This is a genomic window from Levilactobacillus tujiorum (genome assembly GCF_012641185.1).
GTDB classification, from domain to species: domain Bacteria; phylum Bacillota; class Bacilli; order Lactobacillales; family Lactobacillaceae; genus Levilactobacillus; species Levilactobacillus tujiorum.
The window spans coordinates 1-115,343 of the sequence record NZ_JAAXLK010000004.1 but is presented as its reverse complement, the minus strand read 5'-3'; the positions used below and the strand labels follow the sequence as shown (position 1 = coordinate 115,343).

The following is a 115,343-nucleotide window of genomic DNA, read 5'->3' as shown; positions in this document are numbered from 1 at the left end:
AGCCAGGGGCTTACTGCGGGCGTCGCTGCTGAAACCGTCGTTCCAATCACATCGCTAAAATGTCCGGCATCCCCTAGGAACCACACGGGTTCGCCGTACTTGGCCACGGCCTTTAAGAAATCAACGACACCGGTATGGGCATCGGCAATTTCTACGGTCGGACGGCCACCCTTGATTCGGTAGAGCCCGGCAAAAACGTTTTGGTTGCGGGCATCAAAAATCGGTGCGACCAAGGCCCCTTCAACGGGCACGTTGGCGGCCAGCGTGGCTAGACTAGAGACCGCCACTAAGTCGATATTCAACGTTGCGGCCAACGTCTTGGCCGTCGTTACGGCAATCCGAATTCCGGTGTAAGATCCTGGCCCAGCGGCAACCACTACGCGCTCCAGATCGGTCGGTTTCAACTCTGCCATCGCCAGTAGCCGTTCAATCTCTGGTAACAGGTATTCTGCATGTTTCTGATGAACCGTCACCGTAATTGCCGCTAAGACCGTCGTGTCCTCCAAAACGGCAACGCTGAGCGGACGATTCGATGTATCAATTGCTAAAATCTTCATATTTGCTTGGGTTCCCCTTCATATATGTGGTGACCACAGTCAATTTCGGACACACTAGTCAAGGCAGCGGTGGATCACTACCCCATTGCTCCGCACGAACTTATTTCTATTCGTGTACTGTTCATATCAGTGTACTATATTACCACAAAGACTAGGCGGCGACACCTTCTCTGCCTAGCTTTTCCTAAAATCATCACTTTTAGTTAGCGATTCTGCCACTCGATAGTCGCCAGCACAGCCGTAGTTGCGCCAACTTTAACGGTATGCTGCGTGGTGGTAGCGGTACTATGCACGACCTCGCTGGTCACCTGATGGCCGTACTTCACTTCATTCTCAAAGCGAATCCGGACATCCACTGCCTGATGTTGCCGCAACCAGTCCGCGGGCAAGGCATCGAGCATCCAATCAAAGTAATGGGCATTATTCACATGACCATTCTCGTCAATATCAAAGTAACGTACGGTATACGGCTGCGCAACACTGGTGGCCGCCAAGTCTAGTCGTTCAGGCCGAGGTAGCCGGGGCAACCGCTTCACGGGCGCCGTGCCATAAGGCTGCATAATTTCTGCGGGAATGGTCGCAATCTTCCGCGTTGCATAGCTCATCGTCACCCAGATACCTTCGCCATAGGCCAATTGCTGCCCCATGTCGTCCAGTAACCAGTATTCTCGATAGGCAAAGTATTTATTAAACGCCGTGGCCCGCGTCTTAAGGGTCACCCGCTCATTAATTCGGGGCAACCGGTTGATCTGCAGGTGATACTGTGTGACCACCCAGCCAACCCCCAAGCGATGAATATCATCGGGCGTCAGGTGCAACGCCGTGTTTTGATCCTCAGAAACCAAAACAAATAAATCAATCAGCATTGCCAGGGTCAGGTGACCGGTGTCGTCCGCTTCATAATAGACGACACGGTGCGGTTCACTAAATTCATTTTGGGCCACGCGGGTCACTCCTCGTTTAGATGATGATAAGTCCGGTAAACATCTTGTTTCTTTAAGCCGCGTAAGTTCGCCACTTCTTTAATCGCTGCGTTAGGCTTGTCGCCCGCTGCGATCAGCCGATCAACTTGTTTTTCAATGGGTTCACTGAGATCGACGGCCGTCGTCGCAGTCGTGGTTGGATGAGGATTGCCACCCACCAAGACCACGAACTCACCACGAACGGTATCCGTGGCGGCCCACTCAGCTAGGTCACTGAGACTGCCCCGCAAGAATTCTTCGTAGCGCTTCGTTAACTCGCGGCACAGAACAGCTGGCCGCTCAGCCCCCATCCCCGCAGCCAAGTTCTGCAAGGTTTTCTTCAAACGATGGGGCGCCTCGTAAAAGATCAACGTCTCTGGTCGTTGCGCCAATTCATCAATTTCGGCCCGTTGATCCTTGGGTTTCCGATCGAGAAAGCCATAAAAGTAAAACGGTTGGGGCACCAATCCGGAGGCAATCAAGGCGGTCAGCCCGGCATTGGCTCCTGGTAAGGGGACAACCGGGATATGTGCGTCAATACAAGCATTGACCAGTTCATGGCCGGGATCAGAGATGGATGGCATCCCCGCGTCACTCACCTGAGCAATCTGCATCCCCTGTTGGAGTTTAGCGACCAACTGGGGAATCCGCTCTTGCGTATTGTGCTCGTGAAAGCTGATCTGCTTGGTTTCAATTTCAAAATGATTTAACAATTTCTGGGTGTTACGCGTATCCTCTGCCGCAATCAGATCGGCATCCTTCAGCGTTTTAACGGCGCGGAAAGTCATGTCATCCAGATTACCGATCGGGGTGGGGACTAAATATAAGTGACCGCTATTTGCGGCTTGAAAACTACGTTGGCGTTCCATTCGTGGGTGCCCCTCCTATTGATCACGATAGATAACTTCTAGACAAAAAGCACATTCTTCATCTTGCTTACGCCGCGTTCCGTAGAATTCACGGCAGACGTGAAAGCCCTCTTCATACAATTTTTCCAAAATTTGCCGCGACTTAGACAAGCCCTGCGGTGTTTCTGGATCTTCTGGTAAGTTACGCTGCAATTCACGTAACAGGTCCCGAAGATGCTGATTTTCTATTTCTAACTCTGCGTTTTGCTCAAACACATGGGTCATCTCGCCTTGTAAGTCAGCGAATTGGGCGAGCACGTCTTGCAATTGGCTCTCGAGATTTTTAAATTGATCGTACACTTCTTGTTTTTCCAAGTTGCCACCCCTCCAATGCTGACTAGTTAACGCGGAATCTGCGCTAGAATCTGTAACGTTAAGGCTTCTAAGATGCCCTGAAAATTCATATTGCCGGCTAATTGGCTCCGGGTCTCCAACGTTAACGTCATGATTGCGACCAGCCGATCCACACTCAGCCGTTGCGCCAATTGGCGACTCAGCTTAGCCACTTGCGGAAAAGCCAACTGGTCGTCCGTAACCGTTGCGTTCTGTTGGCGCAACACATCATGCCAGACCTGCACAATCATATCTAAGATGGTGCCCTGCAGGTCTCGATTGGTTGCGAGCGGCAACAATTCCGTTTGCACGCGCACAAATGCCCGTTCGTCACCGGCACAGACCGCGGTGAACCACTGCCCAACACTCACTTGGGCATTCTTGAGCCAGTCCTCCGCCGTCAACGCCTTGGCTGCCTGAACACTCTCCGTCAGCGTTGATAACAGATAACGCTGACTTGGAATCACGCCGGCCGCTGCCAAGGCTTCTGCCAGAGCACTCGGCGCCACCCGAATAAAATCGACAATCTGTGTACGTGACAGAATCGTCGGTAAGATCAAATTTTTATTGGCCGTCAGCAGTAAGGCGACCGTATTGCCCACCGGTTCCTCGATGAACTTTAGGAGACTATTGGCCGCTCCTGTCGTCATCCGTTCCACCTGATCGACGATAAAGATCTTCTGATTGCCTTCCACGGCACTCTTGGTGAATTCCGACTTTAGGTAGCGGACCTGGTCGACCTTAATCCGTTGACCATCCGGCACCACGGTCACGACGTCGGGATGATCACCAGCCATAATGCGTCGACACTCGGCGCACTGCCCACACGGTAGGCCCTCCGCCGTCACATTTTGACAGAAGAGGCGCATGGCAATCACTTGCGCGACCTGTTGCCGACCAGTGCCATCCGCACCATTAAACAGGTAGGCATGGGCTAACCGTTGCCCATTGATCAAATTCATGAAATGGTCCAACAGCTGTGGTTGTAGTCGCTGGGCCGTTGTCACCAGAGATTCTTCGGTCATACGACCCTCCTAAAATTGATGGAACTGATCGACGGGCAGTACGAAGACCGTCGCGCCACCAACCTGTACCTCGACGGGATATGAGGAGGTATTGTCTAACTGGGCGTCTAAATTAACGGGTGGCGTCATAAACTGTTGGCGTGTATGGCTAGCCGTCTTAATCATCGCTAAGACCTCGTCAACCCGTTCTTCTTCCACCCCAATCATAAACGTCGTGTTACCGGACTTCAAGAAGCCCCCAGTCGTTGATAAGCGCGTCGCCCGAATGTTTTGATCAATAAATTCATTGCTCAGACGATTTGCATCTTTGTCTTGGACAATTGCGATTAGTAATTTCATTGCTGTTCCTCCCTCAAATGCCGTTTTAAAAATAACGCTTAGCCGTTTGCTTAATTAGTGTCAATGCCTCAGCCACCACTTGCTCTGGCGCCTGGGTCGCATCAATTAATTTAATTCGTTCGGGATGGGCTTGTTGAAGCCGCAGGTAAGCTGCCCGCACCCGGTCATGAAAGGCCGTTTGCTCAACATCTAATCGATCCACTTGGTCAGCCTGTCGGTGGGCTTGAATCCGTCGTAACCCGACTTCTGCCGGAACGTCAAAGTAGATGGTAAGTTCGGGTAACAGTCCGTCGGTCGCAAAATCATTCATTTGGGCAACGGCTTGTTCTCCAATTTGCCGTCCCGCACCTTGATAGGCAATTGAACTGTCCACGTAACGATCGCATAGGACCAATTGATCCGCTGCCAACGCTGGGAGGACGGTCTCAGCTAGATGTTGTCGCCGTGCTGCCGCATACAGTAAGGCCTCGGTTCGATAGTCCATTGCGGTATTCGCCCGATCTAAAATGATGGCCCGAATACTCTCGGAAATCGGGTTGCCCCCCGGTTCCCGCGTAATCGTTAACCGATCCCCCAGTACAGGCTGAATCTCAGCGGTAATAGCCGCGAGCGCGCTGGTTTTACCAGCCCCGTCCGGCCCTTCAAAACTAATAAACGTTCCTGACAACATACTCGACCCCATTTTTGATTGAATACTTATATTGTACTTGAATTAAGAATTGATGTCTATTTGCATTGTTTGATTTTCCAGTTGGCCCAACTGATTCAGTCGCGGCCCGGTCCATCCCATTTTCGCATGCAAAGAGCTCTAGGTCCACCGTCTTCACAGCACCCCTAGAGCTCAACTGGTCATCTCACATGGTTACAGCTTGCTAATTGTCACTAATCACGAAAAACAGCGGCCGAAATATGCTTCCCCTTCACCTGACGTCGCCGCGCTTCGCGGTAAAGAAACAGGTAGGTTTGGCGCGCTAACGCCGTATTAGCCGTCATCTCATTATCAGCGTCGGCAATGGCTTCTTCCGTCTGCTTAGCGTGATCCCATCGGTCCTTGGCAGCATCAATTGTCAACAATAATTGTTCATCGTAAGCCGCCTTGAGCCGGGGAAATTGCCGTTTCTTTCTTCCAAACATCGCTGCGCCTCCTACATCTCTGTCCGACCTTCGACAGCCTTAAACAGCGTCATCTCATCCGCATATTCAATATCACTGCCGACCGACAAGCCATGGGCCAAACGCGTGACCTTGATGCCCGCTGGTTTAATCAGCCGTGACAGATACATCGCCGTGGCTTCCCCTTCAGGCGTGGCGTTAGTCGCAATGATAACTTCCTTCATATCAGGATTCTTCTGCAACCGATTGATTAAGCTCGTGATGTTCAGGTCTTCGGGACCTTTCCCCTCGATCGGCGACATCACCCCGTGTAAGACGTGATAGAGGCCATGATACTCCTTCATTTTTTCCATCACCATAATATCTTTGGCCTGCTCAACCACTAGCACGTGACTCTGGTCCCGGGTCTTGTCCGCGCAAATCGAACACGGATCACTCTCGGTAATGTTGCCGCAGATTGAACAGTAATGGAGATCTCGTTTTGCCGAGACCAAGGCTTTAGAAAACGCCGTGACATCGTCATCCGCCATATCAATCGTAAAGAATGCCAGCCGCGTCGCTGACTTTTGGCCGATGCCCGGCAGCTTCATGTAGCTGTCGATCAACTGCGCAATGGGTTCTGGGTACTGCATGTCACAACGTCCTTTCTTCCTTACATTCCGGGAATGTTCATCCCTTGAGTGTACTTACCTAACGTTTGCTTAGTCGTCTCGTCAACCTTAGTCAACGCATCATTCACTGCGGCCAGTACCAGATCTGCTAACATATCTGGATCATCGGGATCAATGGCTTCAGGCTTAATCGTCAGATCAGTCATCTTCCGGTCACCCGTGAAAGTCGCTTGAACCATCTGATCTGGAGACGTTCCTGTAAAGGATTGGGCATTTAGATTAGCCTGGTCCTCTTCCATCTTCTTTTGCATTTGCCGCATTTGTTTCATCATGTTCCCCATATTTCCCATGTTCCGCATTTGTATCATCCTTTCACAATTTAATCTTGTTTAACATCTACAATGCCCTTACCGAACAGCTCTTCAGCCTTGGTCACGACCGGATTCGGTGCGGGCTGATCGGGCTCAGCCGGAGCTTCACCATTCGCCTTGAGTTCATCCTTGTGAGCGGTTAAATAATTCTTGCGAATCACTGGCCACTCGTCTTTAGGGACGAAGACTACCGGTAATGCCGACCCAATCATGCGATCGAGCCCATTCTCTAAGGCATCGGTCAACTCATGATCCGTCGTTGCCCGTTGATATAAGAAGGAATAGTCAAACGCCACAATCACGCCTGAGTTAGCCGCTGCAACGGGTTGGGAGACCTTCATCACCGCGCGCTGCGTCACGGTCAAACTATTGAGTAAGTCCGGCCAGACTTCTTGTAGTTGATTAAGTTTTTCACGGGTTGCCGAGCCCAATACCGGGTAAATCTTGGCTAAGTTGACTTCCTTAGCCGCTGGCGACTTGGCCACTCGCGGCTTAGCCGGTGCCGGTGCAGCACTGGTGGAAGCCGGTGCCTGCTCCAACTGCTTAACGGCCGAGCGCAACTGATCAATCTCGTGCTGTAGCTCATTGACCGCCGTTCCAGCTGCCGGTTGCGCTGGCGCTGCGGCTGAGGCAGCCGGTGTGGCGCCCGTGGTTTCAGTCGCTGATGCCTCCGGTTGACCCTTTTGGCGACCAATCTCGGCCAGCTTAATCGTCAGAATTTCCAAATAAACGTCGGGATGCGTGGTAAACCGCATCTGTTGTTGGATGGCGTTGAGTTCGTTAATCATCGCATACATGGTCTGCGCTGGCGTTTGCTTAGCCAACTTCTGGAAATCCTCACTCACGCTCCCCATCTCGGCTTCCTCGACCATCTGTGGCGCCTGTTGATACAGTAACAGGTCGCGGGCATAGCCAATCACATCTTCGGTAAACCGTTCGGCATCTTTGCCCGCTTCCAAAACAGATTGCAGACTTGCCAAAGCGGCCTTAGTATCTCCCGCCAGCACCTGAGCCATATAGGTGGCCAGCAACTCATGGGTGACGCTTCCCGTAACCAATAATGCATTATCTAGTGTGATCTCATTGTCGCCAAAGGATAGCGCTTGATCCAAGATACTCAGCGCATCCCGCATACCACCCTCAGCGGCCTTAGCAATGACTTTAATGGCTTGATCATCGTACGTCACACCTTTTTGCTTCAAGATGTAAAGCATCCGTTCATAACTATCACTAGCCGCAATACGTTTAAAATCAAACCGCTGCGTTCGGGAAATAATCGTCGCTGGAATTTTATGCGGTTCGGTGGTGGCAAGGATGAAGATCACATTGGCTGGTGGTTCTTCCAAGGTCTTCAGCAACGCATTAAATGCACCCGTCGACAGCATGTGCACTTCATCAATGATGTAGACCTTATAGTCAGCAACCGTGGGCGCATACTTGACCTTGTCGCGAATGTCCCGAATCTCTTCGACACCATTGTTAGAGGCCGCATCAATTTCGATAACATCATTCAGCGTGCCCGCCGTGATTGCTTTACACGTCTCACATTCATTACAAGGTTCGCCATCAGTCTGATGATGACAGTTGATTGCCTTGGCAAAAATCTTAGCGGCCGAGGTCTTCCCGGTTCCCCGTGGCCCCGCAAAAAGGTAAGCGTGACTAATTTGATTTGTGGTAATGGCATTCTTCAACGTCCGGGTAATCACTTCTTGCCCGATCATGTCATCGAAACGCTGCGGGCGCCAGACCCGGTAGAGTGCTTGATAAGCCATGCAATCCGTTCCTTTCTTCAATAATTCCTGATAAATTCGCTGTTCATAATTATAGCCTTTTTCCCTACCATCTGTCACGGATTGTTCCGGTAGTTTTAAGGGAAATTAATCTCATTTTCTAGAATAAGATGGCACGAAAAAACTCCCAGTCACACGACTAGGAGTTTGGTTAATTGCTCATAAACTTGAAGCACAAAGCGAAGCAAACTTAGTGCTGCTTCCTTCCGGACCTGACACGATTCGTAAGTCCACCCTTGCTTCAAGGCCTTAACGGCAATAACTAGTGTATCATGATTCGTCGGACCTGTCTAGCGGTTGCGTCATTTTCGCCAGCTTTTTCGCTTTACGGGCTTTCTTAGCCGCTTTCTGCCGCTTACGAGCCGCCTTAAAGAACGCGACCATGCGCTCACCGGCATCCTTAGCCATCAGCCCTTCATGCACCGTGACCGTATGGTTCAACCGGTCATCGGTGAGCGTCTGATACAGACTATCCACGGCGCCCGCCTTAGGATCACGCGCCCCGTAGAAGACCTCTGGAATCCGGGCATTGATAATCGCACCGCTACACATCAGGCAGGGTTCAATGGTCACATAGAGTTGGCAATCCTCTAACCGCCAGCTTTTCAATGTGGCACAGGCTTCTTCAATCGCCCGCACCTCCGCGTGTAACGTCGCATCGTTGGCGTGCTCTCTGAGATTATGGCCCCGGCCCACGATCTGACCATCATGCACGATCACCGCTCCAATGGGTACCTCGCCAATTAGCGCCGCTTGATCCGCTTCAAACAGTGCTTCTTCCATATAGTGTCGCTGCAAAGGTGCGTAGGAAGTATCCCGCATCGAATCCCTCCCTTCCGGTTCACTAAGTTAGTGCAACGTACTTTCTAAAATATAATAGCCCTTGTCTTTCTTAATAATCTCGCAATTGCCAAACGTCGCCTGCATATTTTTCTCTGCAGAAGGCGCCCCTTGCTTCTTCTGCAAGACCACGGTCAAGGTACCCCCAGGAAGCAAATGAGCCTTGGCGCCCGTTAGCATCGCCGTCACGACTTGTTTACCCGCACGAACGGGGGGATTCGTTAAGATAGCAGCGTAACGCTGTGTGACGTTCTCGTAAATATCCGATGTCTTGATTTCGACATTTTCAATCTGATTAGCCACCGCATTCTGCCGTGCCAGCGCCAACGCCAACTCATTGACATCGACCATTGTCACTTGCCGTTCTGGCCACTTCTTTGCCAGTGCTAAGCCGATGGGGCCATACCCCGTGCCGAGGTCTAACCAAGGGCCCGCTGGCGTCTTGTCCGCATTAAAGGCATTTAGTAGCGCCCGTGAGCCATAGTCCACTCGATTCTTAGAGAAGACACCGTTGTCGGTGGTAAACAACAATTCGTTGCCTAACAGGGTGAACGGCCAATGCTGTTCCTCGTGTAAAACATCTGGATTTTGTGTATAATAGTGATTAGTCAAGTTCTCCGCCACCTTTTAGGTCTATTTTACCTTAGATGTTTGTCGGAAAACAGAGAAAAAAATTTTAACCCAGCAAGTACCATATTTAGTAGTTATTGTATTGACCAACTACCAAATATGGTACTTTTTTTGATTGCTATTTTCTATATCTGGTGTACACTTAACTCATTGATATTCAAATTTAAGGGATGTGGCAACAATGAAAGTAACAATTTACTCAAAGAACAATTGCATGCAATGCAAGATGACGAAGCGTTTTCTTAGCGAACACAACGTGGAGTTTGAAGAACGGAACATTAATCAAAATCCAGAATATGTAACCTACCTCAAGAACCACGGTTTTCAAGCCGTACCAGTAGTTGAAGCACCTGGTGTGCCTGCTTTTTACGGTTTCCGGCCAGATCAATTGACCAAGATTGCGGGCTAAATAACATTAGCACAAACCCGTCTTGGCGACGTCGTGTTTGTTCACGGTGCCGCCATTTTTTATTTGATCGGCTAAATAACGTCACTAACTTTTAACCATTCACCCTAATTTAAGAAGGAAGAGATGACTAGTATGAGTTTAAAAGATTTAGGAAATGTCACGTACTACGATTTAAACAATGAGATCAACATCCCCGTTAACGGGCAGATCCCATTGAATAAGGATCAGGAAGCCTTGCAGGCCTTCTTAAAAGAAAACGTTGAACCCAACACCAAGCAATTTGCTTCGTTACGGGAACGCTTCGATTACCTAATTGCCGGTAACTACGTTGAAAAAAAGGTCATTGACCAATATCCCTTTAGCTTTATCGAGGAGCTGTACGCCTTTTTAAAGTCCCAGGACTTCCATTTCAAGTCATTTATGGCTGCCTATAAGTTCTACGCGCAATATGCTTTAAAGACCGACGACAATGAGTACTACCTGGAGAACTTTATCGACCGGGTCGCAATGAACGCGTTGGACTTCGGCGATGGTGATCAGACCTTGGCCCACGATCTAGCCGATGAAATCATTCATCAGCGTTACCAGCCCGCTACGCCTAGCTTTCTAAACGCTGGCCGTGCGCGGCGTGGTGAACTGGTCTCGTGCTTCTTGATCCAATCCACGGATGATATGAACACGATTGGCCGGACCATCAACTCAGCGCTTCAACTCTCACGAATCGGTGGTGGCGTGGGGATCAGCCTCTCCAACTTACGGGGCGCAGGCGATCCGATCAAACACATTGACGGCGCTGCTTCCGGTGTCGTTCCCGTCATGAAATTACTAGAAGACAGTTTCTCCTACTCTAACCAATTGGGACAACGCCAAGGTGCCGGTGTCGTTTATCTAAGTGTGTTCCACCCTGATATTATCGCCTTCTTAGGCGCTAAGAAGGAAAATGCTGACGAAAAGATCCGGCTCAAGACCCTTTCACTCGGGATTACCGTGCCGGATAAATTCTACGAACTTTGCGAACAGGACGCCGATATGTACCTCTTCAGTCCTTACGATGTTGAACGCATCTACGGCAAACCATTCGCTTACGTCGATATCACTGCGGAATACGATAACTTAGTTGCCAATCCCGATATTCGTAAGAAGAAGCTCAAGGCCCGCGAATTGGAAACGGAAATTGGCAAGTTACAACAAGAATCCGGCTACCCTTACATTGTAAACATTGACACCGCTAATCGTGAAAATCCAATTGACGGCCGCATCGTGATGAGCAACTTATGTTCAGAAATTATGCAAGTACAGACGCCTTCCACGGTGAACAACCGCCAAGAATACATCCAAAAAGGAACGGATATTTCTTGTAACTTGGGGTCAACCAACATCGTTAATCTGATGACTTCCCCAGACTTTGGTCACTCCGTCGAAACGATGGTGCGGGCCTTAACCTTTGTCACGGACCATTCGGATATTGATGTCGTTCCTTCTATTCAAAAAGGCAACCGCCTCGCCCATACCATTGGTTTAGGAGCGATGGGGTTGCACAGCTACTTTGCCAAGAACCACATGATGTACGGGTCTAAAGACAGTATCGACTTCACCAGTGTTTACTTCATGTTACTCAACTATTGGACCCTGAAGGCCTCCAACGAAATTGCTAAGGAACGGCACGAGACCTTCCACAATTTTGAAAAGAGTACCTACGCTGACGGAAGCTACTTCGATCGCTACACCGAACACGACTGGCGTCCTAATTCAGCGAAGGTACAAGCCCTCTTCAAGGACGTCTGGCTACCAACTCCCGCAGATTGGGCCGAACTCAAGACGGCGGTCATGCGTGATGGCCTGTATCACCAAAACCGGATGGCGGTTGCACCTAACGGGTCGATTTCTTACATCAACGATACAACGGCTAGTCTCCACCCCATCATCAACCGGATTGAAGAACGCCAAGAAAAGAAAATTGGGAAGATTTATTACCCAGCACCTTATCTCGACAACGATACGATGCCTTACTACAAGTCGGCTTACGATACTGACATGCGGCGGGTTATCGACGTCTATGCCGCGGCGCAAAAGCACGTTGATCAAGGGATGAGTTTAACGCTATTCATGCGGTCCACGATTCCAGCCGGACTCTATGAATGGAAGAATGGGCGCACGGACAAGATGACCACTCGGGACCTCAGTATTCTACGCAACTACGCTTACCGTAAGGGGATCAAGTCGATCTACTATGTTCGGACCTTTACGGACGACAACAATGAGGTCGGTGCGAACCAGTGTGAAAGCTGTGTCATCTAGTCGATCTCAACTCATTGGTTAATATCATCTGAAGATTGAAAGAACCATAGCCAACGTGGATAGGACTGGGCCGCCTTCCGTTCGTCAAATTTGAGCTGGAACGCTGTGGGGAGGACGGCTGGAGCCATAGATCGGTCTCCAGCCTCGCTTTGAGCCGCAGATCACGTCTCAAAGGCGCCATTTACCAAGAGAACCACTTGGTAAATCCCACGGCTGAGCTCAAATTTGACTCACTCACGGCTACGTGCAGGTTGTCAGCTATACTGTTTGAATACGAACACATCATTTTTAACTAATTTACTATTCCACAACTAACTTAACCGGAGGAAGGCAGAGATGGAGCCAGCTGTGACAACGGTGTTAGCCGATTTTCGGCTTACAGCGTGGGACGTGCTTGGAGACCGGTGCTCTTCCGGGCTTCGAACCGAGCCGGAGGACCGCTTCTCAGGCCGCAGGCGTTCCCCACAGCAGGCGGAATTTCTGCCAGCCGCAGGTGACTGGTTTACTCACTGTTCAGGCTTTGACAACGATTTTCTTTCAATCTTTAACAATCCGCAAAAAGTGGTAAGTCTCGCCTGATCTAAGCGAATTCTGCCGCTTTTTGTTCACGCTTCACTCGTCAAAATATGGTAAGCTTGACCCAACGTGCTGGTTGGCAAGCGATAAAGGAGTGGCTGTAATGGCAAGAACTGAAAATTATAATGCAATTAACTGGAACGCGGTTTCTGATGAAATTGACAAGGCAACTTGGGAAAAATTAACCGAACAATTTTGGCTGGATACGCGAATCCCTGTCTCAAATGACTTAGACGACTGGCGGACCTTGGACACTGACCACCAGTGGGTCGTGGGGCACGTTTTTGGCGGCCTAACCCTGCTGGATACGCTCCAGTCCCAAGACGGGATGGCTGCTCTGCGCAGAGATGTCCGTACGCCACATGAAACGGCGGTGCTGAACAACATCCAGTTCATGGAATCCGTTCACGCCAAGAGTTATTCCACCATTTTCTCCACGCTAAACACGCCCGATGAAATTGATGAAATTTTCAAATGGAGCGATTCCGAAGAATTCTTGCAGAATAAGACCAAGCGCATCTATGATCTCTATCATGACGATGAACATCCTTTGAAAAAGAAGATTTCCAGTGTCTTCTTGGAAACCTTCCTGTTCTATTCTGGCTTCTTCACCCCACTCTATTACTTGGGCCACAATAAGTTAGCCAACGTCGCCGAAATCATCAAATTGATTCTGCGGGACGAATCCGTTCACGGTACCTACATCGGTTACAAGTTCCAGCTAGGAATGAAGGAATTAACCGACAATGAACAACAACAAATGAAGGACTGGATGTACGATTTTCTCTACAAGCTTTACGCTAACGAAGAAAAATACACCCACACGTTGTACGATCAAGTGGGCTGGACGGAACAAGTTCTGACCTTTATCCGCTACAATGCTAACAAAGCCCTCATGAACTTGGGCCAAGATCCCCTCTTCCCCGATACTGCCGAGGACGTGAACCCGATCGTGATGAACGGGATTTCCACGTCAACCGCCAACCACGACTTCTTCTCCCAAGTTGGGAATGGTTACCTCTTAGGTAACGTTGAAGCCATGAACGACAGTGATTACACTATCGGTGAACCCGACGATCCAGAAGATCCTAGTAAGTAAATTCTAAAATGGCAGCTAGCCGAAATCGACGATGATTTCCGCTAACTGCCATTTTTATAACTGCTGGGTCGGTTACTTGCCTTGCAAGAATCCTTCTCGTTGATAGGCGGGATGGGGATACTGATAGAAGCCAGCTCCCGTCTCCTGTCCCAACCGATGTTGATCGATCAGGTCCACTTTAATCCGGTGCGCAACCATCACCAAACCTTCTCGACCAGGCTCAGCACTGGCCCCCAGCATGAGCTGATAAGCCGTTTGTAATCCAATCTCATCCAGCACGGCAAACGGACCTCTAACCGCATCCGTTGCCATCATCCAGGTCCGATCAATCGTTTCAAAATCCGCAACACCTTCGACCCACAGCATTAACGCTGTGCTCAGAAAGGAATCTAGCATCGCGTTCAGAATATAAGCGGGATGTTCCTTCTCCAATTGGATGGGAATCAGCCCGATCTGCCGGACAAACGTGACGACCTCCTGAAATACAGCTGGATCAGTCCCCGGATGCCCCATAATTTCAGCTAAATGATTGGCCCAAACGTGATTGGTGAAGTGGAGGGCCAGAAACTTCCCCGGTCGGCCCGTGATAGCGGAAAACTGACTAGGCACCATTGTTGACGTACTCGTCGCAAAGATAGTCTTGTCTGGTGCCACCTTCGCCAGCGACGCATAGAATTCATTCTTGACTGCGACCACTTCCGGGATGGTCTCAATCACCAAATCAGCATCTTCCACGGCCGTTTCCAAGTCCGTGGCATAACGCAGGTGGTCATTCGCCGCTTTAATGACGGCTGGCGTTGCCTTGCGTTCCCGCATATAGGTCCGATCCCACGTCATCACCCGGCGCTTTGCCGCAGCGCTAGCCGCCGGACTGACGTCATAGATGGTGACATATAAGCCGCTAAACGCAATTTGGAAGGCGATTTGACTCCCCATTGTGCCACCGCCAGCGATAACGATTTTTTCAATTGCCATACCCCTCACCCTTTCCGATCCAAAGCCCCATCATCACCAAGAAACTTAGCCACCCCTGAGTATTTTGCGATATAATAAATTGTAAGTTACGCTTTGGTTTTAAGCCACGTAACGGTCTAAATTCAGGGGGTCAATTCTTATGCCAAAAATCAAAAACGTCTGTGTCTTCTGCGGTTCCAATCACGGCTATGATCCAGACTTTCTCAAACAAACCAACACGTTGGGCCAATACCTTGCGGCCAACCATCACCCAGTGGTTTACGGTGGTGGCAAAGAAGGCTTGATGGGCGCCATTGCTGAATCAACCATGGCGGCCGGTGGCGAGGTTATTGGCATCATCCCCACCTTTCTAAGTGAGATGGGGTTAGCCGAGACCAACGTCACCACCCTGCTTGAGACCAGTACCATGGACGAACGCAAGGACGAAATGCTCCGTCAGTCAGATGCCTTCATTGTCTTACCTGGTGGGTTTGGCACGTTCGAAGAATTCACGACGATGCTCTCTTGGAGCCAGATCAACGTTCATCAAAAGCCAATTGCCTTATTCAACATCAATCACTACTTCGATGAGTTAGTTGCGATGATGCAAAAATGCTGTGATCAAGGGTTTGCACCCCAAGAAAACATGGATCTTTTCATCAATGCTTCCTCAATTGACGAGATCTTCGCCGGCTTCGACACCTTCCACCATCAACTACCTTACAAGTATACCAACTAGCTGATACTCTAATTCAATTGACCAAAGCAATAGCTTTAGCCTACCTGCGGCTGCCAACGATTCCGGCTGCTGTGGGGATCGCCTGCGGTCTGAGAAGCGGCCCTCCGGCTCGGTTGGGAGCCTGACTAAAACCGCCAGTCTCCCAACACGTCCCACGCTGTAAACCGAGTGAGGAACCTCGGTCAACAGCGTCGACACAGCTACCTCCATCATTGACCTCCTCTGGTTGTATCAGTGATCCACCTCAATATTTAGTTTTAAGGCGTAATGGGATCGTTGTACTTGAAGCAACCTAGACCATTCCGCCGTGAGTGAGTCAAATTTAGGCTCAGTCGTGGGATTTACCAAGTGGTTCAACTTGGTAAATGGCGCCTTTGAGACGTGCTCTGCGGCTCAAAGCGAGGTCAGAGACCGCTCTTAGGCTCTGACCGTCCTACCCACAGCGTTCCAGCCTAAATTTGGCGAACGGTAAGGCAACGATCACGCAGTCTGTCTTTGCTTAAACACAACAGGAAGTTTTATCTGTGCCATGCCACCAAAATCATAAAAACATTGTAGCAAGCGAGCGTAACTGCTCGTTTTTTTTGACCCTAAGTTTCTCGGCTCACCGGCGATTCTGCCAGTTGATCTCGTCGGTTAACCAGCGGTCCAACCACCGCGGCACCAACCGCGTCTTCGGAGCCATAGCTGGGCGATTAATCACGAACATCAACTGTAGCATCGTAAAGATCAATGACGCCCGCCGTCGATAAGCCAGGTATTTAGGCTGCCAAGTTGTGACGTATTTCTCCTTATACGCCCGCAGCCCCTGGAAACTATAGACGCTGGACCCATACTGGTAGATGAGGTGGGCTGCCCGCTCTTCAATAAAGCTAAAATTAGACACACCCACGTTGGCCAACGGCGCCATCCCCAGATTGAACCCCCGATATCCCTGGTCACGGCAAAGCTCAAACAGGTAGACGAAGAGGCCATCCATGATGCCTGATGGGGCGTCGTGCCGTTCACGCATCAGGTCAATCGACGTCATCTTCCGATCCCCCGTGGGCATCAAATTGGCGAACGCGACAATTTCTCCAGTCGCATTCTTCATCACCGCAATTGGCGCCTCATCGAGGTAGGCACGATCAAAGAAGCCCATCGAGAAGCCCTTCTCAGTCTGATCTCCTAGCCACGACGCTGAAATCTCCTGCAATGCCGCAAAGTCTTCATCGTTCAGCGGCGGTTGTAGAATCTCACAGGTGTACCCTTCCCGCCGGAACTTATTCACTAGCGCCCGTTCTCCTTTGTGCGCGCGACCAGCTAAGCTGAACGTGGCTAAATCAACGTGACCTTCCTCACCAACTTTAATAAAGTCAAATCCCATCTCGTGTAACCGCAACGTCAAGTTTTCACTGATTTCATAGAAGACGGGCCGTAAGCCAGCGAGATCGGCCTCCTGCATGAATTGCTTAAGGGCCGGCCCTAGCTTGGTTTGATTGCCAATCGGTTCCCCCATAACTAACAACTTATCTGCGCGCTGGCGGTACAACAAGAGGAGTTGGTCCGCGCCATCTTCCTGGTAGAAGTACAATTGCTTATCGCGCAAGAAGGCCAAGTGGCTAATCTCATTGCCACCGAATTGGCGAATTAAGGCGCGCACCCGCTCGGCGTCAAAGGGCTGTTGCAGCCAAGCTGACCGTGACCGAGCCAAATACCGATAAATCCCCACGAGAATCAGCAATGCGACCAGTAACCCGCCCAGGCCATTTAGCCATACCTGAGTTGACGGCAACAGCCAACTCTGCGGCAACCACGGCCGGTGATGACTGCCACTAAAGGTCGACAGGCCTAAGACGGTGTACAAGAGGAAGGTCCCCACGTAAATACTACCGTCAATGAGCAGGCCGCCCCACGAGTAGTGAAAGCCTTCCCGATAAAGCTCGGGGCGCGCAAACAACAAGCAAGCTAATACTAACCCGAGCAAGACGGCTAATCCACCAGGAAAATTTTCCCGCCACAGCGTGTTACCGATCGCAATCGCCAGTACAACCAACGTTGGCCAGAAGGCGCGTTTCACCCGGGCACCAATACCGCGAGCCAAGCCAATTAAGAGAAAGGCCACAATGATATTAGACACTTGATCGAGAAAGTAAAACATGTAGGGGACTAATCGAATATAGAGATGATTGGTTAAGACGACATCCGGAATCGTGGCGTACAGTAGCATCATCACGCCTGAAAAATACATGAAGGTCGTAACAAACAGGTGGGCACTCCGGCGTAACGCGGCCACTGGCAAACCATTTAAGAACCGGTTCAAGCGTCGACCGGCGTCGTGGAAGAATAACCCGACCCCAACACCAAACGGCACCAAGTAATAGAACAGGCGGTACAGGAGCAGCCACCCCGCCGCATCAGCGCGACTGACGCCCAACATGCCTAATCCCAGGATCATGAAGACATCAAAACTACCCAGACCACCAGGAATCATGGAAACCACACCAGCTACGGAAGCAACCACGAACATCGGGAAAACGGCCGCCAAATCCAACTGTAGGCGTAAGGCCCAACCAATTAGGAGGAAGAAGAGGGCACAGCCGCCCCATTCCAAGCTCGACCCAATGATCAAGCGTAATTCTCGCGACCACGTGAGGTCCTTAAAGAACGCGCTGTCATTTAACCGCGTGAAGAGGAAGAGCCCGGGGAAGTAGAGCCCCCCACCCAATAGCCATAGCCAGTAGCCCTGATAGGGTCGGCCCACGTCAAAGCCAAACAGCAAGATCAAGGCGACCCAACAGGACAGAGACAGCCCCGCAAGTAAGAACAGGGCAATCTTAGAAATTGCATAGACTACCTGCTTTTTAGTCGCCGACTGCGAGTAAAAATTAGCCCGGAGACTGGCACCTAGTAAGCCCCCCATCCCCATCAAGTTGGTGAAGGTATTGGTCACCCAACCACTACGGACGATGTATCCCCGCGAAAAGTCGCCCGGCAAAAATTCGACTATGGTGAAGTCATAGATTAACATCGGCAAGACGGCAATAAAACCACCGACTAGTAGCAACACTAAGGTCCCCCAGCTCAGTGACGCCAGCACGGTTCTCACTTGTTGACCACTAACCTCATGGGCCACGCGACCCACCTCACGAATGATAAAGAGCAAGACGGAAAACATAAACAAGCTCTTAATCAACGTCATCCGTTTCTGAATTGCTAACCATAGTCTTTTCCCCATAATAATCCCCCCGTAGTTCTCCATTATCGCAATGCCGCGGCCGAAACACAATCAAGGCAAAGGGCCAATCAGTCGTTAGGTTAACTGACTTACCAAAAAAGGCCGGCGCCTCTACGCCCGACCTTCCAGTTTCCCCGGTAAAATCTCCGTTACTCTATTGACCATTCTCGTCAGGGTCAATCCCCATATCCCCTGACTTATCTGTGTTAGCTTGCTTGTAGCGGCCACACCGTGTCTCTCCTCAGAAACATCGGTGCTGCCATTTTACTCGTCCCCTGTCACTGATAGCTACAAAATTCATGAAATCATCCCCCAATGATCACCCCAATGACCACCACGTTCAGTCACCGGCCACGGTTGATTTCCCCTAACACCTCAAAAGGCGGTCGACCATTGGCAACTGAATGTCCTTATCATAGTCGACCGCCACTGTTTAAAAAATAGGGTAAAAAGGAATTTATTCTGAGATTTTCTCAGAGTGTACCTGCTGCCGAGGAAAACTGAGCGTAAACTGGCTCCCCTGCGGCTGATTATCGCTAACCGTAATTGTTCCCTGGTTCGCCTTCACCAGCTGTGCGACGATGGCTAATCCCAGTCCGGTCCCCGCGATCGCTGGCGTACGCGCGGCATCAACCCGGTAAAAGCGCTCAAAGATATGGGCCTTGTGGGCGTCACTAATCCCCATCCCTTGGTCTTTGACCACCACCTGATGGGCAGTCGGTGTCGTGCTAATCTGAACGGTGATGGGCGCAGTCTCGGGCGAATATTTCGCCGCATTATCAATCAGCGCCGTCAAAATCTGCGCAATGCTCTCCGCGTTGCCCATCACCAGAATAGCCGTTCCCTGAAAGGTCAAGGGCTGCTTAATCAGCAAGCGTTCCGTGGCCACCACGTCTTGGACCACGGCCGCTAGATCCGTCGGTGCCATTGTTAAGACGGCCCGATCGGCGCGGGACAACGTTAAGAGGCTGTCTACGAGTTGCTTCATGCGCAACGACTCCTCACCAATGAATGCGATGGACTGTGGCACGATCTCTGGATGCTCCGCGGCCCGCCGCTTCAACAACTGAACGTGCGTTAAGATCGCCGCAATGGGTGTGCGTAACTCATGCGCGGCATTGGACGTGAATTGGCGTTCCTGAACCGCGTGGTCATTGACTGTCTGCAAAAGTGCGTTGAAACTCTCCGCCAGTTCCTGGACCTCGACCGGCTGGTTGGGCACCGGTAACGTCATTTTCTTTTCATGCTGTTGCGTCTGTGCCTGCGCCGCGACGTTTAGACTGGCGAGGGGCTGAGTGATCTTTCGTGCCATGACGCGGACGTAGGCACTCCCTAGCAGAATCGTCGCCGCCATCACGAGTAAGACGACGATTACCACCGTCAACAGGGTCTCGATGATTGGCGTCAAATTCAACCAAATTTCTAACCGATTACCGCGATGGTAACTTTGGCGATAATAGGTAAACCCAAATTCCGGGGTGTACGCAACCGCCCGCGTCCCCAATACCTGATGCCGGTCTAACGACAGGAATTCTCGAGTAAACGGCGAATAATAACGCTGCGTCGTCTGATCCTCATGGTTGGTGACCCGGACGTAGGTATCAATCGTATTGATAGCACTGTACCGCCGCCACCAATGCCAGTCCGGCTGATTATCAATGACTGAATGTCTCAATCCCGTCATGAGGCGTGTGGCCGACTGCTGGGTCTGCCGGACCTGCTGGTAACCCACAACGGTAATAATTGCCGTCCCCATCACCAACGTTGCCAACACCAGCATACCGATAAACCGTTTACGAATCTCACGCGCCGTTGTCTGTGGTTTGGTCATCTGCTCACCCCACGTATTCCGTCGACAGCAGGTACCCTACGCCCCGCACCGTGTGAATCACATCGGGAACGTGGGCCGCTGCTAATTTATTCCGCAAATAGCGCACGTAAACGTCGACAATATTCGGTTGCCCGTCAAAATCAACGCCCCAGACTTGATCCAGCAGCTGGTCACGGGACAACGTTTGTCCCGCATTTTTCATCAAGCAGAGGAGCAGCTCATACTCCCGCTGCGTCAGTTGGATTAAGTCCCCATCGTTACGGACTTGGCGACTGCGCCGATCCAGCAGCAGATGCCCCACCCGTAGCTGTTCAGCGACGGGCTTTTGCTGTCGTTGGTGCCGCAAGACGACCCGAATTCTAGCGAGCAATTCTTCCAAGTCAAACGGCTTCGTAATATAATCATCGGCCCCCATATCGAGTCCTGTCACCTTATCACTGACGTAGTCGCGCGCCGTCATCATCATGATGGGCAGGTCGTCGCTACGGCGAATTCGTCGCAACACGCCCAGTCCGTCGAGTTCCGGTAGCATCCAGTCTAAAATAATTAAATCCAACTGGCCGCGATTGTTTTCATAAATCTCTAGCGCCGCCCGACCATCCTTAGCGTTCAGTACGGTATACCCCTCAAATTGTAATTCCATAGTGACTGAGGCCAATAACGCCGCATCGTCCTCCACCACCAAAATCATCTCACCCATCACGGAACCTCCCCTGATCATTCACTAATGACCTCAGCTTACCGCAAGACACCCCGACTGCCTATCCCCATTCACAAATCTTCAGTTTTCCGCAAGGTTCACGCTAGCTGGTTCGTCATTATCGTGCTGGGACGGCCGTCAAAAAAGGTCGGGCAACTTGCACCCCACCTTACGTGACTTCTATTCGTTTAATTTCTCCTATGGTTGATAGGGATGATCCTTCATAATTGTTGCGTAATGGATAAGCTCCGCAAAGGCCGCTGCCAACCGTTTAGCAAAATGGGCACTGTTAGGCGCCGTCGCGACGAGTTGCCCTTCAGCAGTAAAGTTGGCTTCGGCATCCCACAATAACACTGGCGACGGGAGCACCATCATCTTGAGCATTTGCAAAATACCCACGATGGAGGCCGCTGCCAACATCCCACCATCACTGTACTTAGAATACGTGACGACTTGTACGGGCTTATGATCCGTCTCGGGGCCCACGAAGTCTAAGGCATTCTTCAAACTCCCCGTAATTGCGTGATCGTATTCCGGACTCAAAATAACATAACCGTCTTGCTGCTTAAGCACCTCCAACCACTGTGATTCGACTGGCGTTAAGCCCTGAATTGTCTCCGAGAGCGGGGTTTCAGCGTGGTCATAAAACGGCAGCGGATAGTCTTTCAAATCTATCCACGTAAAGTCAACACCGGCCGTGGGCATCGCTTGCTGTAAATACTTAAAGAGCTTTTCGCCAAGTGACTTCGTCCGGGTACTACCAAGAATAACACCAATTTTTACTGACATGGGTGGGCCTCCTAATTTTCAGTTATCTACGAGAGTCAGCTTACCATGGGGGTTAACTAAGTACAATGATAATTGGTCAATCATTTGATAACTAAAAGTAAGTAGACGGGCTATAAAGCGCGGGCCAGCCCCGTTTCCACTAACTAATTGTAAGTGCATATTTTTTTCGTATGGCACCTCGTTCCACGAAAAAAGACTGAGCAACTGACGCCCAGTCTGATCCTCTGTTCAATTGATCCTCAGTTACTGGCTTAACCAATGCCCAGGTTTGGCAGGCCTAACGTCACCGCGGCCAAGATTGCCATCACCAGCCAGGAACATTGCCAATCACGCGTGACCTGGTAGATCCCCGCCACGGCAATGCTAATAATCAGTGAAGACATGTTATCACTCCACGTTCCCCAGGCAACTAGGATGTAGCAAATGATCGGTAATACCACCGCGGCCCAACTAGGGAAGTCTGGCAAACGATTGAGGCGCTCCTGCAGCATTCCCTGAAAGACCCATACGGACAACAGCGAAAATACAAAAACCGTGAATGCGCCCACGACGACCCTCACCAGCACCCCGGGCAACAACGGCGGCAAATCCTGACCGTCGGAAATTCCTAACGTTGCCGCAACGATCCCTAAAGCAATCGCGCCAATCCCAGCAACCATGATTGACCACACCACGTGTTGTTTGGTCATCACCTGGCGTAACCACAGATCGGTTCGGTACCGGTAGATCCACCAGACCACCAACGCACTGAAGACAATCAGCACCAGGGTCCCTAACACCCGAATACCGACGTTGTTCAGCACCCCCGGTAGCCCGCCCCACTGAATGAGTCCTAACATGGGCATGCTAGAAAATACGAGTAACGCATAGAGTCCTAGAATAAACCCACTCCAGAACCAAATCTGACGAACAATCCCCTTGTGCATCATGAATCCCCTCTTCCCCGAAAAAAGATATCTTCCCCACACCTTTATGGATAACCATCATTATACCATTGAAAGTTCAGGCTATCCTAAATATTTAGGGTTCCAATCAAATTTGGGACAAAATAAAAAAGCCGCTACCCGCAGGCAACGACTTTCGTTTAAGGTAGAATTACTTAAGAGTAACAGTACCACCAACGGCTTCAAGCTTTTCCTTGATGTCGTTAGCTTCGTCTTCAGTAGCGCCTTCCTTGATGACAGATGGTACGTTGTCAACAAGACCCTTAGCGTCCTTCAAACCTAAACCAGTGATTTCACGGACAGCCTTGATAGCCTTAACCTTGGCGTCACCAGATTCAGTTAATTCAACGTCGAATGAATCCTTGGCAGCAGCGTCGCCACCAGCAGCACCGGCTGCAGCAACTGGGGCAGCAGCGGATACGCCGAATTCGTCTTCGATACCCTTAACTAAGTCGTTAAGGTCAGTAATGGATGCTTCTTTAAGAGAAGCGATGATAGCATCTTTATCAAAAGCCATGTTATTTTCCTCCAATAATTGGGTTTTAGTTTATAGTTCAATCTGAAACGAGTACTTAGGCTGCGTCGCCTTCGTCACCCTTTTCAGCAATTGCCTTAACAGCGTAAGCCACGTTCCGTACTGGTGCTTGTAAGACATTAGCCAGCATAGAGAGCAGGTCTTCACGACTAGGCAAGGTAGCGTAAGTGTTGATTTCGTCGATAGACATGATCTTGTCTTCGATGTAACCACCCTTGATTTCAAGAGCATCAACGCTGTCCGCAAAGTTCTTCAAGATCTTAGCTGGTGCGATTGGATCCTCGTCAGAGAAAGCAACGGCAGTAGGACCAGCGAAGAGTTCGTTTAAACCTTCGTAGCCAGCCTTTTCTGCGGCACGGACCAAAATCTTGTTCTTGATAACGCTCATGTGAACGCCGGCATCACGTAATTGCTTCCGTAAGTCAGTAACTTGTTCAACAGTTAAACCACGGTAGTCAACGACGATAGCACTGGTGGCGTTGTTGAATTTTTCAACAACCTCATCAACCTTTTTAGACTTAATTGCAATAGCTTGTTCACTCAAATTGTTCACCTCCCGGAGTAGTTTGGTGGGATAAAAAAATCCCTATGCCACCAAGACATAAGGAGTCAAAAGTTTAAGTAAACTTCTGCCTCGGCAGGAAATTAAGACCATTAGGCCACCTGAGTCTTAGGTAGATCTATTAAATACAACTTCAATAGCATACAATACTTTAACATTACTGTCAACGCATCATGAGGGATTTTTTTATTTGTGGTTAACTTAGGCTAATAAGGAAGCCAAGTCAACGTCGACACTAGGGCCGAACGTTGAAGAAATTGAAACGTGTTGAACGTAAGTCCCACGCACAGCGGCTGGGCGAATACGTACAATCGTTTCGGCAATGGTCTTCAAGTTGCCGGCAAGCTTGTCAGCATCAAAGGAAACCTTACCAAATGGAACAGCAACGTTACCGTCCCGGTCAGTCCGGTAAGTAACTTGCCCGTTCTTAGCGTCGGAAACAGCCTTTTCGACGTTCATCGTAACCGTACCCGTCTTAGGGTTAGGCATTAAGCCCTTAGGTCCTAAGACACGGCCTAAACGACCAACTTGGGCCATCATGTCTGGCGTTGCAATGGCAACGTCAAAGTCCAACCAGCCGTCTTGGATGCGTTCTACTAAGTCTTGTTCCCCAACAACGTCAGCACCGGCAGCTTCTGCAGCCTTAGCTTGATCACCCTTGGCGAATACGACAACCGTCGTTTCCTTACCAGTACCGTTTGGCAGTACCAGTGCGCCACGGAGTTGTTGGTCCGCTTGCTTCGTGTCAACGTTAAGCTTGAAAGCAACTTCAACAGTTGCATCGAACTTAGCGAAATCCATCTTCTTAACTAAATCAATTGCGTCGTCCATGCCGTAGACCTTGTCAGCCTCGACCATTTTGGCAGCGTCTTGATACTTCTTACCTCGTTTGTGAGCCATTTTTGTGTATTCCTCCTTGCAAATGTGGTTGTAACGGATAAACCTCCCACTTGACACATTTCATTTTCGTGAAGTGTCCGACTATCCGAAAACTGAGCTTAACCTTCGACCGTGAAGCCCATGCTCCGGGCAGTACCTTCAATCATGCGCATAGCTGCTTCAACGTCAGCTGCGTTTAGATCTTGCATTTTAGTTTCAGCGATTTGCTTAACTTGATCCTTGGTTACAGTAGCAACCTTCTTCGTGTTAGGTTCGCCGGAACCACTTTCAACACCAGCAGCCTTCTTCAACAGTACAGCTGCTGGAGGAGTCTTGGTGATGAAATCAAAGGAACGATCTTCATAGACACTGATCACAACAGGAATCAGCATACCAGCTTGGTCAGCGGTACGAGCGTTGAATTCCTTAGTGAAGCCCATGATGTTGATACCTGCTTGACCTAAAGCTGGTCCAACTGGGGGAGCTGGGGTTGCTTTACCCGCAGGAATTTGTAATTTAACGACATTAGCTACTTTTTTAGCCACGAGACAATACCTCCTTGAGTCCGTGTGTGGTAAGTGGGGCTGTTAGTTTGCCCCTCCCACTTTGAAAAATATGCGTCACGCATACCAGAGAATCATACCACACTTTACTAACCGCAACAAGTTCTTTTCTGAAAATCTCCGGTAGCCGCTAACGCCACTACCAGAGACTGCCATGTCAGCGTCTAGCCTAAGATCGGGTCGACTTGATCGAAGTTAAGTTCCGTGCTGGTCTCACGACCGAACATGTCGATGTTAACCTTCAACTTCATCTTTTCGTTGTCGACTTCCGTAATCTTACCAACTAAACCACTGAAGGCGCCGTCCACAATCGTGACCGAATCGCCAGGCGCAACGTCCAGGTCAGCATGCCGTGCAGAGATACCCACACGCCGCAGAATCCGTTCAACTTCATCCGGTAATAATGGCGTTGGCTTACTTCCTTGTCCGTGAGAACCCAAGAAACCAGTAACACCAGGCGTGTTCCGCACGATGTACCAAGCTTGGTCACTCATGACCATTTCAACCAAGACATAACCAGGGAACGTCTTTTCCATGGTAACCTTGTCCTTACCATTCTTAACTTCGTGTTCCTCTTCTTCAGGAACGACGACGCGGAAAATGTTGTCTTGCATCCCCATTGATTCGGCCCGGGATTCCAAGTTTGCCATAACCTTGTTTTCGTAACCGGCGTACGTGTGAAGCACGTACCATTGCTTTTCAGCTGACTCAACCATGTGTTGCACTCCTTTAATTAATTGACTTTTTCGTCCAAAATAAAAAAACTCCGCAAATACACGAAGTTCCCGTTGCTAACAATATACCATATTTTGCCGCGTTTGACCACCGACAAATTCACCTAGGCAATGAACTTTAAGCCGTATTGAACGACCCAATCAACCACTGCGAAGAAGATCGCGAATAAAATTGAGATCCCAATCACAGTGCCAGTATCGTGCCGAGTTTGCTTAGGACCAGGCCAAGAAACCTGCTTCATTTCTTGTCCGACCGCTTTAAGGAAACGGAATAAACGCATGGTGTTGCCTCCTAAAATGTAAAATGTTGTCTACCAAATAGTCAAATTAACGTGTTTCACGGTGCAGCGTATGCTTACCGCAATACTTACAAAACTTCATAACCTCTAGTCGCTTCGTGCGGGTTGCACTTGCTGTGATGGTGTAGTTTCGCGACCCACATACTGAGCAGGCCAAAGCAATCTTTCGTTGAGCCATCTTGCCACCACCTTTGATCAAATCATGTTCAACTCATACTGATGTAGTTTACCATGGTCTCTACTGTCAGTCAATCACTCGGCCATGAGTTGCCGCAACTTCTGGCGGCTCCGATTCGCCGCGCGCGTGGTCTGGGCAAACGACAGCTGTTGATCCTGACTGATCGTGTGGAGCGTACGTCCCCGCAACAAGGCCCCGAACACGGCATGTTCTACTGGTGACAGTAACGGGGCCAACTGGATGACCGCCTCTTGTACCTCCAGTCGTTGCCCCAGACACCACCGTCCATCCCGAATGGTCTCACTGATAAACGTCCGATTGGCTTCTAACGAAATTGCTTGGCGGTCGTCAACGCGCTTCTTCGTTTGCACCCGCCGAATCAGATCGTACACCCGAAAGCGTAACGCTTGGCGGTAAAAGGCACCAAAGCTCTTTTGCCGGGCCACCTCAAACCGCTGAGCCACGCGGCAGAATACCAAGAGGGCTTCTTGTTCCCAATCATCACGATCATAGCCGGGAATAAAGTAGCGGTGCTGAAGCTTATATAGAACCGGGCGATAGCGGTCAAATAGAACTAACAATGCTGGTGAATCCAACGATTGACGGATTAAAGCGAGCAGTTGTTGATCAGTAAGTTCGGTCATAGAATCCCTCCTAGAAAGCTTACCCTTAGTCTAAAGGAGGGGTGGCAGTAGGCCGAGCGAACGCCTGTTTAATTTTAAATTTATTACTAAAGGTTGAAAGGGTCTAAACCCGTCACCTACGGCTGTCAGAGATTCCGCCTGCTGTGGGGAACGCCTGCGGCCTGAGAAGCGGTCCTCCGGCTCGGTTTGAAGCTCGGAAGTTCACCGATCTCCAAACACGTCCCACGCTGTAAGCCAAGAATCGGCTAACACCGTTGACACAGCTGGCTCCATCTCTGCTCTCCTCCGGTTAAGCTAGTTTTTTGACTAACAAATTGGTTTAATCGCTTGGTACATCAGCACTCGGCAAATATAGATGACAATCTCTGTGTAGCCGAGAGTGAGCTAAATTTGAGCTCAGCCGTGGGATATACCAAGTGGTTTCCTTGGTAAATGGCGACTTTGACACGTGTTCTTCGGTTCAAAGCGAGGCTAGAGACCGCTCTATGGCTCTAGCCGTCCTCCCCACAGCGATCCAGCTCAAATTTGGCGAACGGCAAGGCGGAAGAGATCATCTATTTTTCAATCATTCAAGCGTAATGTTGCGGCCTTTACAGAGCCTTTTTAAGTTTCAACCTTTAGATTTACTAGTAAAAAGGACAGCATCCCTTTCCCCTCACCCGAGGAAAAGCGATTCTGTCCTTACTTTCGTCGTTAGTGTTTCGGCTTCTTAGGCCGGTCCGGTTGGGCCATCATCTCATCGCGCAATTTCTCCAGCTTAAACAACTGTTGATCATTCCACGGCGATTTACGCACCAGCCCTTTATCGGCAAATTCGCGGGCCGTTTGCTTCACTTCATTTTGCGCCCGTTCAATATCGCGGAGCAGTTCACCAGCCGGAATCCGGAGAGCCCCTTCAGAAAAGATCGTCCACTGTTCCGCCTGATCACTCGTCGCAACGGTGACCTGCGTAAAGCGGGTTTGCCGTTCCTTCGCGATTCGTTCAATGTAACTATCGGCAGTCTCGTCCCGATTGGTCCACACAACTTCCAGATCAAATTGCTGGTAACTCTTGGAAATTCCGGGCACATACATCGCATCAAAGACCACGGTAATCGAGGTATCACGGAGCTTCTTATAATTGGCCAACATGGTCAGGAGCAGGTCTCTGGCCTCTGGTAACCGATCACTAAGCTTTAATCGGTTGAGCTTGGGCCAGTTGCCGATCATATTATAGGCGTCGACAATCAGAATATCTTCTTTCATTTTCCCACGCTCATCCCTTCGTTCAGTGTTGTACCGGATGCCGTGAGCTAAAGCCTTGGTACATCAGGAGACCAGCGGCAACGCTGGCATTCAGGCTCTGCACCGAACCAACCATTGGAATAGTCAACATCTCATCGACCGTTTCCTTTAGTAGCCGGGAAATCCCCTTGCCTTCATTACCAATGATCAAGCCCACAGCACCCTTAGCGTTCCAATCACGGTAGTCAGTGCCGGACATATCCGTCCCAAAGATCCACATGCCACGTTCCTTCAGATCATGGACCGTGTTCACGAGGTTAGTCACCCGCGCCACTGGCACCGTTTCAATCGCACCAGTCGATGTCTTGGCTACCGTAGACGTCAGGCCGACCGCCCGACGTTTGGGAATAATAATACCGTGCACCCCGCTGGCATCAGCCGTTCTGAGGATTGAACCCAGATTATGTGGGTCTTCCACCCCATCCAAAATCAGGAAGAACGGTGCTTCACCAGCAGCTTCGGCTTTAGCAAACAAATCATCGATGCTAGCATATTCAAAGGCCGCAACGCCTAGGGCCACCCCTTGATGGTTTTGATGATCCGTCAGTTGATCCAGCTTCTGCTTGGGCACTTCAGAGATGACCAAATGGCGTTTCTTAGCCAATTGCCGAATCTCATCAATTGCTTCGGCCTTCAAGCCGCTCTGCAAGAAAACCTTGTTAATGGTCTGTTGGCTGCGTAACGCCGCGACCGCTGGGTGACGGCCAATCACAAAGTCATTTGCGCTATCATTGTCTGATTCTGGTCTCATTTCTCAGTTCGCCCCGCTTCCACTTGTTCAATGCACCATTTACCTAATTCATTCACCCGGTCTTGACAGCCACTGAGGGCCAGGTAGCCCATCAGCGCTTCAAACCCAGTTGAAATGCGATACGTCACCACGTCCGTATTCTTCGCGTGGGTGTAGCTCTTAGCATTCCGCCCGCGTTTGAACATCGTCCACTCTTCATCACTCAAGATATCATCAGTTTCCATCAGATCAATCAGCGCAGCCTGGGCCTTGGCCGAAACATAGTGCGTGGCCTTCTTCTGCAAATGATTGGGTTTAGCTAAGCCCTCCGCAATCAAGTGTTGCCGAATGATTACCTCATAAGCGGCATCTCCCATGTAGGCCAACGCCACCCCGTTTAACTGTCGAAAATCGACTTGTTCTGTCTGTTCAGTCATTAATTTTCCTTTCTCCAACGCGTCCCTTGCGGCGTGTCTTCCAAGATAATTCCTTGATTTTTCAATTGTTCACGAATCTCATCGCTACGTTCAAAGTTTCTGTTCTGACGCGCAGCCAACCGTTCATCAATTAACTTTTGAATCCGATCGTCGTCCAACGTCGCTGCCGCTGCTAATTTCACGCCAAATACGCCTAGCAAATCAGTCAGCGTCTGGCGAATAAAGGTCAGCGTGCCACTGAAGACGACTGGCCGTTCCGCGTAGACATTCCCTAACCGCGCGAGCTCATGGACTTCCGCAACCCCATTTTGAACATTAAAGTCATCGTCCATCGCATCATTATAATCCGCAATAATTTGCCGCGTCTCCTGTTCCACCTTAGGATCGTTGCCATCTTCAGCATCCTTCAGACGATAGCCCATATTGTCGTAGGCCGTCTGCAACCGCTGTAAGTTGCGTTCAGCCGTGTCCAGATTCCGTTGACTGTACTGAATTGGCCGACGGTACTGGGTCGTTGCCATGAAGAACCGCAACGTTTGGGGATCCACCGTCTTCAAGATATCATGAACGGTGACAAAGTTGCCCAACGACTTACTCATCTTTTCGTTTTCATCACCAACCGTGACGAACCCATTGTGTAACCAGTAGTGCACGAAGGTCTTGCCCGTCTTTGCTTCACTCTGAGCAATTTCATTTTCATGGTGGGGGAAAGTTAAGTCCTCGCCGCCACCGTGAATGTCAAAGGTATCACCAAGGTAGTGGGTCGACATCACTGAGCATTCAATGTGCCACCCCGGTCGGCCAGCTCCCCAAGGAGACGGCCAGGAGATTTCACCCGGCTTGGCACCCTTCCACAAAGCAAAGTCCACGGGATCTTCCTTCCGTGCCGTTTCTTCGTCGGCGGTGTGCTGCGAGGCCCCTTCTTCTAATTCATCCAAATTTTGATGAGACAGTTCACCATAGTGGGCAAACTTGTGCGCCCGGTAATAAACATCCCCATCAACTGGATAGGCATACCCCTTATCAATCAGCGTTTGAACAAACGAAATGATTTCGGGAATATGCTCCGTCGCCCGCGGATTAGCCGTAGCGGGTTCGATATTCAACGCTGCGGTGTCTTCCTTGAACGCTTGAATAAACCGATCGCCCAACTCGGCAACCGTAATCTTTAATTTTTTGGCTTGATTAATCATCTTGTCATCAACGTCGGTAAAATTGGATACATACTTCACTTGATAACCGCGATATTCGAGATACCGCCGAATCGTATCGAACGCAATTGCACTCCGCGCATTCCCAATATGAATGTAGTTGTAAACGGTCGGGCCACAGACGTACATGTTGACCACTCCGGGAGTAATGGGTTCAAACGTTTCTTTTTGGCGAGTCATGGTATTAAACACTTTGAGCATCGCGAGGCTCCTTTCGCGTAACTTATTTATAGTCTTCTTCGTTTCGACAGTGGTGACCCATTCTGAACGCCTTAATCCAGCGTCAGTTAAGGATTGGACCACCAAGGAACACGGCTTGTGGCGCTAAAACAGGGACAAGCCGGCACATCGAATGAGTTAGCTCCATTGTAGCATACCCAACCGGTTAGCAAAAAGCCGAATGGGTGGCTAATGCCCCTCATTCGGCTTCTTTACCAAATCATTAACCTTCAATTTGTGCTAACGTTTGGTGAATGTGTTGTAAGGCCGTCTTACGACCCACTAATTCGATAGATTCTGGTAATTCTGGACCGTGCATTTCATGGGTAACCGCAATTCGGATTGGCATCCATAATTGACGTCCCTTAATGCCTGTCTTGGCTTGAACACGCTTGATCACGTGGAAGATTTCAACGGAATCAAACAAATCAAGCTTTTCGATTTCTTCAGCAAAAGCCTTCAACACAACCGGTGCGGTTTCGTTGCTGATTTCTGCCAAAGCATCGCCAGTCACTTGTTCTGGTTCTTCAAAGAAGACGGAAGCCATATCGTTGATTTGCGCCATGTAGCTCATTTGACGCTTGTAGAGGTTAATCAACTGACGTGACCATTCGATCGTACTGGTATCTGGGTTAGCGGGAATGTTCCCAGCCTTAATTAATTGCTTCAAGGCCAAATCCATGATCGTACTGTCATCGGCGTCCTTGACGTAACGGTTGTTAATCCATTCCAACTTGTCGCCATCAAAGGTTGCTGGTGACTTACTCAAACGCGTTTCATCATACATCTTGATGAACTGTTTGCGCGTGAAGATTTCATCTTCACCCACTGGTGACCAGCCCAACAACAAGATGAAGTTGAACATGGCTTCTGGCAAGTAACCCAAGTCACGGTATTGTTCGATGAATTGCAGAACGGATTCGTCACGCTTGGATAACTTCTTCCCCGTATCCTTGCTGATGATCAAGCTCATGTGGCCGAACTTAGGTGCTTCCCAACCAAAGGCTTCGTAGATCATCAATTGCTTAGGGGTGTTGGCCACGTGGTCATCCCCACGGAAGACGTGGCTGATCGCCATCTTGTGATCATCCACGACTACGGCAAAGTTGTACGTTGGCATGCCATCACGCTTGGCGATGACAAAGTCCCCACCAATCGTATCGGAGTTGAAGGACACGTTGCCCTTCACCATGTCATCCCATGCGTAAACCTTATCCTTAGGCACGCGGAAACGAATAACTGGCTTCAAGCCCTTAGCCTTCGCAGCGTCAATCGCAGCTTGGCGTTCTTCGTCGGACATTCCAGCATATTCATATTCGTAGTGGGGCATTTCGCCGTTCGCTTTTTGCGCTTCCCGATCGGCTTGAAGTTCATCTTCAGTCCGGTAAGATTCGTAAGCCTTACCTTCGTCCATCAATTGTTGAATTAATGGCGTGTAGATCTCGCGACGTTCGGATTGACGGTAAGGACCGTAGTCACCACCGACATCAGGACCTTCATCCCAATCCAAACCCAGCCACTTGAGATTTTCAAGCTGGCTTCTTTCACCATCCGCGATGTTCCGCTTCGTATCGGTGTCTTCGATTCTGATGATAAATTTACCCTTGTTGTGCCGGGCAAATAAGTAATTAAAGATCGCTGTCCGGGCATTACCAATGTGCAAATGACCGGTAGGACTCGGTGCGTACCGAACCCGAATTGAATTTTTCGCCAAAACGTTTGCGCCTCTTTCTCCATATTTACGTATTTTAGGTGTTAACTGTCATCTAGGACATGACACATTGCTCTTAGTGTACAATGTAGGACCGGAAAAATAAAGGTATGGCCCTTAATCTTTCTGAATTTCATTCAGATCTCGTCGCTTACCGTGACCGTTTAGCCTTGTTACCAGATTTATTGCCAGATTTCTTATTGGCATCCTCTTCAATGTTTCGACTAGAATGCACGGGTTTAGCAAAGATCATTCGTCCAGCATCGGTCTGGATCGCACTCGTCACCACAACGTCTAACTGTTTGTTGATGAAATACTTACCATCTTCAACCACGACCATTGTGCCGTCATCGAGGTAAGCCACCCCTTGCTGCCGCTCGGTCCCATTCTTCACGACCATCACGTGCAAGTTCTCACCCGGAATAACCCGCGGTTTCAACGCGTTAGCCAGCGAGTTGATGTTGAGCACCTGGACATTTTGGAATTGGATCACTTTATTCAAATTGTAATCGTTGGTGACAATGACCCCACCATTTTCTTTCGCCAGTCGAATCAACTTGCTGTCGACTTCGGGAATATCCTCGAAGTCGCCCTCGTACATTTCGATGGGCATGATGTTTTCATTCTGCAATTTGTTTAAAATATCCAGCCCTCGCCGACCCCGCACTCGCTTGATCGAATCGCTGGAATCAGCGATATATTGCAATTCATAGAGCACAAAGTTGGGGACTAACAACGTCCCTTCCAGGAACCCCGTCTTCGCCAAATCATAGATCCGGCCATCAATTAAAATGTTGGTATCCAAAATCTTGTAGTGGTGGAAGTTCGGTTCGGTCGGCTTATCAATGACCTTCTTAGCGTCTTCCTCACTCGTCTTCTTACTCCGCGATTGGAACAACTTACGCCATTCATCCACCCGAATCTTACTCAACCGCGTCCCAATCCGAAATCCTAGATACCCGAATAAGAGCATCAAGATCCAGGGAATCACGGTTCCAATAAAGAATGAAGGTACCCGGAAGAGAAATGACGAGATTAACAGGGCTAAGGCTAAACTAATGATCGCCCCTAAGCTTCCAAAGAGAATTGTCATCGGGTTCTGGCGATTCAGGTAAGCTTCCAACTTACCCACAACGCGCATAATCAGTCCGGCAAACAACACGCCCAAAATAAGAAAAATAATTGCACCAATTAAAATGTTCACTAAGACATTGTCAACTAACGGACTGTTCATCCCAATTACGTGCCAAAAACGGGAAAGATAGGCGGCACCCATGACACCTCCTAAGATAGCAAAAATCACGAGAATAACTGTTTTCTTACGCATACATTCACCTCCCTTCACAAGTTAATATTATCAAGTCAACCAATTAGGCGATGGTTTAAATCGTTAACGTCTTAAATATCCAGTGCCAGTTTGAGTGCTTGTCGTAGTGTGGAGACCCCGACGACTTTAATACCAGCTGGTGGATTCCAGCCTTGCATATTGTTCTTCGGGACAAAAATTCGCTTGAAGCCTAACTTCTTAGCCTCAGCGACCCGCGACTCGATCCGACTGACTCGCCGAATCTCACCCGTCAGACCCACTTCTCCCACGAAACAATCGCTGGGTTGGGTAGCCATGTCACGATAACTTGAAGCAATACTCATGGCAATCGCCAAGTCAATCGCGGGTTCGTCCAGCTTGACTCCACCAGCTGCCTTTAAGAAGGCGTCCTGATTTTGGAGCATCAAGTTGGCCCGTTTCTCCAGTACCGCCATCAATAGCGCAACTCTATTACGGTCCAAACCACTAGACGTCCGTTGCGCGTTGCCAAAGACTGAAGGCGAAATTAACGCCTGAACTTCGACCAAGATGGGCCGGGTCCCTTCCATCGAGACCACGATGGCTGATCCGGTAGCATCCTGCAACCGCTCCTCAAGGAAAATCTCCGACGGATTGGCCACCTCATAGAGGCCGCCCTCACGCATCTCAAAGATTCCCAATTCGTTGGTCGACCCGAACCGGTTCTTAACCGCCCGTAAGATCCGGTACGTGTGGTGTAAATCCCCTTCAAAGTACAGCACCGTATCCACCATGTGTTCCAGAATCTTAGGACCGGCGATCGCGCCGCCCTTAGTCACATGGCCCACCACGAAGATCGTGATGCCGTTGGTCTTGGCAATCTGCATCAATTCACCGGTAACGGCTCGAATCTGTGAGACTGAGCCGATGGCCGATTCAATGCCCGGTGCCTGCATGGTTTGGACGGAGTCAATCACCACGTAATCAGGCTGCATTTCTTCAATGTTAGCCCGGATGCTGGCCATATCCGTTTCCGGATAGAGGTAAAGGTGATCGCTGTTCACGACTAAGCGATCCGCCCGCATCTTAATCTGCGAGGCACTTTCTTCCCCCGACACATAAAGAACCTTACCACCAGTGGCACTCAGTTGACCAGAGACTTGCAAAAGTAGGGTTGACTTTCCAATCCCTGGATCACCGCCGATGAGAATTAATGATCCTGGGACGATACCGCCACCCAAGACCCGGTTCAACTCGTTCATTTGCGTTTTGACCCGCATCTCCGTGGTGTGCTTAATTTCATTCATTAGTTGTGGTTTAGAATGTTCACCCGTCATGGTAGTTCGCGTCGATTGCGGCTTCGCAGCTGCCGGCGTAACCACCTCTTCAACCATCGTGTTCCACTCCCCACAATTTGGGCAGCGGCCTAGGTAACGGGGAGAACTATAATCACAATTTTGACAAACAAATTTCGTTTTCGTTTTAGCCACGTTCATCCCCCTAATCCGTCTGTTTTCAGCACTTTTATTTTAGCATATTTAGGGGGTAATTCCCCACTAGTCTATCAATCGAAATGTAAAGATTTAGTTGAGGTCAGACGATCCAAACCCACCGGTCCGTTGTTGGCTAGGAATTCGTTCACCGTCCGCCAATAGGAAGGGCATGAAAATCCCTTGAGCAATCCGCTGACCCTTTTTAATCACGACGTCTTTTAAGCCGACATTGACGAGCTGAACGAAGATCTCACCCTCGTTTTTATCATTATTATAATAGTCGGCATCGATCACCCCGACCCCATTGGGCAGAATCAAATTATGCTTGAGGGGGTTGCTGGACCGGTTCGCCAGTAAGAGCACTTCCCCGGGCTCCATGTACGCCTTCACCCCGGTTGGTACCAACCAGGGCTTCAAATCATGCTGACCCGCGACCAATTCCTCAGTGGTCAACGGATTTCGCTGTCCGAGGTGCTTGAACGCATGGAGCAAATCATGCCGCCAAATGGAGGGTAACGTAAAGTCTTCGGCACACTCAAAATCATAGCCTGCCGCCTGTTGCGTCGTTCTATATGGCACATTAATATTCTGACCCGCATACTTACTAACGATTTCAAATCCTCGATGCATGGTGACACTCCTTCTTCGTCTGTCATTTTTAGCTTATTTAATGGGCGCTTGAGCCTAATCAGCAGCGCCCATAAAAGCCAATTTTACCATCCCCAGAACAGATTACAATAGCTGAAAATCGGCAACGGTCTGCTACTAGCCTACCTACCTTTTCGCCAGAATGCCAGCAAAAGTATCTGCTGGCGAAAATTAGTTGACAAGACCTCGCGGATAGACCAGAATTAGGAGTAAGACTGGTCATGAAGGGAGTCAAGTAACCATGGCAATGACGGAGAATCCGGGCGAGTTGACCATCCGCGAAGATGATCGGCTCCTAGCGAGCTTACACTACCTTTGTCTCAATGACACCACTTGGGTGTTAGAACAAATCTTTGTCCGCCCCGCTCAGCCCGCAGCTGTGTTAGCTGAGCAATTGATAAAACGTTTTACTCAACTGGCTACTGCGGCAAACGTTCAGGTTAAATTACTGGACCCGTATGCCAAACGTTACTTTACAACCCATCCCACCGATGTGTTAATGGCACAACAATTACCCGTTAGTGGTGCTGCGGCTGTTCGACCAGTTGCTTTACACTTAGAACACACAGAAGAGGAGTAGTTACAGTATGGATCAAAATGCATTGAAAGCTCTCGTTGGTCAAGAAGCCGTTAAGTACGTTGAAGACGGTATGATTTTAGGAATCGGAACTGGGTCAACTGTCCGCTACATGATTGATGCTCTGGGCAAGCGCGTCAAAGAAGAAGGCCTCAGCATCGTGGGGGTAGCCACTTCCGACCGTTCTGCTAAGCAAGCCGAATCATTGGGCATCACGATCAAGCAACTTGACGAAGTCGACCACCTTGATTTAACCATCGATGGTGCCGATGAAATTGACGACAATTTCCAAGGTATCAAGGGTGGCGGTGCCGCTCACTTATGGGAAAAGATCGTGGCCATCAACTCCAAGAAGAACATGTGGATTGTTGACGAAAGCAAGATGGTTCACCACTTAGGCAAGTTCCCATTACCATTGGAAGTCATTCCCTTCGGCTCTAGCCACGTCTTAGAGAAGCTGGATAAGATGGATCTTCACCCAACCTTCCGGATGAAGGAAGACGGGAGCCACGTTTTGACCGACTCCAAGAACTACATCATCGACCTACACTTAGGCCGGATTGATCACCCGCACGAATTAGCCAACACGTTGAATGGCATCGTCGGTGTCGTTGAACACGGGTTGTTCTTAGATACTGTCAACACGGTTATCGTGGGTCGTCAAGACGGACCAGAAGTCTTGAACGCACGCGACTAACCGCACTTTAAATAAGCGTAAGGGCAACAGCAACTTTCACCTCGAAAGTCGGCTGTTGCCCTTTTTACTTATGCTTGATTAGCCAGCGAACGAGCCAAACTATTCCCACACCAGCAGCGATTAGCACTGCAAAACAGATTAAATAAAAAATTGAATCGCCAATATTGAGCATACTGTCCCCCCTGGATATAGTTCTGTTTCAGCCGACCACCCCCACATTTATCACGAGTCATGAAGTGTGAAGCATGAAACTAATTACCCAATAGTGTATCATGGTGGTATGCGTAATTGTTCAAAATATTTGAAGAGCGAGGTAATGACATGGAAACAACACAACTCAGCAACGGCGTTACCATTCCAATGTTAGGTTTCGGAACTTACTTAATCGACAGCAAGGACGTCCCTGCAGCGATTAAGACGGCTTTAGACGCTGGTTACCGGCACTTAGACTGTGCCCACATTTACGGCAACGAACCTGCCGTGGGTGAAGCCATCAAGGCATCCGGGGTTGACCGGTCCGACTTGTTCATTACGTCTAAGGTCTGGAATGCCGATCAAGGTTACGACAAGACCCTAGCCGCCTTTGACAAGACCTTAGCTGACTTACAGTTAGACTACCTGGACCTCTACCTGATCCACTGGCCAAATGAAGAGAACTTCGACTTAACCCTCGATACTTGGCGGGCCCTAGAAACCTTATATCAACAAAAGAAGGTTCGGGCCATTGGGGTTTCTAACTTCTCTGAAGACCAGCTCAAGCAAGTCTTTGATATGGCTAAGGTGAAGCCAATGGTAAACCAAATCGAACGGCACCCTTACAAGGTTCAAGCTGAATTAGGTCAGTTCGACGCCGACAACGGCCTGGTTAACGAGGGCTACTCACCAATTGGTCACGGCCACTTAATCCTCGAAGATCCCGTCATCACCAAGCTGGCGGAAAAGTATGGTAAGTCCCCCGCACAAGTCGTCCTGCGGTGGCAACTCGATACGGGCTTCGTCGTCTTCCCTAAGTCTTCCAAACCAGCACGGGTCAAGGAAAACTTCGAGATCTCTGGCTTTAACTTGACCGACGCCGAAATCGCTGAGATTAACGCTTTGGATCAAGACAAGCACTTGAACTACGACTAGCTCACCTGCACCATTTTACTAACCTAAAATTGCATTACCTGGGGACTTTCAGATACTAACGTATGTGGAAGTCCTTTGTTGTCAGTTAAAACTAACACTCACTGGCAATCTAACCCCCACTCCGCTAGGGAATTTTCACCAGTTCTGCGGAATCTATACAAAAAATGAGAAAATTGGAGTACAATGAGAGAATATAGTTAGGAGAGTGACGTCATTGAGTAAAGAAATCACGGCGGACCAAACCGCCCGTTATCAACAAGCTTTAGCTGCTGACCCCACTGCAAAGGTGTTAGAACGCGCAGTGAGTCACCAAGGGATTCTCGCAACTTCTGCCGATTACGCTTCCGAAACCGACATGACTCCCGTCTTTTCCATTGATTTGGATACCGGGAAAGTTGCTAACCAAAAGCAAAGTGGTCGTTGCTGGATGTTTGCCGCATTGAACACGATGCGCCATCATTTAGCTGACCTATTCAATCTGAGTGACTTTGAATTATCCCAAAACTACACCAACTTCTGGGACAAATTTGAAAAAGCCAACTACTTCTACGAAAACGTCTTAGCTACGGCTGACCAACCAACGTCTAGCCGGAAAGTCGCCTTCTTAATGGCTACCCCACAACAAGATGGGGGTCAATGGGACATGCTGTGTGCCATCATTGAAAAGTACGGGATCGTGCCTAAGTCCGTGATGCCTGAAACTTACAACAGTTCCAAGTCCAGCGAACTTAACAGCACCCTGAACTTAAAGTTGCGTAAGGACGCGGTTACCTTACGGAAGTTAGTTGCCGACAAGGCCAGCGATGCTGACATCGCCGCAGCCAAGGATAAGATGCTCGGTGAAGTCTACCGTCTATTAAGCTTCTCACTTGGTGAACCAGTCAGCGAATTCGACTTCGAGTACCGCGACGATGACAAGAACTACCACATCGACAAGGGCTTAACGCCTAAGTCCTTCTTCGACAAGTACGTCAATTGGGACTTGTCCGACTACGTTTCCATCATCAACGCTCCAACTGACGACAAGCCATACAACCACACCTACACGGTTGAAATGCTGGGTAACGTGGTCAAGGGCCGTCAAGTGAAGCACTTAAACGTGACGATGAAGGACTTCAAGGCCTTAGCCATCAAGCAATTACAAGCGGGTCAATCCGTTTGGTTCGGTTGTGATGTGGGTCAATCCTCAGAACGGCGAAAGGGTATCATGGATACCAAGTTCTACGACAAGGATGCCCTCTTCAACATCGACTTCTCCACGACCAAGGCTGAACGCCTGGACTACGGCGAAAGCATGATGACGCACGCCATGGTCTTGACTGGTGTCGACTTGGTTGACGGCAAGCCAACCAAGTGGAAGGTTGAAAACTCTTGGGGTGAAAAGGTCGGTACCAAGGGTTACTTCGTGATGAGCGATGCTTGGATGGACGAATACTGCTACCAAGTCGTGGTCAACAAGCAATTCTTGCCTGACGACCTGAAGAAGATTCAAGAGACCGAAGAACCAACTGTTCTGGCCCCTTGGGATCCAATGGGTGCTTTAGCCTAACTAAAGATATACTCAAACTAAAAGATTCTGCAGTTTCGGCTGCAGAATCTTTTTTTCATCTACTAAAGGTTGAAAGGACTAAAATCATTACCAACTCTAAAAATAGTCTAACGTCACCTGCGGCTGGCAGAGATTCCGCCTGCTGTGGGGAACGCCTGCGGCCTGAGAAGCGGTCCTCCGGCTCGGTTTGAAGCTCGGAAGTTCACCGATCTCCAAACACGTCCCACGCTGTAAGCCGAAAATCGGCTAATACCGTTGACACAGCTGGCTCCATCTCTGCCCTCCTCCGGTTAAGCTAGTTTCTTGACTAACAAATTGGTTTAATCACTTGGTACATCAGCACTTGGCAAATATAGAGGACAATATCTGTGTAGCCGAGAGTGAGCCAAATTTGAGCTCAGCCGTGGGATTTACCAAGTTCTTGGTAAATGGCGACTTTGACACGTGTTCCTCGGGTCAAAGCGAGGCTAGAGACCGCCCTATGGCTCTAGCCGTCCTCCCCACAGCGCTCCAGCTCAAATTTGGCGAACGGCGAGGCGGCAGAAATTATCTGTTTGTCTATTTTTCAAAATCGTAATACCCCGGCCTTTACAGAACCATTTTAAGTTTCAACCTTTAGCTCACCTATTTAAAGCTCACCTGCAATAGCTCTGGTCCCCGGTTCATCATCAGATAGCCTTGACCAGCTCCCGTGAACGCCAACGCTTCAAACTCCCGCTGGCTAGCGAAGGCCGTGGCTCGGACGTCTTTGGGCTTGAGCTGCCGTTTGAGTAACCTCGCCAATGGCACTGAGGAAATCGCGTCATCACTGATAAAATACAGGCGATTATTCTTCGCGTTATAAGCAATCGACTGGTGCGTTTGCCCTGGACGATAGGCTAGCCCCTGCATCACTAACTTAAAATGCACGCCGCGTTGACTAATCGTTCCCCGATAAATCCGCAGTGCGCGCTTGCCACTATAACTACTGAAGTAGGCGTAGCCTTGGCGATCAAAGGTCAACGTACTATTAACCGCCAACTTGACGCCGTTTCGATTCACTAACCGATAATCAACGGTCCGCACCGGACGGAGGGTCTTAGTCGAGACCCGCACGGCACTGCCATACTTGCCGGCGACACCAGTCGAACGCGTAAACCACAGCTGCCCGTTCTTGGGATTTAGTGCCATGGATTGTCCGTGGCCCAAGTCAAATTTTGGCCCCTGTTTGATTGCGCTGAGCACCTGACGTTGATGCGGCGACTTCTTTCCCTTAGAGGCGGCATTGGTCGCCCGCCGAATCAAGGCCATATTTGTCGTCGTTGCACCGAATTTTTGCCGCAACTTAGCCAAATCATACTTGACGATCCAGCCCGTTCCCGCACTGCCGGTCTCCAGGTAAGCCACGTAAGCGGTCTTGCCGTTCTTAGTGATCACCAAACTTTGCGGATTGGCCCAATCGCCGGAACGGTGGACCGTAACGGGAAGGTACAGCGCCGTTGTCAACGTGGCTGGCGCATTCCCACGTAGCGTCGTATAGGTCGCTGGCTGAGTCTGAAATGTCCCCTGCTGCTGATAAGTTGGCGAAAACGCATAGCTGGCTGGCCGCGGTACATACAGATCCTGATTGTGGACCACTTTGACCTTCTTTTCCTGATAATTGGCTAAGGCAAATTTCGTGCGTACCCGTGCCTGGGCCGCTACATTGCCCCCTAACAGCACGAGGCACAGCGTCCCCAGTAGCACAGCGCTCTCCCCGATAAACCGCTGTAACTTTTTCATCTAACTCCCCCTTCACGCAAGTCAAGCCTAGACGTCCGGCCTTCATGACGCAACCCTTTCACTGAAAATGGTACCATTCTTCAATGAATGCCGTGATAAATCGTTCCTCAAACTAATCAATTTGATACTTAACCTTAGTAAACAACCGGCTATTCGCTCAAACACCCACAACTCAAAAAGCGGCCGGGACAATTTTCCCGACCGCTCCGTCGAACTCAGTAGTCACTTCGCTCTATTTAATTACCCGGGCAATATTTTCTGCCGTTCGCGCCAGATTAGCTGACGCTGCTTGAATCGCCGTGGGCAGGTCCACAATCCCCGGCAAAATACCGAAGATGGCATCAATTCCTAGATCATAGAGCTGATCAATGCCCTCACCAACGTTGCCAGCCACCCCAATGACTTTCGCCTTCGGGCTAACTTCCTTCACGGCCTGGGCAGTGCCCATCGGCGTTTTGCCGTATTGCGTCTGGAAGTCAATGGCTCCCTCACCGGTAAAGACGTAGTCGGCTCCAACGGCGCGTTCTTTGAGACGCGTTTCACGAACCACGATCTCCACGCCCTTTTCCATCTGCGATTGGGTGAAGACCAGAAGACCAGCGCCTAAGCCACCAGCGGCACCCGCTCCTGGGAAATCGGCGAGATCCGTCCCTAAGGTTGCCTTAATCACAGCGGCATAGTGAGCTAAATTAGCATCTAGCGTCTGAACCATCGCCGGCGTAGCCCCTTTTTGTGGACCGAAAACCGCCGCCGAACCTTGCGCCCCCACCAACGGATTGGTCACGTCGGAAGCAATCCGGACCTTGGTCTGAGCCACTAACGGATCAACCCCACTCACGTCAATCGTTGCCAGATCGGCCAGACCGCCGCCACCCCGTGAGATAGGATGGCCCGCGGCATCTAAGAACTTGACTCCTAGCGCCTCAGCCATGCCTTGGCCCCCATCAGTCGTAGCACTACCGCCAATTCCGATAATAATTTCCCGCGCACCGTGGTGCATGGCATCCAGCATCAATTGTCCCGTGCCATAAGTTGTAGTAATCAACGGATTCTTCGTTTCTTCATTCACAAATTGAATGCCACTGGCCGCCGCCATTTCGATCACGGCCGTCTGCTCATCCCCCAGTAGCCCATACTCGGCCGAAACGGGTTGTCCCAGCGGATTCAACACATCTGCATGCCGAAATTGCCCCTGTGTGGCGTCTACCAGCGATTGAACCGTACCCTCACCACCATCAGCCATAGGAACCAGTTCATACTCCGCTGTAGGGAAGACCCGCTTCAAGCCAGTATAAATGGCATCCGCTGCTTGTTTTGCCGTTAGACTGCCCTTAAATGAATCGGGCGCAATTACAAATTTCACGATCTCGTCATCCTTTCTTCCTGTCCGCTAGAATACGGTGAACATAATCACACCAACGATGGTCATCGTCAGCCCGACTGCCGTTTCATAAGGAACGGACTGCATCCGTTCCTTCAGTGACATGTTCATCGCGTTGGCCGTCACGTGGAAATAATTTCCTTGTGGCAGGTGATCAATCACCGTCGCCCCCGTATGAACCATCACAGCAGCGGCTAACGGTGCCGTCCCGAAGGCCAGAATGGCTTTGCCGAACGAGCCGGTTGCCAAGATGACCCCGGTTGACGTCGAAGCCGTGGCGGCCGCCATCAGAATCCCGGCGATCGGTGCCAAGAAGGTCCCGGAAATGCCAGAGATCTTAATCAAATGAACGATCATGGCCGGCAACGTCGAGGTTGTGATCAAGCCCCCAATGGCCCCCGCACCGATCAGGATCAACACCACATCCGTCATCCGCGCCATGCCGGCCTTGGTGTAGGCCAGAACTTGTTTGCCCTGATGCATCGCCAGCATGCCGATTAGCCCGGCTAGTGGCAAAATGTACATGGCATCGACGTTGAATTTTTCAAGTAACCCGATGTGCAAGACATTCCCCACTGGATTCAGTAGTAATAGGATCACGGCTAAGACTGGCGCCACAATCGCCGTTCCTAGTGAAGGCAGGGCCGGCGTCTGCGCTGTTCCCTGATCCTGATTGGCCTGAACATCGGCCATCGTTGCCACCGTTCCGCGGTGCCGCAACAGGGTAGCAATGAGCACCGTCGCGATTAATCCAAAAACAGCCGGAATAAAGTCGGCGACCATCAATTGACTCAATTCCAAGTGGAACCCGTGCGCTGCCGCAATTGTATTCGGGTTGGGCGAGATGATATTCCCCGCTTTACCCCCACCGGACAACGCCACTAGGAGGGCCAGCTTGGAAATCTTCATCCGACTCCCCACTTCCAGCGCAATCGGGGCCACAATCAGTACGGCAACTGGGATGAATACCCCCACCGCCGTAATAATCATCGTCGCCAAAGCCAACGACAAGATGGCCAGGCTTTCACCAAACTTGTCCACGATGCCCCGCGCGATGGCGTTAGCTGCACCGGACTCCATCATCACACCAGCAAAGACCCCCGCAGCGAGTACCCGGACGACGGTGCCCATCACACTCTGTGACCCGGTAACCACAATCTCAACCGTCTGGCTTAAATTGGCCCCACCAATCAACGCTCCAACGATCGTTCCCAATAATAGGGAATAAACGGGATTTAATTTTTTCAAAATCAGAATAATGGCTAGCGCTAACCCAATCAGGGCGCCAATCCAACTCACTGAAACTGTCATTTCCCTTCACGCTCCTTATGCTAATAAGTGAATTATGTAACTAACTTTTCAAACTTTTAGAATTATACAACAACCCTTTTCACAATAAAAGCGTTAAATGTTGTTTACCAAGTTAATTAGGCTGGCAACGTTACTGAATTTAACAACGAGTCATTGACTGTTTTTAGGGGCAAGAATGCTTCAATGACAAGGATACTGCCATTACCGATTCCGACCTGTCATCAATTACGGACTGCTTCTGAAATCGGTTTCGACTTTGCTCAATTATCAACAAATAAATTTTCAGTAGTACCGTCCGACAACATCAAAGGGTATCTTGGCTTAACGACAAAAAAAGACCCAGGATAACCTCCCAGGTCTAATCGGATGGCCAACACGCATGCCCGTTCAACTCAGAACTGACTGCCTGTTAGCTCACTTATCATCATGCTGACTTTTTAATTTAACCTACGACAACCGCTTAACCGCCATAATGTTGCGGAACGTGTTAAGCGCCAGATCTTCGGTTGACCACGTCGGGTACATGCCCCGCTTGTAGTAGTTGTTAGACAGGAGCACCACTCCCGTCTTCCCATTACGACTGAGAACAAACGTCCCTTCGTAATCATCACCCACACCGTGACCAAAGTAGCCTAGCCGGTCTAGGTGATACAGGCCACCAGCGTAGTGTGCGGTGTCGCTGTTACTCTTATGCAACTGCTTGGCCCCACTGGCTTTCTTCAACAAGGTTCCTTGAATGATTGCCCGTTCCGTCCGGAAGACATCCCCAGCTGACATCGTAGCATTCCCCGTCGCAATTTGCACGGCCATGTCCTTCGCTGACGGAACGTGCGGCTGTGAGTAATTGCCGGGAACCGTCCCGCTATAACCAATGGTCGTCCCGGGATGCTTCAACTGGGCAAAACTAGTGTGATTCAAGTTCAGCGGCGTCACCAGATGTTCATAGAACAGTTGGTAGTAAGACTCATGGGTCACCTGACGTAAGATCCCCGCTAGCAACGTGTAACTGATTGGCTGGTAATTAAATTGATTGATCTTTGACCGCTTGATCTTTGCCTGCCGACTCGCATATTGATAGACAGCCGGCTCCGTTAACGTGGTCTCGGGATTTAGATCACCAGTAATTCCCGCTTCCATATCAAGCATCTGACGTAGCGTCACTTGATTACTGCCCTTAATCTGCGGGTAGTACTTACTTAGCTTATCCGTCAACCGGAGCTGTCCCGCTTGGGCTGCACGCATCACCAGCATCCCCGTCATCGACTTTTGAATTGAGTTGATCAAGAACTGTGACGTTGGGTGATTGGCCTTATGCTTCTTCGCATTCGCCTTGCCAAACGAGCGTTGATAAACGACCTTGTTGTTCTTGACCACCAGCGCCGTCCCCACAAACTTTTTAGCCTTTAGATTTCTGGTAAATCTAGCCGCAAACTGGGGATTCTTCTTCCCAGTATTCTTTTTATCTAATGCTGACTTCTTATGCTTACGCTGTTGATTACTCCGCAACGCATCATACGCAATTTCCTGCCGGGTCTGCTTGGCATGTAATTTGCTCGTCGTCCGGACAGTCTGACGATCCTGCGTGTCCAATTCGTGCATGCTAAACACGACCCCACTAATCCCTAAGACCACGACCGCCAGGATACCCCAGTGGCCCAAATTCCGCTTATTCACAATCCCTCAATCCCCCTTGAAAATAAGACTTCCCTACTCTTCTTTAGCTTGAAGGCATCGCTGTCAGCGTCACCCGGACTATTCCCACCAAATAGTTCGTCAAACGGATGTTTTAATGACTTATCGGCCACTGCCTTCAACCCACGTACAAACGAAAGTCCTTGCTTCTGATTATACGAAAAGGCTGACCAAACACAATCTTTTTTACGAATTGTGCTAACCAACCTTGAGATCTTAGCAATTTTTTAACTAATTATTATAAAACTAATTTTCGGCGGACGTTGAGCTGGTCGTCGAAGTCATATTGAATCGGTTCACCATTAGCCACTTCCACCCGACTAATATCTTCATCGGCCACACCATCCAGGTACTTAATCAGTGCCCGTAAAGTACTGCCGTGCGCCACGACCAACTGATTGTGACCGTCTAAGAGCCGGGGGGCAATCTGGTCGACCCAGTAGGGCATCAACCGGTGATAGGCCATCTCGAGGCTTTCACCCAGTGGCTCGATGTGGGGACCAAAACGGTCATAGCGGTGGTCCTGTACCAGATGATCGAGCAGCGGTGGCACCGTCTTAAAACTCCGCCGCCAGATCTTGATCTGTTCATCGCCCACCTGTTCACGCACCTTCGCCTTATTTTTCCCGCGGAGCGCGCCGTAGTGACGTTCGTTCAGCCGCCAAGACTTGTATTCGGGAATGTACAGTTGATCGATGGCTTCCAACACAATGTTAGACGTCACGATGGCCCGCTGGAGCATTGACGTATGCACCGCACCAAACTGAAGGCCCGTCTGCGCCACTAATTTGCCGGCTGCTTGCGCCTGTTGCCGCCCCTTAGCAGTCAGCGGCACGTCATTCCACCCCGTAAAAATATTGTCCCGGTTGGCGACACTTTCTCCGTGCCGTAAAATTACCAGCGTTGCCATTTGTCCGCTCCCCTTTCTCTCTATCAATACCATGACCATCATAACATAGGCCCAGCACGGTTTCGCCTAATTTGTGCAGAAAATCACGTCTCACTGCATCATTCCCAGCTACATCAAAAAGGGGCCACTTTACAGTGCGCCCCTTCATTTCAAACTATTTAATTAGTCGATTCAGTCGAAGATGACTCGACGTGGGCTTCCGCTCTAGCCCGTAACTTGGCGCCCGCCGTCTGGGACGAAGCAGCTTGAAAGTCGCTGGCTGGAACCGTGGCTTCTTGATCAGCCAATTGAGATTCCCGCGACTTGACCCGGTTGCCCATGAAGGTCACCACGGAACCCAATAAGATGATGACAATTCCGACAATCGTATTGGTCAAAATCCGTTCGTGAATCAAGAGTGCCGCTAAGATTGGGGCTAACCCCGGCTTGATGAAGAAGACTAATGACGCCGTTGATACGTCCGAACGCTCCATCGCCAAGAAGTAAAAGGCAAACCCACCACCAGTCACGCAGACGCCGATGAAGAAGAGTAACCAGAAGTATTCCAGACTAACATTCTTCAAGATCGGCATGGCGGCAAACTGGCTCAACCATGAGACCTGGCGCATACTGCCGGCTACTGCGGGAACGTGGCTCAGTAACATCAAGAGTAACAATTCAAATGATCCCGCAAAGAAGGTAAAGCAGGTCATAATGATCCCATTAAAGTGGTGACGCACCGAGCCCCACCGCGAAACGATACTGTATAGGCCAAAAGTCAACGCCGACCCAATCGCCAGACTGAGCCCCACCGCGTTCGTTAAGTGCGCGGGGTTGACGATCACAATCAGCCCAATAATAGAAATCACAACGGCAATTAAGTTAGCCCGACCCAAGCGTTCGTGCAGAATCAGGTAAGAAAAGATCAGCGCAAACACTGGATTACAACTGAACAATACGGCTACCGTTGAGGCCTGATCGACCGAGATCGCCAATTGATACAGTGTCATGGACACAATCACACAGACAAAACCAGTGAGGAAAAATAAGCCCCAGTCGCCCTTGGTCAAGTGATGGTGTTGTTTGCTCAATGCCCGCAAGGCAATTGGCAAGAGGACCAAGCCCCCGACGAAGAAACGAATCAGGTTCAACTGAATGGGGTTAAATGCGCCACCAGCGGCCTTCAAGGCAATTTCCATCGAACTAAACATCAAAGTTGAAAATGCAATATATAACAACGTCTTTCTCAAAACGAACCTAGTTCCTCCCTATGTAAATCTGCTTCATCGACTAGTGAATCTGCTGAACGATGACCATCAGAATCGGAATCACCACTAAACTTAGGAGGGTCGTTTCGGTTACCATGATGGCCGCGTAATCCGTATCCGCACGGTAGAGCTTCGCCACTACCGGTGCGTTGGTCATTACGGGCATCGCCGCTTGTAAAATAAAAACTTGCTTCATTAATATTGGCATCGGAGTCGGAATCACCAAGCATGCCATGAGCGTTGGGGCCACCAGGAACCGTCCGAAGAGGATTCCCAGACTATCGCGATTGAGCCGAATGTTTTGCACACCCGCGCCAGCAATTGCAGTCCCAATAAAAATCATCGACAGCGGCACCGTCAAGCCACCCACGTAGCTGAAGTCCTTCATGATCCAGGCTGGCAGTTGAATATCCAAGAGAACCAGCGCAACCCCCAACATAAAGCCTAATAATGGTGGAGAAAAAATTTTCTTCAGGGTCGTCACCAAATCAAATTTGGCACTGCCCTGACCATCTCGCTGAATCAAGTAAGCCCCTAACGTCCAAAAGAACGTCGTATTGGCCATGTAATAGACCAGCACAAAGGGCATACTCTTGGGACCAAACAAGGCCTCATTGACAGGTAACCCCACAAAGACGGTATTCGAATTGGCAAACATCGCCTCGAAGAGTCCTCGTCGTTTGGGATGCACCTTAAAGCCATGAAAGGCAATGACGGATAACCCAAACATGATCAGCATTGACACTACTGGAAACCGTAAATCCGGTAAGGTGGCTTTCAGCGTTGCCGCCGAAAACTGCGTCGTAATCGTACTAATCATATAGGCTGGCAAAGCAATCTGCGTCACCAGCCGTGCAATTAACCGACGTGACTGCTCGTCAAACCAACCACGGCGGGAAAGAATATAACCTAAACCAATCATCACTAGGATAATTAAAACCCCAGAGACACTGCGAACAAAGACGGCCATCCGACACCCTCCCGCCCTTCATCATAAAATATTAACGATTCTTAACTAACTTGAGTTATTATAGCACGAGTCCAAATCTGAATAGAATCGTAACCGGTTACAAACGCCAATACAACAAGTTTTAGCTCACCTTGACAAGCTGCGCAAATGAACTTTTCGCTTCCATTGGTGGTCCAATCTAGTCGGTTTTCGACCAGTCCGAGCGTTTACGAATGGGATTTTTTGTGGTCTAATAAATTAATTGAGTCCGCAACCTAGATTTTTAGGGGAGCCACCGAATTTAGGTTGGCTGGTCACTCCCGGAAGTTCTCGCGAGTGCTGCCAGCAACGTATACCAAGATTTTTGAATGAGGATGAGGAAATAACTATGCCAAACGATAATGGAAGCAGACGGCAACGAACGCCTGAAGACTTCGAACAAGTCTATGATCGCCGTTCAGATCGTAATTCACACTTTAAGACGCCGCAAGTTCACCCCCACCGTCCCATCATGTGGACGATCGTCATTGCCCTACTGGTCATGCTGACCGGGGGCCTCGCCTATGGTTATCAGGCGTGGAACTCCGCTAAGAAGACTTTTAGTCAAACCTACGAATCGTCCAAGGCCGCCAAAAGCCGTAACGTTTCCGCGGTGCTTAAGAAGAACAAACCGTTCTCCATTCTACTCCTAGGGACTGATACGGGGGCCCTGGGCCGTTCTGATGTGGGTCGGACCGATACGATGATGGTCGCCACGATTAACCCGACTAAGGAAACCGCCTATTTGACCAGTATTCCCCGGGACACTCGGGTGACGGTGGGTTCCGGCGTGAACGCTTCTGTCCAAAAGATCAACGCCGCTTATACGATCGGGGGACCTAAGACCGCCGTTAAGACGGTGGAGAGTCTGCTGGACATCCCGATTGATTTCTACGCGATCGTTAACATGGGTGGTCTGGAAAAGATGGTCGACGCCGTCAATGGTGTTGATGTGACGCCACCATTAACCTTCCACTATGGTGCAGCCGATGTGGTTAAGGGCAAAAAGGTCCATTTGAACGGTAAACAAGCGCTGGCCTACTCACGGATGCGCCACGAAGATCCACTGGGTGACTACGGTCGGCAAAAACGGCAACGCCAAGTTCTCCAGAAATTGGTCGTTAAAGCGGCTGGGTTGACGTCGATTACCCGTTACCAACAAATTCTAACGTCTTTGAATGGTAACCTGAAGACCGATTTAACCTTTGATGATCTGATGCAGATCCGTGCTAAATACGGCGATGCTTCTCACCATATCAAGTCAGAAACGCTTCAAGGACAGGACGCCATGATTGACGGTCTCTCCTACCAGGTACCGACTAACTCTGAATTGCGCAAGATCTCCAATCATATTCGCAAAACCTTGGAACTCGCAGAAACCAAGAACTTCACGACCGATGCAGATACCTCAGCTTACGGGACGGATACGAGTTACACGACCGCTGGTGCTGACACCAGCTACGGTGCCGCTAACAACAACGGTTATTAATTTAATGATTGTAAAGACCTGGGACCACAATCCCAGGCCTTTTTATATTCTCCCGAATCACCTAACTTAAAAAAGTCCTTGCCAAGCCACACTGACTTCTGTATTATCTAAACAGTAATTATTACTATTTAGAAGCTGAAATACCGAAATACTATCGCCAATGCCTGAATGATAAAGTTAGTAGCCTAGAAAATTCTCTAACCCGGTCTGCAGAGAGTCCACCTACTCCCTGAGCAGCGGCCCTCTGACTCGGTTTGAGGTTCGGCCAACCCACCGGACTCAAAGCACGTTCCACGCTGTCAGCCGATAATCAGCGAACATCGCCGACACAGCTGTTTCCATTTCTACCCCTTCTCTGGTTAAAGAGAAGCTTCTAATTCTAGGTTAACTTGAACTAGCTATGTCCTCTCGGCTGTGAATTGGCAACCCCTATGTAGCCGTGAGTGAGTCAAATTTGAGCTCAGCCGTGGGATTTACCAAGTACTTTGCTTGGTAAATGGCGCCTTTGAGACGCGACTCTCGGCTCAAAGCGAGGCTGGAGACCGTTCTATGGCTCCAGCCGTCCTCCCCACAGCGTTCCAGCTCAAATTTGACGAACGGTAAGGCGGTAGCTTCATCCACATTAATACTGGGTAAGGTAGGTATTTCAACTTCTAGTTACTATTTTAGAAATGAAGGAGCAGTAAAGAATGTCACTTTTTAAGAAGGTAATCTTAGGGACCATCAGTCTCAGCATCATCGTCTTGACCCTGACCGCTTGCCGTCAGAATACCACTAGCACCCCCATCAGCAAGACCAAACCGATTCACGTCGTCGCCAGCCTCGATTTCTACGGTGAAGTAGCCCAAGCCGTTCTGGGTAACCACGGTACCGTCACCACCATCGTCAAGAGTGCTAGCGTCGATCCCCATGACTTTGAGCCCACTCCCAAGGAAGCCGCGACCATCGCTCAGGCCAATGTCGCCTTATCGAACGGTCTAGGCTACGATCACTGGATGCAAAAGATTGTGAAAAGCAGTCAAAATCATCCGCAAAACATCCGCGTTGGTGAAGACGTGATGGCTAAAAAGCTGGGCGACAATGAGCATATCTGGTATGACCCGGAAACCATGGCGCGAACGGCAACCTACCTTGCGCAACAATTTGGTAAAAAGGCCCCGCGCTACCAAGCCGTCTACCAACGGAATGCCGCCAAATACATCAAACACTTGGCGCCCCTCCAACAACAGATTAAAACCCTTAAGCAAAATAGTCATCAGCAGCGCGTTGACGTTAGCGAGCCGGTTTTCGACTACGCTTTAACGGCACTGGGCTATCGGCGCAACAACACTAGCTTTGAGATAGCCGTTGAAAACGGGACTGATCCTTCACCACAAGCTATCAAACAGATGCGCCAGGATATTCAGCACCATCGAATCGCCTTTCTGGTAAATAATCGCCAGGCCAGCTCTAAGATTGTCAAACACATGGTTCAACTAGCCAAGCAGCATAACGTGCCCGTCCTGAACGTCACGGAGGCCCTCCCCAAGGGGCAAACCTACCTCACCTGGATGCAAGCCCAGTATCGTCAACTAGCTAAAATCCAGGCAGCCACAGACTAATTTTTCGAGCGCCCCAGTCATCTACGCCGTATCTTAGTTGAAATGTAAATGACTGGCGACACTAAACGGTATATGGCGTTGTGCTTTTGTTGAAAAAGACTAGAATAAAGGTAATTAATTAAACGTGTCTTTAAAAGGAGTCGACCCAAATGTATCGTTTTTTTGTTCAGCCCCAAATCAATCAAGATGATAATAAAGTCTTCGGCTATGAGGTTTTGCTTCGTAAACAACAAAATGAATCGTGGGTACTGCCCCAACACTTCACGGATATTTCGGTTGAGGAGCAGGCAACACTGCTTGAACAGACTGAGGCGGCTTTAAACACTGCCGCCAACCAGCAAGTATTGGCCTTTAACTTAAACAACCAACAGTTGCGCGATCCTTTTACGCTGGGGACCGTCATTGCCCTCAAGAAGCGGATTAATCCGGCCGCGCTATCCATCGAATTGACCGAGGCGCCAACGTTGCCCGAGGTTCAACTCTTCAGTATGATGCTGCACCAACACAACATCAAACTGGTCCTCGACGATGTCGGCACGGGATCGAATACCTACGATAATATTCAACACTTATTGCCCTTCGTTGACGAGATCAAGTTTGCGATGCAAAATCTGCGGATGGAGAACCGGGCGGAAGAGATTCCAACGTCACTCGCCTTTTGGGCTAAGATTGCCAAGCATTATCGTCTCCAAATGGTGCTCGAAGGCGTTGAAGACGCTAACGATCAAGCATTGGCCAAGAAGTTTGGCATTTCACTACATCAGGGCTACCTGTACGGTAAGCCTAGTCTTGTTTAAGAATAAGGAGTTAACGCCAATTGATGATTGACGCTAACTCCTTATTTTTCAGGAAAATACGGCCCATGGGTAGTCCAATTAAGTTTCATGAGTTAATATATAAGTGTTGTATATTTCATATCTTCACATTTCATAGAACGGATGACTATCATGACTTGGTCCAAATGGTTTGTTGCGCCCGCGTTAACGAGTATCTTCTTCCTGCTGGGCGTGCTCACTCTCTATTGGTTCATGACCAATAAAATAATTCAATATCTCGAACGCCGGCATAAGCACGTCAACGTGCCTAAAGTCCGGACGATTATCGGTCTGATTTACATGACCCTGTTGCTCCTCATCACGCAAACTTCCGTGAATGGCACCCCGGATCGCTGGGTCTTCACCAATTTTGAAATTTTCGCGATTGCCTTCGTCAGTTATTTTCTGATGTTACAGATTCGGCTGTGGCAATTGTTGGCCGCAACCGTTATCTTCATGCTGATTAACGGCAGCCTCTTCGACTGGTTACCGTGGGCGTTTGCCATCGTCTACATCGGCTTTTACTTCACGTTAAAGCAGGTCCGTCACCATCAGCATCACACGTGGCGCGACCTTAGCGACTACGCGATCACCACGTTGGGTTTCTCCACCATCCTGTGGGGAATTACCACCATCCGGTTCCGCTTACCCTTAGCGACGGCTGGCTGGGAAATTCTCTTCAGTTTCTTGCTGCTGATCATCATGTACTTTTACGTGGATTCACTCTTTGATAGTGCGTCGACATTAGCGCGCTTGACGTACACGACCAACTTTGATGATCTCACCCAGGTGCGGAACTATTTTGCGTTCAAAAATGACTTCAACGATAGCTTCCATGATGCGCAGGCTCAGCATGAATCGTTAACGTTAATGCTCTTTGATATTGACCACTTCAAACACGTGAACGACACGTACGGGCACCTAGCCGGCGACTACGTACTCCACAACGTCGCCGCACTAATTACCCAACAGCTGGCAGCGATTGATCCCGACCTGCGACTCTACCGAACCGGTGGCGAAGAGTTTACGATTATTTTCAATCACTTCACCACGGATCAGGCACGTACGCATGTCGACGCGATTGCCCAAGCCGTCAAGGACAACCACTTCCACCACAGTGGTCAAGACATTGAGATCAGTCTCTCGGTGGGGGTTACACAGCTTAAAGTGAGTGACGAGAATCAACTGGACCTTTACCGTCGCGCCGACCAGAATTTATACTTCTCTAAGCGAAATGGGCGCGACCGCGTTACCATTGCCTGATACTATATCGGAGTTTGGGAACACCCCAAGCTCTTTTCTTTCCCCTCAATGGACAAAACTATAGATTGGATGACGACAAATGACTTGGTCACAATGGTTTGTGACACCCGCCCTCACCAGCGTGTTCTTCTTATTGGGTGTGCTCACGTTCTACTGGTTTATTTCTAGCAAATTAATTAAACATCTTGAAAAACGGCACAAAGATGTCAATCCCACGCGAATTCAGACGATCGTCGGCGTGATTTACATCATGTTACTGATTATCGTGACCCAGCTCTCCGTTGAGGGAACTACTAACGGTTGGGTTTTCGTTAACTTCCAAGTCTTTGCCGTGATCTTCGTCAGCTATTTCTTGGAGTTGAACCTGCGCCCCTGGCAATTGGGAATTCTGATCTTGGCCTATATGAGTATCAACAACACCCTCACTATCGGGTTGTCCTGGTTATTTGCGCTCACTTACTTTGGCCTTTACTTTGCCATGACCTTTATCAAAAAACACCGTCATGCCAGCCAATGGCGTAACTTTTGCGATTATACGCTCGTTAATCTGGTCTTCGCCGTGGCGATGTGGGCCGACATCAAGTTTCGTTTTGAACTCACCTACGCCGCGGTTGCTTGGGAAGTTCTCTTCAGCTTCTTCTTTATGACGATCACCTTTGTCTATATCAATTCCGTTCTGGATGGCGCCAACACACTTGCTCATCTCACTTACACCACGAACTTTGATGAATTGACGCGCGTTCACAATTACTATGCCTTTAAGAACGAGTTTGGCCAAGCCTTCGAGTACGCTCAGACGCAACAGATTCCGCTGACCATCATGCTCTTTGACATTGACCACTTTAAACACGTCAATGATACGTACGGGCACTTAGCCGGCGATTACGTCTTAAGCAACGTCGCGCGCCTAATCACCAAGCAGCTGAAAACGATCGACCCCACCTTGACACTCTACCGTACGGGTGGCGAAGAGTTCACCATTATTTTCAAAAATTACACAACAACTCAGGCCGCTGACCACGCCAAGGCGATTGCCCAGATGATCCATGACCAAGCCTTCCATTATGCTGGCCAGGACATTGATATCAGCATCTCAGCGGGTGTGACGGCCCTGCAGACGATTGACGAAAATCAATTAGATCTGTATCGGCGCGCGGATCAAAATCTGTACTACTCCAAGCGCCATGGTCGCGACCAAATCACCATCGACTAACTAAAAAGTTCACCACGACAAACGTGATCACCCTGACAACTAACGGCTGGGGTGATCACGTTTTTTGGTTAATTCTTGAATGAAGACATTCAGATCGCGTTATAAAAATCTTTGTAAGGTGACTCACGTGAATTACCGTTAGTAATCTGCTAAAGTGAGCTTAACAAATAACTAATCAGTGGGTGATTATCCATGGATCTGCAATCTCAGCTGCACCTGTCGCGTTCCCTAACGTCGTGTTACCGTGTCTTCGCAACGCCGACCGCCCCGCTACATCGCTCGCAGATCACCTTGCCCGTCAAACATCCACCGCAATAAAAAAGCAGACCGATCCCTGTTCAGAGGGTCAGTCTGCTTACCGAATCTCATTAAATATCATCATGTGGCGTCTGTGAGACGTCCAAACGGCGAATTCCCGCCTGTGCGGCGCGCTCCAAATGGGGAATTGCGGTAGCCAACGGCTGCTTTTGAACCGCCAGCGCCTCAATTAACATTGGCAAGTTAAGTCCGGCCAGTAATCCATAGTGCTCAGGCGCCTGCGCAACAATTTGCTGCGCCGCGTTAAATGGTGATCCTCCCCATAAGTCCACCAAAAACAAAAAATCTGAAGCTGGCTGCAAACTTTGAATTGCAGTCTGATAATGATTCACCAAATCTTCAACGCTCTCATCCGCTGTCAACGTGACAGCAGCAACTTTCTGCGCCTTACCGAAGATCATCTCGGCACTCTCTAAGATGCCACGAGCAAATTCACCGTGGCCTGTGACGATTATGGCAAACATTCTGCCACCCCTTTTTGTTGTAACCTTAACGATAGGAATCTACCGTCTGGGTCAAATATAGCACAAAACGGGATAAACCACCACTTTACAGCAATTTCAGCATATCCTGGGGCTGCTTAAAGGTCACATCCGGGGTAAATCCTGCTGGTTGCTTGCCGTTCCAGCCGGCAAAGCCAAAGGTCACCTGAGCCGCTTTAGACGCCTGAACGTCATAGTCCGTGTCCCCAACATAGATGGTGGTCGCCGGATCCGCGTGCAGACGCTGCATCGCTAGCAGAATACCGTCAGGCGCCGGCTTGCCATGGGCAACGTCCTCCGCAATCACGTGCTGCGTAAAGTAGTCTGCTAAGCCTTTGCCGACCACGTCCCGCTTATATTCGAACTTTTGCTTGGAGGTCATCACTGCCAGGTTAGCACCAGCCGCTCTCAACTGTTGCAGAGCGGTTTTCACACCCGGATAAACGGCCACCGTCTCCCGGTAATCCTGCGTACGGGGCCCCCACAGAGCTAAGACTTCCGCCACATTCGGTACCTTTAACCGAATCAAGGCGTCCTTACTGGGAATCCCAAAAGTCGTCGCTAACTCTGCATACGGGCGATCCATCCCCTGTTCATGCAAGATGGCCTGCAAAGACTTGATGTACATCGCCTCAGTATCCAGTAGGGTTCCGTCGATATCAAAAATGAAGTTCTTCATGTCGTAAATGCACTCCTTGATTAAAGGTTAACTCACGTTTAACTAAAAAAAAGAGAAGACCGCTCATCACGATCTTCTCTAGTGTATCACGCCTGATACTAAGACTCTAATTTAGGTTGTGCTGTCGGCGATAATTTAGCGGCCGCAGTCGTCTCCTCAGGTGCATCTGGAGCCAACTGGTCATCTGCTCGTCCTTCAACCACATCAACAGAACGTTGCAGGTTCCGAAGTTGCTTGATGGCCCGAATCCATGATGGTATCAGGATTGCACAGGAGCCTAGCCATGCCAATGGTTCTGCGGAAACTGCCCCGGCATAGCCGAATGTTCCGACCATAAATATAGCGGCAAAAATCCGCATGGTCAGCTCTCCGACCCCGGCCAAGGTTGGCAATACCCGGCGGCCTAAGCCTTGGAGGGTATTCCGAATGATAAACAGGACACTCAGTAACAGGTAGCTACTCCCGATAATGTTAAAGTACGTTTGTGATAGCCGAATCACATTTTCATCGGCCGTTCCAATAATCAACGTCACGATTGGCTTACCGAAGAAGATGACGAGGCCACCGGCAAAAATAGCAAAGCTCCCCGATAACCATAACGTCTTCTTAACGCCTTCCATGATCCGACCATACTTCGCAGCGCCAAAGTTTTGAGCCGCAAAGGTCGCCATTGTAACCCCAAAAGATGACATTGGCAGTGAGCACAGTTGGTCAACCTTTGACGCAGCCGTCGAAGCAGCCACAGAGTCGGTTCCCAATGAGTTCAACGCGGCTTGCATAACCATGGTGCCAATCGCAATGATTGAAAGTTGGAAGCCCATCGGCATTCCAGTAGAGAAATGATCCCACAGTTCCCGGAAATCAATCTTAAAGTCTGCCTTGGAGATGTGTAGCAATGGAATCGACCGCACAATGTAGCCCACACAGAGCAAGGATGCAATAACTTGTGAGATAACGGTTGCCCAACCAGCGCCAGCTACGCCCATGTGGAAGACCAGAATGAACAAGAGCTCTAACAAAACGTTAACGACCGTCCCGATTACCAGGAAGATGAGGGGCGTTCGCGAATCGCCTAAGGCCCGAATGATATTTGAAAGTAAGTTAAATGCCATGGAGGCAAAAATCCCAGCAAAGATAGTACTGATAAAGATTCTAGCATTGTTAAAAATTGAGGCAGGTGTCTGCATTAAATGCAGAATCGGATCAACAAACGTTAAGGCTAAAACCGTCAGGACGATCGTCATTAAAATCGAAATGACAATGCTCGCTGCAAAGGACTGTCGCACACCCTTATAGTCGCGGGCGCCGTACCGGGTGGCCGTAATAATTGCCAGTCCAGCTGTCAGGCCCTGTGCAAATCCAATGATTAAAAAGTTGATGGAACCAGTCGCTCCAACCGCGGCCAGCGCTTTAACGCCTAAGGTTTGCCCCACAACCACGGTATCAGAAACGTTATATAATTGCTGAAACAGGTTACCAATTAAAAGTGGAATTGTGAAAAAGAAAATGAGTTTGAGGGAATTGCCCTTAGTTAAGTCGTTCATGCGCCGACCTCCTTTTAGAATTTTGTCAATCATAGACACAGGATAACTACTATAACGCCCTTGTCTGACTTTGTCAGGCATTTTGCTTGAAAGTTTTCATTAATCCCGATTTAATTTCCAATATTACGCCCTTCTCAGTGATTTTTGAAGACCTATTTCGGGTGAAAACGATTGCGTAGCGAAATTGTTATCTGTTTGTCATGTAAGCCATTAAGTTTGTCACTCTTAAGGCTCCAACACCGCATTCTAGTTCGTTTTCACGCAGATGCAAGTTCTTTGCTTGGGTTGCAAACTAAACGCAGATTTCAGTTGAAATACGTCTCAAACTCAATTTGTTCTGTATTGCTTTCATTTTCATGGAATTCACTTTGCCTGTTGATTTACTGAAAATAGCCCTGCTTGGTGACCACAAAAAAAGCTGGTGACTTGAGATAATCTCAAATCGCCAACTTTTTAAACTATGATGCGGCCAAGAAGAACGCATAGAAAGAGGTATAAAACCTTATATAATAGTAGGTTCCATCAAAATTGGTTACAGAAATGGTTACATTCGTGCGAGGGACAATACATAAAAACCCACCCAATCCAATTAAGGACTGAGTGGGTTTCGTTTACTTAATTTTCTTGACGTAATCCGCATTGGATGTGATATATAGCCCATTGCCAAGTTGTAATCGGGTTATCTTGCCGTATTTCACGACCTTGTCAATATCAAAAATAGTTCCCTTTTCAAACTTCTTTTCCTTCTTCTTAAAAGCCTTATCGTGGTACCGCGTTACCGACGTAATCGCCTCAACCTGCTTAGCCGCGGTCAAATACGTTGGCTTCTTCGTGGAAGCCGAACCACCGACACCATTCTTCAAATCCTTAGCAAACTGGGCCTTACTAATTCCCCACTTACGAAGATAGGCATAGGGATCTTGGTGGTCGCCCCATAAATTATCGCTCACCCACTTATGGGACTTTATTCCCTTGCCTGAGCCGTCCAGCGTGAGTGGAATACCATACTTCTTGGCATAATATCGGATAACCCATACATAGCGCTTGTATGATTCATTGAAGCGTTTCTGACTATCCACATGAGCCAATTCAACTTGGAACGGACTACGTTCATTTGCTGGACTCCCCGCCCCATAAGCAATATAACCCGGGGTTCCAACAATGTAGATACCTTGATCGTCCACAATGGCATGGGTATATGCGGATTGCCAATGTCCTCGCATATAGGATGCTTCGTTTTTAGCAGACCCGACAGCCCGATTGTTATCATTCCCCGTATCATGAGCAATAATATATTGGTTGGACGCCTTACCACTCGCCCCCTGATTGGTTCCCAGTTCATAACTGCGATTGATTGGATAGCTCACTTCTTGTCACCTTCCTTAATCTGAAATCCTTTGAAGCCATCAAACAGCCCTGATGTAAAGCCACCTACCAAGAGTCCCATCACAGCTCCTGATAAGTAGTTATGATCAGCTGTTACCAACACCGACAAAAGCCCGACCAATACACCCACAACCATCGATAGCCACGGCATGTACTGGTTGGGGATTTTGGTCTGCTTAATTGCTTGAGTCAAAACAAAAACGACCAGAATCGTTAACATCAATTCGGCCGTCGTTCCTAGATTGAGTTGTTGGATATAATCCATACTACTCGCCTCGTTTCTTTAATTTTTCGTTTTCCTTTTTTAACCGTTCATTCTCCCTTTTAAGCCGCTTAATCTCATCAGTCTTGGTTGGGGGCTTACCGGCATTGATTCTTGCCACCCAAACCGGAACATATCCAACTGCAATCGCGGAAATTGCGGAGAGAATGGCAGTGAACACCTTATCACTAATCCTAATCATCCCCCGTAAAAGCATAGCTAACAATTCGGCAAATTACCCCGCCCGTCAGCACGGCGCCCGGACTAATCAACGCGCCCATCTCCATATCATGAATCAAGAAACCCAGAAAAAAGGACATCCACACAAAGACTAGGCAACCAATCATAATCGGTCGGGCATAGAACCAGTGGAAGTCCCAGATTGAGTAAACCATTGTAAATGTTCCGATGACTGCAATCATAAAAATTGAAACAGGGTCATCTAAAAAACCCAACACGGTATGTGCTGGGGGTTTCAAATCGAAGAAATTCACTTGAATGATAAACACGATCGCGATCGCATAAGTCTCAACTGCCGACCAAAACCAAAACTGATTTTTCTTGTAATGCTCATAAAGTTTTCCATCCATAATAAAAGCACCTCACTAGTCATTTTCAGTGGGTACCTGATAATCCTTGCCAGTCAGTTCTTTGTACTGGTCTGGTGTGATACACCAATTGACCATATAGCCAATGTCTAGCCCCCATGAAGCATACAACTTAGCATCTTCAATGTTTGGTGCTGAAAATGGATTGTTTCCCATGATGATTCCTCCTATTCTGCCTTAGCTGCGATTTGCTTTTGTACTGCCACAATTTGGTGTGACAGGCCGACGAATTGCTTTTGAAATTGCTCTTGCGTAGTAACGAATTGCTGCTGGGCTTCTACTTGAGCCTTTGTGGCACTTCCCAGAGCTGTTTGCAAGCCTTCGATGGTTTTGTCCCGCTTTTCGGCTTGTTCGCCTTGCTGGTCAATCAATCCTTGCAGGTAATCAATATCCAAATTGGGTAAGTTACCCGGAGCTGTGACTTCTTGCGAATCATTACTCTTGAATGCATACATCCACCAGTAGCGCGTGAAGTATTGCACCGAGGTAGTTGGGATATTGACTGCTCGTAAGCCATCTGCCTGCTCAAGCGCAGGTGTAGTGTTCTTATCTGGAAACTTGTTATCTGAATTTGGTTTTACATAATAAATTGGCATCTTTGTTCCTCCTTAAATTAATTTTGAATAACTAATTTTGAAAAAAGTGTCATTATCTGTCCCAAGAGTGCTACAGGTAGCTCCAATAGTGAATGCTTTATTTTCCGGCGTAACTATTTTTGCTCCGGAAAAAGCCAACTTTGAATTGCCGTTACTGACAACATCATTAACAATCGATCCTGAAAGGCTTGTAATTTTTTCAACCAATTGTGTAAGGTCAACTACGGTCTTCCCGCCAACCGAATTACTGTCCTTAACCGTGCCGCCAATTACTGCGTCCATATATTTCTGGTCATCGTGGATCCGATATAACAAGGTAAACGGGTTTAAAAAATCACTACTCCCGGTTAAGACACGCCAAGCACTTGCTTCAATGCTTTTCAAATCGTCGCGGGTAGCGACTGATACCCCCTTTACTTGTAACCCAGGAAAGTTACCGGACTCAGCCACTGCCCCAGTATCAGGACTACGGTGAAACATATTTGCATCATTAGCCGGCATAATGCGCTTACCATTGAGATTCATGGAATCGTCGCCATTATCAGCGACTTTCTTACTTAATAAGTCGTCTGATTCTTTCTTGCTATAATACTCGGTCATATCTGGCTTAGGAATTCTAGCAATGGCATCTTCCACAAACTTAATAGTTGCCAACCCATCAGGATCTAGCTTTACTGTCACATTGGTTTTGTCACCTACAATCACAAAAATAGTAATACCAAATCTCAAAACAACTTTATCGGCAAAGTCTGGCATGTATTGTGCATGCTGACTTTCAGCCGTCATGACTGAGAAAAGAACCTCTTGATCATGTCCGTCCTCTTTAACGTAAACGCCCAATGCATTCATGCTATAAGACTTAGACAATCCTTGATTCATAAACTGCACTCTGGTACCAATGACCCCATCGCTCCCACTAGGATCATCGACCTGTTCGACAATTGAGCCCTCTTGAACTTCGTTCGGCAATTTAGTCAGTGCTGCTAACTGCCCGTCAGTCAGATAACTTAAATCATCGCCCGTGGCCACGGCCCGAGTAATGACATAATGTGTCTTGCCATTGGCAGCTAAAGTTGCCAGCCGGGTGCCCTCGGTCGTTAAAATTGTGTCATTGTATTTTGACAATTCACATCCCCTCCTTCTTTGCATTTACTGTGGTTTCAATAATGGCTTGTGAACCGCCACCGTAGCGAAGTCTTTCCATGATGGTTGCCGAATAGTCCAACTTGGGACGTACACTGGTCTCCACAGAATACGTTGTACCAGTGAATAAAACCAATCCCCATTGAACCCGGGCCTCAGCTTCTGTAGTAACGCTGTATACCATGTTGGCCGGGAGATACACGTTCAGTAGGTATTGCAGTCGGTGAATCTGTTCCCAACTAATGTCATCCCACTGACTCACTGTAGTTACGGTTTCTTTAACTACATCCCGGAAGACTTCCCCCGGAATATTAAATGACTTCAGCAAATCTTTTAGATACTTAAACGTAATCGGACGCGCCGGAAGCAGTCGAACCAGAATGTCATACCGCCGTGACTCCAATGTTCTGGTTAAATCTGTATCAATGTCTAACTCATATTCGAAAATACTCAAACCATCACTATCGGCCTTCATAACAAATTTATTCAGTAAAAGACGCTGAACATCTGCCTCCACACTATCGAAGGCTGGTTGTTCGGCATCTAATAAGGCATTCATTTCCAAAACACCATCGTAATAATCTGGCTTAAAGTCTTCCAATCTACTCACTAATCATCACCTCACCAACTTCTGGCAACTGAGATAGCTCGTTAGTGAAAATTAACGATACATCCTCTTCTTGACCGTTTAGCGTTGGGAGTGAAGCGTTCACCACACCCTCAATCTTCATCACTTCGGCTAGCAGCTGGGACCGATAAACCGTCAGCGAGTACCCCCGACCAGTCTTACTATCAAGGGTGGCCCACTTCTCACGGAGCTTGCCAAAAAAAGTTGCAATGCCACTCTTAATCTTACCGGTTACGACTCCCAGCATTGCATCAGGAGACAAGCTGACTGTGGAGGTCACGTTGATTTTAAGAACTTCTGGAGCGACCACTGTTACCACATGATTAATTGGTGCCAGCCCATAACCCTCATCTTCGGGTGTCGGATCAATCCGTGATTGAACTTGCTTAATCAGTTCTTTACTAGCGGGTAACAAGTCATTATCCAAGATAACCAGCTTAACTGTGCCTCCGCCTTGCCACGTTGGGTAAATTTGACCAGCACCAACAGAAGTGATCTTAGCCAACATGTCAGCATAATCCGCTACGTTTCCACCATAGGCAATGTAGTTATTCGGTGACAATAGCCGTTCGCGAAGATGGTCATCGTCTTCATCATCTCGGGCCGGTACCGATACTTCGATGATTTCAGCCCAAGAAAGCGCGTCATTCGGAGTAACTGGTATAATCTGACCCAGATAACTATTAGGATCGGTCCCCGCAACATCAGCGGTTAAAATAGCCGTCCCATCTTCATTCACAGTCGTGACCGTGTAGAAAATAGGGTCATCACTCACACTCGCAAACTGGTCGCTTACTTCAACATTATGGATAGGCTCCCCATTACTGTCAGTAAACTTGGCCGTCACTTGCGCTGTGGTGGCTGCTTGTCGCGCTGTTCCACTATCGGTTGCGTGCCAGTCAAGGGCTTCTCCCTCAGCTGTAGACTTGTAAATCTGTTTAACGGTTTCTGCTTCTTGCAGCGAGCTCTCAGCCAACATTGTTGCAGCTGGAGCCATTGCATCGTAGATAATTGACCCTTCCCGGGTGTCTACCGTTTCTGGAACTTCGTCTAGCATTTTGTCTAACCAATAATCAAAATCCTGAGCCTGCAGCGCCTCAATCAACGTCTGTGGATTCACCTAATGTCACCTCACTTTCAATCGGAACAGTGCCGAAGATAGTTTCGACGGTACCACTTACCATTAGCGTAGTTGAATTCATCTTTTGAACATCATCAACACGCACATCGGTTACCCGGTCATCCGCATACATGGCTTCTTCTAGCATCCGTTCCACTTCAACCTCGGCGTAATCAAAATCTTTGCCCAACAACTCATTAAAGTCATTGCCGTAGTCCTCGGTATAGATGGGAAACACAAATCGTTCCGTTCGAAGAATTTTATCAATGGCTTGAACCATTGCTTCCCGGCCATCAATCATTGATTGAATTCGACCGTTCTTAACTAGATAGGTACGGCTGGGTAACGTCTCTTCTTCAAGGTCATCGTCCGTTTCATCCTCGACATCCAATTCAATCTCTTCTTCATCATCCATCTTCGTCACCTCCCGTCTTCTCTAGTACATAGAATTGTTGCCCGCCATCTTGGCGAATCATAGTGACACCATCGCCCTTCTTTAAAGCATTTAGAATGGTAACGGTTTTGGTATCACCATCAATTTTCATTTTCACCTCATGGTCGGTCACATTATCACTCAGGTTCAGAAAGGCATCAGTAAGAACCATCTGGTTAGAAATCTGAATCTGCAACGGTGACTCACTGATCACCGTACCAAACACAATATCGGCGTAATCGCTATCTGAGCCACCTCGACCCTTTATCATGTCTAGTAATCGTTCACCAGCCATTACCAACGCACCTTCATTTCTAATTCGGCTTGGTCAGTCGTCCCACTAAAAGTATGGGTGGCCTTGGTAATCAGGAGGTACTTTGTTCCTACGCCGATGTCCTTCAGCGACTTAATCTTAACTGGGTACTCATTACCCGGAATCATGTTCAAGGTAGCAAGCACGTCCAGTTTGAGCGTGTGAGCCTGCTTGCCCTTCGACTTTAAAATGCTAGCCGCCTTGGCCTTCATCTGGGCCGCGTTAGCTTTATCCTTAGCTTTTTCGACTACTTGAAGTTTCCCCCACCGCTCAACGGAATTCCCTTTCTTGGTAATGGTCGTCAGCTTGGTGTTTTTAACTTCTGCCGCCTTCTTCTGAGCTGAGGTCAATTTAACCTTAGATGTGGAAGAGGTCTGCTGCTTCTTTTTCTTATCTGTTCGAACGACTCGGACTATATTGGCGACATCCTCAATGCTCCGTGAGTAACTAAAGCCGGTAAGATAGGAGCCGTCCCCCATATAATACTTCATACGTTTAAATGGAGCTCGGCGTAACTCAACGGTCCCATAATTGCAGTAAAGAAAATAGCGATGGCCGGTTGCCCGGCGCGTCGCCTTGAACGAATCCTTCAGCATGTCAAAGTAAGATTTACTATCGCAAACCTCAGCTACCAGTTTATGCGTTGATTTATCCACAACTTTGTGTGGCACCCCGGCCAATTTAGCTGCTTTCGTGAATCGCTGTGAGATAGTCGACACTGGCCAAATAAGTGAATCCTGATTCTTGAAGTAGCGGAGGTTGTCGTAAGCGGTGATGCTAAAGACTTCCGACTGGTCATAATCGAACTTGAAAATCTTCCCTCGGAAGACCTTCTTGTGATCCCAGCAAAATTGGACTTCATCACCATTTTTTGGCGTGAATCCTTCATCCACTTCGACCAGTTTGAAAGTCAGCTCACCGGCGGCAAAGTCGATGTCGGTCGTCCACTTAATCTCAGATTCCAAAATATCTCGAACATCCCAAGTTGTTTTAGTCCCTGGGGTCTTAATCGTGAACATAGTTACTGTCATCATTACACCGCCTTTACTGCTGACTTAGATACCCAGCCACGAGCGCCACCACTGAGGGTAGCAATGTGGTATGGATATTTAGCATTGGGAGCAACCAAGCTGATTTTTCGTGTGGCATTTCGTTCAGTTGCTCCCGGTCCATTGCCAGCAGAATCGCGGTGTAAGCGACCATTCACAGTCACTTTAGACCCTCGTCCCACCTTCTTAGGCGGCTTAGATCGGGACTTACCCTTCTTAGCTGTTTTTTTGGACTTCTTCTTGGCTTTTACCTTTTTCGCTTTGTGAGCTTTGTATTCGCCAATTTTAAGCGTGTACGCATACTCATCAGAAAAGCCGTCCGCCATGCCATACTTAAACTCCGAAATGATTCCCTTGAAGCTGATCTTAGTACTTGAAATTACCAAACGTACCGGCTTCTTAGCCTTATACAGTTTATTGAGCTTGTCCAAGTAAGTCTGTCCATTCTTATAAACAGTCTTAGTACTAAGATAGTGCACATTAGCTGTCTTAACTGGCAACGTACTGGTAATTTCAATCGACTTTAACTTCTCATCACCAATTAAATTAATCTGACCCAACTTGACTACGCTAACTGTTTTATCGTCGGTTGCGGCGTCAATGTTGAATTCCTTCGGGTTGACAGGAAGGTTAAATGTCTTGTTCTTAGAATCAGTAATCGAGAATTTCAACTTAACCCCTCCGTTCGTTTAGGTTGACCAGGTAGTTTTCAAGCCTCGATACCAAGACTTCAGCATCTTCGTAGCCCTTACCGGTACTATTAATCTGAATAGCACCCGGAGCGATGGTGATGTTGCCACCAGTCGATTGCTGATTAGTCGTGGTACTGCTAGAGTTCTCACCATATGGCGTTATACTACTGGCAAATGGTGAGTGAGCGAGTGTGGAAGCATTGGGATTAAACCCAGGCATTATGGCGCCCTGGGCACCGGCCACAGCAGTGTGAGCCATGCTGGCACCAGAAGCTGCAACTAATGAACCGGTTCCATCCATGCCAAGTGCCATTCCTTGTCCCATATAATCACCAATTTCAGCAAAAAGCTTTGATGGTGAGTGAATACTTGCAGCAGCCCGAGCGGCACGGTTCGCTTGTGCAACAAGCGCGTTAGCAGCCGCAGCTACTGCACCTACTTGAGAACGCATACCAGCGGCTAACCCAGCGCCAATCATCGAACCAGCTGAATGCATTGCACCAATTCCAGCGCGAGCCGCGGCTACTGCACTTGCAATACTGCTTCGAACGGCAGCTGAAATACCAGCACCCCCAGCACGTGCAGCTGCCGCTGCTGCACGCATCCCGCTTGCAACTGCTGATACAACTCCTGCCATTGAAGGCCGCATAACGTGTGGTGCTGGTATAGTTGGAATCGTTGGCTTAGTAGGTGTTGGAATGTGTGGTGTTGCAACTTTCACATGTAGCGTTGGTAAGGACGACGGCATGGTAGGTGCTGGTACTTTAGGTGTAGCTACTTTCACATGTAGCGTTTGAGTAGCTGGCATCTTGGGCGTTGGAACCGTTGGCGCTTCCACTTTAGGCTTAATGGTCGTTGCTGACGCTTGCTGCTGTAGCTTTGCCATAGGATTGCCAACACCCGTTGTATCAACTTCAGCTTTAGTTTTGATAGGCGTAGAACTTGCCTGCTGCTGAAGCTTTTGCATCGGGTTACCTACACCAGATGTATCAACCTCAGCCTTAGCTTTTACCGGGTGAGAATCTGCTTGTGCTTGAATTGTTTGAAATGGATTAGCGCCAGCTTGAATCTGGGGCTTCACATTGATATTTGCTGTTTTGCTAGCCGTCATTTGATCCATCTGTGAAAAAACATTGGAGGTGTCTAGCTTAGGTTTAATCTGAATATTGCTAAGGTTACTTTTAGTGCTAGATGCCTTCGTATCTAGTTCACCAAGTGCCGAAATTACTGCTCCTGTAGCGGATTTATCACCAATATGACTAAGTGCGTCCCCAATGCCACTGATGCTGTCCTTGGCTTTCGACAATGATTCTGCCGCACCGGAGAAGTCACCAGACATCGCCTGTTTTAATGCCATCATCCCATTAACGATTGCCATTATGGCATTAACAACCGCTGCACCAACACTAACGACGATACGAAGAGCATCCGCAAAGGCTGCAAAGGCAAGAGCCAACCCAACAATTACACCAACACCAATCATGCCCAGCGCTTGTCCCAACATTGGCAGGAGTGCAGACACTACTGGTTCCAATGCCGTCTTCAACTCATTGAAGGCACTGACCAAAGGTGCAAAGATCGTACCGAGATTACTAAAAATCGTAGTAAGAAAGTTTTGAACTCCCATAAAGTTAGTCTGCCAAGCGTAGACAGCCGCCACAATTGCCACTGTCACAGCGGCTAAAGCTAACCCAATTGGAGAAATCAGTAGTGAAAACGCTGATCCAATGGAGCTAAAGATGCTTATAAATTGTGCCGGTATTGCAATCAGCTTTGTGATAAAACCTGTTACAGCAGTTCCAATACTTGCAAAGGCTCCCGTAATCCCAGTTAATATTCCGGATATTGCAGACAGCCCGGCAAAGGCACCCACAACTCCAAGAATATAGGGTGCTACCGTCTTTAATGGTGCTATTCCTGCTGCTATTTTAGAACCAAAACCAATAATGCCATCAGCTAGCCCATCAAAGTTAATGTTGCCGATCTTATCGGTAATACCGCTAATAGCATTAATCCCAATCTTGCTAACTTTATCAAAAGCCGGTTGCATCTTATTGGCTAACGTTTCACGAAGACCATCCATCGCTTGACCAATAGTCTTGTACTGCGTGGCCATCTTGGAAAAGTTCTTATTGGTACCTGTTTGTGCAATCGCATCAAAGAAATCTTGGGTCTTCACCTTACCGTCTTGAACGTCCTTAACTAATTGACCAGTACTTTTGTGCATTGTTTTTGCCACGGCTGCCATCCCAGCAGGAGTTTGTTCAAGCATCAACTTAAAGTCCATCCACTGGATTTTCGGCTTGGCAGCGGCCTGGGTCGCTTGCTGGCTTAAAGTCTTCATGGCCTGTTGTGGATCAGATGAAGCGGCAGCCAAACCACCAAACCCTTTAACTAGCTGAGTCGTGTTTTTAGTCCCCACAGCTGCCAATTGGCTATATGTGGAGGCCATGTCTGACGCTGAGTAAATGGTCTGTTGCGCAAACTTCTGTAAGTCTCCACGAGTGGAATCAATCTGTTTTGGCCCCTGACCAATCATTTTCATATTGCCATTAAAAGTCTGCCAGGCTCGACTAGATTCATCGAGTTCACCGTACATGCTTTTAATTCCACTACTAATTGCACCAATTCCTTTCGTAATGCCAGCGCCGATCACGTTGGCACCCAAGAACTGCTTAAACATCCCACCTCCACCATTGTTTGCTGCGTTTCCTTTCAGCTTATTCATGGCATCAGCGCTACTACCAAGACCGGCCTTTAACTTATTCAATGTCGATGTGAACGCATCGTTAATTCTAATTGTTGCGCTAACTGTTTCTCCCATACTCCACCTCCTCTCCATAAACTAAAAAACCAGGTCGCTATGATCTGGCTTTTCGTTCTGCTTGTTTTTGTGCTTTCTGTTCCTGTTCAATTCGGTTATCAATTCCGGCAATGACCAATGCTTTTTCGTCTGTATCAAGGCTGGCCCACTGGTCAGGTAGCCACCCAAACTCAAACATGGCGTAGTGGTAATAGGTGAACTCCTGCCCTTTACCGGACTTGATTAGTTTTTTGCTTCGTCAACCTTCTCTTCCAAAGTATCTCCTAAAGAGAGCGTGTTTACCGCCTTAACCAACTTAGTCAATTCTCCCATGGAAAGCATCTTTTTAAGAGTACCAAGTGGGTCCGCTAAGGTACCATAAAACCCCTGAAGCTCCTTCGAATTCAAATCTGGTTGGACAACGGACTTCACAACCAGGGCATCTGCATATTTGTCTTGGTCGACTTGCCGGACAACTTGACCATATTGGTTCTTGTTGGTTCTAGTCGCTGCTTTTTGCAACTTCTCATTTTCTTCGTTAGAAACCTCAGTGATGACAAAGGGAGAGGCAAACCCCTCAAACTTCAATTCCTTAGTTGCCATCTCCCGCTTGCGCAGGAAGTCCTTAATCGATACTTGTTCAGCCATGTTTAAATTCCTCCTATTATTCTTCGAAGCCAGTAAATGGCTCTACTAATTCAATACCTTCAAACGTGAAGTCAGATTCCCATTCCATTACACCATCGTCGGCTTCAAAATCGGCCACCGGAATGTCGTCCAGGTTAACGTCTTTCAACAGAACCGTTTGTTTTCCGGCCCGTGAAGTTGGGTCCTCAATGGTCATCGTGATGGTGAAGTATAAGTCCTTTTCGCCTTTAATATAAGGGAGCGCGTACTTCAACCAGTTAGAACTAATCACGTACCCACCCAGAGTCCCTGTGCCTTCAACTGAAGTAGTCTTCTTGTGCTTCCACCGAGAACCTAGGGTCTGAACATCTTCCTTGTTCTTTTCCAGTTTTGCTGCAACCTGGGTAGCTTCAATCATTGGCCAAACTTTACCATTCATTTCAACAAAAAGCTTAGCATCCTTTGTAGAGATAGTGTCACGGCCATTCAGAAATTGACCGATAACAGACGCTGATTCATCTCGCATTGTCATAACTTAATCGCCCCTTTCTAGTTTACAAAAATCGTCATGTACAGCTTTTCCATCGCATCAATCGGAGTCACACCCAGCGTGACAAAAATTGAATCTCGGTCTTCGCCCGGTTCAACACTTAGATCAGTAGCATCGACTGGCTGGATCACGGTAGAATCGGATAAGTCCTTCAAATAGCTAACGCGATTGGCTTTAAAAAGAGACCGACCCGTACTGTCGTTATTAACCTTCCCTAAAAATTGAGATTGGAACGTTTCCATTGTGTTGGTCGCAATCGTGTCTAACGTCCGAATAACCCGGTTCTTTTGGAAGGCATTTGGTTTGTCATCAGTAATCGAGACTAGTGAATTAATGTCCTGTTCAACCGTTACGGAACCATTCCGTAGAGTCGTGAAGACAATCTGACCGGCATTCAATGCATTTACAGTCTGCTCATTAGTTCGCTTAGGAGCAGCATTAATAGCATCTGGATAAACAGTATAGGTGAGTGAAGTACCCGCATTGGCAGCGGAAGATGCACCAGCAAACCAACCGGCGGCCTGGGTAGCGGTTAAGATTGAACCGTCCACTAGTTCCACCCCATTATTCACAACAGAAATGGCTTCGTGATCATACTTAGAAGTCCCTTCCATCATGGGAACCACAGCCCGAACCTTGTACCCCTCTTCATCACGAAGGCGTTTTACGGAAGCGACCACAAGTGAGTGAATATTGTTGTCTGCGGCAAAGCCAGCAGTAGTCACAACGTTATAATTCTCAGTTGCTAACACATCATTCAGATTCTCGGTAACATCACTCGCTTTAGTAGTTCCACCAGTCAGTGTATAGCTAGTCGAAGCTGCTAAAGCATCAAGTTTGGCCTTGCCCGCCTCTGCTGAGAAGTCGGCCCCGCCATCACTAACAGTAACTTCACCAACTGGCTCGGTTGAATCTCCCGTAAAAGTAACATTTACGTAATCGTTAGACTCTAACCCGCTGGCTGTGGTCGTCCGAATAATCTGCTCATCCACCATCGTGGTACCCAGTAAAGTCTTTACCGTAACCAGTGTTTCATCGTTGGGGTCCTTTTCAACCGTCACAGTTAAGGTGTTACCAACCGTACCAGCGTACTTAGCGGTAAAGTTCCAAGGCAACTTAGCATCCTCAACCTTAGCTTTCTCACCATCATTCTGATTAAGATAGAGTACCGTTAAGGCCCCCTTCAACGTTTCACGAAGTGGGATTAACCGTTCATCGTTCAGAGTGGTACCCAGTACTGCCCGGAAGTCGGTAGTATTATCTGCTTCCACGACACCATTAGGCCCCCATCCCAGGTCAGCTGACCCAATCAATAAGGTCCGACCTAAATCTGTATCAGGTTGTGCCTGCGGAGCACCCTTAGTGTTGATATAAGCACCGGGGCGCCGCTTATTCTGTGCTGTCCAAATTCCACCAGCCATACTAAATTCCCCCTTTAAATTCTTTGATAATTTTCTTTGCTTCAGTCTTGGTGTAAGTCTGGCCGTCAACCAACTTAAGCGAGAGAATGTCCCGCTCAATTGGCTTAAAGCCCGTGCTATCCACCAAGGATGACTTACTAAATTTGTTTTCCATCAGTAATTCCTCCGTGGTAATTAATTGCTTGCTGTTTGGGTGTCAAGTCTTCCGGATAGGCTCGAATGGTTACTGAAAAGGCCATGGTTAAAGCTCCATCCACAACGCTAAAATCAACATCTCGAATAGGAGCGAAATTATCTAATTGCGTGAAACGGTCTAACAACTTCTCCTCCATCCATTCCATATCGGGTTCAGCATTGTCCGGGGCTGGGAAGTAAACTACCTGGTAGTGATACCCCCGCTTTTGGCGGTTAAAAAGCTCGGGCTGCCGGGTGGTCGTAATCTTGGACACGAAAAAAGACGGTTCTTTAAACCCGCCTTTCTGGTTCTTCCGGTAGACAACTGCTTCCGGAAAGATTGTCTTCAATTGCTTACCAATCCGATTAATAATATCCATCATCAATCTAGTAGCCCCCTTAGCGCCCGTTCTAGGGACGGAGCAATTAGTTGTGGCATCTGCCCTTCAACCTCAACGACCGTATCTTTCAACATGAAGCGACCTTCTACCCAGCCACCACCGCCACGAGTGCGGTGACCGTTTTCAACGAATGGTGCATACTCTGTGTTGTTGTACAGCTTAATGGCGATAACTGTACCAGTGATAAATGGCCCATCAACATGCCATGTTTGTCTTAAGTGACCAGTATCGACCGGCGTCCGACTCTTAACAGCCTTCATTGACTGGGCCTTAACCCGTTGCATTGTTACTTCCAAACCATGTTTAACCGATTCAGTGGCAATCTTAGAATTCACTCGGTCGGTCCACGCTTGAAATTCAGCATCATCGATGGTAAATCCAGCCATTAGGATTCCTCCTTCGACTTTTCGTCCCGAACCATGGCGACTTCTTGGTGACTGATATACCCGGCATAACCCTTGCTGGTGCGCTTGTAGTTGGTAGTCTGACCATTTACATCAGTTACCACAATATCGGCGCCAGCGGGAATTTTAATGCCATTTCGGATGATCAATTTAGCATCATAGGCATCAGTTCCAAAGAACGTCTGTTCACTAGCCTTTAGTCCTTTAAGGACCACCTTAGCCGGTTCGTCCTCCACAATTGTGACAGGCTTACCATCGGTGAACACACCATCGAGACTATCCCGAACGCCAGTAATGGTCACCTTGTCAAACCACAGTTTGTTGAGCGACTTACTCATACGGTTAAAAGCAGCTTTCATCGTTTCACCACCCGAAATACATTGAGTTGAGCCAAGTAGTTGTCAGTCAACGTGTTAACCGCTTGAAGTTCCATATACGCCTCACTGGACGACTTAAAGGTAACCGACGTGTCACCCTCGTTAATAGACTTAACATCGTTGTCACGGTCAGCAACTGGCGTGAGTAACTGGTGGGTAGTTAATAGCTGCTGACACAATGCTACTAGCGTATGATCCAGTTCTTCCGGAAGGTCCCTAATCGTAAGGTGCGTGTAGTTGGCAACATCACTGACGACCTTATCCAAAGTGAACCCCATTACAGCCGCCCAACTAGGATTTATCCCATCATCAGGGTTGAGCAACGACAACTGGGTCAGCAACTCTACTTTGCGTGGATGCTCATCCATCTAATTCACCTCTATTCGGCTGGCACTAAGGCCAACAAGTCAGCCTTAACCGACTTACCAGTGTGGTCGATGCTATGAGCGTCTAGCCAAGCGGTAATATCGGCTACCGTATTGGCATCAGTTGGCTTCACATTGCCGGCAGGGTCGAAGCCGGCCACCACCGTTACTTCTGGAAAATCAAACCGGTCAGACTTAGCACCGGTCCCATCAACTAACTCACCGGTAAAGGTACCAGCTGGATAGGTCTTTCCAGGTAGGTCAACGTGAACCTTACCTTCACCGGTACCTACTAGATCGGTACCTTGATACACGTTTAAAATCATCTCTAGTGCCTCCTATTCTGCACTGAAATCGGCTCCGCCCTTAGTGGCTACAACCTTAATTGTGGTCGGAGCCACTAAACTTTTGGGGATTTTTCAGCCGTGACAAATTCAATACCCTTGGTCTTAGTCTTCAATAATAGAACATCATCATAAGATTGTTCGTAGTACAGGTAATTCCCACTGTTGGCAGCACTAGGTGCATCGAAACCAACGAAACTATACTTTTGTGGAGCGATTTGAACCCCATTGAAGATCAGGAACATTTCAATCTGCTTAGCGTCGTCCTTAATCTTAGAACCAACAGTGAAGTCATATGCTGTTTGCATTAAGTCAGAAGGTACTACATTGATCGTCACATCATCTAAGCTGTAAACAGAGCGTTTGAGATTACCAGCATCGTTCAGATTAATTTGGCGATTGAGTGCGTCGGCTCGCTTCAGCATCGAGTTAACCTGTGGCGTCACATAGAGAATTCGACCAGCACCCGAAATCCGTGCCTCATCAAAGTCAGCCATCATGCTGTCAAAGACTTCTAAAATATTGGCTTCACTCAAAGTATCAGTGTGAATCCCTCCATCAGCAGCAGCTGCTTTTTCTTGGTAAAGCTTGCTGAACATTTGACGGTCCATTTCTGGCATCTTTTCATCCAAGTTAAACTGCTTGGTAATGTTAGCGATACTAATAACCATATTAGATTCATCCACATCGCTAGGATCAACTAATGTGCTCCAGTAACGTTCATTTGTTAGTTCATATGAATCCCAATCATTACTATAGTTGGCTTGAATCGCCGTAATCGTTCGCCGGGTTCGGTCTTGGCGACCTTGTTCAATGGTCAAGCGAGGTACCTTAATGTGTTTTGCACCATCAAACTTGATAATACTGTTAGAAGGTGAGTTCCATAAATCGGATGAGAATAGATGCCCATCATAGAACGCCTGTTGAATTGCCTGTTGATAGGCATCTGCATAATTTACTGTTGCCATAGTTTAATTTCCTTCTTTCTATTATTTAAAAGCATCGACTAAAGTTTGAACTTGGTCTGAATCATTAGAGCCATTACCACCACCGGGTTCATAATTTGTATTAGCACCCTCATCAAACAGATACTCATTATCTTTTTTGATAGCTGCTAATTGATCATCTAATCCGGTTAACTTGCCATCTTCTTCCAATTGAATCTTATCCATATCTAATAAAGCTTCAACGGTCTTAGGATTGCGAGCCTTGGCACCGGATAAAGCTGTATTGAGAGCCCCAGTCAGTTTAGTTTGCTTCAGTTGAGCAGATAACTCTTTGGTGTCGTTATCGTACTTAGCTTGTAGATCAGTAACTTGCTTAGTCAAATCCTCATTATCACCGACTTGTTTCTTTAAAGCCTTCATATCCTTATCTCGGGTTGTTAACTGCTCTTTAAGCGTGTCGTTCTCTTGCTTGAGAGCATCCACATCCCCCAGCGAGGACTTGGCGGCCTCAATATCAACACCGTTGGATTTCATAATTTGGTCAATCTGATCATCGGTCAAGTTCATAGCTTTCAACATATCTCGTTTCATTTAAAGCACCCTTTCTCGCTAGATTTACGTGGGGCGACCACGAATCAAGGCAAAACAAATAGCAGTTTTACGACATGCTGAGGTCGAAAATGGGTATAAGGATAGCACTCAACAGATTTCTGGGTGCTACATACCGGGAACGATTCCCTTAATATCTTTCAATGTGTTTTTAACCCGCTCCATCATAGAGCTACTAAACAAATACTCAATACCAGTCGGCGTAATTTGCACATTATGAGTTTTGATATTTTCGCCATTCAGGGTGCTAATTGGCTGCACGCCTGAGATAAGTCCCTCATTAACCATATTTATCAAAATATAATTCCAATAGGTTTCGTTAAGCTTATAACTCAATTGATCGAATTCTTCATCGGTTATTGACTTGCCCTGTTTGAGTTTGTCATACAGAATTTTTAGCAACTGATACATAACCACAAAGTAATCGTCTTTAGCCATATCATCACCTCGATCAGAACTTGGCAAACTTATCAACGACTGGTTCCCGCTAACTTCTTCCATTGATTAAACGTAATATTTTTAACAATTTTACCCTTGCCAGTCTCCAAATCACGCGACCATCTTTCGCTAACCTCGGGTAATCCTTTAATTGATGGAACTGTGGTACATCGACACCGACCATGAATGGTCGGGTAGTTGATCCCCGGTCTACGTTCAGACATCTTAAATACCTGACCATCTAGCTTGGCACAAACGTCACAGGTATGGCTTTCAAGCGTCGCCATATACTCGTATTCTTCAATTTCATTCTCTTTATAGGCTTGGGCGTTAGCTTCTTCGGCCACATGAGCCATCTCGGAAACAACCAACCGATGAACGTTGTTGCGCTTCACATCTTGAAACCGAGCGTGCATCATCTGGGCAACTTTCTGGGGTCCATACCCCATGATGGTTCCACGAAGAACGGCATCCATCAGGTAACTGGGTAACTCTTTCTGGTAGTTCTTCCAGATACGCTGTGAGAAGTCTTTGCCGTCTTCCCCCCAAGGCTGGCTAACCGCAATCCTAAGTTGGGCATCGTTGAAACGCGCAAAGTCAGCCGTGAACTTACCGTGTTGCACTTGTACGTTGTAGTTGGTTCGCATATAAGTATCATTGTACTGGTCTACCAATTTATCCCGCATTGAATCGGTCATGCTCTGAGCATGTGGCTGAGAAATAGAACAAAGTTGCTGCTCTAATGACTGTAACCTGGCCACCCGGCTACGAAAGTACTCAGCATCTAGCTTATCTTCATACCCGCCTGCTTTGGCCTTTTCCCGGAACTGCTTTAGTGTCAGTTCCCAATGCTTGGTATGAATACCGTTGAGAGCCTTGCGGGCTGCATCAGAGTCGATGCCTTGGTTCTTGGCATACTTATCTACCCACTTGCTAACCTCACCATTAAGCTCACGGAACAGGCCATTGAGCTCAGGCTGTATTGCCTTCTCGTATGCCTCGGTCGACCGAATCTCTTTGGCTTTGGTTTGTAGATAACGGCGTTCCCAATAACTAAGTTTCGTCATCGTCCTCACCATCCACATCATTCAAGGCGTCCGGATTAGCATAACCATCGTGTTTTACAATATCGTCTTGCCGATCCTTTAACTCTTGCTGCCAATCATCAACAATCGGATTAGCTTTAGCAATCGCTTCGTCACTCGAATACTGAGCAACCTGCGATATTGTCTGAGCTTCTTCGAGGTTGTTATGGATTGAAGCCCGAGACCAGGTCTGTTCAATTTTACGACCGTCAGGGTCCGAAGCCTTAGACCACCGCATAATAGCCCGGACTAACTCATTGAGTGCATCGGTAAAGTAGGCCTGCGTGTTGGCCGCCTTTAACTCTAGGTGAGAGTACAGCATTTTAATGGCCGTTCCACTAGCGTTATTCGCTTCAAACTTGGTCGGGTCAATGCCTTGACCGTGCACGAATATATCGGCCTTGGTAGACTCTAACAATGTCTTACGGGCCTCCACCGGGATGTCAATGGTCAACTTATCAACACCCGACTTATCGCCAGTTCCCACGCTGTCCATCTTAATCGCATGATCTTGTTTTAGTGCCTTCATAAATTCTGCCAAGTCAGTACCACCATAGTTGGTCAACACTAAAATGACCTGTTGAATGTCATCCACATCGTTGACAAAACCGTTGTACACGTCATCGTAAACATCAATCAGGCCCTTGTACTTATACAGTTCGGGACGCTGGTACTTATTCTTTGGAAAAGCGATAAAGGGAATCCGACCAAACTGATGAGCCATCACGTTACCCGCACCAATATCAGCATTAGTCGTAATATCATAAACATTAAATCGTCCAGGCAACTCTTCGAGGTCGGTGTAGTCAGGCTTCTCAGACTTGAAAAATGTGCAGTCCTTGTCAGTCCAGTACTCGTGAATCTCATAATATTTACCCGTTTTTGGATCAAGCTGCGAATACGTACGACGCAATGCCAGTAACTTACGGTCCAAGTCACTTGAATAGATTGGGGTAATTTGATCAGGTGGTACAATACCATATCTAAATTGCCCGTCTCTATCTACCCAATAATGTGCCCATGCTACTCCAGCATTAGCCGCATCAACAACTAACTGATTGAGTCGGAGCCCAAAGTTGTCACCTAAGGTCGTTTTAATCTGGTCATTTAGACCGTCATCTTCGACATCCACAGAGGGAGGGGTAGTTGCAAGATACCCAGCTTCTTGATCAACCAACAATTGATGGAAGTTATTACTAACTCGGTTGTCAGCTTGACGTAAAGGATCGTCACTTCCTTTAGGGTTAACTCTTGACTCCCCATTGTTGCGATTGGTGATGTCGTTTTTGTTAAAGTAATATCGAACTGAACGATTAAACTGTTCGTTGAATTTGTTTCGTCGTGAATCGGTATTCTTGAGTAGCTTCTTCATTGTTTTTACTTCCAAGGTACAAACCCTCCCTTCTTCATCAATGACTCTAATTCGTAGCGTGTCTTATCAATCGTGTGGTCATTCCCATCTGGATACCCGGCCTTGAAGTTCCCCATTGCATCGCGAGCCAGTTCGTAGCCAGAGAACTCACGGGCAGTGTTGGGACACCGAATTGGATCAATAATGATTTCTCTTAAGTCCTGCAACCATTTAAAGCCATGTTCACGGCTACCAGGGCCTTTCTTAGCACCCACGACGTTAATGCCCAGGTCACGGAACTCTCGAATGGTTCGAGGCTCTGCGGAGTCGGCAGTAATGACTTCATTCATCGGGTTCAGCTTCTTAATTGCCTCAGTTGCCTCTCGATTAGTCATCCCCACACTGTAAATTTCGTTAAACAAAAAGACCCGGCGTCTAGCCGCGTCCCAATATGCATCCCCATAAGCTAATGGATCGTGAGCGAACCCGAAATCCATGCCATGGTATATTTTATCGAAATGTGAAATCTCTTCATCGGTGATCTCTCGAAGTGTCAGGTTGTTAAAGACCTCGGCACCCGTCCCGGTAACCTCACCCAGATAATCATGAGCGTAGGCCTTGGGATTATCCTTTTTGAGCTGGTCTGCATCGGCCAGAAATTCTTTACCCAACCATTCTTTAGGCACCGATAAGTAATCCGATGAGTGCACCAGCGTATCATCCCGCTGCCCCTCACTGGCTGTTACCTGGTTAGCCCAGTTGTTCTGACTGGCGGGTGGGTTGAAACTATAGAACGTCAGAATATTGGAACCGCCCCGGTTTAACGACTGATTGATGTTCCGAACGTCGGACCAGCTGTCAAATTCATCAGCCTCCTCGTAGTGTTTAAACTTAATGTACCCTCGCCGGAACTTTTGTGACTTAATCTTCCGGGGCTTATCGGCACCCAGAAAACGAATCTGTTGTCCGGTGGGGATATACGTCAATGTTAAAGGGGATGTTGAGTCCTTCCAGTAGTCAGCCACACCCAGAGTATCAATGGCCCAGAGATATTGATCAAACACTGACCGCCGCAACGTCTCAGCGACCTTCCGGAGAACGACAGCGTTGGCTTCCGGGTCCTTCATGATACCCAACACAATTTCGAGCGAAATAAAAGAGGACTTGGTTGAACCACGTCCTCCTTTTAGCCAATAATTCGAATGTTTACGTTGCTTGATGTCGTGATGCAGAGTGTAGAATGATGGGGCCATGGTCGTTGCTAGGCTAACCATCGTCATCACTCCCCGCTGGCACGTTGTCGGTAATCTGAACCGGATTGATGGTGGCGGTCAGGTCTTGCTTATCCGTCCACATTGCGTAACGCTTACCGATAAGTTCGGCAGCCTTGATGCGTTCAGAGACCTTTGACGGGACAGTTACTTTTCGTCCACCCGGAGTTACCACAGTCTCTTGAACTTTTCCGCGTCGCACATCACTCAAGAACTCCATAACCTCTTGTTGAGAATCAATCCGTTCCGTTTTTATTTCCTCAGTTCTCTTTTCAAGTGCTTTCAAAATCTGAGGTTTTTTGAGGTTTTCAGTTCCGATTTTATAAGCAGTCTTTTTGCTATAACCAGCTTCGGTAGCGGCCTGCGTTGCATTACCACTAGCAATGTATGCTTCAACAAACTTAAACTGCTTTACTGTTAGTTTCTGCATAGTGCAGGCCTCCTCTATCACTTAATTATTACCGCCCTGATTTTTAGGGTTTCCATCCTTATCACCGTACAAATACTCATTGATTGCATCTGCTGTTTTATCTCTACCAACATATCGCTTTAACCTCATCTCATTGTAGAGCTGCGCGGACTTTAAATCTTTATCATCAAAAGTATATGTAGAAAAATTTGATTTAGCCTTTCTACGCCGTTTATTCGTTTCTTTAACTACTGCGTCATACTCATGTTTTACCTTATATCCCCAACGATACTCCGGAGCTATAACAATGTATCTTTCAAAATTAAAAGTTGCGTTACCATACTCCTCAACCGAGGTTTTGAAGAAAATTTCTAACTTATAAAATTCCATCCCATTTTTAAAATCTAGTGATCTTCTCGCCTTATCTAGTTTCGTCAGATAAAGATAATCTTTTGTACCATCCTTATACGTAGCAACTAAATACAGATCCATGGCAGTTATGTTATCAATGGTGCTTACTGCTATTATTCCTTTAAAATACTTATCGAAATCCCAGCTTTGAGATTCTGATACAGCTACATCACCCGACTTAATCCAATTCATAAAAACGGCTGTAAAATGTGGCCTTTTATCAGACTTGGCTTGGAAATTTTGAATGCGTATTTGAATAATCAATCCTATCAGGGCAAAAATAGCAGTTATAGATGAAATAAGTTGAATCCAATCTGATGTACCTAATTTCAATGCTTATCACCTCTAGTGCTAAGCATAACAAAACCCCAGCATCACTGCTAGGGCCGTTTGGATGTATTTGGTTATCTGTAATTTACTTCATGCTACTATAGTAAACCTTTATTTCGGACTTTTGTGGACGGCTGTTCGGCGCGTTTTGGACATGTCGTTAAGAGCATCGATGCCAAAAATCATCACGGATAGATCATCGATAGCCTTTCGTTCGTCCCGCCGAATAGTCTTTTCGTCAACCTGATAATAATCTGCCAGCTGCACCCGGGTTAACGTGTCATCAATCAGATACAGCTTCTTAATCACATCATACCGGCGTCCGTCTTCATAGGTCCCTGCCACACACAACTGTCGGTAGCGGTCTAAAATATTGTTCACGAACTCCATCATTTCTTTAGACCGTACCCGATACCCAAGTAAAGAGTATAAGCTAATTTCGTACTTAGATAGTGGGACATCTTCATCCACGGTTGGAACTTCAATGTTTAAATGGTTCTCCAACAATCGGTAATGGCGTAACAGTGACTTAGTGTTTCGGAGTTGCTGTTCACTCTCACTCTTAGCAAAGTTACTACCGCCGGTAATCAACCCAGCCACAATCTTACCAATGGTTGCATCGGATAATTCAATTGTCACTAGGCCTCACCTCCCATCATGCAAACTTCCCGAATAACCGCGTTACGTTCCAGGGATGATAAACGGAGATAGGCAGCATGGATTTCGTGAGGTAATCGGTTAAAGTGGTTAGCCATCCACATAATAGAGCGAATCATATCATTACGTTGATCTTGATAGATCGAAATTAGGTAGTTTCGAAATTTAATCTGGTCTTCAGTCATGCTTATACCCTCCTACATAAAATAAGAATTTTATCCCATTGTCAGCTCATGGATAACCTGGTTGCGTTCCTTCGCTGACAGCTTGTTAATCGCGTTGCGTTGGCTGTTGCTCAGCTTGGTAAAGTGATTGCCACACCACACTAACGCCTGTGCCACATCGCCGCCATAGCTTGCCATGCCTTGCATCACGTAATTGCGATACTCAATCTGCTCGTGTGTCATGCTGTGCCTCCACTTGATAGTTTCCGTAAATCAGAGCCAGCATTACCTGTGCTTCTTTATAATTGTACGAGAAATAGTCATCGCTCCATTTTTTGAAGCCATCACTGACTGGTAACCAATCCATGAACTGCTCACAATCTTCTTTACACTTTTTTTCGTCTCCAGCGAAGATAAATTCTAGCGCCCCTTGGAAAGTTAAACCATTTTCCATTTCTTCTGCAAAATACTCAATTCTATCGGCAACTGGTTTAGGAAAGATGATCTTCGGTGGGACACACTTACCATCCTTCACTGACCAGCCATAGACGCTTTTTAGCAGCGGATCAAATGTTTCTGCAAACGATTTTTCAATGTCTTTGTCAATATTTCTTTTAGTATTCTTAATCATGCTGCGCCTCCAATAGTTCTGGGTTCTCGTGTACGTTGCCAACTATCTCAGGAAATGTTTGTGGATACTTAATGTCGTTATCCCATTCGCTCAAACAAGCGAACAATGGTTTTTCTCCACAGAAAAATCCTGCATAATCCTCTCGCCAATCAACTTTTAAATAATCAGTTAAAAGTTCTCTACCTATCCTAGATGATGTGGCTAGTATATCGCCTTCATAGATTTCATTGCCATTATCGTCTTTCATGCCGGTAGACTGCTCTACGATATACTCATCTGGAAACATCTCAGCAAACGCTAGAATATTGCTAGACTTTCCGTATAGCATTTTGGGCGTTTTCTCTTTACGTTTAAACGGCATATACCATGCTCTAAATTTTGGTACCATCATTCGCCCTCCAGTAACTGTTCCCCGACAAAATACGTTCGTTTAGCAGCCTTAATAAGATTATTCATTAATTGATCCGGAACGGGCATTCTTTCAAGTTCACCTTGATTTAGCTTGACCGAATCTATTTGCCGCTTCATATAATTAGCAACTTGCTCACGTTCCTTGTCGCTTACATTTTCATGGTTCTTCATTTCCAACGCTGATTGACGTAAAAACTCATCATCAAATGTGACCACGCCTTCCAGGCTTCCTTTATTTAATTCATAAGTGAAGTACTGAAACGCCTTAAAGAAATTAGCAGCTTCTTTCCCGTCACTGTCACTCCCCTGGTATGCCTTATTCCGTTTGAACGTCTGGTAGGAGTGAATCATAAGGCCAATACAAGCCTTCTCCCAGCCACTGGGATTCAACAGGGGTAATTCTTTACGATTACTCTTAAGCCACTCTCCAAGGGCCTGATACGTGGCATTAGCGTACAACGGTTCACGGTAAAACAACTCAATCACATTCGGATTGGCTTTAAATACCAGGTTAATAAAATGAAACAAGTCCATAGCCTTAAAATCAACGTCACCATTTACTTGCTTTATTTTCTCGTTACGGTTGAAGATCAACTTCTCAAACGGCGGGAAGGTAACCACGTAATAGTCCAGGTCGGACCCCACAACATTCAAATTATTCAGGTAGCTACCGGTCAAGTAAACCGCAATAATTGGTTCATCCGTCTTCTCTCGCATATATTCCAGTGTTTCTTTTGGCAAATATTTCACTGTTCTGCCTCCCGTAATTTCTCTCGCATGCAACGCACCCAATCCTTTTTCCGTCCCATTGCCGTAGCAATGACTTGATTATTAGGATTAAGCATGTGGTCAACATTGTACTGAATCTGCTTTAGCTCATCTGGTGTGGCTTCGTAGTCCAGTTCACCCGCCCTAGTCATCTCGAGACGGATATGTCTAACGTGACCTATAGACACTTTTCGTGCTTCCACAATCTGGTAGGGATCAAACCCATGTCGGATCATTCGCCGAATCATTAAGACATTTTCAGTGTGTGTAATGTCGGGCAGACGATTAGCTAGCCTGTTTAACTCTTTGACGATTGAATCTGGCCACTTGTCCGAGCTTCCATACTCGCTCTCAGCTTTTCGAATCTTATTCATCAGTTCTTCATTAACGGCCACACAACCACCTCTCCTCAATTCAACCTATATCCTAGGCCTTCTGCCAAAAACCTTTTTTCGTTTTTATGCTTCCACTTAAAGTATTTGCGGTACACTTGATGGTCTTACTACTCAAAGCTACTCACCCCCAACGATTTCCAGCGCATCGTCCACAGAACGAGCGACTCCGTACAATACTGGAAAATTCTTAATAAACTGTGCAAACAGCTTTTGATCAGGACGTAGCCGTCCCTTTTCATTTTTAATTTCTAGGCAGAAGAATCGCCCGTCCGAATGCCGGAACCCACAAATGTCGGGGAACCCTCGCGGAAACAACATAATCATTTGTCCGGCCTCAGTCCGAATCTTACCGGCGTTACTCCGAAAAACGGTGAAACCATTCTTCGATAGGGCCAGCATGATTTTTGTTTGCACAGCATGCTCACTTTCCATCGTCATACCTCCAAATAAATCCCTTATATCGATTTCCATTCTTTTTACCTTTGGCGGCTTCGCATATTCCGGATGATTGACCTCCAATATTTCTAGCGGCCTCTCTCAGCGAATAATACCGGTTCAACAATTTACCGCCTAACGTTAATTGAAGTATAGTTTTAGGTTTTGAAGTCAGATGATTTCGAACAGCGTGAGTAATATTCTCAGAACGAGTTGTCCATTCTAAATTACTAACTCGATTATCTAGCTTATTACCATTCATATGATTCACCTGTTCTTTATCTTCTGGATTCGGAATAAACGTTTCCGCAACCAGTCTATGCACCATTTTATTTTTACGTCCGTTAGGCCCTGATAAAAGAACATTCTGATAACCTGCCTTTAATACAGCAGGTTTCAATATCACACCTCTTCGAAGTGAAACAGATCCATTCTTCGATGGTCGGTACATATCCTTACTTCGTACATGGCCTAGATTACTAACTTCGTAATCTGAAAATCCTAGAATTGTTTTCCAAAACTGTTCACTTTCGATAATGTAACCTCCAATTCCATGACGAGTATGACGGGTTAGAATTAAGCCGTCATGCTTCTACTTCTTACTCCTGCAAGGAATATGATGGCTATGGTGAGTATGACGGCACTTTCCTATCCTTTCTCTACATAATTTTATTTCTTTTTCTAATATGTTATTTATAAAAAAACTAGTCATAGTGGTCAAACTCCTTACAGCTCAACGCCTGACGAGTTAGAAACATACTCGTCATAACTCATCAGACCCATCATGTTATTTGGGATGTCTGGTAATAAGCTCAAACGGTTCATTGAATTGTTTTGAACTTAATCCCAAATAATATGTTCCTTGCATGTCATGTTTTTTCTCAAATTTCTTTCCCATCTCTTTCCCGAACTTCGTTGAGTTCATCAAGTATTGAGAATTATCGGTTGCCCATCCTTTATACCGTCGATATAACTCGGCCGCCCGGACCGTCTCATGCTCGCCCAACGTACAGCACTCCTCTAAAAACTCGGAGGTCACATCCATCTCATTACGGTAATCGCGACTAGCTTGTCGAACACTCTCAGGTGCTTTCAGGCCCTCTCGTTGCCATTTCAGTGCACCCTCGACTGCCCAATTCAAGATACCGACCTCTTCTCGTTGAAGTTTGTACTTCAAATCCTTATCCACCCGGCTATCCGGGATCTTTACAGCAAACGGAATCAACATTAAGCGCCGCCAAATTCCGTCATCGGTCCCTCGAATAATCGGCTTATGGTTGGTCGCCAACCATAACTTGAACTCTGGTTTGAACTCAAACTCTTTCCCGTATAGGTACCGGGCCGTCACAGTGTCCCCACCAGTTAATTGCTTCACCAGCCCTTCATCCAGTCGGAGACCATCGTTAGGTTCACTTGATGTGACTAACCTGGCGCCCTCTAGGCGGGCAATATCAGAGTTAGCAGCGGACTTATTCTGCTTGACCATGATAGAATCGGCTTGCATTGACCGGGCATAGTTCCCCAGAGCATCGGCAATCGTATCAATAAAGATAGATTTACCGTTCCGACCGTTCCCATACAGAATGAACATCACTTGTTCCTTCGTGGACCCGGTCAGTGAGTACCCCACTGCCTTTTGCACGTAATCAATCAATTCTTGATCTCCGTTAAAAATCTGGTCTAGAAACTGCTGCCATTCCGGTGCATCGATGGTATCGGTGTACTCAGTACGGGTCTGCCGTGAGAACATCTTGGCAATGTCATGCTCGTGGAGGAGCCCACTGGTCAAATCCACATACCCGTTCGCCACATTGAGCAGCGTTTTGTCACTATCGAATTCACCGTGGAGCACTGGGACCCGGTGCTTGATTTCATCAATTAGCGCTTTTTTTCCAGAATTAGAGCGTGAGTGCTTAATGTGTTTCTGAAATGCTTTCATCGCTTTTTCTTCGGTCAAGTCGCTATCTGGCGGAACTACCAGCTTTTCATGTTTCATGGAATCAATCACCTGGTCAGCCAAGCTGTGTACCTGCCCCGTCTCATCAATCTCCCAGTAGCTCCCGTTGTAAACCATCCAATTCTTGTCAATAAAGGAGTACTTCATCAGCTCGCCGTACTTATCCATAAATCGGTCGGCATTCCCAGTATCGTCCCAGCTACGGGGCGGAACCTTCTTTTTCTTCGGTTGGTCCCTCTCGGCAAACTCAAACCGGTACTTTAGTGGGGCCTTGCGCTGAGTAAACACATCATGCGTTTCGTTGATGGCCTTATTGAGCGTTGCCACCCCGTAGTTTGTCTTCCCGTGGCGCTCATCCCACTTGGGACGCATCAAACTCGACTGTCGAAAAATGCTGTCCATCTTGGTGAAGTCTCGGCCGGTCCAAAAAGCTAAGTCGTTGGCGAATGCTAAATCAGCTTCCGACTGGCTAGTGTAGAGGCTCTCCCAGCCACCACTCATGAATAGTTTGAAACGCTGACCCGTCCGAGAACTTTCGGCTCGGGTGATAATCTCACTTTCACTGAGATCGTTCAACTGTGGAAGTTGGTCTGTTGGGATCTTCACCACATTATCGGTTTTTAGATACCGATCATATAGGAGTTGCATCAACTTAGGGTCCGGCTCATTAACTTCCGGATAAGAGCCAATCAGCTCGCCGGTCATCGCAAAGAACCGGCCAGTCGTATACATTTCAACCGGTCCTTTACGCCGTCGATCACCAGGAATCTTTCCCTTAACAATGATGTGGAGTCCGGTGCCGGACACGCTAGTTTCAGCATAGGACTTCGTGATGGTCAAGAAGCGTTGAACTTCGTTGTCATCGGTATCACCCCGCTTCCAGCGGTCTAAGTCAGCACCAATGTGGTCCACATCAATTCCCACGTAGGGTGGCGTGAAATAGAACCCCAGGCCGTCCATTCCCAGATCTTGCATCGCTTGTAACGCGGTATCGAAATCGGCCCAAGTCTGCGGGTCGTTTGACTTTCCATCGTGCCCAGTGTACGGGTCAATCGGAATCTTGGTGTACTTGTTGCGTTCAGGCTTCCAAATAAGTTTGAAGAGTCCCCATTGCTTTAGGGACTTGAGTTCTTGGGGAATTCGTTCATACATCAGCAGGCCTCCTTAGAATGGCAAATCATCGTCGGAGATATCAATTGAATCGCCGGTATTCGCAAATGGGTCATTGGTTGCGGTTGTGGGTCGCGATTGCGGTGCCGCCTTACCAGCTGGTCGTTTATCCTTGTAAACGTGCTGAATCTGCGGATAGTCGCTGGCTTCAAAATTCCATGGAGCCACTCGATTCTTCAAAGTGGTCTTTCCGTTGTAGGAGTCCTCTTCCTGCTTCACGTAAACCTTAACGGCGGCCCCAGTGATTAACTTCATGAAGTCCTGAACCGTCTTTAATGGCGTCCCCTCGGGCACTCCTGCTGCCTGTAAGATGTACTGGAAGCCTTCGAGGTCGTACTGGTTAGTCGCCTTACGTTTCCAGTTGTCTACAAAAACATGCCGGTTGTGGTACTTAGCGTTGGTCTCCGCTAAGCCTGGCACCTTGTCCAAGTCATTACGAACCAACAGGTCAATTTGTAGGCTCTCGGCCCCGTTCTTAGTGGCTTGCTCTTGCGCGTTGTTGATAATCATTTCGTAATTGCCCGTTGGCACCGGTTCGAAGTTCCCACCGGTGTTATTTGAATAGTCAGTTTTTAAAAAGTCTGCCATGATTTTCTATCCTTTCTATTTTGAGGTTTTTCGTTTATTCATTGCCTGTTCTTTATAAGTCGCCCAACGGCAATTTTCTGGGCAATAGTTTCCGTCAACGTTAATGCGGTCAATTGTAAGCCCTTGACTATACCCCGACTGCATCGCCCAACTATAAAATGGTTCGAAATTATTCATCCATTCATCACAAACAGTGATTCCCCGACCACCATAGTTGGGATAACTATCAGTTTTAGGATTTCTACAGCGTTGCCGCATAGAGTTCCACACAAAATAAATGTGCTCATTACAATGACCATGTGTTTTTGAAAATTCCAACAGATGTAAATTTTCTTTTTCTAAACATCCACATGATTTTGTACTTCCAGAAATCAGATGGTCTTGGCGAACTACCTTCGTACCGCCACAATCACATTTGCATTTCCAAAATGACCGGCTTCCCCATTTGCTTCGTTGACGATGATCTAAACAAACAACGATAAGCCTGCCAAATCTTCGGCTCACTAAATCCTTACTCACGACGTCCACCCCCTAGACTTTGCCTGGAACCATATCCATCCTGGCTTGTAACCGCGTGATTTAGCAATTCCCCGCAGGTCTTCCATATTTTGAGCCTCGGCCGGTTTCATCCGACCATAGCGCAACGCGTTGTAATCCGTCTTCATATCTAAGCTACCATGAATCCGTTCCAGTTCGACCGTGTTATCGGTCTCCATCTCGGAACTAGACTTCTCCATCTTCCGTCCACAAACGGGGCAGATAACGGCCGCTGCGGGGATGACCGCAAAGCAGAACTCACAGGTTCGAATTGGTGGTGCATCCGACGCACCTTGTTTCTTTCTCTTCTTCCGGTCGGCTAAGGTCCACTGATGCTCATCATCGGGCAATCCGAATCGCAGGTAGTTCCCAACGTGGTCAATGATGGTGGCCACTTTATCCGGCCGGTAGCGCATGGAGCGCATTGACTGTTGGATAAAAAGCACCAATGACTCCGTAGGTCGGAGCATAATCACCACTGAGCAGTCGGGGACGTTAAAGCCCTCACTGATCAGGTCAACGTTACAGAGCACCTTTAAACTCCCGCTCTTGAATCCCGACATAATTCGCTCACGTTCCGCAGATGGGGTCTTTGCATCGGCGTGCGCCGCTTCGATGCCCGCTGCTTGAAACGCTTGGGCAATTGCTTTCGAGAACTCGACAGAGTGAGCATACACAATGGCTTGTTGACCTGGTGTCTTCTCCTGGTACGTCTTAACGACATCCCCGAAGATAGTCCGTCCGACTGCTTCATCCATCGACTTACTGGTGTAGTCACCAGTACTCGATTTCTTTAGCTTGGCATCATCGACCAGCTTCACGGAATAATACTTGTAAGGGGCCAGATAGTGATTCTCAATTAACCAGTCGATTGACGGCCCCAAGATCATAGCGTCGTACACATCGTGTAATCCCTTCCCATTTAGCCGCCAAGGGGTCGCCGTGAATCCCAACCGCGGGACACCCTGATAGTGGTCGTAAATGGTCTGGTAGGTCTTAGCCAGACTGTGATGCGTTTCGTCGGTAATGATGAGGGTCGGCTTCGGTAGAATATTCAAGCGGTGGGCTATCTTGCCCACAGTGAGAATGGTACATCGGGTTAAATCCACTTCGTTCTCCCGGAACGACTGCTTGATTTGGTTCACGAGCTCTTTGCGGTGAACTGTGAACATCACCTGACCGCCCTTAGCAACTGCTAGGCGGGCTATCTCGGCAATCATGACCGATTTACCGGACCCCGCCGGGCTTTGTAGGAGCACCGCTTTTTTACCCTTTGCGAGGGCTTGCCGGGCCTGGTTGACTAGGTCCGTTTGGTACGGGTGAAGTTGATACATCCACATCACCGCCAATCTTCGTAAACAGGTCCTCGGGTAAGGCAAACTTCCGGTCGTCCAGTTGATTCTTGGCGAATACTGCGTTTGAGGGATGCAAGATGAATCCCCGCTGTCCAGTTTTATCGGAAATCACCATCCGGCCAACTAAGTTCATCAGGCCCATCACATTCGTCACAATCTTCTCGCGAATCTGTGGTGTGAACTGGTTGAACGTCTGCCCACTCGGCGTTTCAATTTGGCGGGTAGTCTCCCAAGCCGTGTACACCTTGTTGACCCCCGGCCATGAGTTGATGAAGCGGATCATGTCCGGCAGGTAAAATCCTAACTGGTTGTAGTCGTTCATCTGGGGAATCCCCATGTCGGCCCCCGACTTGGTCTTCGACTCGTTGGCCTTCTCACCTAACCAAGCCTGTTCAAACTCGGACAGATTATCGATGGCGATGTTGTCGTAAACACCTTGGTACCCTCGACTAATTTCTAGTAGAAGTGACCGGGCTCCCTCTAGTGGGTGCTTGGTATCGAGCTTCACAATATCGATATTGGGGCTTCCAGCCAGTACGTTAGTGGTCCGATCAATATCCACTACCAAGGTTTTCCCCGTAAGATAACGGAGCGTTGAGGTCTTCCCCGTTCCTGGTTGAGCGTAAATCAAGGCGGTAAAATCCGTCCCCCGTTTAAGGTCGCTGGCGTGTTGAATTTCCATTTACTTCACCTTCTCGTACTGAATGTGGTTAGAATCCATAAAATTCTTTAACAACCACATCTTTTCTTTGGTTGTCGTAATCATTAAGGCCACCTTATGGGAAACGATTTCCCCGGTATCGGTGTCCACAATGGCACTCCCCCTGTTTTCCTGATGTGTTTGCTCTTCGGCCGCTTTAGCTTCTAACTCACGTTGCCTTTCGGCCTGCCGCTTAACCTGGGCGTCGATGGCCGCCATCAAGTAGTCAACATCTTGACCCTGTTTGAGTTGGTCCACCCAACCGGCTGGGTCCACCCTTTGAACCTCGGCATACTTGGTAATGGTCGAAATATCGGTTGCGAGTTTGTCCTTGGCCTTCTTAATGGAAACCATGGCCCCGGCAATTCCATCAACTATTTTTTTCTTACTGATGGTCTTGTTTAACCATGTCGGGTCAACATCGATCTCTGACGAATCGACACCATAGTTCGGTGCCATTTCTTCAATCAGGTCTTGGACCCCGGCTAGTCGTGCTTGACGCTGCTGTTCTTCCAACTCCTTCAGCCCTGCATCGATGGGAATGATGGCTCGGTCTAAACTGGCTCGTAGTACCTTCACTTTCTCGGCAAAATCATCGTAAGGCCGGTTAAAGTCCTTCTTGATTTCTTTACGTCGGTTATCCAGTGCAGCGGACACCTTACGGAGTTCAGCGCGGATGTTCTTGGCATCCTTTTCAGTGGCTTCAGTCACCACTATGTTGTTAAACTTGTTGGCATAATCATCCACAGTTTGTTGAAGCTGCTCGTAGTTCTGAATTGAAATGGTGGTTGGTAGATACTCCACCCGATAATCAGGCAGAGTTAACTCAGGTTTAGTTGTCACTCGGGGTCACCTCTTCGCCGTATTCAGCACCGTTTGAACCGTTATAGCATTGGATCGCGGCATGTAGAAAATCATCAAGGTCTAGGTCACATTTCCGATTAACAATAGCCGCATTCGTTAGTAAACCAGTAATAATATCGTCTGGCGTAATGTGCTCAGCACTGAACATCATATCTGGTTCATCATCTCGTAAATTGGTAATAGTAATTTTAGATAGTTTCATTTCAAACCTCTTTCCGTGGTATAATCCGCTTGAAATATGTTTTAACTTGGTCAGCTATTTACGGTAGCTGGCTTTTTTGTTGTGCCGCCATAATTTAGACAGCCATTGTTGTTTCGGTGACTGATAAACTAAGTCGGCTAGTGTGCGTTTGTGAATGATATGAGTCACTTCCCTTCAGTACCAATCGCTAATGCATCATTCTCAGAAACGCCAGGAGTTGGCCAGACTGTTGAAGAATTTTATTGGCGGAAATATCAGCCATCTCATCGGCCATAGCAGTGGCCCATCGTTCAGGATCCTTTTCAACCGCTTCTTTAACACGAGCAACTGTAGTCTCAACAAACACATCTTTTAGACCATCTGGAACAACTGAACTAGAATCCAACCGGTCTTTAACTCCTTGTAAAACCTGGTCTAACAAAATCTCCACTTTCATTGGTTAACCACCCCTTCCACTGCCTCTTCGTGGGCTAATGCTTCAAACTTCTCCCACTTCTTAAATCGGAAAGTTGCCAACGCCTGATAGCTCGCCGGCGTCTGCATTAACTTTGCGTGCCAGTAACTCGCTAATTCTTTATTTGTCATGATTCTTTTGCCACCTTTCGTACCCCAAACGAATGGGTAATCCTAATCCAAAAACTAAAGTGAAGATAAGTACTGTTTCCAACTACATCACCACTATCCTACTCAGACCACTTCCACAAATTTCTTCTATCAACTCCAAAACTTCCTCGTCGTCGAATCAATCCAAATGTTTTCTCTGCACAGCGGTTAAAAGCCTGCTTAGACAAGATTGGTTCTCCGTTCTCTTTGCAGTATTGGGAGTAGTTTCTATAGGTCTCTGCTACAGAGCGTCCTATGAACTCACCACGCTGAACAGTACTAAAGTAATTATTCAGTTCTGGATATCGAGTGTTTACTGTTTTAAAGTCTGACTCATCAAGCTCCAATGTGTATCGCGCCATTTCAAGAAACTCTTCGCGAGACGAAGCGTCCGTCGTTAATCGAGCCATCTCAAGATATTTCTCAACCCTAAATTGCCTTTCCATTTGCATTCTCAACTTCTTAAACCTCCTACGTTGCTAAATCGACAACGATAATTCCTAGTAGAACCATTACCGACCAGTCAGCCCATTTCTCATCGGCTGCTGATAACTCTAACCAGTCATAAACTGGAATCATTAAATCCTTCCACGTTACCTTTATTTCAGCCATTACACTGTCACCGCCCTCGCACAGACTTTTTAAATTTCATGGACCGCGTAATAATCGTCAATCGACTTTTTTGAAATTCGTTGAACTCCATCTTTAACTGAGACCCGCAATCCATCCTTGATGAACTTTGTCAGTGTCTTATCATCGACATTGGCGTAAACCTTTGCCTCACCCTTTTTCATCCAGAACGGAAGCGCCTCACGTTTGGCAGCTAATTTAAACGCCTCCGACGCACTAACCAACATAAGTTGATTGAGTTTAGCTAAGGACTTTTCTGAAAGCTCTAAATCCATTTATCATCGCTCCCTAATCATCGGCCTCGATATGCAAAATTTCCTTGATGCTTCGAATGTATTCAGTTGTTTTTTTGCCATGTCGTTTTCCATTGATAATATCTGATAATTGGCTTTCCGTTATTTTTAGCTGTTTAGCCAACCATTTTTGATTCTTATCTTGCAATGCAAAAGCTACCTTTACCTGCCTCTTTAAATCTGATGACATTACGTAACCTCCCTTGTATCAAAATTAGTTAAGCAAATTCACGAATTTTATTGACATGTTCTATAAAATATACTAATATTAGTGCATAAGAAATAATCCTGTTACATCAACGTTTCTGGCAAGTCCCGTTTGATGAATCAGTGTATTTTGTAAAAGCGATTCGTGAACTCATTTAACTTATGTGATAAGAATACTAGTAAATCTTGTAGATGTCAACATATTTTCTATTATTTTTACTAATTATTTTTTTATGCACATTAGAAAGGCTGATATGATGGACATTTTGACAAACATCAAACTAATAGCAAAACCAAAGGGCATCTCAATCTCTAAAATTGAGCGAGATTTAAATTTTGGAACAAACAGCATGTACAATTGGAACAGGACTAACCCTAGCGTGGATAAAGTTCAGGCAGTTGCCAACTATTTAAACGTTAGTCTTGACGAAATAGTAACTGGTCAACCTAAGTTCTCTACCATGGTTAGTGACATCTTCACTCAAGAACTAATAAAAGAAATTAGTGGTCTCGATGACATCCATAAGGCGCGTATCTCGGCATACACGCAAGCACAAGTCGAAGATCAAAATCGTTTTAACCAGCCAGATACCTTGGCTGCCCATCAAGCAGACTCCAATCATCATATTGATGCCAAAGAGGCCAAGAAAATTGCTAACACGCTTGATGACATTATTGATAAATATGAAGATAAGAAAAAGTAGGATGATGCTGAATGGGTTTGAGTAAACTAGAACAATTAATCGCAGTCTATAGTAAATACGCCGCAATCATTGAGGTATCCGGTCTCAAAGATAAGATTGGCGCCTACGGCACATTCCGTGTCCGGGACAAAAAACCATACGTTTTCCTAGAAAAAAACCAACCAGAGGTCGATAAACGGGTTATTTTGGCTGAGGAATTCATGCACGCTCTGCACACTGTAGGTGTAATCCTTGACCAAAAAGACATCAACAATAAGAAGCAAGAAGTGCAGGCCCGAAGTCTTGCGTATAAAGCTATCGTCAGTATGGATGATCTCCTTTACTGTTATAAAATGGGACTACGCTTCGATTATGAGGTAGCTGAGGAACTTGAGATACCTGTCGAATTTTTGAATAATGCTATCTCATATTTCAAAACACAACTAGGTGAATCCTCAACCTACAAGGGGTATAAGGTAATCATCAACGATACAATCACATTTTATCCGGCGGTTCACAGTGAGCTTGGTATCTCAGCTAGGTCATGAAACCGTTGTCAAAATTTTCCTTTTCGGTATTATTAAAGTGTGAACCAATTATTAAACGCACTGGAGGAATTAACGATGGGATATCTAACGTCAATTATTGAAATGCTCATAATTGGGCTAATAATTTATTGGCTTGTACAAAGAAGAAAACAGAAAAAAGAAGAGTTTTCTCAAATTACATCAAGTTTTAAGCGTGAATCTGCTATTAAGATTGCCAACGCCCAGATTAATATGCAATCCAAACAGCTCTTAATCGATTCCGATGTTATCAGCTTTGATGACATCATTGGCTATACACCGCACATTGATGGTGGTACCAAGAAAAAACATCATTCGTTATTACGAGCGGCAACTGGTGGCGTATTATTCGGAGGAGCTGGAGCTATCGTTGGCGCAGTTACTGGCGGCAAAAAAGTGGACTACATCACCCGAATGGACGCAACAATCGTTACAAACGATGGTAACAGCCACACTGTAAAGTTCCTAGCATTACCTCAAGATAATGGCACACCAATGGTCAGAAAAGCAGAAGATGAAATGGATCGTTTCCATGCACTGATTAATCAGGCCATCAAGAATTAATGCATCATCAGGTATTCAGATACTTTCGATGATGCACAAAATACATACTGGAGGCAACATCATGAAAAAGCTTGTTACCCTTGCAATCACATTGTTAGCTGGATTGTCACTCGTCGGCTGTGGTAATCAAAAGAAGCAGACTAAGTATTATGATCGAGACTTTATTAATTCTCTAGAAAAGGGCCTCGAAGCTCGATGGGCAATCACTGACACTGTCAAAGACCCAACTAACCCTCCTAAGGACGCCCTAACTAAATCCGTCAATACTGAACTTGCTAAAGTTAAGGGCTATGACAATAAGAAGTTTAAAGACAACAAACTGCACGAAGAGGCCATTACCTACCTCAACGCTCTGGATGATCAAAAAACAGCGTTGAAATCCTATGATAAATCTAATTTCTTCAATAAATGGAACAAAGCTTACGATACTCGCACTCAGATGATTTTGAAAATCAATAACAAGTACAAACTAAAAGTTAGCGATAAGTACAAGAATGATTTAACTGAACTGACGCGCCGCGGTGATGAGGTAACCAATGTTTCAAAAAAGTCCGCCGCTATTAAGTCACTAATTAAATCTATTAAATTCAAGCAGACTAAAGATGACGGATACACCTACACTTATGCCGCAAAGATAAAGAATAACACGGCTTATTCATTTAAATCTTTTGGCATCAAGGTTAAATTGATGGATGCGCAAAAGACTGTAATCGATACCCAGGCCGTTTACACGGAAAATTGGGATAAGGGCCAAACTAATCAATTTGAATTTATGACTGATAAGAAGTTTAGTTCTTATGAGGTAGTACAAGACTACACTGAATAGAAGCTCACACTAGATTTCGTCCAGAAAATAAAAAAGCACATCCCCACAGGAATGCGCCTGCCAGAGTGAATATATGTAACTCATGCCCCTAAGGAGGTACTCACACAATGAAAAAAATTGTTGCCAGTATTTTGTTAATCATATGTACACCGATTGTTGCCTTGGGCCTTAACGTTAACGACAGTCAGGCCTCAACATGGCATAAAGGAACGCCTAAAGCTCTTCGAGGATTTTACTCTTATGAACAACTCCACAATGCATATGGTACCGTTCCAATCATTCAATTGAAGAAGTCATCCTACCTCATTGCTGAGCTTTATCCATACCGAAACACAATTAATGTAACCAGCATCCACTATAAAAAGGTCGGTAAGTATTACCGACTAGTTGGTAAAGCATATTTGAGTGAGCAGATTCTCCATCAGGCTTATAAGGTAGACCAAGTTTTTTACAAATCCGGTAAAAATCTGAAGAATACGAGTTACTCAAGTTTTAAGAAGCAACGATTCTCAAATTATAAAGGTAACATTGCTACATTAATTCCTTAGACTCATTTCCCTCCTCGGTAGCTAGCACTGGTTCGATTCCAGTGGAGGGATTAGACCAGATACGGACGTCTTTAAAAGCTGAATATGTTCTCTAATTAAGGTCGTGTGTTTATGTATATAAAAAAATTTTTCATTGCTTCAGTAGCATTGGGAATTTTTGGTGGCTCTCTGTCTTTGAGTATGACAGCTAACGCATCAAATTGGCACAGTAATACTCCGACGTCTATACGCGGAACATGGAAAAAATCTAAAAAAGCCGGTTCTGGAAAGTATTCGTTTAAATATAATTACATTGTCCGAATAACAAGTCACAGCTTTGCAGCACAAGGGCTTGGTGATCCATACTATATTAGCAATGTTAAATATAAAAAGATTGGCCATTATTCATACATGTTTTCAGGTAAAGAATTCTATTCCCGCAAGTGGCAGCACATAAAAGTCATTGCGACCAAGCATACAATTAAGTTTAAAATTGTATCTCCTAAAAGTATGGCAATGTCAAAATACTCGGAAACTGCATATCGATAAAATATATAAATAAAAAAAGTGCATCCCCCTACCCGCCAAGATAATGGAATGCACACACAACGTTCGAGGGCACTAGTGCGCCCTTTTACATACACAATTATAAATGAAAGGAGGCGATGCCACAAGTTACACTCCAAAAGTCCCTCGCACAGACAATTGGAGGATATAAAAATGAAGATTAAATCATATAAGAGTAAAGGTAAAACATATTACGAAGTTTCTGGATACTTGGGAGTTATTGAAACGCCAACCGGTGAAACTAAACGTAAGAACTTTCATAAACGTGGATTCTCAACTTCAAAGGAAGCCACACTGGCATACTCCCGCGCCCAGCTCAAATTTGATGACGACAAGAAACACGGCATTCAAATTAGCGAAAATCCAACGTTTGCTGATGTCTATGCTGTTTGGCTAGAAACCTACAAACTTGGCGTTAAAGAAAGCTCACTAAACCGCGTAGAAGGCTTATTTAAGCACCATATCATCCCTTCTCTTGGTAAGCGACATATTAATACCATTACGTGGCAACAATGCCAGCAGGCGGTATTAACGTGGCGAAAAGAGGTCAAAGCATTCAACAAGTTGGTTCAGTATGCCTCACTAGTGTTTCGAACTGCTCAAAAGATGGGGACCATTACAACTAACCCCATGAAATTAGTCGACGTTCGAGAAGAAAAAAACAATGTACCAAAGCAAAGCGAATCTAAGAACTTCTGGACTAGCCAGCAGCTGGCTGTATTCTTATCGACCGTAGTTCATGAGGATGACTTGCGAAATGATTACCGGCGCAGTGCTCTATTTTACCTTTTAGCTACTACGGGGATGCGTAAGGGTGAAGTGTTGGCCCTTACCTGGCAAGATGTGGACCTCGTTAATGCTACTGTGACAATCAACAAAACAACCACGCGAGCCCTCGATAACACCCAAACGATTGGTACGCCTAAAACGGTGAATGCATACCGAACTCTATCTTTAGAACCGAATACGGTCACCTACTTGAAGAAGTACCGTCAACGCATGGCCGTTATCCCGCTTGCTAACACCCGCGTATTTCACAGTCAGAAGGGAGGCCCAATGTCCTTAATGACTCCTAACCACTGGCTAAGCACTATTTTGAGCCACGTCGATCTACCACGTATCACCGTTCACGGATTGCGGCACACATTCGCATCTATCCAAGTTTTGAATGGTATTAACGTAAAAGCCCTTCAGTTACAGCTCGGTCATAGTGATATTAAGATTACGCTGAACATTTATACCCACTTTTCCGAAAAGCAGGTGGCTGCCCAAGTGATTCGAATTTCTGACATCATCTAAAAAATGGTTACAAAATGGTTACATCCGTATCCCATTTTATACTATTTATTCCGTATATCAAAAAACAAAAAGGCCGGTAAATCAACGTTTTCCCGTTGATTCCCGGTCATTCCAATGTATATATGCGGCCAAGAAGATTCGAACTTCCACCCGGATTACCCGGACAAGATCCTTAATCTTGCGCGTCTGCCAATTCCGCCATGGCCGCATTAACTCACAAGAAATAGTATACCAAATGATTCCGGCAGTGACAATATTTTTTTGCAAGTTAATTCAAAAAATTTCAATATTATGCATCCGTCAGGACAGTTGCACCCTCTTTATCGAGCTCTAAAATGCGCAAACTGCCCGGCAAATCAGCATCCGCTAACTTGGTCCGCAACAATGTCAATTGCGCAGAAGTGCCAAAGGTAACGACGGTTGGGCCCGCACCACTGAGATAAGTCCCTACAATTCCCAGTTCATGGGCAGCATCCCGAATTTGGTTAAGCTCTGGCACCAGCTGAGACCGAGCCTGTTCGTGGAATTCATCCATTTCAATCAGCTTCGTGGCCAGTTCCCAATCTTCCTTCAAGAGTGCCGCCACCAACACGTTAGCGACGCTGCTAGCATGGACCGCCGTGTCGAAGGAGACTTGCTTAGGCAAGGCCTTACGACTCTTCTGGGCCAACAACTTCTGTCCTGGAATGAAGACCAAAGCCTGCAAATCCGGTAGTGGTAATTTGATCGCATCAGCAACCCCATCGTTAACGGTCGCTACCGCCGCCTGGCCCATTAATGCGGGCGCGACATTGTCCAATTCGCCGCCGAGCTTAACCGCCCAGTTCAATTGGTCCGCAATGGATAAGTCCATTTCGCCCAACTCATTGGCAATCTTAATGCCCGCGATGACCGCACTGGTCGAGCTTCCCAGCCCGCGTGAAACGGGAATATCCGACATAACCGTCAATTGGTGCGCCTGTAGCTTAGGGTTAACTTTCAATGCCGTCTGCACCATCAGATTATTTTCGTCACGCGGAATACTCGTGCCCAAGGCGTGGTTCACCCGCCACTTTTCCGTTTTTTCCTCAATAATCACGGTCAAGTACAAGTGCAACGCCGCACCAATCGAATCAATCCCCGGTCCCAAATTGGCCGAAGTTGCTGGTACCCGAATAATTGTTTTTCCCATAATCTACTGACCTCCTGTTTTTAATGTGGTCGCTGAACTGCGATCACCGTCTTTTGCCAAACTAAATGGCCATGACACCGGCCACAAACCATCTTCGTCACGTCAATGTGCCGGGCGCGATAGTACTTCTGCCCACACCGTTGACACACGTACAATTGCCACCGACGCGGACGCGGTGCCGCTGATTTCGGTGCCGGCGCAAATCGTAGTCCACCAACTTGCTGTAACAACTCGCGAAAAGCACGAGTCCGATGTTGCCCGGATTGACCAGCCAGATGTAAATGGTAGTGACACAATTCATGCTTAATAATCCCTACCAAGGTCGCCTGGTCATGCTCAGTTAGCATGCGCGGATTGATTTCAATACTGTGGTCCTTCAGCTGGTACCGACCTCCCGTGGTCTTCAACCGCGGATTAAAGCGCGCTTGATGGCGGAATGGTTTGCCAAAGCTTGCCAGTGAAATCTTTTCAACCAGTCGTTGTAACTCCTGATCAGTCATGCCCATCAGTCCGCATCGTCAGTTGAATCCGTTGCCGGTTCTCATCGACACTCAATACCCAAACCGTCACCACATCGCCAATCGTGACCTCTGCACTAGGGTCACTAACGTAATGGTCGGCTAATTGTGAAATGTGAACCAGGCCATCCTGCTTCACCCCAATGTCGACAAACGCACCGAAGTCCACCACGTTGCGGACGGTTCCTTGGAGCTCCATCCCCGGTTTGAGGTCCGCCATGGTCAACACATCCTGTCTCAATAAGGGCGCGGGCATGGTGTCCCGCAAGTCACGCCCCGGTTTACTCAAGCCGGCAATAATGTCCGCCAGTGTGGCTTGGCCAATTCCCAGCGTAGCCGCCCATTTCTGTTGATTGAGCATCGCCAGTTCTTGTTGCAACTTGGGCGTCCCAATGGCCGTCTGATCCACCGCTAATTCCGCTAATAATTTGCGCGCAACGGGATAACTTTCCGGGTGAATGTCCGTATTATCCAACGCATCCTGTCCCGCAATGATCCGTAAGAACCCAACCGATTGTTGATAAGCCTTGGGGCCCAACCGCGGTACCTGTTGTAAGTCCTTACGACTGGCGAAGGCGCCGTTAGCATTACGATACGTCACAATATTTTGAGCCGTCGTCGCCGTTAACCCAGAGATGTGGGTCAGCAATTCCGGACTGGCCGTATTGACATTGACCCCCACTTGGTTGACCGCCGTTTCAATCACCCGATCCAACTGCTCATCCAGGGCTTTTTCCGGAACATCATGCTGATACTGTCCCACCCCCACGGCTTTAGGGTCAATCTTAACCAATTCAGCCAAGGGATCTTGTAGTCGGCGCCCAATGCTCACGGCAGAACGCTCTTCAACATGTAGATCGGCAAATTCAGCCCGAGCGTTGGCGCTGGCCGAATAGACGGAGGCACCGGCTTCATTGACCAACACGTAATATACGGGATGATCTAAAGTCTTCAGAATGTCACTCACGAATTCCTCAGATTCGCGACTAGCCGTGCCGTTCCCAATCGCAATCATTTCAACGTGGTACCGCGTTAACAGGTCTTTGAAAATTGGTGCCGCGGCTGCCCGCTGTTTGGCATTGGCCGGTTTGTGGGGATAGATCACCTGCTTGGCGAGGAAACGCCCGTTGGCATCCATAATGGCTAACTTACACCCCGTGCGGTAGGCCGGATCAAAGCCCATGACGACCTTCCCCTTCAGCGGGGCCTGCATCAGTAAATGATAAAGGTTATGCCCAAAGACTTGAATGGCATGTTGATCCGCCTGTTCCGTTAAGTTGCGCCGTAATTCTCGTTCAATAGCTGGCCCCAGAAACCGCTTGTAGGCATCGGCAAAGGCCGCTTCAACCTTGGCAACCGCCGGACCATGATGTTGACCCACTAACCGAAAATGCCCGTATTGTAAGATTGAGGTACTCTCAACGTCGATTCCCACAGATAATACTTTCTCCCGTTCACCGCGGTTAATCGCTAACACCCGGTATGGCGGCACCTGATTAAGCCGCTGACTGAAGTCATAATAGGTAGCGTACACCTGCTGCTCATCACGGTCAGCGGCCCCGCGCTTCAGCTTGCTGGTTAGTTCGCCATGCTGCCACGTATACTGCCGAATCCATTCTCGGAAGGCGGCTTGCTCGCTAAACGTTTCCGCCAGGATTTCATGGACCCCTGCCCAGACTGCTTCTAGATCCGGCAAGTCTCGCGCTGCATCGACATATTGCTGCGCACGGTCATCCAAATCACCTTGGGGAAAGGTTAACAGCCACTGTGCTAGGGGTTTCACCCCCCGTTGGATGGCTACCGTTGCTTTGGTCTGTCGTTTCTTCTTGAATGGAAGATATAAATCCTCCACTTGTTGCAAAGTCGTAGCCTGTTCTAAGTGATGCTTAAGTTGTGGGGTCAGGGCTTGCTGTTCCGTAATCGCCTTCAAGACATCCTGCCGCCGCTTATTGAGCTTCGATAACCGGGTCGCTTCGTCTTCAATCTCACGAATAGCCACTTCATCCAGCGATCCTGTCCGTTCCTTACGGTAACGCGCGATGAACGGCACCGTATTGCCCTCGTCCATCAATGCCAAGACGGCCTGAATCTGTTGTACCCGGTACTGCTTCAACTGTTGGTGAACCGGCTGTGCCAAGGCACTCAGTTGTTCTTCATTCTCTCTTGCCAATGCAACCCCTCCGTTATTGTCATCCTAATCTGCATTATACCATGGTTAAGGCGGCGATCCCCCCGCGGTACCACCAAAAAGGCCGCTGCAACTGAGCGATGATGCAAAAAAGGACACCGTTAGCAGACGGCATCCTTGATTGATTACATGGGACTGGTCATAATCCGCTGCGTTGCTGCAGTTACCTTCTCCATGGCATTCTCTTGGGTCTTCTCAGACTGATTAAACGCCGCCACGTCGACTGCTTGATGTTCCACATCAATACTGTTCGTCATGGCTTGGCAGGCTTCCGTGTAAGTCCGAAATGCCGCCACCAGCGATTTGTGCTTGCCTAAAATTCTAACCGGCGCGCTGGCCTGTTCCAACTGATTCAGCTTCTGTTCGTAACTATCCGTGCCTCGTTGAAAATTATCCACGACAGCCTGCAGTTCTGCTTGGGACAGTTCGCTAACCTTGTCGTCATCAATTGCCTTGCGCATCTTTTCAAAGTCGTCGTTCATCGCGCCGGCTTCGTCTTCAGTTCCCTGCAGCACTTGGCTCAACACGTTCACATAACTACTCATATTATTCTTTCGCATCATTGGTCACCTAGTCTTTCCAAAATGTATCGTAAATATTAACTGGTAAGTGCCGCTTGTGAGCAGTCTTACGGTACCAGTCCTCAATCTTCTCCGCAGCCGCATCGCTGACGTCACGGCCTTCAAGATAGTCGTCAATTTCCTCGTAACGCACCCCGAGAGCCGCCTCGTCAGGCAAGGCGGGCCGATTGTCTTCCAGATCGGCGGTTGGTACCTTCTGATACAAATGTTCTGGCGCCCCCAGATAGGCTAGCATGGCTGCTCCCTGACGCTTGTCTAGTCGCCATAGCGGGCAAATATCTGCCGCACCATCACCAAACTTCGTATAGAATCCCGTCACGGCTTCAGCAGCGTGGTCCGTGCCGACGACGGCGCCAGACCGGGCCCCGGCAATTGCGTATTGCGCAATCATCCGCTGACGCGCCTTGATATTGCCTTTATTAAAATCACTAACCTCATCGTGGTTCGCGCGTACGGCAGCCTCCATGGCATCTGCGGCGGCCTTGATATTGACCGTCTGCGTCTCATCGGCCCCCATCACATCAATCGCCATCATCGCATCATCCTCATCGGCTTGTTCACCATAAGGTAAGCGCACCGCGATGAAGCGGTAATCACTGTCGTTTGTCTCCTGCCGCATTTCCGTGACCGCTTGTTCACACAGAATACCGGCTAATGTTGAATCTTGACCACCGGAAATCCCTAAGACTAGAGTCTTTAAGAACCGATAACGTTTTAAATAATCCTTGAGAAAATCAACACTCCGCCGAATTTCTTTGGCCGGATCAATGGTAGGTTGGACCTTCAACGCGGCGATGATCTCTTGTTGCATTGCCCGCATACTACTTGCCCCCTAATTAGTTTAGCTGGCCTCTTCACTTATTGCTGGCTGGTCAGTCGGTCGCCTGAATGGCGAGTGCCAGTTGTTAACGGCTACTCAGGCATTTTCTGTACGTACGTGTGAATGTCCTTGATAATCGCCATCTTGTGATCCCAGCAGTCTTGGGACAGGTCGACGGGATATTTCTGTGGGTTCAAGTCCCGCTTATACTCTGGCCAAAGATTTGCTAAGGCACCCCGGCAACGATCACGAATGGCCGATAGGGTTGGCAACTTGTAAACCAATTCACCGTCTTCGAAGATGGACTGCAGGATTGGTCGGGCATTGAAATCACCGACCGTCTTATTAATATACGTGAAACTAGGATGGAACATGAAAATGGTCTCTTCACGCCGTGGATCTTCGTCCGCCAACGTGACGTAATCCCCTTCCGTCTTGCCATCAGCCCGCTTGGTAATCCGCCAAACTTGCTTTTTGCCCGGCGTCGTTACCTTTTCAGCGTTGTTGGACAACTTGATGGTACCCTTCATTTTACCGTTCTGGTCACTGATCGCGACCATCTTGTAAACGGCACCCAGTGCTGGTTGATCAAACGCCGTAATAAGCTTCGTTCCAATCCCCCAGACGTCAATTTTGGCATCTTGCATTTTAAGACTTTGAATCGTTTTTTCGTCCAGATCGTTGGACGCATAAATTTTAGCATTCGGGAAACCGGCTTCGTCTAGCTTTTGCCGTACCCGTTTTGATAAGTAAGCCATATCACCGGAATCAATCCGCACGCCTTGAAAATTGATCTGATCGCCCAATTCCTTGGCAACCTTAATGGCATTTGGCACCCCGCTGCGTAGCGTGTCATAAGTATCGACCAAGAAGACACAGTCGCGGTGCGTCTGCGCATACGCCGTAAAGGCATCGTAATCGTTACCATAAGTCTGTACCAGAGCGTGGGCGTGGGTGCCGCTAATCGGAATACCGAAAATCTTGCCGGCCCGCACGTTAGAGGTCGCGTCAAAGCCGCCAATGTAAGCTGCTCGCGTCCCCCAGATGGCGGCATCGAATTCCTGAGCACGGCGCGTCCCGAATTCCATCAGGGCGTCGTCACCCGCCACGGAACGAATCCGAGCTGCCTTGGTGGCAATCAATGTTTGGTAATTCACAATATTAAGAATAGCGGTCTCGACTAATTGGCAGTCCGCCAGGGGGCCTTCCACTTGTAAGATGGGTTCATGGGCATAGACTAATTCGCCTTCAACCGCCGAACGAATCGACCCCCGAAATTTAAAGTTCGCCAAATAATCTAAGAAATCTTCCGGATATTCTTCAGCTTCTCGTAAGTATTCAATGTCCGCTTGGGAAAAATGCAGATTTTGGATATAATTAACGATGTGCTCCAAGCCCGCGAACACGGCATAACCGTTGTGAAACGGCATGTTGCGGAAAAACACTTCAAAAACCGCGTGTCTATCGGCAATCCCTTTTTGATAATACGTCTGAATCATATTAATCTGGTAGGCATCCGTGTGCAGGGTTAAACTGTCGTCAGGATACAAATTCGTCATAATAAGCTACTCCCTTAGCTAAGCTAGTTTTCAAGCTGGACTGTTACATATTTTAATCTAATAGACTTATTTTAGCATGAAACGCACAGAGCGTCATACTATTTAGTACGGTCATTGCGGCTTAATTCGTTGGCATGACCATCTCGAAAGGAGACCCCATGCAACCTTCATTTCCAACTGTAACGGTACTCGATGTCCCATTTATCAAGACCACCGCTACCCAATTACTTGAGACACTACAACAACGCATTCTTACTCAGCAGAACACCTTCGTGGTGACCGCTAATCCGGAGATCGTGATGTACGCGCACCATAACGCCGCCTATCACCAGCTCCTCCAGACGGCCGACTACATCACGCCAGACGGGATTGGCATTCTTGACGGTGCCAAAATTCTAAAACAACCGTTGCCGGAACGAATCACGGGCTTTGACACCCTGACGAGTCTCCTCCAATGGGCCAGCGACCAACACCGCTCCGCTTACTTCGTCGGGGCCAAACCAGGAGTTATCGCTAAGCTTAAAAGCAGCCTGTCACGCGATTACCCCGGACTGATCATTGCTGGCATGCACGACGGCTATTTTACCGATGACACGGCAATTATCGCCGACATCCAGCGAACCCAACCGGACATGGTCTTCGCGGCCCTGGGCTTCCCTAAACAGGAGGAATTCATTGCCCAGCACCGTCACGTCACCAACGGGCTGTGGATGGGGGTCGGCGGCAGCTTCGACGTCCTAGCGGGTACGGTAGACCGGGCCCCGAAGTGGTGGCAGACCCACCATCTCGAATGGCTCTACCGCACCTTGAAGGAACCCAAGCGGCTCAAACGTATCGCCGTGATCCCGCATTACCTCCATCTGGTGCGGCAACAGGCCCGTCGCCAGCGTTAATCACGGCAAGCCACGACTCATCTCAATCAATGCAAGCTCACCTTGAGGCACCGTTCGCAACTGGACGGGGCCTTTTTGCGTAAATCCTAGTCGCCGATAAAAGGACTGGGCGGCCTGATTCGCCGCGAGCACTTCTAGATAGACTTGGGGATAAGTCGTTGCCAACTCAGTTAAAGCAGCCTGCATGAGCTGTTGTCCAATGCCCCGCTGCTGCTTTTGCGGCAGGACGTAGATGGAATAGATCTCCCCCATGGCAGCTCGTTGCGGCTGACGCGCTGGTCCGGCCGCACAACTACCCACCAGAAGTCCGTGGTCAAAGGCCAACCACGTCTGCTGCCATCGTCGCCGCGGCTGCCACGTCGCTGGAGTCAACTGGGCCAAAAAGTCAGCGGGAAGCAGCCCCCGATAGGCACGCCGCCACACGGTTAGGTACAGCTGGGCCACCGCCTCAAAATCATCGTCCGGTCGTGCTTTACGGATTTCCATGAGTCATCGCGTCCTCGCCATTGGTTTTGCAAAAAGGGAGCTGACTCACCGTTCAGCTCCCCCTCATTTATTTTTCAAGATAAAATTCAAATCGTTCGCCGACGTATTGCGTCCGCACGTACTCAAATGGCGTCCCGTCTTGCAGATAGGTCACTTGGCGTAGCCGTAAGATCGCATCGCCCCGCTTGATCTTAAGGTATTCTGCAATGCGCTCAGAAGCCGACATTGCGGAAACCGTCTGTTGTGCTTTTCCTGGATTAAGATTCTTCTTATCCTCCAAAGCACGGTACAGTGAACTGGTCACTTCTTGCTTACTCAGGCCATCAACCAAGTGTTCCGGCACTGTTGCCACCTCAAAACAGATGGGCACATCATCGCCGAAGCGAATCCGTTCCATCCGTAAGACTTGTTCGTCTTCACTCAGTTTCAACTTCTCAGCTTCACTGAGTGATGGGCTCATCACGTGATACGAAATCGTCTTGCTAGCGGGTTGTTTCCCCTGTGCCAGCATCAGATCCGTAAAACTCGTGACGCCAGACATCTTTTCTTGCACCTTCTGGTTGGCCACGTAAGTTCCGGAACCAACTTGCCGTTCCAAAATCCCTTCGTCAACTAAGGTTTGAATAGCCTGACGGAGCGTCATCCGACTCACATCAAAATCTCGAGACAGTTCCCGCTCGGACGGTATCCGATCGCCAACTGCCCACTTACCAGCCTCAATAGCCCGTTTAATGTCATTATGAATTTGAATATAAATCGGTGAACTCACAGCACCTACGTCCCTTCTACAAAAACAACAAAATTTTTATTTAGCGTCGTGGCTAAATTTCCGACCTAAACTATACGTCGTTTCTAATTGTAACTCACGTGTAAATAGGTTTAAGTCAGCATCACGTCCCGGCACTAGCTTACCCTTTTGGGTTAAGTTAAATTCTTCGGCTTGGTTAACCGAACTCATTTGGACCGCGTCATTCATATCGCAACCCGTAAAGGCCATAATATTTCTAAAGGCTTCGTCAAACCGCAACACGGAACCGGCTAAATTACCGCTCTCCAGCCGTGCTTGGCGATCCTTCACAATCACCTTTTGCCCACCAAGTTCGCTGACCCCTTCAGGCATTCCCTTGGCGCGCATGGAGTCCGTAACCAGTTCCAAGCGATGTGGCCCCTTTTGTTCATAGGCCAGCTTGATCATATCGGGCACAATGTGGAACCCATCACAGATAAGTTCACAGTACAAGTTGTCTTCCAACATCGCATGCCCGGTGACCCCTGGTTCGCGGTGCCGCAGTCCCCGTTGCGCATTATACAGATGCGTGACGTGAGTGGCCCGGCTCTCCAACAGCTGTTCGCGCGTCGCATTGGAATGTCCCACTGAAGGCACAATCTTATTAGCCAAGCAGTAGGCTTCAAAGGCCTTGGAACCTGGATCTTCTGGCGCATACGTAATTAATTTAACCCGTCCGCCAGAGAGCTTGTTCCACCGATCCAGCAGCGAAACATCGGGATCCTTGATGTACTTTTCTGGTTGTGCGCCCTTAAAGATGGCGGCAATAAAAGGCCCTTCCAAGTGCACGCCTTGAATGACCGGATTGCGTTTAGCCGCTTCAGCCACGCCACGCATCGCATGATCAATCGCGTCATTGGACTGGGTCATGGTCGTTGGAAAGATCGACGTAATCCCTTCATGAACCATCAAGTTGACCATCTGATCAATCTGATCAGGGTCACCATCCATACTATCATATCCATAACCCCCATGGCTATGGACATCGATAAAGCCGGGCACAATTGTCCGCCCAGTGACCACGTGAATCTCATCGGCTGGTAGCGGCCGGAAATCGGCAACCGGACCAACCGCTTCGATCTGTTGATCAAACCGGATGTAACCATCGGGAATGACATCATCCCCGGTATAAATCTTAGCGTGCTTTAAGACAATACTCATGAGTCTCCTCCTCATCACATGACAACAACTATTTCGTACATTCTCATTGTAATCGGTATAGACCAAAATTGCAACTGACACGAGTCAATTTATTGCCATAAGTCTTGCCAGGCTCGCTGCCGTTCCGGCCCCTATCTGGCGAACGGAAGGTAACCAGCATCACTCCATGTAATGCGGATCATCTCGTGGCTAATCCGTTTCACCCGCATCGCGTTTAATCGTGGCGTCGATACCCTTAACCACTGCCGTCATGAGGCCAGCTTCTTCCATTGCCAATAAACCGGCCACCGTGCTACCACCGGGTGAGGAAACCTGATCAATCAGTTCAAAGGGAATCTTGTGGCTCTGTAAGACCATCTTAGCTGATCCTAGCGTTGCCTGCGCCGCAATCTCAGTGGCTTGCTGCTTAGTGAGCCCATGCTTGACCCCGGCGCGACTCAGACTGTCGATGAAGAAATCAATATAGGCTGGTGAACTCCCGGCCAACGCACTGAAAACGCCAAATTGCTCCTCAGCAAGCATGGTCGTTGAGCCAATCGTATCAAAGACCCGCAACGCCGCAGTTAACCGTTCGCCCGTCAAAGCGGCGTTGGCGGCCGTTGCCGTCATCCCGGCCCCGACTTCCACATTAACGTTGGGTAACGTCCGTAGCGTCGGTACATCCGCCCCGATTAGGGTAGCCATATCTGCCAACGACAGTCCCGCAACAATCGAAATCAACGTTTTAGCTGGCGTTAGCTGCCCCTTAATCTCTGTTAAGACCGCTTGCGCCACGTTGGGGGTCACCGCTAGGACCACCAGATCGCTGTTGGCCGCGACCGCAGCATTGCTCTTGGCCGCAACCAGGTCGTGCGCCTGGGCATATGGGAGATAACTTTCCTCGCGATGACTGTGCACCGTAATCTCAGCCGGCGCAAAGGTCTTGGCCTTTAGTAAGCCGCCAATAATCGCTTGTGCCATGCCGCCAACACCTATAAATCCAATTTTCATACAAACTTCCTCCTTGTGGCGTTTTAGTGGTCTGAACCCACTGGTTAAGTCATTTAAGCCGACTTTTCAATGAGACCACCGCGGCTAAAATCAGGTGACGCCATCGGTAGTTCATCAACCCCACTTATCGTTAGCTCAACGCAATTGTTAATTTGACTTTAGCGAAATTCACCGAAATTGTCAATTACGGTGATACCGCCGTGGAATTGAGGGCCTGCCGGAATTTTAGACACAAAAAAAACCAGCCACACACAGTGACTGGTCTAAGTTGGGCTAGCTGGGTTCGAACCAGCGCATCACGGGATCAAAACCCGTTGCCTTACCACTTGGCTATAGCCCAATAATAAAATGGTGGGGAGTGGATTCGAACCACCGAACCCGAAGGAGCGGATTTACAGTCCGCCGCGTTTAGCCAGACTTCGCTACCCCACCAAAAGTGAATCGCCGTAACGAATCAACGTTTATTATCATACAGAATTCTGCATAGATCGTCAAGCCTTTTCTAAAAAATATTTCTATTTTAATTCCAACAATCGCAACCGCTGACGCCATTCCGTAAAGTAATCGGTCTGGCTCCATTCATTAATCCGTTTATTGTGGTACCCCACCGCCTGGTCGTAGTAAGTTGTGTCGTTGAATTGCCGAGGTGCGAAATGCCGGTGGACGTGGCCAAATTGGACAATTTCAACGTGATAGTCCTCTAACAACTTCCCCAGCCGTGGGCTACCGAGCATGGCATTGGCCATATTCCAAAAGCGATCATCATCCGTATAGCGAATGTAGTCTCGGCGGGGCACAAAATGGGTCATCAGCAGCACCCGCTTATGCTCGGCCTGTGCTTGCACCAACTGCGCTTCCACAGCCGTCAAAACGTGGGTCATGCGCTCCGGGTCAGTCTGCGGCTGTTCAATTGTGCTATCGACCCAAAATGCCCGTTTCCAAGTGAGAAAGTCACGATTGATCAGGTTATCAGCGAATTGATAATCATACCAGCCATTATTGCCGATTATCCGCCAGTTAGTTTCTGCTACGTCTAATTGCCCCTGATGGAGATAAGTCGGCGCTAAGGGGCTCTCAAGGGCCGCATACGTCACGTCATGAAGCATGTCATGGTTTCCCGCAATAAAACGGACCTTGGCCGGCGCAATTAACCGCTGAATCCGCTCAACGTAATCCAGCGATTGCGCGAAGTGATTGGTAATATCTCCTGCAATCAGGTAAAGCCCCACTCCCTGTTGCATCAGGTAACCAGCTTGTTGGGGTAACAACTGGTCGATATTTTGCCGATTCACATCGAAATGTAAGTCACTGATTAAAGCGGCTTTTACCATCGTGAGTCCTCCCTTGAGTTTAAGCTAGTCACAACTAATGAGATAACATAGATAAGCCTGCCACCTGACCGTTCACCAATCTTTAGTAACGAGGCAAATAAAAAAGTGCCATTCCATACAGAATAGCACTTTTTGCTAGAAACATTGATTATTTAATTCCGGCCATTAAGTTCTTAATTGGTTTAACCAAGACAAACATAATCAGTCCGGCAACGATCGCTACGATGGCAACGCCCATAAAGTAAGCTACTTCATTTTCTGGCGTGTACAGCTTAACGATCTGCGCGTTCACGGCTTGACCAGCCGCATCGGCTAAGAACCACATACTCATCATTTGTGATTGGAAAGCCCGTGGCGCCAGCTTCGTCGTCACTGATAACCCGATTGGCGAAATCAGCAATTCGGCAATTTCAACTACGGCCCAGCTTCCGACCAACCAGAGTGGGCTAACCTTAGCGCCTGAACCGAACATCATCACTGGAATCACGATGATCAGGTAAGAAGCACCGGCGAACAGCATCCCAGTTGCAAACTTAGCTGGTGAACTTGGCTGGTTCTTGCCCAGACGGTTCCACAGAGCAGCAAAGAATGGCGTGTAAATCAAGATGAACAGTGGGTTTAACATTTGATACCACGAAGGTAAGATGTGAATCCCCAAGAAGTGGTTGTTCGTTTGGTTAGCGGCAAACAAGGCCAAGACAGAAGAGCCTTGTTCTTCGATTGCCCAGAAGATAGCGGCCGCAATGAACAGACCTAAGTATGCCCAAACGTGCTTGCGTTCAGTCGTCGTAACTTTCTTACTCGTCAAGAAGATCACGAAGTAAACGACTGGTGTTGCGATGGCGATGATGGATAAGAGAAGAACGAAGTTGTTTAAGTTCAATGAACCTAAGAGGAACATCAACAGAATGATTAAGGCAAAAGCGACTAATCCAACGGTCGAACGAACCCCTAGCTTCTTCATGTCGCCTGGTTCCAATGGGTCGGTTGGGTAAAGGCTATCCTTACTTAGGTACTTCTTACCGCCGTACCAGTATTGAACCAAACCAAGGAACATCCCGATGGCTGCCAAGGAGAACCCTAAGTGGAAGTTGTACTTCAACCCTAACCAACCAACTAGTAATGGGGCCACTAATGACCCTAAGTTAATCCCAAAGACGAAGATGGTAAACCCGGAGTCACGCCGTGTATCCCCGGCATCGTACAGGCCACCAACCATTTCAGATACGTTTGGCTTCAGAAGCCCAGTCCCTAAGACGATTAGGAGAATTGAAATGAACAGCGCAATTCGACCGGCAGGAACTGAAAGGGCAATGTGCCCGAACATGATGAGCACCCCACCAATGAACACGGTCCGGCGACTTCCCCAAACCCGGTCACTCAGGTAACCCCCAAGGACGGATGACAGGTAAACCATTGACCCGTAGATGGACATCACTGAGGCAGCCGTTGCTTGATCGAACCCTAGACCACCTTGGGTAACGGAGTAGTACATGTAGTAGATAAGGATGGCCCGCATCCCGTAGTAACTGAACCGTTCCCACATTTCTGTGAAGAACAGCGTTGACAACCCACGTGGTTGACCGAAGAATGTTCGATCTTGAGTCGTCGAATCTGGTTTGTTATTCAAAATGATAATACCTCCATTGCTTGGTTAAAATGAATATTTTTATATTTCACAATCCGAATCAATAAACGCGATTGTGGCAGGGTCTCATAGACCTCTAATAAAACATAGTTGTAATTATACTTCATGAAGTCCCGTTACGCAACGGTTTTCCTAATAAAAGCGTCTCCATCCCCGCCCCCACGGGCAAAAAACAATGATGAAATTATTAGCTATCTCATGCAATCTTCTTATTTTTTATTCATTTCAGCAGTTTGCCCGATATTATACTTTTAATGAATAAACTTACGTTGACTATCCCCTCAACAGTAACTATCGACCCATTGGGTGCTATTTAATCTCTCCTGTGTGACTAGTTAATGTAGGATAACTAAAAAAGATCTGGGAGTTATCCCAGACCTCAGCTTGTTAATTTTTATGACCAATCTAAGTTCAATGCCTCAATTAGCTCGTAGTTGCCTTGTACAGCCATCAAAGTATCCATTGCATGACTTACCAAGACAGACATTGAAAGATCCGTAGCAGCCATTTTTGCCATCATTTGCGTTTGAACCTTGTGAGCCGTCAAGAGCTGGTCGTGGCAACTTGTCAGATCTGGCTGGCGATGCTGAAGGCGCGCCGCAGTCAGTTCCTGATAGAGACTATTTTTAGCAGTTCCTGCCGTGACCAGCAGCTGCATAGCCAATTGCTCCACCGTTGGCGTCATCTTATTAGTAGGCAACCGCGACCGCAGCCGGTACGAAGTTGAGTTGGTGACATGCAAACTTGACTAATGCCTGACTGTTCAACCAACCGTAAATGTCATTAGGAATCATCGCAGTAGGAACCTGATCGCCAATCTTAGCACGCATTTTAGCCTGGTAAGCAACTTGTGGGGCCAACAAAACGAGATCTTGTTCAGCCAACAATGCTGGCGTTACTTCCATTAAGCTGGTCGCAGTAAAGTGTAAGGCCACACGTTGAGTTTCCGCCGCACGCTTAGCTTCCCCGAGGAACAACTGACTTGAAATTCCTTGACCACATACTAATAATACATTTTTCATGATGGCATCTCCCGTGTTTAAATGATACTTATAGGATAGCACTATATCAGGTATACCACAATAGCATTTTGAATAAATCATTTATTATTTTTTAGCTTTAAAGGCTGTCGTAACAGTAGTTGAAAGATATATACCAATTATGAATTCATGACTATACCAATGCACCACGTTCGTGTAACCGTTTACACCCCGATTAGCAATGGGCTACTCTCCTTATTTAACGAAGCTAGGTAGTCCATTGAATCATGCTGACTTCGTTAATTTTCTTGTCGAATAAACCACATTTTTAAAGCGACGATCGAATTAGCTCATACATGTTTCCTTTTTCATGATGAGTTTCCCATCTAATAGCCCACCTAGCAAAAAAAGCACCACTCCCATTACGCGTAGGAAAGTGATGTTTTTTGCTGTTATACAGAGATATTGCTATTAATTTCTTTAAGCATTCGTCGCACAAAAAAAGCCACTGACCAACAGGTCAATGACTTATCTGATGCCGGCTGAGGAATTCGAATCCCCGACCCTCGGTTTACGATACCGATGCTCTACCAGCTGAGCTAAGCCGGCATATCAACTGGTTAACCAGGTTAACCCGACTCCGGCAGGCGGGCTCGAACCGTCGACAACCTGATTAACAGTCAGGTGCTCTACCAACTGAGCTATGCCGGAATAATCGCGTGGCAACGTCCTATCCTCGCAGGGGCGATCCCCCAACTACTATCGGCGTGCTAAAGCTTAACTTCCGTGTTCGGCATGGGAACGGGTGTATCCTTTAGGCTATCGCCACCACACTATAAGAGAACTTCTTCCCTCAAAACTAGATATTATTCAATTACTTTCCGCGGAAACAACCACGTTTTCAACTTGGTTAAGTCCTCGACCGATTAGTACTGGTCCGCTCCACGCCTCACGGCGCTGCTACTTCCAGCCTATCTACCTGATCATCTCTC

General features: G+C 47.9%; 132 protein-coding genes, 5 tRNA genes, 2 rRNA genes, 1 other RNA gene and 1 other annotated feature (1 of these 141 running past the window's edge). Of the genes, 21 read left to right on the top strand and 119 right to left on the bottom strand.

Annotation, left to right across the window (positions count from 1 at the left end; genetic code table 11):
• From tsaB to HF569_RS03180, 14 genes are all read right to left on the bottom strand, one after another.
• Positions 1-557 carry the 5' portion of a tRNA (adenosine(37)-N6)-threonylcarbamoyltransferase complex dimerization subunit type 1 TsaB gene (tsaB, locus tag HF569_RS03245; protein WP_168901291.1) on the bottom strand. It extends 166 nt beyond the left edge of the window, so only the first 557 of its 723 coding nucleotides appear in the window; it begins with the start codon at positions 555-557; the stop codon falls past the left edge of the window.
• 203 nt (positions 558-760) lie between these two features.
• The gene (locus HF569_RS03240) at positions 761-1,501 is read right to left on the bottom strand and encodes an acyl-[acyl-carrier-protein] thioesterase (protein ID WP_168901290.1); all 741 of its coding nucleotides are present in this window, start codon (positions 1,499-1,501) and stop codon (positions 761-763) included.
• Between the two features lie 5 nt (positions 1,502-1,506).
• A complete protein-coding gene (rsmI, locus tag HF569_RS03235; protein WP_168901289.1) occupies positions 1,507-2,388 on the bottom strand; it encodes a 16S rRNA (cytidine(1402)-2'-O)-methyltransferase in 882 nt (293 codons plus the stop codon).
• Positions 2,389-2,403: 15 nt separating this feature from the next.
• The gene (locus HF569_RS03230) at positions 2,404-2,742 is read right to left on the bottom strand and encodes a DNA replication initiation control protein YabA (RefSeq protein WP_168849172.1); all 339 of its coding nucleotides are present in this window, start codon (positions 2,740-2,742) and stop codon (positions 2,404-2,406) included.
• Positions 2,743-2,768: 26 nt separating this feature from the next.
• Positions 2,769-3,785, bottom strand: coding sequence for a DNA polymerase III subunit delta' (gene holB, locus HF569_RS03225; protein ID WP_168901288.1), 1,017 nt, complete (start codon positions 3,783-3,785; stop codon positions 2,769-2,771).
• A 9-nt stretch (positions 3,786-3,794) separates the two neighbouring features.
• Complete coding sequence (locus HF569_RS03220; protein WP_168849170.1) at positions 3,795-4,124, bottom strand: cyclic-di-AMP receptor; 330 nt, start codon at positions 4,122-4,124, stop codon at positions 3,795-3,797.
• 25 nt (positions 4,125-4,149) lie between these two features.
• The gene (gene tmk, locus HF569_RS03215) at positions 4,150-4,794 is read right to left on the bottom strand and encodes a dTMP kinase (RefSeq protein WP_211089601.1); all 645 of its coding nucleotides are present in this window, start codon (positions 4,792-4,794) and stop codon (positions 4,150-4,152) included.
• A gap of 212 nt (positions 4,795-5,006) precedes the next feature.
• Positions 5,007-5,258 carry a YaaL family protein gene (locus HF569_RS03210; protein ID WP_168849169.1) on the bottom strand — a complete coding sequence of 84 codons (252 nt, stop codon included), beginning with the start codon at positions 5,256-5,258 and terminating at the stop codon, positions 5,007-5,009.
• An 11-nt stretch (positions 5,259-5,269) separates the two neighbouring features.
• Complete coding sequence (recR, locus tag HF569_RS03205) at positions 5,270-5,869, bottom strand: recombination mediator RecR (protein ID WP_168849168.1); 600 nt, start codon at positions 5,867-5,869, stop codon at positions 5,270-5,272.
• 20 nt (positions 5,870-5,889) lie between these two features.
• Positions 5,890-6,207 (bottom strand): YbaB/EbfC family nucleoid-associated protein, encoded by a 318-nt coding sequence (locus tag HF569_RS03200; RefSeq protein ID WP_168849167.1) that lies wholly within the window; start codon positions 6,205-6,207, stop codon positions 5,890-5,892.
• A gap of 20 nt (positions 6,208-6,227) precedes the next feature.
• Entirely contained in the window at positions 6,228-7,991 is a 1,764-nt protein-coding gene (dnaX, locus tag HF569_RS03195) for a DNA polymerase III subunit gamma/tau (protein WP_168901287.1), read from the bottom strand.
• Positions 7,992-8,170: 179 nt separating this feature from the next.
• Positions 8,171-8,257, bottom strand: an RNA gene (gene ffs / locus HF569_RS03190) — signal recognition particle sRNA small type.
• A 22-nt stretch (positions 8,258-8,279) separates the two neighbouring features.
• On the bottom strand, positions 8,280-8,831 hold the full coding sequence (tadA, locus tag HF569_RS03185; RefSeq protein ID WP_168849165.1) for a tRNA adenosine(34) deaminase TadA: 552 nt from the start codon (positions 8,829-8,831) through the stop codon (positions 8,280-8,282).
• Positions 8,832-8,858: 27 nt separating this feature from the next.
• Complete coding sequence (locus HF569_RS03180) at positions 8,859-9,461, bottom strand: class I SAM-dependent methyltransferase (RefSeq protein WP_168901286.1); 603 nt, start codon at positions 9,459-9,461, stop codon at positions 8,859-8,861.
• Between the two features lie 199 nt (positions 9,462-9,660).
• On the opposite strand from HF569_RS03180, the gene nrdH reads away from it, so the two are divergent.
• From nrdH to nrdF, 3 genes are all read left to right on the top strand, one after another.
• The gene (gene nrdH / locus HF569_RS03175) at positions 9,661-9,888 is read left to right on the top strand and encodes a glutaredoxin-like protein NrdH (RefSeq protein WP_168849163.1); all 228 of its coding nucleotides are present in this window, start codon (positions 9,661-9,663) and stop codon (positions 9,886-9,888) included.
• A 132-nt stretch (positions 9,889-10,020) separates the two neighbouring features.
• On the top strand, positions 10,021-12,186 hold the full coding sequence (nrdE, locus tag HF569_RS03170) for a class 1b ribonucleoside-diphosphate reductase subunit alpha (protein WP_168901285.1): 2,166 nt from the start codon (positions 10,021-10,023) through the stop codon (positions 12,184-12,186).
• A 679-nt stretch (positions 12,187-12,865) separates the two neighbouring features.
• A complete protein-coding gene (gene nrdF, locus HF569_RS03165; RefSeq protein ID WP_168849161.1) occupies positions 12,866-13,861 on the top strand; it encodes a class 1b ribonucleoside-diphosphate reductase subunit beta in 996 nt (331 codons plus the stop codon).
• A 72-nt stretch (positions 13,862-13,933) separates the two neighbouring features.
• On the opposite strand, the gene HF569_RS03160 is transcribed toward nrdF, so the two are convergent.
• The gene (locus HF569_RS03160; protein ID WP_168901284.1) at positions 13,934-14,836 is read right to left on the bottom strand and encodes a 3-hydroxyacyl-CoA dehydrogenase; all 903 of its coding nucleotides are present in this window, start codon (positions 14,834-14,836) and stop codon (positions 13,934-13,936) included.
• 139 nt (positions 14,837-14,975) lie between these two features.
• Between HF569_RS03160 and HF569_RS03155 the strand changes: the two genes are divergently transcribed.
• Entirely contained in the window at positions 14,976-15,554 is a 579-nt protein-coding gene (locus HF569_RS03155) for an LOG family protein (protein ID WP_168901283.1), read from the top strand.
• Positions 15,555-16,158: 604 nt separating this feature from the next.
• Here HF569_RS03155 and mprF read toward each other — a convergent pair.
• The 21 genes from mprF to HF569_RS03050 form a co-directional block, all read right to left on the bottom strand.
• Positions 16,159-18,771, bottom strand: a complete 2,613-nt coding sequence (gene mprF, locus HF569_RS03150) for a bifunctional lysylphosphatidylglycerol flippase/synthetase MprF (protein WP_168901282.1) — start codon at positions 18,769-18,771, stop codon at positions 16,159-16,161.
• A gap of 457 nt (positions 18,772-19,228) precedes the next feature.
• Positions 19,229-20,602, bottom strand: a complete 1,374-nt coding sequence (locus tag HF569_RS03145) for a sensor histidine kinase (RefSeq protein ID WP_168901281.1) — start codon at positions 20,600-20,602, stop codon at positions 19,229-19,231.
• 4 nt (positions 20,603-20,606) lie between these two features.
• A complete protein-coding gene (locus HF569_RS03140) occupies positions 20,607-21,302 on the bottom strand; it encodes a response regulator transcription factor (protein ID WP_168901280.1) in 696 nt (231 codons plus the stop codon).
• A 198-nt stretch (positions 21,303-21,500) separates the two neighbouring features.
• Positions 21,501-22,091 carry an NADPH-dependent FMN reductase gene (locus tag HF569_RS03135; protein WP_168901279.1) on the bottom strand — a complete coding sequence of 197 codons (591 nt, stop codon included), beginning with the start codon at positions 22,089-22,091 and terminating at the stop codon, positions 21,501-21,503.
• Positions 22,092-22,342: 251 nt separating this feature from the next.
• Entirely contained in the window at positions 22,343-23,020 is a 678-nt protein-coding gene (locus HF569_RS03130; protein ID WP_168901278.1) for a hypothetical protein, read from the bottom strand.
• A 166-nt stretch (positions 23,021-23,186) separates the two neighbouring features.
• Entirely contained in the window at positions 23,187-23,552 is a 366-nt protein-coding gene (gene rplL, locus HF569_RS03125) for a 50S ribosomal protein L7/L12 (RefSeq protein WP_168849627.1), read from the bottom strand.
• 55 nt (positions 23,553-23,607) lie between these two features.
• Positions 23,608-24,114, bottom strand: coding sequence for a 50S ribosomal protein L10 (gene rplJ, locus HF569_RS03120; RefSeq protein WP_168901277.1), 507 nt, complete (start codon positions 24,112-24,114; stop codon positions 23,608-23,610).
• Between the two features lie 24 nt (positions 24,115-24,138).
• Positions 24,139-24,263, bottom strand: a sequence feature (ribosomal protein L10 leader region).
• 70 nt (positions 24,264-24,333) lie between these two features.
• Positions 24,334-25,032, bottom strand: coding sequence for a 50S ribosomal protein L1 (gene rplA, locus HF569_RS03115; RefSeq protein ID WP_168901276.1), 699 nt, complete (start codon positions 25,030-25,032; stop codon positions 24,334-24,336).
• A gap of 98 nt (positions 25,033-25,130) precedes the next feature.
• A complete protein-coding gene (gene rplK / locus HF569_RS03110; RefSeq protein ID WP_125683847.1) occupies positions 25,131-25,556 on the bottom strand; it encodes a 50S ribosomal protein L11 in 426 nt (141 codons plus the stop codon).
• 182 nt (positions 25,557-25,738) lie between these two features.
• Positions 25,739-26,290 carry a transcription termination/antitermination protein NusG gene (nusG, locus tag HF569_RS03105; protein ID WP_048732452.1) on the bottom strand — a complete coding sequence of 184 codons (552 nt, stop codon included), beginning with the start codon at positions 26,288-26,290 and terminating at the stop codon, positions 25,739-25,741.
• 122 nt (positions 26,291-26,412) lie between these two features.
• On the bottom strand, positions 26,413-26,589 hold the full coding sequence (gene secE / locus HF569_RS03100) for a preprotein translocase subunit SecE (protein ID WP_168849631.1): 177 nt from the start codon (positions 26,587-26,589) through the stop codon (positions 26,413-26,415).
• Positions 26,590-26,635: 46 nt separating this feature from the next.
• On the bottom strand, positions 26,636-26,785 hold the full coding sequence (gene rpmG, locus HF569_RS03095; protein ID WP_082153174.1) for a 50S ribosomal protein L33: 150 nt from the start codon (positions 26,783-26,785) through the stop codon (positions 26,636-26,638).
• A gap of 74 nt (positions 26,786-26,859) precedes the next feature.
• The gene (locus tag HF569_RS03090) at positions 26,860-27,429 is read right to left on the bottom strand and encodes a sigma-70 family RNA polymerase sigma factor (protein ID WP_168901275.1); all 570 of its coding nucleotides are present in this window, start codon (positions 27,427-27,429) and stop codon (positions 26,860-26,862) included.
• 693 nt (positions 27,430-28,122) lie between these two features.
• Positions 28,123-28,674 carry an NYN domain-containing protein gene (locus HF569_RS03085; protein ID WP_168849633.1) on the bottom strand — a complete coding sequence of 184 codons (552 nt, stop codon included), beginning with the start codon at positions 28,672-28,674 and terminating at the stop codon, positions 28,123-28,125.
• Between the two features lie 22 nt (positions 28,675-28,696).
• Positions 28,697-29,464, bottom strand: coding sequence for a 23S rRNA (guanosine(2251)-2'-O)-methyltransferase RlmB (rlmB, locus tag HF569_RS03080; RefSeq protein WP_168901274.1), 768 nt, complete (start codon positions 29,462-29,464; stop codon positions 28,697-28,699).
• Positions 29,461-29,880 (bottom strand): Mini-ribonuclease 3, encoded by a 420-nt coding sequence (locus HF569_RS03075; protein WP_168901273.1) that lies wholly within the window; start codon positions 29,878-29,880, stop codon positions 29,461-29,463. Before HF569_RS03075 ends, rlmB begins: the two co-directional genes overlap by 4 nt.
• Positions 29,880-31,292, bottom strand: a complete 1,413-nt coding sequence (gene cysS / locus HF569_RS03070) for a cysteine--tRNA ligase (protein ID WP_168849636.1) — start codon at positions 31,290-31,292, stop codon at positions 29,880-29,882. Before cysS ends, HF569_RS03075 begins: the two co-directional genes overlap by 1 nt.
• Before the next feature lie 241 nt (positions 31,293-31,533).
• Complete coding sequence (gene gltX / locus HF569_RS03065; RefSeq protein ID WP_168901272.1) at positions 31,534-33,024, bottom strand: glutamate--tRNA ligase; 1,491 nt, start codon at positions 33,022-33,024, stop codon at positions 31,534-31,536.
• A gap of 148 nt (positions 33,025-33,172) precedes the next feature.
• Complete coding sequence (locus HF569_RS03060; RefSeq protein ID WP_168901271.1) at positions 33,173-34,348, bottom strand: PIN/TRAM domain-containing protein; 1,176 nt, start codon at positions 34,346-34,348, stop codon at positions 33,173-33,175.
• Positions 34,349-34,419: 71 nt separating this feature from the next.
• Positions 34,420-35,796: a DNA repair protein RadA gene (gene radA / locus HF569_RS03055; RefSeq protein ID WP_168849639.1), complete on the bottom strand. Its 1,377-nt coding sequence runs from the start codon at positions 35,794-35,796 to the stop codon at positions 34,420-34,422.
• Between the two features lie 93 nt (positions 35,797-35,889).
• Positions 35,890-36,429: a dCTP deaminase/dUTPase family protein gene (locus HF569_RS03050; RefSeq protein ID WP_168849640.1), complete on the bottom strand. Its 540-nt coding sequence runs from the start codon at positions 36,427-36,429 to the stop codon at positions 35,890-35,892.
• A gap of 259 nt (positions 36,430-36,688) precedes the next feature.
• Here HF569_RS03050 and HF569_RS03045 point away from each other — a divergent pair, with 259 nt between their 5' ends.
• The 4 genes from HF569_RS03045 to HF569_RS03030 all read left to right on the top strand — a co-directional run bounded on the left by HF569_RS03045 (position 36,689) and on the right by HF569_RS03030 (position 40,398).
• Positions 36,689-37,027: an N-acetyltransferase gene (locus HF569_RS03045; protein ID WP_168849641.1), complete on the top strand. Its 339-nt coding sequence runs from the start codon at positions 36,689-36,691 to the stop codon at positions 37,025-37,027.
• A gap of 7 nt (positions 37,028-37,034) precedes the next feature.
• Positions 37,035-37,721 (top strand): ribose-5-phosphate isomerase RpiA, encoded by a 687-nt coding sequence (gene rpiA, locus HF569_RS03040; RefSeq protein WP_168901270.1) that lies wholly within the window; start codon positions 37,035-37,037, stop codon positions 37,719-37,721.
• A gap of 321 nt (positions 37,722-38,042) precedes the next feature.
• A complete protein-coding gene (locus tag HF569_RS03035) occupies positions 38,043-38,849 on the top strand; it encodes an aldo/keto reductase (protein ID WP_168849643.1) in 807 nt (268 codons plus the stop codon).
• Between the two features lie 214 nt (positions 38,850-39,063).
• Entirely contained in the window at positions 39,064-40,398 is a 1,335-nt protein-coding gene (locus tag HF569_RS03030; protein WP_168901269.1) for a C1 family peptidase, read from the top strand.
• 624 nt (positions 40,399-41,022) lie between these two features.
• On the opposite strand, the gene HF569_RS03025 is transcribed toward HF569_RS03030, so the two are convergent.
• From HF569_RS03025 to HF569_RS02995, 7 genes are all read right to left on the bottom strand, one after another.
• On the bottom strand, positions 41,023-42,159 hold the full coding sequence (locus HF569_RS03025) for a hypothetical protein (protein WP_168901268.1): 1,137 nt from the start codon (positions 42,157-42,159) through the stop codon (positions 41,023-41,025).
• Between the two features lie 232 nt (positions 42,160-42,391).
• Positions 42,392-43,522: a glycerate kinase family protein gene (locus HF569_RS03020; protein WP_168901267.1), complete on the bottom strand. Its 1,131-nt coding sequence runs from the start codon at positions 43,520-43,522 to the stop codon at positions 42,392-42,394.
• A gap of 27 nt (positions 43,523-43,549) precedes the next feature.
• The gene (locus tag HF569_RS03015; protein WP_168901266.1) at positions 43,550-44,851 is read right to left on the bottom strand and encodes a GntP family permease; all 1,302 of its coding nucleotides are present in this window, start codon (positions 44,849-44,851) and stop codon (positions 43,550-43,552) included.
• Positions 44,852-45,298: 447 nt separating this feature from the next.
• A complete protein-coding gene (locus HF569_RS03010) occupies positions 45,299-46,525 on the bottom strand; it encodes a serine hydrolase domain-containing protein (protein WP_168901265.1) in 1,227 nt (408 codons plus the stop codon).
• 256 nt (positions 46,526-46,781) lie between these two features.
• Entirely contained in the window at positions 46,782-47,453 is a 672-nt protein-coding gene (locus HF569_RS03005) for a 2,3-bisphosphoglycerate-dependent phosphoglycerate mutase (protein ID WP_168901264.1), read from the bottom strand.
• A gap of 158 nt (positions 47,454-47,611) precedes the next feature.
• Positions 47,612-48,682, bottom strand: a complete 1,071-nt coding sequence (locus HF569_RS03000; RefSeq protein WP_168901263.1) for a DMT family transporter — start codon at positions 48,680-48,682, stop codon at positions 47,612-47,614.
• A 40-nt stretch (positions 48,683-48,722) separates the two neighbouring features.
• Entirely contained in the window at positions 48,723-49,670 is a 948-nt protein-coding gene (locus tag HF569_RS02995) for an AEC family transporter (RefSeq protein WP_168849651.1), read from the bottom strand.
• 367 nt (positions 49,671-50,037) lie between these two features.
• Here HF569_RS02995 and HF569_RS02990 point away from each other — a divergent pair, with 367 nt between their 5' ends.
• The 5 genes from HF569_RS02990 to HF569_RS02970 all read left to right on the top strand — a co-directional run bounded on the left by HF569_RS02990 (position 50,038) and on the right by HF569_RS02970 (position 56,069).
• On the top strand, positions 50,038-51,177 hold the full coding sequence (locus tag HF569_RS02990; protein WP_168901262.1) for an LCP family glycopolymer transferase: 1,140 nt from the start codon (positions 50,038-50,040) through the stop codon (positions 51,175-51,177).
• Between the two features lie 689 nt (positions 51,178-51,866).
• Positions 51,867-52,778 carry a metal ABC transporter solute-binding protein gene (locus HF569_RS02985; protein WP_168901261.1) on the top strand — a complete coding sequence of 304 codons (912 nt, stop codon included), beginning with the start codon at positions 51,867-51,869 and terminating at the stop codon, positions 52,776-52,778.
• Positions 52,779-52,927: 149 nt separating this feature from the next.
• On the top strand, positions 52,928-53,575 hold the full coding sequence (locus tag HF569_RS02980) for an EAL domain-containing protein (RefSeq protein ID WP_168901260.1): 648 nt from the start codon (positions 52,928-52,930) through the stop codon (positions 53,573-53,575).
• Positions 53,576-53,725: 150 nt separating this feature from the next.
• Positions 53,726-54,856 carry a GGDEF domain-containing protein gene (locus tag HF569_RS02975; protein ID WP_168901259.1) on the top strand — a complete coding sequence of 377 codons (1,131 nt, stop codon included), beginning with the start codon at positions 53,726-53,728 and terminating at the stop codon, positions 54,854-54,856.
• A 79-nt stretch (positions 54,857-54,935) separates the two neighbouring features.
• On the top strand, positions 54,936-56,069 hold the full coding sequence (locus HF569_RS02970) for a GGDEF domain-containing protein (protein WP_168901258.1): 1,134 nt from the start codon (positions 54,936-54,938) through the stop codon (positions 56,067-56,069).
• Between the two features lie 368 nt (positions 56,070-56,437).
• On the opposite strand, the gene HF569_RS02965 is transcribed toward HF569_RS02970, so the two are convergent.
• The 55 genes from HF569_RS02965 to HF569_RS02690 all read right to left on the bottom strand — a co-directional run bounded on the left by HF569_RS02965 (position 56,438) and on the right by HF569_RS02690 (position 94,189).
• Positions 56,438-56,851, bottom strand: coding sequence for a PTS sugar transporter subunit IIA (locus HF569_RS02965; protein WP_168901257.1), 414 nt, complete (start codon positions 56,849-56,851; stop codon positions 56,438-56,440).
• A gap of 85 nt (positions 56,852-56,936) precedes the next feature.
• Positions 56,937-57,548: an HAD family hydrolase gene (locus HF569_RS02960; protein WP_168901256.1), complete on the bottom strand. Its 612-nt coding sequence runs from the start codon at positions 57,546-57,548 to the stop codon at positions 56,937-56,939.
• A 98-nt stretch (positions 57,549-57,646) separates the two neighbouring features.
• Positions 57,647-59,092: an MATE family efflux transporter gene (locus tag HF569_RS02955; protein ID WP_168901255.1), complete on the bottom strand. Its 1,446-nt coding sequence runs from the start codon at positions 59,090-59,092 to the stop codon at positions 57,647-57,649.
• 611 nt (positions 59,093-59,703) lie between these two features.
• Positions 59,704-60,459, bottom strand: coding sequence for a DUF5776 domain-containing protein (locus tag HF569_RS02950; protein WP_332870952.1), 756 nt, complete (start codon positions 60,457-60,459; stop codon positions 59,704-59,706).
• The gene (locus tag HF569_RS02945) at positions 60,456-60,743 is read right to left on the bottom strand and encodes a holin (protein WP_168901254.1); all 288 of its coding nucleotides are present in this window, start codon (positions 60,741-60,743) and stop codon (positions 60,456-60,458) included. Before HF569_RS02945 ends, HF569_RS02950 begins: the two co-directional genes overlap by 4 nt.
• Positions 60,744-60,934: 191 nt before the next feature.
• On the bottom strand, positions 60,935-61,330 hold the full coding sequence (locus HF569_RS02940) for a hypothetical protein (RefSeq protein WP_168901253.1): 396 nt from the start codon (positions 61,328-61,330) through the stop codon (positions 60,935-60,937).
• 15 nt (positions 61,331-61,345) lie between these two features.
• Complete coding sequence (locus tag HF569_RS02935) at positions 61,346-61,504, bottom strand: XkdX family protein (protein WP_168901252.1); 159 nt, start codon at positions 61,502-61,504, stop codon at positions 61,346-61,348.
• Positions 61,505-61,515: 11 nt separating this feature from the next.
• Positions 61,516-61,944 (bottom strand): hypothetical protein, encoded by a 429-nt coding sequence (locus HF569_RS02930; protein WP_168901251.1) that lies wholly within the window; start codon positions 61,942-61,944, stop codon positions 61,516-61,518.
• Positions 61,945-61,956: 12 nt separating this feature from the next.
• Complete coding sequence (locus HF569_RS02925; RefSeq protein WP_168901250.1) at positions 61,957-63,069, bottom strand: hypothetical protein; 1,113 nt, start codon at positions 63,067-63,069, stop codon at positions 61,957-61,959.
• Between the two features lies 1 nt (position 63,070).
• Complete coding sequence (locus tag HF569_RS02920) at positions 63,071-63,697, bottom strand: putative phage tail protein (protein ID WP_168901249.1); 627 nt, start codon at positions 63,695-63,697, stop codon at positions 63,071-63,073.
• On the bottom strand, positions 63,690-64,835 hold the full coding sequence (locus HF569_RS02915; protein WP_168901248.1) for a baseplate J/gp47 family protein: 1,146 nt from the start codon (positions 64,833-64,835) through the stop codon (positions 63,690-63,692). The genes HF569_RS02920 and HF569_RS02915 overlap by 8 nt, the downstream gene beginning before the upstream one ends.
• Complete coding sequence (locus tag HF569_RS02910; RefSeq protein ID WP_211089600.1) at positions 64,813-65,250, bottom strand: DUF2634 domain-containing protein; 438 nt, start codon at positions 65,248-65,250, stop codon at positions 64,813-64,815. The genes HF569_RS02915 and HF569_RS02910 overlap by 23 nt, the downstream gene beginning before the upstream one ends.
• A complete protein-coding gene (locus HF569_RS02905; RefSeq protein ID WP_168901247.1) occupies positions 65,243-65,563 on the bottom strand; it encodes a DUF2577 domain-containing protein in 321 nt (106 codons plus the stop codon). The genes HF569_RS02910 and HF569_RS02905 overlap by 8 nt, the downstream gene beginning before the upstream one ends.
• On the bottom strand, positions 65,563-66,612 hold the full coding sequence (locus HF569_RS02900; RefSeq protein ID WP_168901246.1) for an XkdQ/YqbQ family protein: 1,050 nt from the start codon (positions 66,610-66,612) through the stop codon (positions 65,563-65,565). The genes HF569_RS02905 and HF569_RS02900 overlap by 1 nt, the downstream gene beginning before the upstream one ends.
• Before the next feature lie 2 nt (positions 66,613-66,614).
• Entirely contained in the window at positions 66,615-67,301 is a 687-nt protein-coding gene (locus tag HF569_RS02895; RefSeq protein WP_168901245.1) for a hypothetical protein, read from the bottom strand.
• A 1-nt stretch (position 67,302) separates the two neighbouring features.
• Positions 67,303-70,146, bottom strand: a complete 2,844-nt coding sequence (locus HF569_RS12330; RefSeq protein WP_211089599.1) for a tape measure protein — start codon at positions 70,144-70,146, stop codon at positions 67,303-67,305.
• 222 nt (positions 70,147-70,368) lie between these two features.
• Entirely contained in the window at positions 70,369-70,773 is a 405-nt protein-coding gene (locus tag HF569_RS02880; RefSeq protein WP_168901244.1) for a phage tail assembly chaperone, read from the bottom strand.
• A 16-nt stretch (positions 70,774-70,789) separates the two neighbouring features.
• Positions 70,790-71,284, bottom strand: coding sequence for a phage tail tube protein (locus HF569_RS02875; RefSeq protein WP_015474419.1), 495 nt, complete (start codon positions 71,282-71,284; stop codon positions 70,790-70,792).
• A gap of 17 nt (positions 71,285-71,301) precedes the next feature.
• Entirely contained in the window at positions 71,302-72,723 is a 1,422-nt protein-coding gene (locus HF569_RS02870; RefSeq protein ID WP_168901243.1) for a phage tail sheath C-terminal domain-containing protein, read from the bottom strand.
• 1 nt (position 72,724) lies between these two features.
• On the bottom strand, positions 72,725-72,877 hold the full coding sequence (locus HF569_RS02865) for a hypothetical protein (protein WP_168901242.1): 153 nt from the start codon (positions 72,875-72,877) through the stop codon (positions 72,725-72,727).
• Positions 72,861-73,280, bottom strand: coding sequence for a phage tail terminator family protein (locus HF569_RS02860; RefSeq protein ID WP_168901241.1), 420 nt, complete (start codon positions 73,278-73,280; stop codon positions 72,861-72,863). The genes HF569_RS02865 and HF569_RS02860 overlap by 17 nt, the downstream gene beginning before the upstream one ends.
• Entirely contained in the window at positions 73,280-73,684 is a 405-nt protein-coding gene (locus HF569_RS02855; RefSeq protein WP_168901240.1) for an HK97 gp10 family phage protein, read from the bottom strand. The genes HF569_RS02860 and HF569_RS02855 overlap by 1 nt, the downstream gene beginning before the upstream one ends.
• Positions 73,684-74,061 (bottom strand): hypothetical protein, encoded by a 378-nt coding sequence (locus HF569_RS02850; RefSeq protein ID WP_168901239.1) that lies wholly within the window; start codon positions 74,059-74,061, stop codon positions 73,684-73,686. Before HF569_RS02850 ends, HF569_RS02855 begins: the two co-directional genes overlap by 1 nt.
• Positions 74,058-74,447 (bottom strand): head-tail connector protein, encoded by a 390-nt coding sequence (locus HF569_RS02845; RefSeq protein ID WP_168901238.1) that lies wholly within the window; start codon positions 74,445-74,447, stop codon positions 74,058-74,060. Before HF569_RS02845 ends, HF569_RS02850 begins: the two co-directional genes overlap by 4 nt.
• Positions 74,448-74,458: 11 nt before the next feature.
• Entirely contained in the window at positions 74,459-74,770 is a 312-nt protein-coding gene (locus HF569_RS02840) for a hypothetical protein (protein ID WP_168901195.1), read from the bottom strand.
• 74 nt (positions 74,771-74,844) lie between these two features.
• Positions 74,845-75,756, bottom strand: coding sequence for a capsid protein (locus HF569_RS02835; protein ID WP_168901237.1), 912 nt, complete (start codon positions 75,754-75,756; stop codon positions 74,845-74,847).
• A 21-nt stretch (positions 75,757-75,777) separates the two neighbouring features.
• Complete coding sequence (locus HF569_RS02830) at positions 75,778-76,326, bottom strand: phage scaffolding protein (RefSeq protein WP_168901236.1); 549 nt, start codon at positions 76,324-76,326, stop codon at positions 75,778-75,780.
• Positions 76,327-76,452: 126 nt separating this feature from the next.
• Positions 76,453-76,782, bottom strand: coding sequence for a YjcQ family protein (locus HF569_RS02825; protein WP_041815667.1), 330 nt, complete (start codon positions 76,780-76,782; stop codon positions 76,453-76,455).
• 32 nt (positions 76,783-76,814) lie between these two features.
• On the bottom strand, positions 76,815-77,849 hold the full coding sequence (locus HF569_RS02820; protein ID WP_168901234.1) for a minor capsid protein: 1,035 nt from the start codon (positions 77,847-77,849) through the stop codon (positions 76,815-76,817).
• The gene (locus HF569_RS02815) at positions 77,836-79,254 is read right to left on the bottom strand and encodes a phage portal protein (RefSeq protein ID WP_168901233.1); all 1,419 of its coding nucleotides are present in this window, start codon (positions 79,252-79,254) and stop codon (positions 77,836-77,838) included. The genes HF569_RS02820 and HF569_RS02815 overlap by 14 nt, the downstream gene beginning before the upstream one ends.
• A complete protein-coding gene (locus HF569_RS02810; RefSeq protein WP_211089598.1) occupies positions 79,245-80,492 on the bottom strand; it encodes a PBSX family phage terminase large subunit in 1,248 nt (415 codons plus the stop codon). Before HF569_RS02810 ends, HF569_RS02815 begins: the two co-directional genes overlap by 10 nt.
• Positions 80,485-80,919: a terminase small subunit gene (locus HF569_RS02805; RefSeq protein ID WP_168901231.1), complete on the bottom strand. Its 435-nt coding sequence runs from the start codon at positions 80,917-80,919 to the stop codon at positions 80,485-80,487. Before HF569_RS02805 ends, HF569_RS02810 begins: the two co-directional genes overlap by 8 nt.
• A 21-nt stretch (positions 80,920-80,940) precedes the next feature.
• On the bottom strand, positions 80,941-81,642 hold the full coding sequence (locus HF569_RS02800) for a hypothetical protein (protein ID WP_168901230.1): 702 nt from the start codon (positions 81,640-81,642) through the stop codon (positions 80,941-80,943).
• A 108-nt stretch (positions 81,643-81,750) separates the two neighbouring features.
• Positions 81,751-82,278 carry a hypothetical protein gene (locus HF569_RS02795; protein ID WP_168901229.1) on the bottom strand — a complete coding sequence of 176 codons (528 nt, stop codon included), beginning with the start codon at positions 82,276-82,278 and terminating at the stop codon, positions 81,751-81,753.
• Positions 82,278-82,481, bottom strand: a complete 204-nt coding sequence (locus HF569_RS02790) for a hypothetical protein (RefSeq protein ID WP_168901228.1) — start codon at positions 82,479-82,481, stop codon at positions 82,278-82,280. The genes HF569_RS02795 and HF569_RS02790 overlap by 1 nt, the downstream gene beginning before the upstream one ends.
• A 30-nt stretch (positions 82,482-82,511) precedes the next feature.
• Positions 82,512-82,703, bottom strand: coding sequence for a hypothetical protein (locus HF569_RS02785; protein ID WP_148467641.1), 192 nt, complete (start codon positions 82,701-82,703; stop codon positions 82,512-82,514).
• On the bottom strand, positions 82,684-83,091 hold the full coding sequence (locus tag HF569_RS02780) for a hypothetical protein (protein WP_232842542.1): 408 nt from the start codon (positions 83,089-83,091) through the stop codon (positions 82,684-82,686). The genes HF569_RS02785 and HF569_RS02780 overlap by 20 nt, the downstream gene beginning before the upstream one ends.
• Positions 83,084-83,479 carry a YopX family protein gene (locus HF569_RS02775; protein ID WP_168901227.1) on the bottom strand — a complete coding sequence of 132 codons (396 nt, stop codon included), beginning with the start codon at positions 83,477-83,479 and terminating at the stop codon, positions 83,084-83,086. The genes HF569_RS02780 and HF569_RS02775 overlap by 8 nt, the downstream gene beginning before the upstream one ends.
• Positions 83,479-84,252: a nucleotidyltransferase domain-containing protein gene (locus HF569_RS02770; protein WP_168901226.1), complete on the bottom strand. Its 774-nt coding sequence runs from the start codon at positions 84,250-84,252 to the stop codon at positions 83,479-83,481. Before HF569_RS02770 ends, HF569_RS02775 begins: the two co-directional genes overlap by 1 nt.
• On the bottom strand, positions 84,249-84,665 hold the full coding sequence (locus HF569_RS02765; protein ID WP_168901225.1) for a hypothetical protein: 417 nt from the start codon (positions 84,663-84,665) through the stop codon (positions 84,249-84,251). The genes HF569_RS02770 and HF569_RS02765 overlap by 4 nt, the downstream gene beginning before the upstream one ends.
• A gap of 117 nt (positions 84,666-84,782) precedes the next feature.
• The gene (locus tag HF569_RS02760) at positions 84,783-85,097 is read right to left on the bottom strand and encodes a VRR-NUC domain-containing protein (protein ID WP_168901224.1); all 315 of its coding nucleotides are present in this window, start codon (positions 85,095-85,097) and stop codon (positions 84,783-84,785) included.
• Entirely contained in the window at positions 85,087-85,608 is a 522-nt protein-coding gene (locus HF569_RS02755) for an HNH endonuclease signature motif containing protein (RefSeq protein WP_332870953.1), read from the bottom strand. The genes HF569_RS02760 and HF569_RS02755 overlap by 11 nt, the downstream gene beginning before the upstream one ends.
• 279 nt (positions 85,609-85,887) lie before the next feature.
• Entirely contained in the window at positions 85,888-88,209 is a 2,322-nt protein-coding gene (locus tag HF569_RS02750) for a phage/plasmid primase, P4 family (RefSeq protein WP_211089595.1), read from the bottom strand.
• 12 nt (positions 88,210-88,221) lie between these two features.
• Complete coding sequence (locus HF569_RS02745) at positions 88,222-88,815, bottom strand: DUF669 domain-containing protein (RefSeq protein ID WP_168901223.1); 594 nt, start codon at positions 88,813-88,815, stop codon at positions 88,222-88,224.
• A 15-nt stretch (positions 88,816-88,830) separates the two neighbouring features.
• On the bottom strand, positions 88,831-89,334 hold the full coding sequence (locus HF569_RS02740; protein ID WP_168901222.1) for a hypothetical protein: 504 nt from the start codon (positions 89,332-89,334) through the stop codon (positions 88,831-88,833).
• Entirely contained in the window at positions 89,331-90,686 is a 1,356-nt protein-coding gene (locus tag HF569_RS02735; protein WP_168901307.1) for a DEAD/DEAH box helicase, read from the bottom strand. Before HF569_RS02735 ends, HF569_RS02740 begins: the two co-directional genes overlap by 4 nt.
• Positions 90,619-91,389 carry an AAA family ATPase gene (locus HF569_RS02730; RefSeq protein ID WP_168901221.1) on the bottom strand — a complete coding sequence of 257 codons (771 nt, stop codon included), beginning with the start codon at positions 91,387-91,389 and terminating at the stop codon, positions 90,619-90,621. Before HF569_RS02730 ends, HF569_RS02735 begins: the two co-directional genes overlap by 68 nt.
• Positions 91,390-92,250, bottom strand: coding sequence for a DUF1351 domain-containing protein (locus HF569_RS02725; protein ID WP_168901220.1), 861 nt, complete (start codon positions 92,248-92,250; stop codon positions 91,390-91,392).
• Positions 92,240-92,473, bottom strand: coding sequence for a hypothetical protein (locus HF569_RS02720; RefSeq protein WP_168901219.1), 234 nt, complete (start codon positions 92,471-92,473; stop codon positions 92,240-92,242). Before HF569_RS02720 ends, HF569_RS02725 begins: the two co-directional genes overlap by 11 nt.
• 187 nt (positions 92,474-92,660) lie before the next feature.
• The gene (locus HF569_RS02715; protein ID WP_168901218.1) at positions 92,661-92,909 is read right to left on the bottom strand and encodes a hypothetical protein; all 249 of its coding nucleotides are present in this window, start codon (positions 92,907-92,909) and stop codon (positions 92,661-92,663) included.
• On the bottom strand, positions 92,906-93,058 hold the full coding sequence (locus HF569_RS02710) for a hypothetical protein (RefSeq protein WP_168901217.1): 153 nt from the start codon (positions 93,056-93,058) through the stop codon (positions 92,906-92,908). The genes HF569_RS02715 and HF569_RS02710 overlap by 4 nt, the downstream gene beginning before the upstream one ends.
• Before the next feature lie 98 nt (positions 93,059-93,156).
• A complete protein-coding gene (locus tag HF569_RS02705) occupies positions 93,157-93,534 on the bottom strand; it encodes a hypothetical protein (protein ID WP_168901216.1) in 378 nt (125 codons plus the stop codon).
• A 13-nt stretch (positions 93,535-93,547) separates the two neighbouring features.
• The gene (locus HF569_RS02700; protein WP_168901215.1) at positions 93,548-93,688 is read right to left on the bottom strand and encodes a hypothetical protein; all 141 of its coding nucleotides are present in this window, start codon (positions 93,686-93,688) and stop codon (positions 93,548-93,550) included.
• A 29-nt stretch (positions 93,689-93,717) separates the two neighbouring features.
• Positions 93,718-93,981, bottom strand: a complete 264-nt coding sequence (locus HF569_RS02695) for a hypothetical protein (RefSeq protein ID WP_168901214.1) — start codon at positions 93,979-93,981, stop codon at positions 93,718-93,720.
• Positions 93,982-93,994: 13 nt separating this feature from the next.
• Positions 93,995-94,189, bottom strand: coding sequence for an XRE family transcriptional regulator (locus tag HF569_RS02690; RefSeq protein WP_168901213.1), 195 nt, complete (start codon positions 94,187-94,189; stop codon positions 93,995-93,997).
• A 271-nt stretch (positions 94,190-94,460) separates the two neighbouring features.
• Here HF569_RS02690 and HF569_RS02685 point away from each other — a divergent pair, with 271 nt between their 5' ends.
• The 7 genes from HF569_RS02685 (at position 94,461) to HF569_RS02655 (ending at position 99,238) form a co-directional block, all read left to right on the top strand.
• Positions 94,461-94,910 carry a helix-turn-helix domain-containing protein gene (locus tag HF569_RS02685; RefSeq protein ID WP_168901212.1) on the top strand — a complete coding sequence of 150 codons (450 nt, stop codon included), beginning with the start codon at positions 94,461-94,463 and terminating at the stop codon, positions 94,908-94,910.
• A gap of 11 nt (positions 94,911-94,921) precedes the next feature.
• Positions 94,922-95,437, top strand: a complete 516-nt coding sequence (locus HF569_RS02680; RefSeq protein ID WP_168901211.1) for an ImmA/IrrE family metallo-endopeptidase — start codon at positions 94,922-94,924, stop codon at positions 95,435-95,437.
• A 75-nt stretch (positions 95,438-95,512) separates the two neighbouring features.
• Positions 95,513-96,019, top strand: coding sequence for a hypothetical protein (locus HF569_RS02675; RefSeq protein ID WP_168901210.1), 507 nt, complete (start codon positions 95,513-95,515; stop codon positions 96,017-96,019).
• A gap of 61 nt (positions 96,020-96,080) precedes the next feature.
• The gene (locus tag HF569_RS02670; RefSeq protein WP_168901209.1) at positions 96,081-96,845 is read left to right on the top strand and encodes an FxLYD domain-containing protein; all 765 of its coding nucleotides are present in this window, start codon (positions 96,081-96,083) and stop codon (positions 96,843-96,845) included.
• A gap of 107 nt (positions 96,846-96,952) precedes the next feature.
• Entirely contained in the window at positions 96,953-97,393 is a 441-nt protein-coding gene (locus HF569_RS02665; protein WP_168901208.1) for a hypothetical protein, read from the top strand.
• A gap of 111 nt (positions 97,394-97,504) precedes the next feature.
• The gene (locus HF569_RS02660) at positions 97,505-97,921 is read left to right on the top strand and encodes a hypothetical protein (protein ID WP_168901207.1); all 417 of its coding nucleotides are present in this window, start codon (positions 97,505-97,507) and stop codon (positions 97,919-97,921) included.
• A 171-nt stretch (positions 97,922-98,092) separates the two neighbouring features.
• Positions 98,093-99,238 (top strand): tyrosine-type recombinase/integrase, encoded by a 1,146-nt coding sequence (locus HF569_RS02655; protein WP_168901206.1) that lies wholly within the window; start codon positions 98,093-98,095, stop codon positions 99,236-99,238.
• 123 nt (positions 99,239-99,361) lie between these two features.
• Here HF569_RS02655 and HF569_RS02650 read toward each other — a convergent pair.
• The 7 genes from HF569_RS02650 to HF569_RS02620 form a co-directional block, all read right to left on the bottom strand.
• A tRNA-Leu gene (locus HF569_RS02650) sits at positions 99,362-99,446 on the bottom strand.
• A gap of 81 nt (positions 99,447-99,527) precedes the next feature.
• Positions 99,528-100,409 (bottom strand): homoserine kinase, encoded by an 882-nt coding sequence (gene thrB, locus HF569_RS02645; protein ID WP_168849662.1) that lies wholly within the window; start codon positions 100,407-100,409, stop codon positions 99,528-99,530.
• A 20-nt stretch (positions 100,410-100,429) separates the two neighbouring features.
• Positions 100,430-100,909 (bottom strand): SprT family protein, encoded by a 480-nt coding sequence (locus HF569_RS02640; protein WP_168849675.1) that lies wholly within the window; start codon positions 100,907-100,909, stop codon positions 100,430-100,432.
• Positions 100,902-103,097 carry a Tex family protein gene (locus HF569_RS02635; protein ID WP_168901205.1) on the bottom strand — a complete coding sequence of 732 codons (2,196 nt, stop codon included), beginning with the start codon at positions 103,095-103,097 and terminating at the stop codon, positions 100,902-100,904. Before HF569_RS02635 ends, HF569_RS02640 begins: the two co-directional genes overlap by 8 nt.
• Before the next feature lie 143 nt (positions 103,098-103,240).
• Complete coding sequence (locus HF569_RS02630) at positions 103,241-103,675, bottom strand: hypothetical protein (RefSeq protein WP_168901204.1); 435 nt, start codon at positions 103,673-103,675, stop codon at positions 103,241-103,243.
• Positions 103,676-103,685: 10 nt separating this feature from the next.
• Positions 103,686-104,516 (bottom strand): ammonia-dependent NAD(+) synthetase, encoded by an 831-nt coding sequence (gene nadE, locus HF569_RS02625; protein WP_168901203.1) that lies wholly within the window; start codon positions 104,514-104,516, stop codon positions 103,686-103,688.
• 92 nt (positions 104,517-104,608) lie between these two features.
• A complete protein-coding gene (locus HF569_RS02620) occupies positions 104,609-106,075 on the bottom strand; it encodes a nicotinate phosphoribosyltransferase (RefSeq protein ID WP_168901202.1) in 1,467 nt (488 codons plus the stop codon).
• Between the two features lie 158 nt (positions 106,076-106,233).
• Here HF569_RS02620 and HF569_RS02615 point away from each other — a divergent pair, with 158 nt between their 5' ends.
• Positions 106,234-106,968 (top strand): WecB/TagA/CpsF family glycosyltransferase, encoded by a 735-nt coding sequence (locus HF569_RS02615; RefSeq protein ID WP_168901201.1) that lies wholly within the window; start codon positions 106,234-106,236, stop codon positions 106,966-106,968.
• Here the strand turns inward: HF569_RS02615 and HF569_RS02610 are convergent, their stop codons facing one another.
• From HF569_RS02610 to HF569_RS02545, 14 genes are all read right to left on the bottom strand, one after another.
• Positions 106,969-107,454, bottom strand: coding sequence for a GNAT family N-acetyltransferase (locus tag HF569_RS02610; RefSeq protein WP_168901200.1), 486 nt, complete (start codon positions 107,452-107,454; stop codon positions 106,969-106,971).
• A 67-nt stretch (positions 107,455-107,521) separates the two neighbouring features.
• Entirely contained in the window at positions 107,522-108,223 is a 702-nt protein-coding gene (locus tag HF569_RS02605) for a GntR family transcriptional regulator (protein WP_168849669.1), read from the bottom strand.
• A gap of 36 nt (positions 108,224-108,259) precedes the next feature.
• The gene (gene nagA, locus HF569_RS02600; protein ID WP_168849670.1) at positions 108,260-109,402 is read right to left on the bottom strand and encodes an N-acetylglucosamine-6-phosphate deacetylase; all 1,143 of its coding nucleotides are present in this window, start codon (positions 109,400-109,402) and stop codon (positions 108,260-108,262) included.
• A gap of 189 nt (positions 109,403-109,591) precedes the next feature.
• The gene (gene proC / locus HF569_RS02595; RefSeq protein ID WP_168901199.1) at positions 109,592-110,392 is read right to left on the bottom strand and encodes a pyrroline-5-carboxylate reductase; all 801 of its coding nucleotides are present in this window, start codon (positions 110,390-110,392) and stop codon (positions 109,592-109,594) included.
• Between the two features lie 268 nt (positions 110,393-110,660).
• Positions 110,661-110,732 (bottom strand) — tRNA-Gln (locus HF569_RS02590).
• Between the two features lie 9 nt (positions 110,733-110,741).
• Positions 110,742-110,824: transfer RNA gene (locus tag HF569_RS02585), tRNA-Tyr, on the bottom strand.
• Between the two features lie 83 nt (positions 110,825-110,907).
• Positions 110,908-111,723, bottom strand: a complete 816-nt coding sequence (locus HF569_RS02580; RefSeq protein ID WP_168901198.1) for a metallophosphoesterase — start codon at positions 111,721-111,723, stop codon at positions 110,908-110,910.
• A 148-nt stretch (positions 111,724-111,871) separates the two neighbouring features.
• Positions 111,872-113,353, bottom strand: coding sequence for a peptide MFS transporter (locus HF569_RS02575; protein WP_211089022.1), 1,482 nt, complete (start codon positions 113,351-113,353; stop codon positions 111,872-111,874).
• 412 nt (positions 113,354-113,765) lie between these two features.
• The gene (locus HF569_RS02570) at positions 113,766-114,044 is read right to left on the bottom strand and encodes a PTS lactose/cellobiose transporter subunit IIA (RefSeq protein ID WP_168901197.1); all 279 of its coding nucleotides are present in this window, start codon (positions 114,042-114,044) and stop codon (positions 113,766-113,768) included.
• Positions 114,045-114,060: 16 nt separating this feature from the next.
• Positions 114,061-114,393 (bottom strand): PTS sugar transporter subunit IIB, encoded by a 333-nt coding sequence (locus HF569_RS02565; RefSeq protein WP_168901196.1) that lies wholly within the window; start codon positions 114,391-114,393, stop codon positions 114,061-114,063.
• Positions 114,394-114,887: 494 nt separating this feature from the next.
• Positions 114,888-114,960: transfer RNA gene (locus HF569_RS02560), tRNA-Thr, on the bottom strand.
• Between the two features lie 29 nt (positions 114,961-114,989).
• Positions 114,990-115,062 (bottom strand) — tRNA-Asn (locus HF569_RS02555).
• A gap of 6 nt (positions 115,063-115,068) precedes the next feature.
• Positions 115,069-115,184, bottom strand: a 5S ribosomal RNA gene (rrf, locus tag HF569_RS02550).
• A 73-nt stretch (positions 115,185-115,257) separates the two neighbouring features.
• Positions 115,258-115,343, bottom strand: a 23S ribosomal RNA gene (locus HF569_RS02545); the annotation flags it as partial.

Coding starts and splice junctions, on each gene's coding strand:
- HF569_RS02995 (WP_168849651.1), bottom strand. CDS start 49,670: ATGGCCGTCTTTGTTCGCAGTGTCTCTGGGGTTTTAATTATCCTAGTG.
- mprF (WP_168901282.1), bottom strand. CDS start 18,771: ATGGGGAAAAGACTATGGTTAGCAATTCAGAAACGGATGACGTTGATT.
- HF569_RS03130 (WP_168901278.1), bottom strand. CDS start 23,020: ATGATGCACAAGGGGATTGTTCGTCAGATTTGGTTCTGGAGTGGGTTT.
- tmk (WP_211089601.1), bottom strand. CDS start 4,794: ATGTTGTCAGGAACGTTTATTAGTTTTGAAGGGCCGGACGGGGCTGGT.
- rplA (WP_168901276.1), bottom strand. CDS start 25,032: ATGGCTCACAAACGAGGTAAGAAGTATCAAGACGCTGCCAAAATGGTC.
- HF569_RS02640 (WP_168849675.1), bottom strand. CDS start 100,909: ATGACTGATCAGGAGTTACAACGACTGGTTGAAAAGATTTCACTGGCA.
- HF569_RS02900 (WP_168901246.1), bottom strand. CDS start 66,612: ATGACAGTAACTATGTTCACGATTAAGACCCCAGGGACTAAAACAACT.
- HF569_RS02660 (WP_168901207.1), top strand. CDS start 97,505: ATGTATATAAAAAAATTTTTCATTGCTTCAGTAGCATTGGGAATTTTT.
- HF569_RS02655 (WP_168901206.1), top strand. CDS start 98,093: ATGAAGATTAAATCATATAAGAGTAAAGGTAAAACATATTACGAAGTT.
- HF569_RS02825 (WP_041815667.1), bottom strand. CDS start 76,782: ATGGCTAAAGACGATTACTTTGTGGTTATGTATCAGTTGCTAAAAATT.
- HF569_RS02960 (WP_168901256.1), bottom strand. CDS start 57,548: ATGAAGAACTTCATTTTTGATATCGACGGAACCCTACTGGATACTGAG.
- secE (WP_168849631.1), bottom strand. CDS start 26,589: ATGCGTTTATTCCGTTTCCTTAAAGCGGTCGGACAAGAAATGAAGCAG.
- tadA (WP_168849165.1), bottom strand. CDS start 8,831: ATGCGGGATACTTCCTACGCACCTTTGCAGCGACACTATATGGAAGAA.
- nrdH (WP_168849163.1), top strand. CDS start 9,661: ATGAAAGTAACAATTTACTCAAAGAACAATTGCATGCAATGCAAGATG.
- HF569_RS02700 (WP_168901215.1), bottom strand. CDS start 93,688: ATGGCTGAAATAAAGGTAACGTGGAAGGATTTAATGATTCCAGTTTAT.
- HF569_RS02745 (WP_168901223.1), bottom strand. CDS start 88,815: ATGGCAGACTTTTTAAAAACTGACTATTCAAATAACACCGGTGGGAAC.
- nadE (WP_168901203.1), bottom strand. CDS start 104,516: ATGCGGGCAATGCAACAAGAGATCATCGCCGCGTTGAAGGTCCAACCT.
- rpmG (WP_082153174.1), bottom strand. CDS start 26,785: ATGGCTCAACGAAAGATTGCTTTGGCCTGCTCAGTATGTGGGTCGCGA.
- HF569_RS02810 (WP_211089598.1), bottom strand. CDS start 80,492: ATGGTTAGCCTAGCAACGACCATGGCCCCATCATTCTACACTCTGCAT.
- HF569_RS03155 (WP_168901283.1), top strand. CDS start 14,976: ATGCCAAAAATCAAAAACGTCTGTGTCTTCTGCGGTTCCAATCACGGC.
- HF569_RS02840 (WP_168901195.1), bottom strand. CDS start 74,770: ATGATTTTAAACGTGTATCAAGGTACCGATCTAGTAGGTACCGGTGAA.
- HF569_RS03015 (WP_168901266.1), bottom strand. CDS start 44,851: ATGACAGTTTCAGTGAGTTGGATTGGCGCCCTGATTGGGTTAGCGCTA.
- HF569_RS02805 (WP_168901231.1), bottom strand. CDS start 80,919: ATGCAGAAACTAACAGTAAAGCAGTTTAAGTTTGTTGAAGCATACATT.
- thrB (WP_168849662.1), bottom strand. CDS start 100,409: ATGGGAAAAACAATTATTCGGGTACCAGCAACTTCGGCCAATTTGGGA.
- HF569_RS02865 (WP_168901242.1), bottom strand. CDS start 72,877: ATGGAAAACAAATTTAGTAAGTCATCCTTGGTGGATAGCACGGGCTTT.
- HF569_RS02665 (WP_168901208.1), top strand. CDS start 96,953: ATGAAAAAAATTGTTGCCAGTATTTTGTTAATCATATGTACACCGATT.
- HF569_RS02970 (WP_168901258.1), top strand. CDS start 54,936: ATGACTTGGTCACAATGGTTTGTGACACCCGCCCTCACCAGCGTGTTC.
- rpiA (WP_168901270.1), top strand. CDS start 37,035: ATGGATCAAAATGCATTGAAAGCTCTCGTTGGTCAAGAAGCCGTTAAG.
- HF569_RS02685 (WP_168901212.1), top strand. CDS start 94,461: ATGATGGACATTTTGACAAACATCAAACTAATAGCAAAACCAAAGGGC.
- HF569_RS02710 (WP_168901217.1), bottom strand. CDS start 93,058: ATGACAAATAAAGAATTAGCGAGTTACTGGCACGCAAAGTTAATGCAG.
- HF569_RS02720 (WP_168901219.1), bottom strand. CDS start 92,473: ATGAAACTATCTAAAATTACTATTACCAATTTACGAGATGATGAACCA.
- proC (WP_168901199.1), bottom strand. CDS start 110,392: ATGAAAATTGGATTTATAGGTGTTGGCGGCATGGCACAAGCGATTATT.
- HF569_RS02780 (WP_232842542.1), bottom strand. CDS start 83,091: ATGATTAAGAATACTAAAAGAAATATTGACAAAGACATTGAAAAATCG.
- HF569_RS02580 (WP_168901198.1), bottom strand. CDS start 111,723: ATGGTAAAAGCCGCTTTAATCAGTGACTTACATTTCGATGTGAATCGG.
- HF569_RS03060 (WP_168901271.1), bottom strand. CDS start 34,348: ATGCGTAAGAAAACAGTTATTCTCGTGATTTTTGCTATCTTAGGAGGT.
- HF569_RS02775 (WP_168901227.1), bottom strand. CDS start 83,479: ATGGTACCAAAATTTAGAGCATGGTATATGCCGTTTAAACGTAAAGAG.
- HF569_RS02735 (WP_168901307.1), bottom strand. CDS start 90,686: ATGTATCAACTTCACCCGTACCAAACGGACCTAGTCAACCAGGCCCGG.
- HF569_RS02675 (WP_168901210.1), top strand. CDS start 95,513: ATGGGATATCTAACGTCAATTATTGAAATGCTCATAATTGGGCTAATA.
- HF569_RS02980 (WP_168901260.1), top strand. CDS start 52,928: ATGTATCGTTTTTTTGTTCAGCCCCAAATCAATCAAGATGATAATAAA.
- HF569_RS03160 (WP_168901284.1), bottom strand. CDS start 14,836: ATGGCAATTGAAAAAATCGTTATCGCTGGCGGTGGCACAATGGGGAGT.
- HF569_RS02680 (WP_168901211.1), top strand. CDS start 94,922: ATGGGTTTGAGTAAACTAGAACAATTAATCGCAGTCTATAGTAAATAC.
- HF569_RS03220 (WP_168849170.1), bottom strand. CDS start 4,124: ATGAAATTACTAATCGCAATTGTCCAAGACAAAGATGCAAATCGTCTG.
- rsmI (WP_168901289.1), bottom strand. CDS start 2,388: ATGGAACGCCAACGTAGTTTTCAAGCCGCAAATAGCGGTCACTTATAT.
- holB (WP_168901288.1), bottom strand. CDS start 3,785: ATGACCGAAGAATCTCTGGTGACAACGGCCCAGCGACTACAACCACAG.
- HF569_RS03135 (WP_168901279.1), bottom strand. CDS start 22,091: ATGTCAGTAAAAATTGGTGTTATTCTTGGTAGTACCCGGACGAAGTCA.
- nrdE (WP_168901285.1), top strand. CDS start 10,021: ATGAGTTTAAAAGATTTAGGAAATGTCACGTACTACGATTTAAACAAT.
- HF569_RS03005 (WP_168901264.1), bottom strand. CDS start 47,453: ATGGCAACGCTGGTAATTTTACGGCACGGAGAAAGTGTCGCCAACCGG.
- HF569_RS02715 (WP_168901218.1), bottom strand. CDS start 92,909: ATGAAAGTGGAGATTTTGTTAGACCAGGTTTTACAAGGAGTTAAAGAC.
- nusG (WP_048732452.1), bottom strand. CDS start 26,290: ATGGTTGAGTCAGCTGAAAAGCAATGGTACGTGCTTCACACGTACGCC.
- HF569_RS02830 (WP_168901236.1), bottom strand. CDS start 76,326: ATGAAACGAGATATGTTGAAAGCTATGAACTTGACCGATGATCAGATT.
- rplL (WP_168849627.1), bottom strand. CDS start 23,552: ATGGCTTTTGATAAAGATGCTATCATCGCTTCTCTTAAAGAAGCATCC.
- HF569_RS12330 (WP_211089599.1), bottom strand. CDS start 70,146: ATGGGAGAAACAGTTAGCGCAACAATTAGAATTAACGATGCGTTCACA.
- HF569_RS02955 (WP_168901255.1), bottom strand. CDS start 59,092: ATGAACGACTTAACTAAGGGCAATTCCCTCAAACTCATTTTCTTTTTC.
- HF569_RS02785 (WP_148467641.1), bottom strand. CDS start 82,703: ATGACACACGAGCAGATTGAGTATCGCAATTACGTGATGCAAGGCATG.
- HF569_RS03140 (WP_168901280.1), bottom strand. CDS start 21,302: ATGGGTGAGATGATTTTGGTGGTGGAGGACGATGCGGCGTTATTGGCC.
- HF569_RS02985 (WP_168901261.1), top strand. CDS start 51,867: ATGTCACTTTTTAAGAAGGTAATCTTAGGGACCATCAGTCTCAGCATC.
- HF569_RS02975 (WP_168901259.1), top strand. CDS start 53,726: ATGACTTGGTCCAAATGGTTTGTTGCGCCCGCGTTAACGAGTATCTTC.
- HF569_RS03210 (WP_168849169.1), bottom strand. CDS start 5,258: ATGTTTGGAAGAAAGAAACGGCAATTTCCCCGGCTCAAGGCGGCTTAC.
- HF569_RS02860 (WP_168901241.1), bottom strand. CDS start 73,280: ATGATGGATATTATTAATCGGATTGGTAAGCAATTGAAGACAATCTTT.
- HF569_RS03035 (WP_168849643.1), top strand. CDS start 38,043: ATGGAAACAACACAACTCAGCAACGGCGTTACCATTCCAATGTTAGGT.
- HF569_RS02620 (WP_168901202.1), bottom strand. CDS start 106,075: ATGACGAATTTGTATCCTGACGACAGTTTAACCCTGCACACGGATGCC.
- rlmB (WP_168901274.1), bottom strand. CDS start 29,464: ATGAGACCAGAATCAGACAATGATAGCGCAAATGACTTTGTGATTGGC.
- HF569_RS02750 (WP_211089595.1), bottom strand. CDS start 88,209: ATGTATGAACGAATTCCCCAAGAACTCAAGTCCCTAAAGCAATGGGGA.
- HF569_RS02930 (WP_168901251.1), bottom strand. CDS start 61,944: ATGCCAATTTATTATGTAAAACCAAATTCAGATAACAAGTTTCCAGAT.
- HF569_RS02905 (WP_168901247.1), bottom strand. CDS start 65,563: ATGGCTGGTGAACGATTACTAGACATGATAAAGGGTCGAGGTGGCTCA.
- HF569_RS03045 (WP_168849641.1), top strand. CDS start 36,689: ATGGCAATGACGGAGAATCCGGGCGAGTTGACCATCCGCGAAGATGAT.
- HF569_RS03050 (WP_168849640.1), bottom strand. CDS start 36,429: ATGCATCGAGGATTTGAAATCGTTAGTAAGTATGCGGGTCAGAATATT.
- HF569_RS02690 (WP_168901213.1), bottom strand. CDS start 94,189: ATGTCATCAGATTTAAAGAGGCAGGTAAAGGTAGCTTTTGCATTGCAA.
- HF569_RS02870 (WP_168901243.1), bottom strand. CDS start 72,723: ATGGCTGGTGGAATTTGGACAGCACAGAATAAGCGGCGCCCCGGTGCT.
- HF569_RS02610 (WP_168901200.1), bottom strand. CDS start 107,454: ATGGAAATCCGTAAAGCACGACCGGACGATGATTTTGAGGCGGTGGCC.
- recR (WP_168849168.1), bottom strand. CDS start 5,869: ATGCAGTACCCAGAACCCATTGCGCAGTTGATCGACAGCTACATGAAG.
- dnaX (WP_168901287.1), bottom strand. CDS start 7,991: ATGGCTTATCAAGCACTCTACCGGGTCTGGCGCCCGCAGCGTTTCGAT.
- HF569_RS03025 (WP_168901268.1), bottom strand. CDS start 42,159: ATGAAAAAGTTACAGCGGTTTATCGGGGAGAGCGCTGTGCTACTGGGG.
- HF569_RS03145 (WP_168901281.1), bottom strand. CDS start 20,602: ATGACCAAACCACAGACAACGGCGCGTGAGATTCGTAAACGGTTTATC.
- HF569_RS03085 (WP_168849633.1), bottom strand. CDS start 28,674: ATGAAAGAAGATATTCTGATTGTCGACGCCTATAATATGATCGGCAAC.
- HF569_RS02855 (WP_168901240.1), bottom strand. CDS start 73,684: ATGGCTGGATTTACCATCGATGATGCTGAATTTCAAGCGTGGACCGAC.
- HF569_RS02695 (WP_168901214.1), bottom strand. CDS start 93,981: ATGGATTTAGAGCTTTCAGAAAAGTCCTTAGCTAAACTCAATCAACTT.
- nagA (WP_168849670.1), bottom strand. CDS start 109,402: ATGAGTATTGTCTTAAAGCACGCTAAGATTTATACCGGGGATGATGTC.
- HF569_RS02790 (WP_168901228.1), bottom strand. CDS start 82,481: ATGACTGAAGACCAGATTAAATTTCGAAACTACCTAATTTCGATCTAT.
- HF569_RS03090 (WP_168901275.1), bottom strand. CDS start 27,429: ATGACCGAACTTACTGATCAACAACTGCTCGCTTTAATCCGTCAATCG.
- HF569_RS02565 (WP_168901196.1), bottom strand. CDS start 114,393: ATGAAAAATGTATTATTAGTATGTGGTCAAGGAATTTCAAGTCAGTTG.
- HF569_RS02670 (WP_168901209.1), top strand. CDS start 96,081: ATGAAAAAGCTTGTTACCCTTGCAATCACATTGTTAGCTGGATTGTCA.
- HF569_RS02965 (WP_168901257.1), bottom strand. CDS start 56,851: ATGTTTGCCATAATCGTCACAGGCCACGGTGAATTTGCTCGTGGCATC.
- HF569_RS02935 (WP_168901252.1), bottom strand. CDS start 61,504: ATGGGAAACAATCCATTTTCAGCACCAAACATTGAAGATGCTAAGTTG.
- HF569_RS02760 (WP_168901224.1), bottom strand. CDS start 85,097: ATGGAAAGTGAGCATGCTGTGCAAACAAAAATCATGCTGGCCCTATCG.
- HF569_RS02880 (WP_168901244.1), bottom strand. CDS start 70,773: ATGGCTGAACAAGTATCGATTAAGGACTTCCTGCGCAAGCGGGAGATG.
- HF569_RS02820 (WP_168901234.1), bottom strand. CDS start 77,849: ATGACGAAACTTAGTTATTGGGAACGCCGTTATCTACAAACCAAAGCC.
- HF569_RS02615 (WP_168901201.1), top strand. CDS start 106,234: ATGCAACCTTCATTTCCAACTGTAACGGTACTCGATGTCCCATTTATC.
- HF569_RS03200 (WP_168849167.1), bottom strand. CDS start 6,207: ATGCGGAACATGGGAAATATGGGGAACATGATGAAACAAATGCGGCAA.
- HF569_RS03075 (WP_168901273.1), bottom strand. CDS start 29,880: ATGACTGAACAGACAGAACAAGTCGATTTTCGACAGTTAAACGGGGTG.
- HF569_RS02875 (WP_015474419.1), bottom strand. CDS start 71,284: ATGACAATGCGAGATGAATCAGCGTCTGTTATCGGTCAATTTCTGAAT.
- HF569_RS02835 (WP_168901237.1), bottom strand. CDS start 75,756: ATGGCAACAGTAAATTATGCAGATGCCTATCAACAGGCAATTCAACAG.
- HF569_RS02910 (WP_211089600.1), bottom strand. CDS start 65,250: ATGGATGATGAAGAAGAGATTGAATTGGATGTCGAGGATGAAACGGAC.
- HF569_RS02730 (WP_168901221.1), bottom strand. CDS start 91,389: ATGGAAATTCAACACGCCAGCGACCTTAAACGGGGGACGGATTTTACC.
- cysS (WP_168849636.1), bottom strand. CDS start 31,292: ATGCTCAAAGTGTTTAATACCATGACTCGCCAAAAAGAAACGTTTGAA.
- HF569_RS02845 (WP_168901238.1), bottom strand. CDS start 74,447: ATGGATGAGCATCCACGCAAAGTAGAGTTGCTGACCCAGTTGTCGTTG.
- HF569_RS02945 (WP_168901254.1), bottom strand. CDS start 60,743: ATGGATTATATCCAACAACTCAATCTAGGAACGACGGCCGAATTGATG.
- HF569_RS02630 (WP_168901204.1), bottom strand. CDS start 103,675: ATGCGAAAGAATAATATGAGTAGTTATGTGAACGTGTTGAGCCAAGTG.
- HF569_RS02990 (WP_168901262.1), top strand. CDS start 50,038: ATGCCAAACGATAATGGAAGCAGACGGCAACGAACGCCTGAAGACTTC.
- HF569_RS02850 (WP_168901239.1), bottom strand. CDS start 74,061: ATGAAAGCTGCTTTTAACCGTATGAGTAAGTCGCTCAACAAACTGTGG.
- nrdF (WP_168849161.1), top strand. CDS start 12,866: ATGGCAAGAACTGAAAATTATAATGCAATTAACTGGAACGCGGTTTCT.
- HF569_RS02940 (WP_168901253.1), bottom strand. CDS start 61,330: ATGGATGGAAAACTTTATGAGCATTACAAGAAAAATCAGTTTTGGTTT.